The sequence below is a fragment of the Bradyrhizobium sp. 18BD genome (assembly GCF_054185225.1).
Genome location: NZ_JAVAYL010000019.1, coordinates 1 through 112,157 on the forward strand (window position 1 = coordinate 1; position 112,157 = coordinate 112,157).

At 64.3% G+C, this 112,157-nt stretch carries 112 protein-coding genes and 1 tRNA gene; 50 read left to right on the forward strand and 63 right to left on the reverse strand.

Translation table 11 applies throughout. The annotated features are described in order from the left end of the window. Positions 1-339 precede the first annotated feature (339 nt). Entirely contained in the window at positions 340-1,752 is a 1,413-nt protein-coding gene (locus RAD16_RS29385) for an MFS transporter (protein WP_458161327.1), read from the forward strand. A gap of 123 nt (positions 1,753-1,875) precedes the next feature. On the opposite strand, the gene RAD16_RS29390 is transcribed toward RAD16_RS29385, so the two are convergent. Continuing rightward, entirely contained in the window at positions 1,876-3,540 is a 1,665-nt protein-coding gene (locus RAD16_RS29390) for a S53 family peptidase (protein WP_458161328.1), read from the reverse strand. A gap of 360 nt (positions 3,541-3,900) precedes the next feature. Here RAD16_RS29390 and RAD16_RS29395 point away from each other — a divergent pair, with 360 nt between their 5' ends. Together RAD16_RS29395 and RAD16_RS29400 are read left to right on the forward strand one after the other, a co-directional pair. Next, positions 3,901-4,995, forward strand: a complete 1,095-nt coding sequence (locus RAD16_RS29395) for a phosphorylase family protein (RefSeq protein ID WP_458161329.1) — start codon at positions 3,901-3,903, stop codon at positions 4,993-4,995. A gap of 87 nt (positions 4,996-5,082) precedes the next feature. Continuing rightward, a complete protein-coding gene (locus RAD16_RS29400) occupies positions 5,083-5,823 on the forward strand; it encodes a sulfate transporter family protein (RefSeq protein ID WP_458161330.1) in 741 nt (246 codons plus the stop codon). 7 nt (positions 5,824-5,830) lie between these two features. Here the strand turns inward: RAD16_RS29400 and RAD16_RS29405 are convergent, their stop codons facing one another. The 3 genes from RAD16_RS29405 to nth are packed head-to-tail and all read right to left on the reverse strand — an operon-like array spanning position 5,831 to position 9,402. Continuing rightward, on the reverse strand, positions 5,831-7,459 hold the full coding sequence (locus tag RAD16_RS29405) for an MFS transporter (protein ID WP_458161331.1): 1,629 nt from the start codon (positions 7,457-7,459) through the stop codon (positions 5,831-5,833). Continuing rightward, positions 7,446-8,582, reverse strand: a complete 1,137-nt coding sequence (locus RAD16_RS29410; RefSeq protein WP_458161332.1) for an HlyD family secretion protein — start codon at positions 8,580-8,582, stop codon at positions 7,446-7,448. Before RAD16_RS29410 ends, RAD16_RS29405 begins: the two co-directional genes overlap by 14 nt. Positions 8,583-8,619: 37 nt before the next feature. Beyond that, positions 8,620-9,402 carry an endonuclease III gene (gene nth / locus RAD16_RS29415; RefSeq protein ID WP_458161333.1) on the reverse strand — a complete coding sequence of 261 codons (783 nt, stop codon included), beginning with the start codon at positions 9,400-9,402 and terminating at the stop codon, positions 8,620-8,622. A 22-nt stretch (positions 9,403-9,424) separates the two neighbouring features. Between nth and RAD16_RS29420 the strand changes: the two genes are divergently transcribed. Next, positions 9,425-9,943: a DUF2244 domain-containing protein gene (locus RAD16_RS29420; RefSeq protein WP_458161334.1), complete on the forward strand. Its 519-nt coding sequence runs from the start codon at positions 9,425-9,427 to the stop codon at positions 9,941-9,943. Positions 9,944-9,998: 55 nt separating this feature from the next. Beyond that, on the forward strand, positions 9,999-10,895 hold the full coding sequence (locus tag RAD16_RS29425) for a methylated-DNA--[protein]-cysteine S-methyltransferase (RefSeq protein ID WP_458161335.1): 897 nt from the start codon (positions 9,999-10,001) through the stop codon (positions 10,893-10,895). Positions 10,896-11,023: 128 nt separating this feature from the next. Here the strand turns inward: RAD16_RS29425 and RAD16_RS29430 are convergent, their stop codons facing one another. From RAD16_RS29430 to dnaK, 13 genes are all read right to left on the reverse strand, one after another. Further along, entirely contained in the window at positions 11,024-11,647 is a 624-nt protein-coding gene (locus tag RAD16_RS29430) for a 2,3-bisphosphoglycerate-dependent phosphoglycerate mutase (RefSeq protein ID WP_458161336.1), read from the reverse strand. Positions 11,648-11,729: 82 nt separating this feature from the next. Next, positions 11,730-12,545, reverse strand: coding sequence for a 4-hydroxy-tetrahydrodipicolinate reductase (gene dapB / locus RAD16_RS29435; protein ID WP_458161337.1), 816 nt, complete (start codon positions 12,543-12,545; stop codon positions 11,730-11,732). A gap of 105 nt (positions 12,546-12,650) precedes the next feature. Continuing rightward, entirely contained in the window at positions 12,651-13,661 is a 1,011-nt protein-coding gene (locus tag RAD16_RS29440; RefSeq protein WP_458161338.1) for a M23 family metallopeptidase, read from the reverse strand. Between the two features lie 17 nt (positions 13,662-13,678). After that, complete coding sequence (locus tag RAD16_RS29445) at positions 13,679-14,761, reverse strand: helix-turn-helix transcriptional regulator (RefSeq protein WP_458161339.1); 1,083 nt, start codon at positions 14,759-14,761, stop codon at positions 13,679-13,681. Positions 14,762-14,939: 178 nt separating this feature from the next. Next, positions 14,940-16,214, reverse strand: a complete 1,275-nt coding sequence (locus RAD16_RS29450) for an HlyD family type I secretion periplasmic adaptor subunit (protein ID WP_458161340.1) — start codon at positions 16,212-16,214, stop codon at positions 14,940-14,942. An 86-nt stretch (positions 16,215-16,300) separates the two neighbouring features. After that, positions 16,301-18,016: a type I secretion system permease/ATPase gene (locus RAD16_RS29455; RefSeq protein WP_458161341.1), complete on the reverse strand. Its 1,716-nt coding sequence runs from the start codon at positions 18,014-18,016 to the stop codon at positions 16,301-16,303. A gap of 127 nt (positions 18,017-18,143) precedes the next feature. Further along, the gene (locus tag RAD16_RS29460) at positions 18,144-19,445 is read right to left on the reverse strand and encodes a calcium-binding protein (RefSeq protein WP_458161342.1); all 1,302 of its coding nucleotides are present in this window, start codon (positions 19,443-19,445) and stop codon (positions 18,144-18,146) included. Positions 19,446-19,843: 398 nt separating this feature from the next. Further along, the gene (locus RAD16_RS29465) at positions 19,844-20,146 is read right to left on the reverse strand and encodes a DUF1330 domain-containing protein (RefSeq protein ID WP_314953758.1); all 303 of its coding nucleotides are present in this window, start codon (positions 20,144-20,146) and stop codon (positions 19,844-19,846) included. Positions 20,147-20,241: 95 nt separating this feature from the next. After that, entirely contained in the window at positions 20,242-20,955 is a 714-nt protein-coding gene (gene pyrF, locus RAD16_RS29470; protein WP_458161343.1) for an orotidine-5'-phosphate decarboxylase, read from the reverse strand. A 6-nt stretch (positions 20,956-20,961) separates the two neighbouring features. Beyond that, entirely contained in the window at positions 20,962-21,540 is a 579-nt protein-coding gene (locus tag RAD16_RS29475) for an NADPH-dependent FMN reductase (protein ID WP_458161344.1), read from the reverse strand. Positions 21,541-21,597: 57 nt separating this feature from the next. Next, positions 21,598-22,197, reverse strand: coding sequence for a class I SAM-dependent methyltransferase (locus RAD16_RS29480; RefSeq protein WP_027561640.1), 600 nt, complete (start codon positions 22,195-22,197; stop codon positions 21,598-21,600). 85 nt (positions 22,198-22,282) lie between these two features. Next, positions 22,283-23,416: a molecular chaperone DnaJ gene (gene dnaJ, locus RAD16_RS29485; RefSeq protein WP_458161345.1), complete on the reverse strand. Its 1,134-nt coding sequence runs from the start codon at positions 23,414-23,416 to the stop codon at positions 22,283-22,285. A gap of 259 nt (positions 23,417-23,675) precedes the next feature. After that, on the reverse strand, positions 23,676-25,577 hold the full coding sequence (gene dnaK, locus RAD16_RS29490; RefSeq protein ID WP_458161346.1) for a molecular chaperone DnaK: 1,902 nt from the start codon (positions 25,575-25,577) through the stop codon (positions 23,676-23,678). A 408-nt stretch (positions 25,578-25,985) separates the two neighbouring features. Here dnaK and RAD16_RS29495 point away from each other — a divergent pair, with 408 nt between their 5' ends. Together RAD16_RS29495 and pncA are read left to right on the forward strand one after the other, a co-directional pair. Next, the gene (locus RAD16_RS29495) at positions 25,986-26,927 is read left to right on the forward strand and encodes a hypothetical protein (RefSeq protein WP_458161347.1); all 942 of its coding nucleotides are present in this window, start codon (positions 25,986-25,988) and stop codon (positions 26,925-26,927) included. A gap of 115 nt (positions 26,928-27,042) precedes the next feature. Further along, complete coding sequence (gene pncA, locus RAD16_RS29500; RefSeq protein ID WP_458161348.1) at positions 27,043-27,765, forward strand: bifunctional nicotinamidase/pyrazinamidase; 723 nt, start codon at positions 27,043-27,045, stop codon at positions 27,763-27,765. A gap of 53 nt (positions 27,766-27,818) precedes the next feature. On the opposite strand, the gene grpE is transcribed toward pncA, so the two are convergent. Both grpE and hrcA read right to left on the reverse strand, forming a co-directional pair. Next, positions 27,819-28,433 carry a nucleotide exchange factor GrpE gene (gene grpE, locus RAD16_RS29505; protein ID WP_458161349.1) on the reverse strand — a complete coding sequence of 205 codons (615 nt, stop codon included), beginning with the start codon at positions 28,431-28,433 and terminating at the stop codon, positions 27,819-27,821. Between the two features lie 96 nt (positions 28,434-28,529). Further along, positions 28,530-29,618, reverse strand: coding sequence for a heat-inducible transcriptional repressor HrcA (gene hrcA, locus RAD16_RS29510; protein ID WP_458161350.1), 1,089 nt, complete (start codon positions 29,616-29,618; stop codon positions 28,530-28,532). A 194-nt stretch (positions 29,619-29,812) separates the two neighbouring features. Here hrcA and rph point away from each other — a divergent pair, with 194 nt between their 5' ends. From rph to hemW, 3 genes are read left to right on the forward strand one after another with little or no spacing between them, the layout of a single operon-like run. After that, positions 29,813-30,526, forward strand: coding sequence for a ribonuclease PH (rph, locus tag RAD16_RS29515; RefSeq protein WP_326899516.1), 714 nt, complete (start codon positions 29,813-29,815; stop codon positions 30,524-30,526). 11 nt (positions 30,527-30,537) lie between these two features. Further along, on the forward strand, positions 30,538-31,173 hold the full coding sequence (gene rdgB, locus RAD16_RS29520) for an RdgB/HAM1 family non-canonical purine NTP pyrophosphatase (RefSeq protein WP_458161351.1): 636 nt from the start codon (positions 30,538-30,540) through the stop codon (positions 31,171-31,173). Next, positions 31,160-32,314 carry a radical SAM family heme chaperone HemW gene (gene hemW / locus RAD16_RS29525; protein WP_458161352.1) on the forward strand — a complete coding sequence of 385 codons (1,155 nt, stop codon included), beginning with the start codon at positions 31,160-31,162 and terminating at the stop codon, positions 32,312-32,314. Before rdgB ends, hemW begins: the two co-directional genes overlap by 14 nt. A gap of 136 nt (positions 32,315-32,450) precedes the next feature. On the opposite strand, the gene RAD16_RS29530 is transcribed toward hemW, so the two are convergent. Then, positions 32,451-33,683, reverse strand: coding sequence for a penicillin-binding protein activator (locus RAD16_RS29530; protein WP_458161353.1), 1,233 nt, complete (start codon positions 33,681-33,683; stop codon positions 32,451-32,453). Between the two features lie 342 nt (positions 33,684-34,025). Between RAD16_RS29530 and rsmI the strand changes: the two genes are divergently transcribed. The 3 genes from rsmI to gshB are packed head-to-tail and all read left to right on the forward strand — an operon-like array spanning position 34,026 to position 36,316. After that, positions 34,026-34,976: a 16S rRNA (cytidine(1402)-2'-O)-methyltransferase gene (gene rsmI, locus RAD16_RS29535; protein WP_458161354.1), complete on the forward strand. Its 951-nt coding sequence runs from the start codon at positions 34,026-34,028 to the stop codon at positions 34,974-34,976. Further along, the gene (locus RAD16_RS29540) at positions 34,963-35,361 is read left to right on the forward strand and encodes a YraN family protein (protein WP_458161355.1); all 399 of its coding nucleotides are present in this window, start codon (positions 34,963-34,965) and stop codon (positions 35,359-35,361) included. Before rsmI ends, RAD16_RS29540 begins: the two co-directional genes overlap by 14 nt. A gap of 10 nt (positions 35,362-35,371) precedes the next feature. Beyond that, positions 35,372-36,316, forward strand: coding sequence for a glutathione synthase (gene gshB, locus RAD16_RS29545; protein WP_458161356.1), 945 nt, complete (start codon positions 35,372-35,374; stop codon positions 36,314-36,316). 123 nt (positions 36,317-36,439) lie between these two features. On the opposite strand, the gene RAD16_RS29550 is transcribed toward gshB, so the two are convergent. Next, positions 36,440-37,282, reverse strand: a complete 843-nt coding sequence (locus RAD16_RS29550) for a helix-turn-helix domain-containing protein (RefSeq protein WP_458161357.1) — start codon at positions 37,280-37,282, stop codon at positions 36,440-36,442. Positions 37,283-37,678: 396 nt separating this feature from the next. Between RAD16_RS29550 and RAD16_RS29555 the strand changes: the two genes are divergently transcribed. From RAD16_RS29555 to RAD16_RS29580, 6 genes are all read left to right on the forward strand, one after another. Then, positions 37,679-38,089: a hypothetical protein gene (locus RAD16_RS29555; RefSeq protein ID WP_458161358.1), complete on the forward strand. Its 411-nt coding sequence runs from the start codon at positions 37,679-37,681 to the stop codon at positions 38,087-38,089. Continuing rightward, positions 38,086-38,520 (forward strand): BA14K family protein, encoded by a 435-nt coding sequence (locus tag RAD16_RS29560; protein ID WP_458161359.1) that lies wholly within the window; start codon positions 38,086-38,088, stop codon positions 38,518-38,520. The genes RAD16_RS29555 and RAD16_RS29560 overlap by 4 nt, the downstream gene beginning before the upstream one ends. Positions 38,521-39,008: 488 nt before the next feature. After that, positions 39,009-39,827, forward strand: a complete 819-nt coding sequence (gene cpaB, locus RAD16_RS29565) for a Flp pilus assembly protein CpaB (protein ID WP_458161360.1) — start codon at positions 39,009-39,011, stop codon at positions 39,825-39,827. Positions 39,828-39,837: 10 nt separating this feature from the next. Next, complete coding sequence (locus RAD16_RS29570; RefSeq protein ID WP_458161484.1) at positions 39,838-41,358, forward strand: type II and III secretion system protein family protein; 1,521 nt, start codon at positions 39,838-39,840, stop codon at positions 41,356-41,358. A gap of 64 nt (positions 41,359-41,422) precedes the next feature. Further along, positions 41,423-42,157 (forward strand): CpaD family pilus assembly protein, encoded by a 735-nt coding sequence (locus RAD16_RS29575; RefSeq protein WP_458161361.1) that lies wholly within the window; start codon positions 41,423-41,425, stop codon positions 42,155-42,157. Beyond that, positions 42,154-43,443, forward strand: a complete 1,290-nt coding sequence (locus RAD16_RS29580; RefSeq protein WP_458161362.1) for an AAA family ATPase — start codon at positions 42,154-42,156, stop codon at positions 43,441-43,443. Before RAD16_RS29575 ends, RAD16_RS29580 begins: the two co-directional genes overlap by 4 nt. A gap of 79 nt (positions 43,444-43,522) precedes the next feature. Here the strand turns inward: RAD16_RS29580 and RAD16_RS29585 are convergent, their stop codons facing one another. Further along, positions 43,523-44,311 (reverse strand): tetratricopeptide repeat protein, encoded by a 789-nt coding sequence (locus tag RAD16_RS29585; protein WP_458161363.1) that lies wholly within the window; start codon positions 44,309-44,311, stop codon positions 43,523-43,525. A gap of 79 nt (positions 44,312-44,390) precedes the next feature. After that, a complete protein-coding gene (locus RAD16_RS29590; RefSeq protein WP_011083489.1) occupies positions 44,391-44,636 on the reverse strand; it encodes a PilZ domain-containing protein in 246 nt (81 codons plus the stop codon). Positions 44,637-44,853: 217 nt separating this feature from the next. Between RAD16_RS29590 and RAD16_RS29595 the strand changes: the two genes are divergently transcribed. The 4 genes from RAD16_RS29595 to RAD16_RS29610 all read left to right on the forward strand — a co-directional run bounded on the left by RAD16_RS29595 (position 44,854) and on the right by RAD16_RS29610 (position 50,246). Beyond that, positions 44,854-46,392, forward strand: a complete 1,539-nt coding sequence (locus tag RAD16_RS29595; protein WP_458161364.1) for a YifB family Mg chelatase-like AAA ATPase — start codon at positions 44,854-44,856, stop codon at positions 46,390-46,392. 120 nt (positions 46,393-46,512) lie between these two features. Next, positions 46,513-46,986 carry a hypothetical protein gene (locus RAD16_RS29600; protein WP_458161365.1) on the forward strand — a complete coding sequence of 158 codons (474 nt, stop codon included), beginning with the start codon at positions 46,513-46,515 and terminating at the stop codon, positions 46,984-46,986. Between the two features lie 194 nt (positions 46,987-47,180). Continuing rightward, entirely contained in the window at positions 47,181-49,409 is a 2,229-nt protein-coding gene (locus tag RAD16_RS29605; RefSeq protein WP_458161485.1) for an ATP-binding protein, read from the forward strand. A gap of 207 nt (positions 49,410-49,616) precedes the next feature. After that, positions 49,617-50,246, forward strand: coding sequence for a histidine phosphatase family protein (locus tag RAD16_RS29610; protein WP_458161366.1), 630 nt, complete (start codon positions 49,617-49,619; stop codon positions 50,244-50,246). Between the two features lie 12 nt (positions 50,247-50,258). Here RAD16_RS29610 and coaA read toward each other — a convergent pair whose 3' ends face one another. From coaA to hisB, 7 genes are all read right to left on the reverse strand, one after another. Continuing rightward, positions 50,259-51,215, reverse strand: coding sequence for a type I pantothenate kinase (coaA, locus tag RAD16_RS29615; RefSeq protein WP_458161367.1), 957 nt, complete (start codon positions 51,213-51,215; stop codon positions 50,259-50,261). 27 nt (positions 51,216-51,242) lie between these two features. Further along, positions 51,243-51,563 carry a phosphoribosyl-ATP diphosphatase gene (locus RAD16_RS29620; RefSeq protein ID WP_458161368.1) on the reverse strand — a complete coding sequence of 107 codons (321 nt, stop codon included), beginning with the start codon at positions 51,561-51,563 and terminating at the stop codon, positions 51,243-51,245. 78 nt (positions 51,564-51,641) lie between these two features. Then, on the reverse strand, positions 51,642-52,415 hold the full coding sequence (gene hisF, locus RAD16_RS29625) for an imidazole glycerol phosphate synthase subunit HisF (protein WP_458161369.1): 774 nt from the start codon (positions 52,413-52,415) through the stop codon (positions 51,642-51,644). Between the two features lie 3 nt (positions 52,416-52,418). Further along, positions 52,419-53,162, reverse strand: coding sequence for a 1-(5-phosphoribosyl)-5-[(5-phosphoribosylamino)methylideneamino]imidazole-4-carboxamide isomerase (gene hisA, locus RAD16_RS29630; RefSeq protein ID WP_458161486.1), 744 nt, complete (start codon positions 53,160-53,162; stop codon positions 52,419-52,421). After that, a complete protein-coding gene (hisH, locus tag RAD16_RS29635) occupies positions 53,159-53,809 on the reverse strand; it encodes an imidazole glycerol phosphate synthase subunit HisH (protein ID WP_194465315.1) in 651 nt (216 codons plus the stop codon). The genes hisA and hisH overlap by 4 nt, the downstream gene beginning before the upstream one ends. Next, entirely contained in the window at positions 53,806-54,336 is a 531-nt protein-coding gene (locus RAD16_RS29640; protein WP_458161370.1) for a DUF2628 domain-containing protein, read from the reverse strand. The genes hisH and RAD16_RS29640 overlap by 4 nt, the downstream gene beginning before the upstream one ends. A 64-nt stretch (positions 54,337-54,400) precedes the next feature. Then, positions 54,401-54,994, reverse strand: a complete 594-nt coding sequence (hisB, locus tag RAD16_RS29645; RefSeq protein ID WP_458161371.1) for an imidazoleglycerol-phosphate dehydratase HisB — start codon at positions 54,992-54,994, stop codon at positions 54,401-54,403. Between the two features lie 254 nt (positions 54,995-55,248). On the opposite strand from hisB, the gene hslV reads away from it, so the two are divergent. The 5 genes from hslV (at position 55,249) to RAD16_RS29670 (ending at position 59,476) form a co-directional block, all read left to right on the forward strand. Beyond that, the gene (gene hslV / locus RAD16_RS29650; protein WP_458161372.1) at positions 55,249-55,809 is read left to right on the forward strand and encodes an ATP-dependent protease subunit HslV; all 561 of its coding nucleotides are present in this window, start codon (positions 55,249-55,251) and stop codon (positions 55,807-55,809) included. A gap of 17 nt (positions 55,810-55,826) precedes the next feature. Continuing rightward, positions 55,827-56,312, forward strand: a complete 486-nt coding sequence (locus tag RAD16_RS29655) for a GNAT family N-acetyltransferase (RefSeq protein WP_458161373.1) — start codon at positions 55,827-55,829, stop codon at positions 56,310-56,312. Further along, entirely contained in the window at positions 56,309-56,926 is a 618-nt protein-coding gene (locus RAD16_RS29660; RefSeq protein ID WP_458161374.1) for a DUF2585 domain-containing protein, read from the forward strand. Before RAD16_RS29655 ends, RAD16_RS29660 begins: the two co-directional genes overlap by 4 nt. A 49-nt stretch (positions 56,927-56,975) precedes the next feature. Further along, complete coding sequence (gene hslU, locus RAD16_RS29665) at positions 56,976-58,280, forward strand: ATP-dependent protease ATPase subunit HslU (protein WP_458161375.1); 1,305 nt, start codon at positions 56,976-56,978, stop codon at positions 58,278-58,280. Positions 58,281-58,351: 71 nt separating this feature from the next. Continuing rightward, on the forward strand, positions 58,352-59,476 hold the full coding sequence (locus RAD16_RS29670) for a hypothetical protein (RefSeq protein WP_458161376.1): 1,125 nt from the start codon (positions 58,352-58,354) through the stop codon (positions 59,474-59,476). On the opposite strand, the gene RAD16_RS29675 is transcribed toward RAD16_RS29670, so the two are convergent. Genes RAD16_RS29675 through RAD16_RS29685 form a run of 3 tightly spaced genes read right to left on the reverse strand, consistent with a single transcriptional unit; the run spans position 59,473 to position 62,259 of the window. Further along, positions 59,473-60,057 carry a Smr/MutS family protein gene (locus RAD16_RS29675; RefSeq protein ID WP_458161377.1) on the reverse strand — a complete coding sequence of 195 codons (585 nt, stop codon included), beginning with the start codon at positions 60,055-60,057 and terminating at the stop codon, positions 59,473-59,475. The genes RAD16_RS29670 and RAD16_RS29675 overlap by 4 nt on opposite strands. Further along, positions 60,054-61,574, reverse strand: a complete 1,521-nt coding sequence (mltA, locus tag RAD16_RS29680; protein WP_458161378.1) for a murein transglycosylase A — start codon at positions 61,572-61,574, stop codon at positions 60,054-60,056. Before mltA ends, RAD16_RS29675 begins: the two co-directional genes overlap by 4 nt. Next, positions 61,552-62,259, reverse strand: coding sequence for a Tim44/TimA family putative adaptor protein (locus RAD16_RS29685; protein WP_458161379.1), 708 nt, complete (start codon positions 62,257-62,259; stop codon positions 61,552-61,554). Before RAD16_RS29685 ends, mltA begins: the two co-directional genes overlap by 23 nt. A 416-nt stretch (positions 62,260-62,675) precedes the next feature. Between RAD16_RS29685 and secB the strand changes: the two genes are divergently transcribed. Then, on the forward strand, positions 62,676-63,164 hold the full coding sequence (gene secB, locus RAD16_RS29690; RefSeq protein WP_326904988.1) for a protein-export chaperone SecB: 489 nt from the start codon (positions 62,676-62,678) through the stop codon (positions 63,162-63,164). A 22-nt stretch (positions 63,165-63,186) separates the two neighbouring features. Here secB and dnaQ read toward each other — a convergent pair whose 3' ends face one another. The 4 genes from dnaQ to RAD16_RS29710 are packed head-to-tail and all read right to left on the reverse strand — an operon-like array spanning position 63,187 to position 66,006. Continuing rightward, entirely contained in the window at positions 63,187-63,906 is a 720-nt protein-coding gene (dnaQ, locus tag RAD16_RS29695) for a DNA polymerase III subunit epsilon (RefSeq protein WP_458161380.1), read from the reverse strand. A 29-nt stretch (positions 63,907-63,935) separates the two neighbouring features. Continuing rightward, positions 63,936-64,535: a dephospho-CoA kinase gene (coaE, locus tag RAD16_RS29700; RefSeq protein ID WP_458161381.1), complete on the reverse strand. Its 600-nt coding sequence runs from the start codon at positions 64,533-64,535 to the stop codon at positions 63,936-63,938. 22 nt (positions 64,536-64,557) lie between these two features. Continuing rightward, positions 64,558-65,166, reverse strand: coding sequence for a Maf family nucleotide pyrophosphatase (locus RAD16_RS29705; RefSeq protein WP_458161382.1), 609 nt, complete (start codon positions 65,164-65,166; stop codon positions 64,558-64,560). Then, a complete protein-coding gene (locus RAD16_RS29710; RefSeq protein WP_458161383.1) occupies positions 65,167-66,006 on the reverse strand; it encodes a pyruvate, water dikinase regulatory protein in 840 nt (279 codons plus the stop codon). Positions 66,007-66,464: 458 nt separating this feature from the next. Here RAD16_RS29710 and hemJ point away from each other — a divergent pair, with 458 nt between their 5' ends. The 7 genes from hemJ (at position 66,465) to RAD16_RS29745 (ending at position 75,364) form a co-directional block, all read left to right on the forward strand. Continuing rightward, on the forward strand, positions 66,465-66,899 hold the full coding sequence (hemJ, locus tag RAD16_RS29715; protein ID WP_458161384.1) for a protoporphyrinogen oxidase HemJ: 435 nt from the start codon (positions 66,465-66,467) through the stop codon (positions 66,897-66,899). A 249-nt stretch (positions 66,900-67,148) separates the two neighbouring features. Further along, positions 67,149-68,414, forward strand: a complete 1,266-nt coding sequence (gene rho / locus RAD16_RS29720; protein WP_458161385.1) for a transcription termination factor Rho — start codon at positions 67,149-67,151, stop codon at positions 68,412-68,414. A gap of 317 nt (positions 68,415-68,731) precedes the next feature. Continuing rightward, complete coding sequence (gene mnmE / locus RAD16_RS29725; RefSeq protein WP_458161386.1) at positions 68,732-70,087, forward strand: tRNA uridine-5-carboxymethylaminomethyl(34) synthesis GTPase MnmE; 1,356 nt, start codon at positions 68,732-68,734, stop codon at positions 70,085-70,087. Positions 70,088-70,778: 691 nt separating this feature from the next. Then, positions 70,779-72,659 carry a tRNA uridine-5-carboxymethylaminomethyl(34) synthesis enzyme MnmG gene (gene mnmG / locus RAD16_RS29730; protein WP_458161387.1) on the forward strand — a complete coding sequence of 627 codons (1,881 nt, stop codon included), beginning with the start codon at positions 70,779-70,781 and terminating at the stop codon, positions 72,657-72,659. 111 nt (positions 72,660-72,770) lie between these two features. Then, positions 72,771-73,442: a 16S rRNA (guanine(527)-N(7))-methyltransferase RsmG gene (rsmG, locus tag RAD16_RS29735; RefSeq protein ID WP_458161487.1), complete on the forward strand. Its 672-nt coding sequence runs from the start codon at positions 72,771-72,773 to the stop codon at positions 73,440-73,442. Positions 73,443-73,472: 30 nt separating this feature from the next. After that, positions 73,473-74,327, forward strand: a complete 855-nt coding sequence (locus tag RAD16_RS29740; RefSeq protein ID WP_458161388.1) for a ParA family protein — start codon at positions 73,473-73,475, stop codon at positions 74,325-74,327. Positions 74,328-74,476: 149 nt separating this feature from the next. After that, on the forward strand, positions 74,477-75,364 hold the full coding sequence (locus RAD16_RS29745; protein WP_458161389.1) for a ParB/RepB/Spo0J family partition protein: 888 nt from the start codon (positions 74,477-74,479) through the stop codon (positions 75,362-75,364). Between the two features lie 202 nt (positions 75,365-75,566). Here RAD16_RS29745 and holA read toward each other — a convergent pair whose 3' ends face one another. From holA to leuS, 3 genes are all read right to left on the reverse strand, one after another. After that, positions 75,567-76,595, reverse strand: coding sequence for a DNA polymerase III subunit delta (gene holA, locus RAD16_RS29750; RefSeq protein ID WP_458161390.1), 1,029 nt, complete (start codon positions 76,593-76,595; stop codon positions 75,567-75,569). Positions 76,596-76,702: 107 nt separating this feature from the next. Beyond that, the gene (locus RAD16_RS29755; protein WP_458161391.1) at positions 76,703-77,254 is read right to left on the reverse strand and encodes an LPS assembly lipoprotein LptE; all 552 of its coding nucleotides are present in this window, start codon (positions 77,252-77,254) and stop codon (positions 76,703-76,705) included. After that, positions 77,241-79,877, reverse strand: a complete 2,637-nt coding sequence (gene leuS / locus RAD16_RS29760; RefSeq protein ID WP_458161392.1) for a leucine--tRNA ligase — start codon at positions 79,875-79,877, stop codon at positions 77,241-77,243. Before leuS ends, RAD16_RS29755 begins: the two co-directional genes overlap by 14 nt. A 195-nt stretch (positions 79,878-80,072) precedes the next feature. On the opposite strand from leuS, the gene RAD16_RS29765 reads away from it, so the two are divergent. Beyond that, on the forward strand, positions 80,073-81,116 hold the full coding sequence (locus tag RAD16_RS29765; protein ID WP_458161393.1) for a GGDEF domain-containing protein: 1,044 nt from the start codon (positions 80,073-80,075) through the stop codon (positions 81,114-81,116). A gap of 96 nt (positions 81,117-81,212) precedes the next feature. Here RAD16_RS29765 and RAD16_RS29770 read toward each other — a convergent pair whose 3' ends face one another. Further along, complete coding sequence (locus RAD16_RS29770) at positions 81,213-82,916, reverse strand: diguanylate cyclase domain-containing protein (protein WP_458161394.1); 1,704 nt, start codon at positions 82,914-82,916, stop codon at positions 81,213-81,215. Between the two features lie 107 nt (positions 82,917-83,023). On the opposite strand from RAD16_RS29770, the gene RAD16_RS29775 reads away from it, so the two are divergent. Further along, positions 83,024-83,713 carry a YggS family pyridoxal phosphate-dependent enzyme gene (locus tag RAD16_RS29775; protein WP_458161395.1) on the forward strand — a complete coding sequence of 230 codons (690 nt, stop codon included), beginning with the start codon at positions 83,024-83,026 and terminating at the stop codon, positions 83,711-83,713. 142 nt (positions 83,714-83,855) lie between these two features. On the opposite strand, the gene RAD16_RS29780 is transcribed toward RAD16_RS29775, so the two are convergent. Both RAD16_RS29780 and RAD16_RS29785 read right to left on the reverse strand, forming a co-directional pair. After that, positions 83,856-84,641: a 2-keto-4-pentenoate hydratase gene (locus tag RAD16_RS29780; protein ID WP_458161396.1), complete on the reverse strand. Its 786-nt coding sequence runs from the start codon at positions 84,639-84,641 to the stop codon at positions 83,856-83,858. A 6-nt stretch (positions 84,642-84,647) separates the two neighbouring features. Further along, on the reverse strand, positions 84,648-85,217 hold the full coding sequence (locus RAD16_RS29785) for a L,D-transpeptidase family protein (RefSeq protein ID WP_458161397.1): 570 nt from the start codon (positions 85,215-85,217) through the stop codon (positions 84,648-84,650). A 203-nt stretch (positions 85,218-85,420) separates the two neighbouring features. Here RAD16_RS29785 and RAD16_RS29790 point away from each other — a divergent pair, with 203 nt between their 5' ends. Beyond that, positions 85,421-86,107 (forward strand): response regulator transcription factor, encoded by a 687-nt coding sequence (locus RAD16_RS29790; RefSeq protein ID WP_008142830.1) that lies wholly within the window; start codon positions 85,421-85,423, stop codon positions 86,105-86,107. A gap of 60 nt (positions 86,108-86,167) precedes the next feature. After that, a complete protein-coding gene (locus RAD16_RS29795) occupies positions 86,168-86,611 on the forward strand; it encodes a cyclic nucleotide-binding domain-containing protein (RefSeq protein ID WP_458161398.1) in 444 nt (147 codons plus the stop codon). 105 nt (positions 86,612-86,716) lie between these two features. Here RAD16_RS29795 and xth read toward each other — a convergent pair whose 3' ends face one another. The 12 genes from xth to RAD16_RS29855 all read right to left on the reverse strand — a co-directional run bounded on the left by xth (position 86,717) and on the right by RAD16_RS29855 (position 98,657). Continuing rightward, the gene (gene xth, locus RAD16_RS29800) at positions 86,717-87,532 is read right to left on the reverse strand and encodes an exodeoxyribonuclease III (RefSeq protein ID WP_458161399.1); all 816 of its coding nucleotides are present in this window, start codon (positions 87,530-87,532) and stop codon (positions 86,717-86,719) included. 163 nt (positions 87,533-87,695) lie between these two features. After that, entirely contained in the window at positions 87,696-88,451 is a 756-nt protein-coding gene (locus RAD16_RS29805; protein WP_458161400.1) for an outer membrane lipoprotein carrier protein LolA, read from the reverse strand. A gap of 152 nt (positions 88,452-88,603) precedes the next feature. Further along, the gene (locus RAD16_RS29810; RefSeq protein ID WP_458161401.1) at positions 88,604-91,090 is read right to left on the reverse strand and encodes a DNA translocase FtsK; all 2,487 of its coding nucleotides are present in this window, start codon (positions 91,088-91,090) and stop codon (positions 88,604-88,606) included. 9 nt (positions 91,091-91,099) lie between these two features. Continuing rightward, positions 91,100-92,314: an aminotransferase class I/II-fold pyridoxal phosphate-dependent enzyme gene (locus RAD16_RS29815; protein WP_458161402.1), complete on the reverse strand. Its 1,215-nt coding sequence runs from the start codon at positions 92,312-92,314 to the stop codon at positions 91,100-91,102. Between the two features lie 276 nt (positions 92,315-92,590). Continuing rightward, positions 92,591-92,995, reverse strand: coding sequence for a GFA family protein (locus tag RAD16_RS29820; protein WP_458161403.1), 405 nt, complete (start codon positions 92,993-92,995; stop codon positions 92,591-92,593). A 222-nt stretch (positions 92,996-93,217) separates the two neighbouring features. Next, complete coding sequence (locus tag RAD16_RS29825) at positions 93,218-94,666, reverse strand: ammonium transporter (protein ID WP_458161404.1); 1,449 nt, start codon at positions 94,664-94,666, stop codon at positions 93,218-93,220. A 37-nt stretch (positions 94,667-94,703) separates the two neighbouring features. Beyond that, positions 94,704-95,042 (reverse strand): P-II family nitrogen regulator, encoded by a 339-nt coding sequence (locus RAD16_RS29830; protein ID WP_008142813.1) that lies wholly within the window; start codon positions 95,040-95,042, stop codon positions 94,704-94,706. A 412-nt stretch (positions 95,043-95,454) separates the two neighbouring features. Beyond that, a complete protein-coding gene (locus RAD16_RS29835) occupies positions 95,455-96,057 on the reverse strand; it encodes an ATP-dependent Clp protease proteolytic subunit (protein WP_458161405.1) in 603 nt (200 codons plus the stop codon). Between the two features lie 116 nt (positions 96,058-96,173). Continuing rightward, entirely contained in the window at positions 96,174-96,530 is a 357-nt protein-coding gene (locus RAD16_RS29840) for an SRPBCC family protein (protein ID WP_458161406.1), read from the reverse strand. Further along, entirely contained in the window at positions 96,527-96,841 is a 315-nt protein-coding gene (locus RAD16_RS29845) for an ArsR/SmtB family transcription factor (RefSeq protein ID WP_458161407.1), read from the reverse strand. The genes RAD16_RS29840 and RAD16_RS29845 overlap by 4 nt, the downstream gene beginning before the upstream one ends. A gap of 42 nt (positions 96,842-96,883) precedes the next feature. After that, complete coding sequence (locus tag RAD16_RS29850) at positions 96,884-98,182, reverse strand: ammonium transporter (protein WP_458161408.1); 1,299 nt, start codon at positions 98,180-98,182, stop codon at positions 96,884-96,886. Between the two features lie 136 nt (positions 98,183-98,318). Continuing rightward, positions 98,319-98,657 (reverse strand): P-II family nitrogen regulator, encoded by a 339-nt coding sequence (locus RAD16_RS29855; protein ID WP_008142802.1) that lies wholly within the window; start codon positions 98,655-98,657, stop codon positions 98,319-98,321. Between the two features lie 238 nt (positions 98,658-98,895). Here RAD16_RS29855 and RAD16_RS29860 point away from each other — a divergent pair, with 238 nt between their 5' ends. Next, positions 98,896-99,789, forward strand: a complete 894-nt coding sequence (locus RAD16_RS29860; RefSeq protein ID WP_458161409.1) for a DUF4339 domain-containing protein — start codon at positions 98,896-98,898, stop codon at positions 99,787-99,789. 138 nt (positions 99,790-99,927) lie between these two features. On the opposite strand, the gene tesB is transcribed toward RAD16_RS29860, so the two are convergent. Continuing rightward, positions 99,928-100,788, reverse strand: coding sequence for an acyl-CoA thioesterase II (tesB, locus tag RAD16_RS29865; RefSeq protein ID WP_458161410.1), 861 nt, complete (start codon positions 100,786-100,788; stop codon positions 99,928-99,930). A 121-nt stretch (positions 100,789-100,909) separates the two neighbouring features. On the opposite strand from tesB, the gene RAD16_RS29870 reads away from it, so the two are divergent. Next, entirely contained in the window at positions 100,910-102,130 is a 1,221-nt protein-coding gene (locus tag RAD16_RS29870) for a ubiquinone biosynthesis hydroxylase (RefSeq protein WP_458161411.1), read from the forward strand. 112 nt (positions 102,131-102,242) lie between these two features. On the opposite strand, the gene RAD16_RS29875 is transcribed toward RAD16_RS29870, so the two are convergent. Next, positions 102,243-102,440: a Trm112 family protein gene (locus RAD16_RS29875; protein ID WP_200497074.1), complete on the reverse strand. Its 198-nt coding sequence runs from the start codon at positions 102,438-102,440 to the stop codon at positions 102,243-102,245. Positions 102,441-102,601: 161 nt separating this feature from the next. Further along, positions 102,602-103,132: a TetR/AcrR family transcriptional regulator gene (locus RAD16_RS29880; RefSeq protein ID WP_458161413.1), complete on the reverse strand. Its 531-nt coding sequence runs from the start codon at positions 103,130-103,132 to the stop codon at positions 102,602-102,604. A gap of 90 nt (positions 103,133-103,222) precedes the next feature. Between RAD16_RS29880 and RAD16_RS29885 the strand changes: the two genes are divergently transcribed. The 5 genes from RAD16_RS29885 (at position 103,223) to RAD16_RS29905 (ending at position 106,353) form a co-directional block, all read left to right on the forward strand. Beyond that, entirely contained in the window at positions 103,223-103,573 is a 351-nt protein-coding gene (locus RAD16_RS29885; RefSeq protein ID WP_458161414.1) for a hypothetical protein, read from the forward strand. Between the two features lie 41 nt (positions 103,574-103,614). Next, positions 103,615-104,412 (forward strand): crotonase/enoyl-CoA hydratase family protein, encoded by a 798-nt coding sequence (locus RAD16_RS29890; protein WP_458161415.1) that lies wholly within the window; start codon positions 103,615-103,617, stop codon positions 104,410-104,412. 3 nt (positions 104,413-104,415) lie between these two features. Continuing rightward, positions 104,416-105,267, forward strand: a complete 852-nt coding sequence (locus tag RAD16_RS29895; RefSeq protein WP_458161416.1) for an SDR family oxidoreductase — start codon at positions 104,416-104,418, stop codon at positions 105,265-105,267. Between the two features lie 178 nt (positions 105,268-105,445). After that, complete coding sequence (locus RAD16_RS29900; RefSeq protein ID WP_458161417.1) at positions 105,446-105,724, forward strand: PepSY domain-containing protein; 279 nt, start codon at positions 105,446-105,448, stop codon at positions 105,722-105,724. A 35-nt stretch (positions 105,725-105,759) separates the two neighbouring features. Next, the gene (locus RAD16_RS29905) at positions 105,760-106,353 is read left to right on the forward strand and encodes a cytochrome b/b6 domain-containing protein (protein WP_458161418.1); all 594 of its coding nucleotides are present in this window, start codon (positions 105,760-105,762) and stop codon (positions 106,351-106,353) included. A 2-nt stretch (positions 106,354-106,355) separates the two neighbouring features. Here the strand turns inward: RAD16_RS29905 and RAD16_RS29910 are convergent, their stop codons facing one another. Together RAD16_RS29910 and trxA are read right to left on the reverse strand one after the other, a co-directional pair. Continuing rightward, on the reverse strand, positions 106,356-107,033 hold the full coding sequence (locus RAD16_RS29910; protein WP_458161419.1) for an LON peptidase substrate-binding domain-containing protein: 678 nt from the start codon (positions 107,031-107,033) through the stop codon (positions 106,356-106,358). Between the two features lie 34 nt (positions 107,034-107,067). After that, positions 107,068-107,991 carry a thioredoxin gene (gene trxA / locus RAD16_RS29915; protein WP_458161420.1) on the reverse strand — a complete coding sequence of 308 codons (924 nt, stop codon included), beginning with the start codon at positions 107,989-107,991 and terminating at the stop codon, positions 107,068-107,070. 276 nt (positions 107,992-108,267) lie between these two features. Between trxA and RAD16_RS29920 the strand changes: the two genes are divergently transcribed. Beyond that, positions 108,268-108,342: transfer RNA gene (locus tag RAD16_RS29920), tRNA-Gly, on the forward strand. A gap of 69 nt (positions 108,343-108,411) precedes the next feature. On the opposite strand, the gene RAD16_RS29925 is transcribed toward RAD16_RS29920, so the two are convergent. After that, positions 108,412-108,984, reverse strand: a complete 573-nt coding sequence (locus tag RAD16_RS29925) for a TetR/AcrR family transcriptional regulator (RefSeq protein WP_458161421.1) — start codon at positions 108,982-108,984, stop codon at positions 108,412-108,414. Positions 108,985-109,094: 110 nt separating this feature from the next. Here RAD16_RS29925 and RAD16_RS29930 point away from each other — a divergent pair, with 110 nt between their 5' ends. Next, entirely contained in the window at positions 109,095-109,781 is a 687-nt protein-coding gene (locus RAD16_RS29930) for a glutathione S-transferase family protein (protein WP_458161422.1), read from the forward strand. A gap of 128 nt (positions 109,782-109,909) precedes the next feature. Here RAD16_RS29930 and RAD16_RS29935 read toward each other — a convergent pair whose 3' ends face one another. Further along, positions 109,910-110,449, reverse strand: a complete 540-nt coding sequence (locus RAD16_RS29935; RefSeq protein WP_458161423.1) for a nucleotidyl transferase AbiEii/AbiGii toxin family protein — start codon at positions 110,447-110,449, stop codon at positions 109,910-109,912. A 3-nt stretch (positions 110,450-110,452) separates the two neighbouring features. Further along, positions 110,453-110,713 carry a hypothetical protein gene (locus RAD16_RS29940; RefSeq protein WP_458161424.1) on the reverse strand — a complete coding sequence of 87 codons (261 nt, stop codon included), beginning with the start codon at positions 110,711-110,713 and terminating at the stop codon, positions 110,453-110,455. 144 nt (positions 110,714-110,857) lie between these two features. Between RAD16_RS29940 and RAD16_RS29945 the strand changes: the two genes are divergently transcribed. Further along, positions 110,858-111,844 (forward strand): NAD-dependent epimerase/dehydratase family protein, encoded by a 987-nt coding sequence (locus RAD16_RS29945; protein WP_458161425.1) that lies wholly within the window; start codon positions 110,858-110,860, stop codon positions 111,842-111,844. Positions 111,845-112,157 lie beyond the last annotated feature (313 nt).

Sequence of the window (112,157 nt, forward strand, 5' to 3'; positions counted from 1 at the left end):
GGTCTTGACCTGATCTGCGCGCGCCATCCCAAACTTCCCGCGGTCGGGACGAAGAGCTGGCCCGCAATCGAACAAAAAGCTGACCATAAACCTTGACACACCAAATCCCCATGTGAGCAATCCAGAGTGTTGCCGCGGAGGGATTCTGGATTGCTTCGCTGCGCTCGCAATGACGCGCGGTTAGCTTCGTTCGAAAATCTCGAACGCTTCCATCGATATGTTCTTCTGGATTTCCGGGCTCGCCCCGCCAACATGGCGCGATCCGGCAGAGCTTGCACACCACGACAGAGATGAGCCGCCGGAAAACGCGCGCGATACGCGCGCCACGGGGAGGACATCATGAGCGTTGTCGGCATCGACACAGGCTTTGAGCTCGGCGCTGCGCCATCGGTGCCCGACGAGATCTCGCAGCGGCTCGAGGCGATGCCGGGGGCGGCCCATGTCTGGCGCCTCGTCATCCTGCTCTCGCTCGGCGGCTGCTTCGAAATCTACGACCTGTTCCTCACCGGCTACATCGCGCCGGGCCTGAGCCGCAGCGGGCTCTTGAGCACGACGACGCAGGCCTTCTTCGGCTTCGCCGGCATCGGCGCCTTCGTCGCCTCGACGTTTGCAGGCTTGTTCGTCGGCACCTTCTTCCTCGGCTTCCTCGCCGACCGTTTCGGCCGGCGCGCAATCTTCACTTACGCACTGCTCGGCTACACCGCGGCATCCGTGATCATGGCCTGCCAGACCTCGCCGGAGGGGCTATTGTTCTGGCGCTTCCTCGCCGGCATCGGCATCGGCGTCGAGGTCATCACCATCGACGCCTACATCACCGAGCTCGTGCCGAGCCGGATGCGCGGGCGCGCCTTCGCGGTGAACCAGTCGATCATGTTCCTCGCCGTGCCCATCGTCGCCTTCCTCGCCTGGTGGCTGGTGCCGCTCGCGCCTTACGGTATCGAAGGCTGGCGCTGGGTGGTGCTGATCGGTGCCGCCGCCAGCATGATCATCTGGGTGCTCCGCCTGTACCTGCCCGAGAGCCCGCTGTGGCTGGCGCGGCACGGTCGCAACGAGGAAGCACTTCGCATCCTGGCGACGCTGGAGGCCGCCAGCGGCAGCGCCGGCGCGCGGCCCGGGCCATCGCCTGCGCGTCACGTCCGGCAAGCCACGCGCGTCGGCTTCGCCGATCTGTTCCGTCCGCCCTATCTGTCGCTGGTCGTCCTCTTCATGGTGTTCAATCTGTGCCAGGCCTTCGGCTTCTACGGCTTTGCCAATTGGGTGCCGACGCTGCTGGTCGAGAAGGGCATCAACGTCACCAAGAGCCTGCAATATGCCTTCATCGTCGCCTTCGCCTATCCGATCGCGCCGCTGCTGGCCGCGAGCTTTGCCGACAGGTTCGAGCGACGCTGGATCATCGCCGGCGCCTGCGTCGCCATCATCGTGTTCGGCATGGCGTTCGCGCAATTGACCGCGCCCGCGCTGCTGATCGTCTGTGGCGTGCTGCTGACGGCCTGCAACACCACGATGTCCTACGCCTATCACGCCTACCAGACCGAGGTGTTCCCGACCCAGATCCGCGCGCAGGCCTCCGGCCTCGTCTATTCGATGAGCCGGCTGAGCGCGACGTTCTCGGGCTTCATCGTCGCCTACATGCTGAAGGAAGGCGGCGTCACCGGCGTGTTCGGTCTGATCACCGCGGCGATGCTGATCGTGGTGATCGCGATGGCGCTGTTCGGCCCGAACGTGCGCGGCAAGGCGCTGGACACGGTGTAGCCCAAGTCTCTCCACGCGTCATTGCGAGCGCAGCGAAGCAATCCAGAGTCCCACCGCGGAGACAGTCTGGATTGCTTCGTCGCTTCGCTCCTCGCAAAGACGGAGGAGAGAGCGTCGCCTAGCTCACGCCACCAGCAGATTCTGCAAGGCCGCGCCGTTGGGGACGCCGAGGCCGGAGCAGGCATCCCAGCCGGGGCCGGCCTTGTACATGCCGCGCAGATCGCCGGTAATGTCGTTGTTGCCGACCGTGATGTCGCGGAACACGCCTTGGGCATGCGAGGCGTAGATCAGCGGGTTGATGAAGCCGACGGTCTTGCCGAACTGCTTGGTCGTGGCCTCGTTGATGCGGGCGATCAGCCCGGCCATCAGCGGCGCCACCGCGCTGGTGCCGCCGATCGTGGTGCCGACGCCGTTGAGGAAGATTTGGTAGCCGGTGGCGGGATCGGCATCGCCGGCGACATCGGGCACGCCGCGCCCGACCGAATGCGACGGTGATTTCGGCACGTGTGCGCTGGCCTGGTAGGCCGGCCTCGGGAATACGATGCTGACGCCACCGCCACCGGCGCCGTCTTCGGGGCCGCCGTTCCAGACCACTTCGGTGAGCGCGCCGTTCGAGGCCTTCAGGTTGGTGCCGCCGCAAGCGAGCGCAAACGGGCTGGAAGCCGGGAAGTCGGCATGGGGCCGGCCATCCCAGTCCTCGGCCATGTCGGCCGAGCCATTGTCGCCGGAGGCGACGCAGACGGTGATGCCCATCGCGGCGGCATCGCGGATCGCCTCGTTGAGGCCGTCGACGAATTGCTGCGAGCCCGCCGGATCTTCCGGTCCGCCCCAGCTGATCGAGATCACCGAGGGCTTTCGTGCGGTGTCGTGGACCGCGGCTTTCACCGCGTCGATGAAGCCGTTGGTGGTGTTGGGCGCGAAATAGACCACGATCCTGGCGCCCGGCGCGATCGCACCGGCCACCTCGATGTCGAGCACGACCTCGCCGTCGGCCTCGGAATGGCCGGGCTTGTTGGCGCCGCCGTCGACGCTCGCCGGCGCGATCTGTGGCATCGGGATGCCCGCCTTCTTGAAGAAGGTTTTCAGGTCGGACGTCTTGTAGCCGGCGCCCGTCGGATGGCCCTTGCTGTCGATGTCGTTGAGCTCGATGATGGCGATGCACTGGCCGGCGCCGGTCTCGTCGCCCGGGAAATTGTAGAGCTGGGCGATCTGCTCGACCGAGAAGCTGCCGCCCTGCGCCGCGCGTGCCGTCGCGCCCTTCTTCGCAGCCTTATTGGCCATCATGCGCCGGAAGTGCGGCTGCGCCACCGGGCGGTTGTCGAGGCCGTGCACGCCGACCACGATACCTTTGAGCTCGACCGGGATCTGCACGCTGCCCTTGCGCATGCGATAGGTCGCGCCGTCATGCTTGACCTTGTTGAGCTTGACGCCGAAGGCCGCGCTCATCGCCTTCACCGTGCCGGTCAGCTTCACCGTGCGGGAGGCCAGATGCACGCTCTTGACGTTGAGATCGTGAAGATGCGCGAAGTCGTCGATCCTGGCGACGTCGGCGGGGTCGGCGCCCCTGTGCGCGGCGAATTCCGCGCGCGAAAGATATTGCCGCTCGCGCGGCGGTTGCGCGCCCAGCGCCATCACCTGTTCATCGTCGGCCTGCTGCGCGCTCCTGGCACGAAGCCGAACGCTGATCTCGATTTCCTGCTTGGGATCGGCCGCGCCGACGAGCTTGGCCCCCTTCGGCAATTGACGGGCGCTGTTCACCAGCGCGACTCGCTTGGTCGAGCTTGCCATGACTTCCTCCGTTTGTGATTGGAAGGCAGATTGTCGCACCTCAACTATAGGTGTAATCTGAAACGCGATTTGGTTCAGATACTGCGACGAATTTTTTCAGAAATGCCGTTACGGGGCGGGAGAAATCATCTGTGACCCAAACCGGCACGCGATCGGTCAATCATTGCGACCCATCCGATGCCAAGAAATTCGATCTAAGATTGTAACCGTCGGCGCACTTGGCCGACCAACGTAAGACGTTTGCCGAAATCTAAACTGCAAAATCATTGACGGAGATGATGCGATGTTGGCCGACCGCAAATGGGTTGAGAGAAATCTCGTTTCGATCCGATCACGACACCGCCGCCGCCCGAGACCTTCGTGGTGAAGCGTGTGAAGGACGCCGCAGTGAAGAAGACCGCGAAGGTCACGGCCGAAGACTTCCGGCGCGAGATCATCGATTTCGATTCAGAGTCGGAGGAGGGCCGCGAGTTCATGGCCTTCTCGACCTCGACCGGCCTGTCGCGCTTCACCGACATTCCCTGGCCGAAGGGGCTTGCGCCGCAGACCGGCCCGAAGCCGAAGGGCAACGGCAAGGGCCCGCTGCCGCGTGCCGACGTGCTGGTCGTGACCTGGACCGTCGACGAGGGCCACGCGCTCAGCCGCGTGCTGACGCCGGGCAAGGACTCACGCAACGACTATATCCCCTACACGCACAATTATACCGCCATCTCCAAGAAGATGCGCAACGGCTGTCCGGCCAAGGAGCTGAAGCGGCTCGGCACCTACTGGACCACGACGATCGGCAAGAAGAAGTGTGTGATCTTCAAATCCGACTCGCACATGTCGCAGGACGGGCCGGACTTGCCGAACGTCGACGTCTGGCGCCAGATCATCACCGAGGTGCAGCCGACGCTGGTCATCACCACGGGCACGGCCGGCGGCATCGGCAAGCAATTCGAGGTCGGCGACGTCGTGGTGTCACCGATCGTGCGCTTCGACTGCCTGTCGAAATTCAAGAAGGAGCCGTTCGCGCAGGAGCACTTTTCCAGCAAGTCCGCCGTGACGAAAAAATTCGCGCAGGCCAAGACGCTGTTCAAGGCCAATTCCGCGCAATTGCCGAAGGACAACACCAGGGCGCCGAAGATCTTCGTGGTGAAGCCGAGCGGCTTGTCGTCCTCGGTGGTGACCACTGACTTCTTCGGCTTCGATACCTCGGACGATCATTTCCACCTCCGGGGGCTTGGCGACGTCTCCGAGATGGGTGACGCCGTCCTTGGCCTCGTGGCCCAGGAGATGGGCGACAAGGCGCCGCGCTGGCTCGCGATCCGCAACGTCTCCGATCCCCAGATCAAGGCGGAGGGAACGCTGAAGCAGCAGGAGCAGGTCGCCGCCCAGATCTACAAGGGTTTTGGCCGCTGGAGCACGGTCTGCAGCGCCATCACCTGTTGGGCCAGCATCGCGGCGGAGCGTTAGGCCACAGAGGCTGACCGGTCAGCCTCCCTTGCTGAAGGCGCCTTGGGTGTCTACCTCTCGCGGGTAGTTTCGTGAGAGGTTCCCACCATGCTGGATGCCGCCATCAAGGCGCTGTCGCAAATGATCTCGCCGCCGATGCGCTCGATCCTGTGGCGCTCGATCGGGCTCGCCTTGGTGCTGATCACCGTGCTGGCGATCGGCCTGCAGCGGCTGCTGAGCTGGTTTGCGACCTATGGCGAGGTCTGGCTCGAGGGCCTGCTCGGGCCGGGCTGGCATTCCGCGCTCGAAATCCTGTCCTGGATCGTCTCGATCGCGGCCGGCCTCGGGGTCGTGTTCGGCGGCGTGTTCCTGATGCCCGCGATCACCTCGCTGGTGGCGAGCCTGTTCGTCGACGACGTCGCCGATATCGTCGAGCGCGAGCATTATCCCGCCGAGCGGCCGGGCGTGGCGCTGCCGTTCAGCCAGGCGATCCTCGAAGGCGTCAAGACCGCCCTGCTGACGCTTTTGGTCTATCTCGCCGCGCTCCCGCTGGTGTTCTTCGCCGGCGCCGGATTCCTGATCTTCTTCCTCGCCGCAGCCTGGCTGATGGGGCGCGAATATTTCGAGCTCGCCGCGATGCGCTTCCGTTCGCCGGAGGAGGCCAAGGCGATGCGGCGCGACCATGCCGCGACCATCTTCACCGCCGGCCTCTTCATCGCCGCCTTCGTCTCGATCCCGATCGTGAACCTGGCGACGCCGATCTTCGGCATGGCCTTCATGGTCCACATGCACAAGCGCCTGTCCGGCTCGCGGCCCGAGCTGATCGAGCCGGCGCGACAGATGCGGTGACGTGCCCCTACGTCACCTGCACTCCGCACTTCCTGAGAAGCATCTTGGCGAAGCCGAACGGGGCCGGCGTGAACGGGCCGGGCGGAGCGCGGGTGATCAGCGCGATGAAGCCGAGCGCGGCCATCGCCAGCCAGAAGCAGAGCCAGAAGCCGTCGATATAGGCGAGCACATTGGCCTCCCGCGCAACGAAGCTTGCGAGCGTGCCGACCGCGCGCGCCGGCGCGGAGCCCGCGCCATGGGCCGCGAAGTGATCGGCAAGCCGCTTCAGCATCCGCACCACGTCGACGTCGCCGACCGTCAGGTTCTGGCCGATATAGAAGGAATGGACCTGCTCGCGCACGCGCAGCCACGTCCCCATCAGCGCCACGCCGATCTCAGCGCCGCCGAGCCGCATGATCTGGATATAGGCGGCAAAGGAGGTGGCGCGGCTCGGGTCGGAGTTCGACAGCGCGATGATGATGAGCGGCAGCAGCGTCGTCGACTGCCCGACCGCCTGCAGCAGCACGATGCCGATGAAATCCTCGCGCGCCCAGTCATGGGTGAGCTGGGTGCCCCAGAGATTGGCGGCGGCAAAGCAGGCAAAGCCAACCACCGTCACGGTGCGCGCGTCGAAATGGCGGAGCAGCCAGATCGAGATTGGCACCAGCACGAACATCGGCAGCGCGCCGTAGGTGAGCAGCAGGATCCCGCTCTGCTCGGGCCGGAGCAGGCCGACATTGCCGAGGAAGTTCGGCACCAGCGATGAATTGGACAGCGATGTCAGCGTGTAGAGCAGGATGACGACCAGCGACAGGCCGATATTGCGCGAGAACAGCACGTTCACATGCGCCCAGGGCTGTCGCACCAGCGACTCGTTGATGAGAAACGCGACGAACAACACCGCGCCGGCAGCGAGCAGCGCCATCACCGTGCCGTTGCCGAGCCAGTCCAGCCGGTTGCCCTGGTCGAGGCCGGCATAGATCATCGCGACAGCCGCACCGAGCAGCACCATGCCGCCCCAATCGGCCTCGCGCAGCAGCGCGCGGTTCAGCGGCTCGCTTGGCGTGCCCAGATAAACCATCAAGCCCATCAGCGGCGCGATCACGACGCCCTGCCAATACAGCCATTGCCAGCCGAGATGATCGACATAGAAGCCGACCAGCGAGCTCGACGTGTCCAGCGCGAATCCGACACGGATCGAATAGAGCGCGATCGCCGGCAGCCACCAGCGGATCGGCAGGTTGCGGAACACGATCATCAGGGTCGCCGGTACGAAGGTGCCGAGCAGCAAACCATGCGCCACGCTGAGCACGAGCAACGTAGAATAATCGTGCACGAAGGGAATGATCGCCGACGCCGCGGCGTAGACCAGACTGGGAATGCCGAGCACACGGCGCAGGCCGAACACGGTCGCAAGCCATGCCACCGCGGGCGCGATGAAGATCTGCGAGCCGATGCCGGCGGTGGAGAGCCAGGCGCCTTCGTCGAAGGAAAGCCCGAACGCGCCGCGCAGATCAGGCAGGCCGACCGTGGTCAGACGGCTGTCGAAATTGGCGAGGAACGAGCCGAGCAGCACCGCCGCCACCGCGAACAACGGCTGTGGCGCGATGCCTCCGCGCGAGATTGGTCCGCGATCGACATCGTCATTTCGCGCCATTGCCGGCCTTCGTGTCGATGCTGGTGACGACCGACATGCCAGGCACCAGCCGCGCCAGCAGCGGCTGATTGTCGTCGAACTGGATGCGAACCGGGATGCGCTGCACGACCTTGGTGAAATTGCCGGTCGCATTATCGGGCGGCAGCAGCGCGACCTGCGCGCCGGTTGCGGGAGCAATGCGCTCGACCCGGCCGCGCAATTTCTCCCGCGGGAAACTGTCGACGGTGATCTCGACCGGCTGCCCGGGCGTCACATGCGTGAGCTGGGTCTCCTTGTAGTTCGCGATCACATAGACCTTTGGCAGCGGCACCACGTTGATGAGGTTGGTGCCGATATTGACGTAATCGCCCGGCTGCACCTGACGCTCGCCGACGACGCCGTCGAAGGGCGCGGTGATCTTGGTGTAACCAAGCCTCAGCTTGGCGCTCGCCAGCGTCGCCTTGGTGGCTTCGAGATCGGCGGCGCGCTGCTTCTTGGTGCCTTGCAGGACCTCGAGCTGATGCTGCTGGGCGGCGATCACCGCGCGGCTGGCACGTACATCGGCCTGCGCCTTGGCGAGGCCCGCGACCGCCTGCTCGAGCCGCTGCCGCGTGCCGGCTTCGGTCTGCGACAGCGATTGCTGGCGCTGCTGCTCCTGCTTGGCTTCGACCTCCAGGGCTTCCGCCGACAGGCGCGAGGCCTCGGCCTGCGCGATCGTCGCGTATTGCAGCTCGATCTGGTTGGCGAGATTGTCGAGCACGGCTTGCGCGGCAGCCACGGCCGCCTCGGACTGCGCGACCTGGGCCTGGTAGTCGGCGGGATCGATCTGGATCAGGAGGTCGCCGGCCCTGACGCGCTGGAAGTCGGTCACCCCGACGGTCAGCACCTCGCCGGAGACGCGGCTCGCAAGCCTTGTCAGCTCGGAACGCACATAGGCGTCATTGGTGGTCTGGACCACGGCGCTGCCGACCCATTCGTCGAAACGCAGCGTCGCCAGCGCGACGAAGCCGAGCGCGACGATGACGGCGAAGAACGGGATCGCGAGCCGGCTCCAGAGCGAGCTTGCTGGCGGTTGTGCGGGCTTTGGTGATGGGGCCGGTACGGCGGCAGGCGGCGGTGACGAAACTTGTTGCTGCTGACTCACGATAGGCCCCCAAAACCACTTTGCTCGAATGCCGTTCTCACACCGTCTTCTCCGGCCACCGGCAGAGATCGTTGATCAGGCACACCTCGCAGCGCGGCTTGCGCGCGAGGCAAGTATAGCGGCCATGCAGGATCAGCCAATGATGGGCATGCAGCATGAACTCGGCCGGAATCACCTTTTCGAGACCAAGCTCGACTTCGAGCGGCGTCTTGCCGGGGGCGAGCCCGGTGCGGTTACCGACGCGGAAGACATGTGTGTCGACCGCCATGGTGTGCTCGCCAAAGGCCATGTTGAGCACGACATTGGCGGTCTTGCGCCCGGCGCCGGGCAGCGACTCGATCTCGGCGCGCGTGCGCGGCACCTCGCCGCCGAAATCGCTGAGCACTTTGGCGGACAGCGCGATGACGTTCTTGGCCTTGGTGCGATAGAGGCCGATGGTCTTGATGTACTCACGCAGGCGTTCTTCGCCGAGGTCGAGCATCTTCTGCGGCGTATCGGCGATCTCGAACAAGGCGCGCGTCGCCTTGTTGACACCGGCATCGGTCGCCTGCGCCGACAGCACCACGGCGACCAGCAGCGTGAACGGATTGATGTGCTCGAGCTCGCCTTTCGGCTCCGGATTGGCCTTGCGGAAGCGGCTGAAGACCTCGTGGATCTCCGCAGGCGTCCAAGGTTTGATAGAATTGGGCTTTATCGCCTTAGGTGATTTTTTGGCGGGGGCCGATTTCTTAGCGGGCTTGGGCTTCGCGACCGCCGCCTTTGCCTTTTTCTTCGGCACGGCGGCTTTGCGCGGGGCCGGCTTGCGGGTGATTTTCGCCATGATCGGGATATACTGAGGGACGATGAACACAGGCAACGAAATTGAGCACGACAGCGAACAGCAGATCTTCTCCGCGCTGCTGACGCCGCACCGCTCGCTGAACCGCACCGGCTTCCTCGCCGTGATGCTGTTCCTGAGCGTCGTCAGTTTCGTCACCGGCCTCGTCTTCCTGATGATGGGGGCATGGCCGGTGTTCGGCTTCTTCGGCCTCGACGTGCTGGTGATCTGGTGGGCCTTCAAGGTCAATTTCCGCACCGCGCGGGCGCGCGAGGAGATCACGGTCACGCCCACGGAATTGCGGGTGCGGCGGGTCAGCCATCGCGGCCAGGTCGCCGAATGGACCTTCAACCCGCTCTGGGTCCGCCTCGACCTGGAGGTCGACGAGGACTTTGGCATCGAGCATCTCTATTTGATCTCGCGCGGCCACCAGATCCAGATCGCAAGGTTCCTCGGCCCCGAAGAAAAGGCAAGCTTTTACAAAGGCTTGGTCGAGGCACTGAACGCCGCCAGGCGCGGCCCGACCTACAATCCCGTTAGCTAATGTCATGTCGGAAATCGGGTGGTTTCGTACCCGTGCCGCGCCTACATTTCCGCTCATGATGACACTCGCCATTCATGACCAGCGCCTGGCCAGGCCGGGCTCCCAGAACGCCGCGCTCCGCGACTACGATTCGGTGCGCCGGGCCATCGCGTTCATCTCGGAGAACTGGCGCACGCAACCGACCATCGAGGCGATGGCGGATGCGGCGGGCGTCACACCGGACGAGCTGCACCATCTGTTCCGTCGCTGGGCCTCGATCACGCCGAAGGCCTTCATGCAGGCGCTCACCCTCGACCACGCCAAGGGGCTATTGCGGGATTCCGCGAGCATCCTCGATGCGGCGCTCGACTCCGGCCTGTCGGGACCGGGCCGGCTGCACGACCTCTTCGTCACGCATGAAGCGATGTCGCCGGGCGAATGGAAGCACGGCGGCGCAGGCCTCACCCTGCGCTACGGCTTCCATCCTTCGCCGTTCGGCACCGCGATCGTGATCGCGACCGACCGCGGCCTGTCGGGCCTTGCCTTCGCCGACCCCGGCGAGGAGCAGATCGCACTGGCGGACATGACGCGGCGCTGGCCGAACGCGACCTATGTGGAAGATCACGAGGGCACCGCGCCGCTCGCCGCGCGCATCTTCGACACGAAACTGTGGCGGCCAGATCAGCCGTTGCGCGTCGTCATGATCGGCACCGATTTCGAGGTGCGGGTGTGGGAGACGCTGCTGAAGATTCCTATGGGCCGCGCGGTGTCCTATTCGGACATCGCCTGCAACATCAACAGCCCGAAGGCCTCGCGCGCCGTCGGTGCCGCGGTCGGCAAGAACCCGGTTTCGTTCGTCGTGCCGTGCCACCGCGCGCTCGGCAAGAGCGGCACGCTCACCGGCTATCACTGGGGCATCACGCGGAAGCAGGCGATGCTGGGCTGGGAAGCCGGGCAGCTGGGGATGCAGTAATCTAGGCGAGCTGCCGTAGGGTGGGCAAAGGCGCATCGCGCCGTGCCCACGACCTTTCTGAAACCGCCGACAGAACGTGGGCACGCTTCGCTTTGCCCACCCTACGGCACCGCGCTTGCGGCGAAACCCTAGCCCGCCAGATCCAGCTTCGACGCCACCGTCGAATCCGCATTGAGCCGGTAGATGATCGGCACGCCCGTCGCGAGCTCACGCTTCAAAATGCCTTCGGGCGACAGCTTCTCCAGTACCATGATCAGCGCGCGCAGCGAATTGCCGTGGGCGGCGACCAGCGTGCGCTTGCCGTTGAGCACGCCGGGCAGGATCTCCTGCACGTAATAGGGCAGGGCACGCGCGAGCGTGTCCTTCAGGCTTTCGCCGCCGGGGGGCGGCACGTCGTAGGAGCGGCGCCAGATCAGCACCTGGTCCTCGCCCCATTTCTTGCGGGCGTCGTCCTTGTTGAGGCCGGAGAGATCGCCGTAGTCGCGCTCGTTCAGCGCGAGGTTCTTCGAGGTCGGCAGGCCCTCCTGGCCGAGCTCGCCGAGAATGAGGTCGAGCGTGTGCTGCGCGCGCGTCAGCACCGAGGTGTAGGCGACATCGAACACGAGGCCTTGCGCCTTCAGCTTGCGGCCGGCCTCAGAGGCTTCCTTGACGCCGAGCTCGGTGAGATCAGGATCCTTCCAGCCCGTGAACAGGTTCTTCAGATTCCATTCGCTTTGGCCGTGGCGCACGAGCACGAGGAGACGTTCACTCATCAACTGCTTTCCATCTCGTTCATTGTCTTGAGCATGACCTCGCCGGAAAACCGCTTCACACTTTTCCGGGTCATGCTCGCGTTCAGATGTCGGATAGGCCGAGCACGTCGGCCATGGAGTAGTGCCCCGGCTGCTTGCCGTGCGCCCACAGCGCCGCCTTCAGCGCACCATGGGCGAACAGCATGCGGTCTTCGGCGAGATGCGACAGCGTCAGCCGCTCGAACGGGCCGAGGAAGGTCACACTGTGCTCGCCGGCGACGGTGCCGCCGCGCAGGGAGGCAAAGCCGATATTGCCCGGCTTGCGCGCGCCGGTGATGCCGTCGCGGCCGCGTTCCGAATGATCCTCGAGCGAAATGCCGCGACCGGCCGCAGCAGCCTGCCCCAGCATCAGAGCCGTGCCCGAAGGCGCATCGACCTTCATGCGGTGATGGGATTCGACGATCTCGATATCAAAATTCTCGTCGAGCGCCTTGGCGACGCGCTTGACCACGGCGGCGAGCAGATTGACGCCCAGGCTCATATTGCCGGACTGCACCACGACCGCGCGGTTGGTGACGCTTTTGATCACGGCGTTGTCCGAGGCCGACAGCCCGGTGGTGCCGATGACATGAACGAGCCCGCGCTCGGCGGCGATCGCGACGTTGGCGATGGTCGCGGCCGGCACGGTGAAATCGAGGATGCCGTCGGCCTCCTTCGACATCGCCCAGAGATCGGCCGAGAGCTTGATGCCGTTGGCGGGCAGGCCTGCGAGCACGCCGGCATCCTTGCCCAGCAGCTCCGAGCCCGGCGCCTCCAGGGCGCCCGCCAGCACCGCGCCTTTGGTGTCGGCAATGGCCCGCGTCAGGGCGCGGCCCATCCGGCCGCCGGCTCCAGCAACAATCAAGCGCATGTCTGACATGGTGCGATCCTCTCCACGCCCTATAGCGGGAGCGGACCGTTCCGGCAACCGATCAGACTTTTAAAATGCCCGTGGAGCGGGTCTCCCCCGAACACAGGCGCAGGGCTAGAGCGGAAGCTCCAGGTCCTTCTTGAGCACGACCTGGCCATCGCGCTCGACGACATAGGTGGCCTTGTAGGAGCCACGTTCCCAGCCCCCAGGAGGTCGCTTCTTCCCCGCAAAGAGCATAAATTGCGCCTTGTTGGTCTGAAGTGGTGCAGACCGATTTTCCGCAATGACATTGTCGAGGGGATCCTTGATGACGAGCCATTGCGCGTCGCCTGCCTTCAGCCCGATGGCCCGCACGAACGCGACGATTGCCATCGAACTGGCAGACGGCATTTGCCCATCGGCACTGCCGTCCTCGATGAGTTCCATCGTGACCGGACCCGTCGTAAAGCCCGCATTGAGGATGGCACGTTCCTGATACTCGAGTTTCGGGCGAAGGGCGGCAAGCCAGAGGGATTGACCGCCCTCGCAAGACTCGGGACGAACGCCATACGCAAAGGGATCGACGACCATGCCATTGTGCCTCACGGTGAAATGCAGGTGAGGATACTCCGTGAGGCCGGAGAGTCCGACGCGGCCGATCGCCTGTCCAAGTTCGACCTTGTCTCCAGGCTTGACCAACACACTGCCTGCGGCCAGGTGGCAGTACTGGGTTTCCCACTGCTCGGGATGTTCGATGACGACGCCATTGCCACACTCGGCCTCGCGCACCGCTTCGCGTCCCGATTTTGTGAGAGCGCCGTCTGGAGCATCATAGCGTGTACGAAGAATGCGACCGGCTGCGGCTGTGCGCACTTCCACGCCGGCTTTTTGCACTGCCAGTGAGGGCAAACGAAAGTCGGTGCCGTTGTGGTCGTCATAAGTCAGCGTGCCGCACTTGTAATCCCGCGCCGACCGCGACGGATCGAGATCGGTGTAATTCTGGATGAAGCAGGTGCGGCCAGGCTCGCAGGCAATCGGAAGCGCCAATTGAATGTTCTGGGCATCGGCATGGAAACCGGCACCAACCAATGCCAGAGCAGCGAGCGCCCGGTAGAGGAAACCTGCGCAGCTCATGCGACTCGACATAACGGAAAATCCCGTACTCAGTCAGGCGAACGCTTGCCAGCCGTCCGCAATGTCATCGGATCCGCTTCGTTCAATCGACAGTCGGAGGCCGGCCGGCTCACCGGGTTCTCGCGCCTGCCGGCGCCAAAAGGCGACTGCGTGAGATGATACAGCAGAAAGAATTCCGACTGTCTGTTGATCCCCAATTTGAGCATGATCCTCTTGGTGTAGGTTCGCACCGTTGCCTCGGTCAGCCGAAGCTCGGCTCCAATATCGCGAGGGCACTGGAATTGAAGAATCCGGGCGACGATTCTTTCCTCGGCCCAGTTCAACCCGAAGGCAGAAGCAATGCAGTGCGCGCCCTGCACCTCGTCGAATTGCGGTACGACGATGAGGGCCTTTCCCAGCTTGTCATGCGTTGGAACGGCGCCGATCTTGGCGAAGGCGAATTGCTGACGATCCATCGAGAGCGGTACCGTAGTATTGGACCATCCATGGGCCCCGCTCTCAACGAGCACTTTCCCGATTGCCCTCCGCAAGCTCTCGGTCACAGAACCGCATGAGCCGGCGAGCCTGCCACCATCCATCCTGAGCAGCTCGCGCTTGGCAAGCAGCACTCGTCCACCACGATTGACTGCGTAAATGTGCAGGCCCTGGTCTGCGACGATGGCGGGAAAGGTCAGCTCTTCGAGCCAGACCTGCTCATCGACATGCCCCGGCGTTTGCCGGGCAAGTGAATGAGCAGCCTTCCATATCGGGCGCACAGTATGCGCCAGACCGGGAATCTCGGCTGCCGCAAGCGCGGTCGGTCGCCATCCGGCCACGAAAACGACCGTGGCTCGCTCACCGGAGGCAAACCTGCCAATGACTGAATGGCTCTCCGTCGGGGGCTCCGCGCCGATCAACTTGCGCACGAGCGCCGTCCGGGAATTGATCGGCTCGAAAGAGGCGACGTCTTCGGCGGTGCCCTTGCGCGCAATTCGCGCAACCATCGTCGTGCATGACGGATCCGTAGGGGCGCCTCCGGTCCTGACTTCTTCCAACCCGGAGGAGGATATCATCGCGACGTAGCAGCTCCTGCAACCGAGCAATTCCGCCATGGCCTTCGCGAAATATTCCATTGCGGTCTGTTGCGGGCGCGGCTCCGGACAAGGCCCTGATGGACCACATCCGTCGTTGCCTTGCTTCGAGGCGGGCTCGACGCCATCGGAACGAAGATCATCCTGTGCGGAAGGTAGTGCCTTATTGCACTCATGCACGGTCGCCTCCCTCGTAGGCCGGCCCACCCCTTACCGGCGCTTAATTCTCCCTGAACGCGCGATTGATCCGTAGTGTCATCGGCTGCAAAAGATATTCCGCAAAGGTTCGTTCCCCCGTCTCGACAAATATCTCGACAGGCATTCCAGGCATCAACGTCGAGATGTAGGACGCCGTCGGCGCGTTGGGGTCCAGCTCGACCTCCGCCAAATAGGAGCTCACGCCGGAACTGGTATCGGTCAGCGCATCTGCCGCAACGCCGACGACCCTTCCCTCGAGCATTGGCCGCCTACGAATATTCAGCGCGTGAACCCGCACACGCGCCATCTGTCCGACATAGACCTCCTCCCGATCGGCAGGCTTCAATGTCGCCTCGATGACAAGCCGATCTTGCGTCGGAACGATTTCCATAAGGGTTTCCCGAGGTCCAAGCACGGCATTGAGATCCCTGCTGTTGAGGCCGACGATCCTTCCACTTTCGGGGGCACGCAATTCAGACCGGACAAGCTGGGCACGCAACGCGGCAATTCGATGTCTCAGGTCGCCGATTTCCTCGCTCGTCGCGTGCAGCTGCTTGGCGATATCCTGATTTTGGTTGAACCCCAGCTGCCGGCGTCTGTCCTGCAGCTCCGAGATCTTGCCCTGCATCTCCGAAATTGATGCGGCATTGCGCTCGACCTGTCCGGCGGCCTCGGCTTCGGCGCGTTGCAACGCCAGCACACGTGGTTTGCGGGCGAGGCCCTTTGCCAGGAGATAGCTCGTGTCGGCTATCTCTTCTCGTAGCAGCTTGAGTTGCTGTTGGAGTCCTTGAGTGTTGCTCTCCAAGCCGCGGATGGCGTCCGCGTTTTGCAGCATCTGCTGATCGATCACCTTGCGCTCGTTTTCGATCGCGGCCAGTCGCGCAGCAAATTCAGCCTCCTGGGTTTGAATGGCGATACGCGCGGAGAGAAGGGTCGCACTTTGCAGCAATTCGTCCGGAAACCGGATTGACTTCGCGGCGTCCTGCTCCGCCGCCAGCCGGGCCTCCATCGCCAGGTCGGCAAAGAACTTCGTTTCGAGGGAGCCAAGAGTCGCCTCGATCTGCGCGGTGTCGAGCCGTGCAATGAGTTGACCGGCTTCGACGTGATCGTTCTCCCGGACATAGATCGATTTGATGATTCCGCCTTCCAGATGTTGCACCGCCTTGCGCTTTGAATGGACCTTGATGAATCCTGGTGCCATGACCGCGCCGCGGAGCGGAACCATGGTTGCCCACAAGCCGAAGCCGCAAAATTGCAGGACGAGCAACACGCAGCCCCATGCGATGATCCGTCGCATGTCGGATCGCGGTCGCTCCGTCGGCCATGTCTTCGACCGGAGGCCGGCAACAGGCGCGGATATCACGACGGCATGACCGGTCTGTATCATGGAAGGACCCTCCTCCCTGACAGCTTCTGAGGTTGGGCGTTGCGAGGGAGCACAGACGGACCCGGTACCGGTGCCGGCCGCTGGGCGCGGAGAACCTCAAATGGAGGTCCGAAGGCGACCTGGTTGCCGTCCCTCAACAGCAGCACGGCATCGGCGATGGTCAATAGCCGCGGCCGGTGGGTGACGATCACGGATGCTGCGCCGCGCGCTTTGGCTGATTGAATGGCGGAGCACAACGCTTCTTCGCCGTCCGGGTCGAGATTGGCATTGGGTTCATCCAACAAGAGCAATCTGCGATTGCCGAAGAAAGCACGTGCAAGACCAATGCGCTGACGCTGGCCACCAGATAGCCTGCTACCGTCGCGGCCGATCTCGGTCTGGTAGCCGGCCGGAAGGGACAGGATCATTTCATGCGCCTGCGCGAGCATGGCCGCGGCGACGATGGCCTCGTCCCCTGCGCATTCATCAAACCCAGCGATGGCTTCGGCCACCGTTCCATCCAGGAGCTGCACGTCCTGGGGGAGGTAGCCGACGAATTGCCCAAGCTGGTCGGGATCCCAGGTATGGAGTGCTGCGTGGTCCAACCGGATCGTACCGCTGGTCGGCCGCTCGAGGCCTGCCATCAAGCGTAGCAATGTGGATTTTCCAGCGCCGGTCGGTCCGATCACGACGACAAGTTCGGAAGGCCGGCATTGAAATGATACGCCCGCGAGAATGGGACGCTGCGTCCCGCCAATCCGAAATGTCACCCGTTCGACCTGGAGGATGCCGGATGGCGGCGGAAGCAACGTCTTCTGCGAACGCGCGAGAACCGGTATCGCGGCGTTGCAGACATGCATCCAGGCGTCCTGCGCAGATGCCAGCGCGCGCCAGGCCGAGACCAACCCTTCCATGGGCTGCAACGTGCGGGCTATCAGGATCGAGCTCGCGATCAGACTGCCGGACAGCACCTCGTTCTGGAGCACGAGCCAGGCACCGGTGCCGATCGCGGCAATCTGCAGGATCGTCCTGACCATTCGCGCGGCGGCCGTAATCGTGTAGATGCGTTCGCTGGCCCGCACGACCGGAGACAGGGCTTCGTCATTGAGGCTCATGAACGCGCGGATGGCGCCCCGGGTCCAGCCCATCGCCCGCACCACGCTGGAGTGCCGGACGATTCCATCGAGCAACGCCTGCGTCTTCAACGCGGCCTGCGAAGCCTGCGCGATTTCCCCGCGCGCGATCCGGTGGCTTGCAACACCCATCGCCAACAGAATCCCCACCCCGATCAGGGCTATGATGCCATACCAGGGGTGCAGGAAGAACAGGATGAGAATAAACACCGGAAGGAAGGGAGCGTCTATCAGCGATGTGACCGTTCCACTCGACAGGAAACTTCTCAACTCGCGAAGCTTGACGAGATCGTGCGGCCGGCCGTCGGCCGGCGCTGTACCGATGATGCTGCCTTCAAGGATGATCGGAGCGAGGCAGTGCTCGAACCCAACTGCGAACCGGCTCAACAGGCGGTTACGAAAGGTGTCGAAGGCAGCGCTGAAAACGAGAGCGCCCACCGCAATGACGGTGAGGCCGACAAGCGTCTCAACGCTACCACTGCTGAGCACACGGTCGAACACTTCAATGGAATAGAACGGTACAACCAGCAGCAGCAGGTTTACGGACACGCTGAAGCAGACGATCCACACCAACGCGGATCGTCCGGGAATCAAGGTCACCAGCAATCTCTGGCCAGATGCTGGGGTCGCTCCACGGTTACGCGAATACATAATTGGCCGGTACTATCACTGACTGAAAACTGCAGCGGGCGGGGCGGCCTGACAACCGCCCCGCTGCTAGTCGGCGCTAGACAACCTCGATCGCCGTATAACCGGCGGCATTGTTGATGTCGTCGATCGACTCGAACGGTGTCGCACCGCCCGAAACGCCGTCGAGCTGAATGGTGCCGAAGCCGAAATCCAGCACGGTGTTGGTGCCGTCGTCGTCCACGACGACCGTGGCCGGGTCAAAGCCTGGCGGAGCATCGACATGAACGACATCGCCGTCAGCCGCACTGAGATCGGTGACCTCATCGTTTCCGAAGTTGGTCGCCGTGCCGTCGCCGAAATTGTGCGTATCGGTTCCGCCGCCGCCGGTCAGCACATCGTCGCCGAGTCCGCCGCTGAGCACGTCGGCGCCGTTGCCGCCGCTCAACTCGTCATCGCCGGCATCGCCATTCAGGGTGTCGTTGCCGGCGCCTCCCGACAGGGAGTCGGCGCCATCTCCACCATTCAGGACATCGGTTCCGTCGCCGCCAGCCAGCGTGTCGTCTCCGGCGTCGCCGTTGAGCGTATCGTTGCCAGCGTCGCCGCTGAGTTCGTCATCGCCGTCACCGCCGCTCATGATGTCATTGCCGGCTCCGCCGGCCATGAGGTCATCTCCGGCATCGCCGAACATCGTATCGTTGCCGGCCCCGCCATCCATGAGATCATCGCCGGCATTGCCATGCATGGTGTCATTGCCGTCGCCACCGTTCAGCGTATCGGCGCCGGCACCACCGTTCAGGATGTCGTCACCCGTGCCGCCATTCAGCAGGTCATTGCCAAGTCCGCCGTTGAGCGTGTCGTTGCCGGCGTCGCCATTCAGAGTGTCATCCCCGAGGCCACCATTGAGTATGTCGTTACCGTCGCCGCCGTTCAGCACGTCATTGCCGGCATCGCCGCTCAGCGTGTCGTCGCCGGCGTCGCCCCACAGGGTGTCGGCACCTGCGCCGCCATGAACGTCATCATTGCCGTCGCCGCCGTGGATGCTGTCGTCGCCTGCGTCACCAAAGAGGTGATCGTTGCCGGTTCCCCCATCGATAGTATCATTGCCCGCGTCTCCATGGATGGTGTCCACGCCAGCATTTCCGTTCAGCGTATCGTTGCCCGCTCCACCATTGATCGTGTCATCGCCGTCGCCACCGGTGATGGTATCGATACCGGCATTTCCATCCAGTGTGTCGTTGCCGGCACCGCCATCGATGTTATCGTTGCCCGGGCCGCCGCTTACGGTATCGTTTCCGTCGAGACCGGTGATGGTGTCGTTGCCTTGCAGGCCAAAGATCTGATCGTCCGCAGCCGTGCCGGGCAATACATCGTCGCCTGCTGTTCCAATGATGAGTGCCATGATCTCCGCTCCCTTTGCACAGAAATGCGCGACGCGGGTCGCGTTGCGGCCCGTCATGGACGTCGCAGATTTCGGGTTTGGCTTGGGCCCATCACCGATTGATGTGGGCTTCGATCAAGCAACCTTGGATGAAAGGAGAGCGATGCAGCAATCCCCATTTGGGGACAAAATAATACGGCAAGCTAGTGGACCCAATGACGACGACAAGTCTTCGTCTCAGGCGCGAGCGGACTCACTCGTTCGATCGAATGAGTCCGCCATGGCGATATCGGCGTGAGTGCGTGCGGACATGAGCCCGACGATCTCCCGATCGCCTACGACCATCGCACCCTCGTCCTGTCCACGAGATCCGGAGATATTCGCGTCAACCCGGGATATGCTTTGCTGACAATCCGTCTTCAGGGCTGCGGGCCGTCATAGCCCTCGATGATGATGAGGTCGGCGATCGAGTGCGGCTGGCGCACCTTGATGTTGGCCTGGTATTCCGGCGAATTGTAGCAGGCGATCGCGGTCTCGTAGTCCGGGAATTCGATCACGACGTTACGGGTGCGGCTGGCACCTTCGACGGTGGTGAACTTGCCGGCGCGGACGACGAAGCGGCCGCCCCATTTCTTGAAGATCGGACCGTTGGCGACGGCATAGGGCTTGTAGCCCTCGTCATTGCTCACATCGACGCGTCCGATCCAGTAGCCCTTTGCCATTGTTCGTCTCCCTTTCTAGTTGATGGTCTATTTGAGCATGATCTGATCGAAAAACCGCTTCGCACTTTTCGCTAACGCGGCCCTTCGGGTCCGGATCATGTTCCGAGCGCCTCTGCGATCTCGGCGTGAATGGCGTCTGCGACCGCCTTGGGGTCGGCGGCTTCCACCACCGGCCGCCCGACGACGAGATAATCGGCGCCTGCGACAATCGCGCGACCGGGTGTCATGATGCGCTTCTGGTCGCCACTTGCCGAACCCGCCGGCCGGATGCCTGGTGTGACGAGACTCATCTGGTGGCCGACGATCTTGCGAAGGCTGCCGACCTCCTCGGGCGAGGACACGAGCCCATCGACGCCGAGCACCTGCGCTTGCTGCGCGCGCGCTTCGACCAGTTCGGAGACACCGAGCCGATAGCCGGCCGCGTGCAGATCATCCTCGTTGTAGGAGGTCAGCACCGTGACGGCAAGAATCTTCAGCTTCGAGCTGCCGCGGCCCTCGACGGCGCCTTTCATGGTCTGCGGATAGGCATGCACGGTGACGAAGGTCGCGCCCAGCTTGGCGACGCTCTCGGTGCCGCGCGCGACCGTGTTGCCGATGTCGTGCATCTTGAGATCGGCGAACACCTTCTTGCCCTTGTCGGCGAGCTTGCCGATCAGCGGCAGGCCGCCGGCATAGGCGAGCTGATAGCCGATCTTGTAGAACGAGACGCTGTCGCCGAGCTTCGCGATCATCGCCTCCGCGGCATCGACGCTGGGCAAATCGAGCGCAACGATCAGGCGGTCTTTCGGGGCGATTTCGGCTGGCGTCATGTCACCTCACATCATGCGTTGGGAAATGTCGATCAACTGCCGCACCAACTCCTTCAACGAGGCGATATCACTCTCGTTCTTCAACCTGTCCATATCGTCATAGGCCTGGTCGGCAAAGGCGAGCGTGAGCTGGCTGGCGATCACATTGGCGTGGCAGGAAGTCAGGATCAGCCTGAGCGCCTGGAGCGCGCGGGCGGCACCTAACCGGCTCTGCGAGGCGCCGGCGAGCGCGAAGGCGCGATGGCGGAACACCTCGCCGCGCGCCTCGTGCGGATCCTGCACGCGGCTGACCCAGTCGATCGCGTTCTTCACCAACGGCGGCACCGAGGCGTTGTACTCAGGGGAGACGATCAGCACGCCATGATGCGCGCCGATCATGCGCTTGAGATTGACGGCGTGCTTGGGCACGCCTGATTTGGCCTGGAGATCGCCGTCATAGATCGGCAGCGGGAAATCGGCGAGCGAGATGCGGGTGACGTCGATCCCGGCCTGGGCGAATTCATAGGCCGCGACCGCCGCCAGCTTCGCATTGTGCGAGCCGGTGCGCAGCGAGCCGGGAATGACCAGAATTTTCGGAGCTGACATCCAATCCAATACGTTCGGCGAAACGAGCCCGCCGCGCATAGAAGGAAGCCGGCGGTATTAGTCCTTGCGATACACCCAGACGCGGGCCGGCGGAAGGTTCATCCAGATCCGTTCCGAGGCCTCTGTGGACACGCCAGGCAGCGATTTCGGGATCGGCGGCACCACCGCATAGGTGAACTGAACGAAGGGCGCGCCGGGCGCGAGTGCCGTGAAGGCGTCGCGGATCAGCCGCAGCCGCGTCAGCATCGGTTTTGTCACCAGCGGCAGGCCCGAGACGACGGCGCTGGCCGGTGCGCTCAGCACATTCCAGAGCGTGTCGCGCAGGCGGTAGGCATCACCTTGCACCACCTTGGCTTGCGGATAGCGGTCGCGCAGCAGGGCGCAGAAGCCGGGATTGTATTCGACCAGGACAAGACGCTTCTGGTCGACGCCGCGCTCGACCAGGGCCGAGGTGATGGCGCCGGTGCCGGGCCCGAGCTCGACCACCGGTGCGTCCGAATCGATGTCGACGTAATGCGCCATGGTCCGGGCCAGCAGCTTGCCCGACGGCATCACCGCGCCCATGTGCAGCGGCTTTTCAATCCACGATCTGAGAAAGCGCACCTCGTCATCAAGACGGGGCTTCTTCAACGCACGCGCGGACGATGGCAATGGCATGTCAGGACCGGACGGGACCGCGGGACCGCGTGTCAGAAAATGGTCATAAAGAGGTATAGGCCGGAAGAGGTATGGTCAAGCCGAGTCAGTTCGCCCGATTACCGAAGAAGTCCTTGACCTTGGCGAAGAAACCCTCGGATTCCGGCTGGGTGTTGCCGGAGGAGAGCTTTTCGAACTCGGCCAGCAATTCCTGCTGCTTCTTGGTGAGGTTCTGCGGGGTCTCGACCACGACCTGGACATACATGTCGCCGGTCTGGCGCGACCGCAGCACCGGCATGCCTTTTGATGCAATGCGGAATCGGCGGTTGGACTGAGTCCCGGCCGGCACCTTCACCTTGGCCTTGGCCTTGTCGATGGTCGGCACCTCGAATTCGCCGCCGAGGGCGGCCGTCACCATCGAGATCGGCACCCGGCAATGCAAATCGGCGCCGTCGCGCTGGAAGAACTGGTGCTGGGCCAGCGACAGGAAGATGTAAAGGTCGCCGGGCGGTCCGCCCCGGACACCGGCCTCGCCTTCGCCGGCGAGCCTGATCCGGGTGCCGTCCTCGACGCCCTGGGGAATGTTGACCGACAGCGTCCGCTCGCGGGTGACGCGGCCCTGGCCCGAGCAGGACGGGCAGGCGTCCTCGATCATCTGGCCGCGGCCCTGGCAGCCGGGGCAGGTGCGCTCCAGCGTGAAGAAGCCCTGCGACTGCCTCACGCGGCCGGCGCCGCCACAGGTCGAGCAGGTCTTCGGCTTGGTGCCGGCCTTGGCGCCGATGCCCGAGCAGGCCTCACAGGTGACCGAGACCGGAATCTCGATCTGCGCGGTCTTGCCGCCGAAGGCTTCCTCGAGGGTGATTTCCATGTTGTAGCGCAGGTCGGCGCCACGCTCGCGGCCGCCACGACCGCGCTGTCCGGCCATGCCGAACAGATCTTCGAAAATGTCGGAAAAGGAGGAGGCGAAGCCCGCGCCGAAACCGGCGCCACCACCGGGACCGCCCTGCTCGAAGGCCGCATGGCCGAAGCGGTCATAGGCGGCGCGCTTGTCCTTGTCCTTGAGGACCTCGTAGGCCTCGTTGATTTCCTTGAACTTGACCTCGCTGGTCTCATCCCCGGGATTGCGGTCGGGATGGAATTTCATCGCCAGCTTGCGGAACGACGATTTCAGCTTGCTCTCGTCGGCCGTGCGTTCGACTTCGAGGGTTTCGTAGTAGCAGCGCTTGGTGGACGTGGACATGTCTGACTCAGTCTATCCGATCGCGATTCAAGTCGGAGCGAAACAACGTCGCCACGCGACGATATAGGCAGCCTTCCGCGTCACGGCAGAGGGCTGCATGGCAGCGTTGAGCATAGCGGCTGGGAATTGATTGATCGTAACGGGACCGACTTCAAAAGAGTCTTCGCCCGTCGAGCCCGACACGAAAGCCTCCCCCCTGAAGGGGGAGGCCAGAGAAGCGTGTGGGGTCCAAGCCGTCCGCATCATACCCTCTCGGGGCTTATGCGGACTTCTTGTTGTTCTTGTCGTCGTCGACCTCGGTGAACTCCGCGTCGACGACGTCGTCCTTGGCCGCGTCCTTCTTGGCGTCGGCCTCGGCCTGCTGCTTGTACATGGCCTCGCCGAGCTTCATCGAAGCCTGCGCCAGCGTCTGGGTCTTGGCCTTGATCGCCTCGGCATCGTCGCCCTTCAGCGCTTCCTTGAGGTCGCCGACGGCATCCTCGATGGCGCGGCGCTCGGTCTCGCCGACCTTCGAACCGTGCTCGGCCAGGGCCTTCTCGGTCGAATGCACCAGACCATCCGCCTCGTTCTTGGCGGTAACGGCCTCGCGGCGCTTCTTGTCCGCCTCGGCATTGGCCTCGGCGTCCTTGACCATCTTCTCGATGTCGGCTTCCGACAGACCACCGGAGGCCTGGATGCGGATCTGCTGCTCCTTGCCCGTGGCCTTGTCCTTGGCCGAGACGTTGACGATGCCGTTGGCGTCGATGTCGAACGTCACCTCGATCTGCGGCATGCCGCGCGGGGCCGGCGGAATGCCCATCAGGTCGAACTGACCGAGCATCTTGTTGTCGGCCGCCATTTCACGCTCGCCCTGGAAGACGCGGATGGTGACCGCGTTCTGGTTATCCTCGGCGGTCGAGAACACCTGGCTCTTCTTGGTCGGGATCGTGGTGTTGCGGTCGATGATGCGGGTGAACACGCCGCCCAGCGTCTCGATGCCCAGCGACAGCGGGGTCACGTCGAGCAGCAGCACGTCCTTGACGTCGCCCTGGAGCACGCCGGCCTGGATCGCCGCGCCGATCGCCACGACTTCGTCCGGGTTGACGCCCTTGTGCGGCTCCTTGCCGAACAGCTGCTTCACAACTTCCTGGACCTTCGGCATGCGCGACATGCCGCCGACCAGAACCACTTCGCCGATCTCACCGGCAGTGACGCCGGCGTCCTTCAGCGCCTTGCGGCAGGGCTCGACGGTCTTCTGGACGAGGTCGTCGACCAGCGCTTCGAACTTGGCGCGGGTGAGCTTCATCGTCAGGTGCTTCGGGCCGGTCTGGTCCGCGGTGATGAAGGGCAGGTTGATCTCGGTCTGCGTCGTCGACGACAGCTCGATCTTGGCCTTTTCAGCGGCTTCCTTCAGGCGCTGCAACGCGAGCTTGTCGTTGCGCAGGTTGATGCCCTGCTCCTTCTGGAACTCGTCGGCGAGGTAGCCAACGAGGCGCATGTCGAAATCTTCGCCGCCGAGGAAGGTGTCGCCGTTGGTCGACTTCACCTCGAACACGCCGTCGCCGATTTCGAGAATGGAGATATCGAACGTACCGCCGCCGAGATCGTACACGGCAATCGTGCCGGCCTTGGTCTTGTCGAGGCCATAGGCCAGCGCAGCCGCGGTCGGCTCGTTGATGATGCGCAGCACTTCAAGGCCCGCGATCTTGCCGGCATCCTTGGTGGCCTGGCGCTGGGCGTCGTTGAAGTAAGCGGGAACGGTGATGACCGCCTGATCGACCTTCTGGCCGAGATGGGCTTCTGCGGTCTCCTTCATCTTCTGCAGGATGAAGGCAGAGACCTGCGAGGGCGAGTAGGTCTGGCCGTCGGCCTCGACCCAAGCGTCGCCGTTGGAAGCCTTCACGATCTTGTACGGAACGAGCTTCTTGTCCTTCTCGACCATCGGGTCGTCGTAGCGGCGGCCGATGAGGCGCTTCACTGCGAAGAACGTACGCTCCGGATTGGTAACGGCCTGGCGCTTGGCAGGCTGGCCGACGAGGCGCTCACCGTCGTCCGTGACGGCGACGATCGAAGGCGTCGTGCGCATGCCTTCGGAATTCTCGATGACTTTGGCGTTCTTGCCATCCATCACGGCGACGCACGAATTCGTGGTGCCGAGGTCGATCCCAATGACCTTTCCCATGGTCCTGATATCCTTGTTTTTGCGGCAGGTTGGCTGGGCCCAGAAGGCACCCGAACCGAAACCCCCTAAGATCAAACATCCGCGATATTGCGATGGTTGAGGCTCATATAGGAGGGGGGGAGGGTGCCGCAAGGACCGAAACGACGTTTTGGCCGTGAAAACATTGGGGTTTGGCAGATCATATCCGGGCTCAACCGCCCTTGCAGGTGAGGAATTATTAACAGGTTCAGGCTTCAGCCAGCCCCCGCCACCGTGATCCGCCCCCGCCCTGTTACCGGCGCCCCAAACCCGCTAAAAGGCGGACCGCCCGGACAGTCGCCCCAGGACTGATTCAGACTGCTTCGCGCGACAAAGCGGCCCGGTCGCCGACCATCGAACGGCCTCAATGTGAACCAATCAGAGTGGCCCATGAAGCTGATCCGCCCCCTCGCCGCGCTCGCCCTTCTCGTCGCCACCGCGCTTCCGGCCCTGGCCGCCGACGCCGTCTACCCGCCCGGGCTTCGCCTCGGCATGGTGCCGCTGGTCGGGCTGAGCACCGCCAAGACCTTTCCGGGCTTCGAGAGCGAAGACGGCAACGTCAAGGTGCTGATCACCGAGCTGCCGCCGGCGGCCTATGGCGAGGTCGTGAGCGCCTTCAATGCCAATCCGGCGGGCACCAACGGCGTCAAGCAGGACAAGATCGAGACGCCTGCGGGCCTTGCCTATTTCACCACCGAGACCGGCAAGTCCGGCGAGACCCCGGTGAAGCGCTATTCGATGATCGTGCCGGGCGCCGGCTTCTCCGGCTATGTCGCGGTGCAGATCCCGGAGAATGCGACCAAGATCTACACCGACGAGGCGGTGCGGCAGATGTTTGCCAGCACCACCACCCGCAAGCAGGTCTCGGCCGAAGAACAGATCGGGCTGATGCCGTTCAAGATCACCGATCTCGCCGACTTCAAGGACATCCGCACGCTGGCGCCGGGCTCGAGCATCATCCTGGCCGACGGTAATGAGAGCTCGGGCTATGAATCGAAGCCGTTCATGATCCTCGGCCTGATCGGCGCCACCCCGCAGCAGGCCGACGACCGCGCCCGCTTCGCCCAGGAGGCCGCACTGCAGATCCCCGGCGTGCGCGAATCCCGCGTGACCATGTCGGAGCCGATCCGCATCAACGGCCAGCAGGGTTTTGAGACCCGCATCGACGGTGTCAGCGGCAAGGACAAGACCCCGGTGACCGTGGTGCAGTGGATCCGCTTCTCGAGCGGCGGCGCGTCGCTCCGCATCATCGCCAGCGCCCCGCGCGACCAATGGTCCGCCGCCTTCACTCGCTTTCGCGCGGTGCGCGACGGCATCCAGCCGAAGGGCTAGCGACCCAAAAGGAGCTCAAGCGCTCACCAGAACCGGCTGCATTTTCGGGCTTCTGTTCGTATACGAACGGAACTAGGCTTCGCCTCCGTTGGATCATCCTGGAGGGAGGCGAACGATGCTCGATCGACGACAAATCCTCGCGGCGCTTGGGACGACGGCGCTGGCGACCCTCGCGCCAACCGCGCTGTTTGCGGCGGGATCGATCAAGCCGGACGACGCCTCCGCGCTGCTCGTGATCGACGTGCAGAACTGCTTCCTGCCGGGCGGCAGTCTCGCCGTGAAGGAAGGCGAGCAGGTCGTGCCCGTCATCAACAAGATCTCGAAAGCGTTCTCGAACGTGGTGATGACGCAGGACTGGCACACGCCCGGCCACGTCTCGTTTGCGTCGGTACACTCGGGCAAGAAGCCGTTCGAGACCGTCGACCTTCCTTATGGCAAGCAGGTGCTGTGGCCCGACCATTGCGTGCAGGGCACCGACGGCGCGGCGCTGTCAAAGGACCTTTCGATCCCGCACGCCGAGCTGATCATCCGCAAGGGCTTTCACAAGGACGTCGACAGCTACTCGGCCTTCGTCGAGGCCGACGGCAAGACCTCGACGGGCCTCGCCGGCTATCTCAAGGGACGCAAGATCAAGCGCGTCTTCGTGGTGGGCCTGGCGACGGATTTCTGCGTCGCCTGGACCGCGCTCGACGCGCGCAAGGCGGGCTTCGAGGCCTATGTGGTGGAAGACGCCTGCCGCGGCATCGACACGCAGGGTTCGCTGGCCAAAGCCTGGGCCGATATGGCCAAGGCCGGCGTGAAACGGATCCAGTCTGCGGATATCGTTCTGAGCGCGTAAGACTTCACGCAGTCATTCCGGGGCGGCTCCAAGAGCCGAACCCGGAATGGAGATCAGTTCGGTGCGCCGCTCGACTCGTTGTTGTTTGCGGCCGCGGCCTTCGCGCCGCCCTTGGCGACACCGACCAAAGCCGGGCGCAGCACGCGCTCGCCGATGGTGTAGCCGGCCTGCACGACCTGCACCACGGTGCCCGACGGCACCGACGCATCGGGCACTTCGAACATCGCCTGCTGGAAGTTCGGGTCGAACTTCTGGCCCAGCGGATCGAACTTCTTCACGCCGTGCTTTTCCAGCGCGTTGAGCAGCGAGCGCTCGGTGAGCTCGACGCCCTCGATCAGCGACTTCAGGCCGGCATCGGCAGCAGCCCGCGCCTCGGCCGGAACGGCATCGAGGGCACGCTGGAGATTGTCGGCGATGTCGAGCACGTCGCGAGCAAAGCCGGTGACGCCGTAGAGCTTGGAGTCAGCGACCTCCTTGGCGGTGCGCTTGCGCAGATTCTCCATCTCGGCCAGCGTCCGCAGCATGCGATCGCGCGCCTCGGCGGCTTCCTTCTGCAGCAGCTCGACCGAACCCGGCTCGGGATCGTCGGGCATGATGTAGGGCTTCGACACCACGGGCTCGCCGGTCGGCGCGGTCGTGTCTTCGGGTTGCCGGTCTCGATCGGTCATCGGCTCTAATCTCGAACTCGTTTCCAGGGATTGTTGGCCCGGATATCGTGCCTAAGCGCGCGAAAATCAAGCGCCCGTGATCGGCGGAAACGCCGGTCAGCCCCCCAAAAGGCGGCTGACGATGCGGGCGGCGTAGTCCACGGTCGGGATCACGCGGGCATAATTCAGCCGCGTCGGCCCGATCACGCCCAAAACACCGACGATGTGGCCGGCGGCATCCCGATACGGCGAGATGATCGTGGAGGAGCCGGACAAGGAAAACAGTTTGTTTTCCGAACCGATAAAGATGCGCACGCCTTCGGCGGTCTCGGCGCGGCCGAGCAGGTCGATGACGCCGCGCTTGGTCTCGAGATCGTCGAACAGGAGGCGAACACGCTCCAGATCCTCCAGCGCGTGCAGATCCTCGAGCAGATTGGCATGGCCGCGCACGATGAGCTGGCGGTCCTCGTTCTCGCCGCCGGACCAGCTCGCGATTCCCGCCGAAATCACCTTCTGCGTGAGCTGATCGAGCTCGGCGCGGGCTTCTCCGAGCGCCGTTTCGAGCTCGAGCCGCGCCTCGGCCAGCGTCCGGCCGCGGATGCGCGCATTGAGGAAATTGCCGGCCTCGGTGATCGCCGAGGAGGGAACTCCGGGCGGCAGCGTCAGCACGCGGTTTTCGACCTGGCCGTCCTCGCCGACGAGGATCACCAGCGCCTTCTCCGGTTCCAGCCGGACGAATTCGATGTGTTTCAGCCGCGCATTGGATTTCGGCGTCAGCACCACGGCTGCGGCGCGGGTCAGGCCCGACAGCCGCGTCAGCGCCTGGTCCAGCGCCGCCTCGACCGATTGGGCGTGCCCGACGGTGGCGAGCTGGCTCTGGATCGACTGCCGCTCGGCCTCGGTGAGGTCGCCGACCTGCATCAGGGCGTCGACGAAGAAGCGCAGGCCGAGTTCCGTCGGCAGCCGGCCGGCGGAGGTGTGCGGGGCGTAGATCAGGCCAAGCTGTTCCAGATCGGCCATGACGTTGCGGACCGAAGCCGGCGACAGCGGCATGGCGATCAGCCGCGAGATGTTGCGCGAGCCGACAGGTTCGCCGGTCGCGAGATAGCTTTCGACAATTTGACGAAAGATGTCGCGGGAACGCTCGTTGAGCTGGGCGAGGCCTGCGCGCGGCGCGATCAGATGGATCGGATCGTGATGGGCCACAGACGGTAACTCCTCTCAGATGCTCATAATTTGTCCATCCCCGAGGGTTCTGACAAGCGTGGCTTTTGCGGACCTGAAATCGGGGCAAGAATCAGGGGGTGAATAAGCCCTTGATCTTCCCCCTTGCCGCCCACCTTCACCCCACCTACAAGCACCGCGAACAGCCCTTTTCCGAGAGTTTTGGAGGATTCCCCATGCGGCCAAGCCGCCGTGCGCCCGACGAATTGCGCCCCGTGACGCTTGAGCGTGGCGTGGTCAAATATGCGGAAGGCTCCTGCCTCGTGAAATTCGGCGACACCCATGTGCTGGTCACCGCCACGCTGGAAGACCGCCTGCCGCCCTGGCTGAAGGGCCAGGGCCGCGGCTGGGTCACCGCCGAATACGGCATGCTGCCGCGCGCGACCTCCGAACGTACCCGCCGCGAAGCTGCCGCCGGCAAGCAGAGCGGCCGCACCGTCGAGATCCAGCGCCTGATCGGCCGCTCGTTGCGCACCATCGTCGATCTCGAAGCGCTCGGCGAACGCCAGATCACGGTCGATTGCGACGTACTCCAGGCCGACGGCGGCACCCGCACGGCCTCGATCACCGGCGCCTGGGTCGCGCTCGCCGATTGCATCAACTGGATGAAGGCGCGCAACATGATCAAGGCCAACGTGATGCGCGACAACGTCGCTGCGATCTCCTGCGGCATCTACAACGGCACGCCCGTGCTCGACCTCGACTATGCTGAGGATTCGGAAGCCGAAACCGACGCCAATTTCGTCATGACCGGCGATGGCCGCATCATCGAGGTGCAGGGTACCGCGGAACGCGAGCCATTCACGCAGGACGAGTTCCTGAAGCTGATCGGCCTGGCGCAAAAGGGCATCGCGCGTCTGGTGGACTTGCAGAAACTGGCCGTGGCGTAGTCAATAGACCCATGCATCGCCGAATCACCGGAAAGCTCGTCATCGCCACCCATAATCCCGGCAAGCTCGCCGAGATGAAGGAGCTGCTCGCGCCTCACGGCATCGAGGCGGTGTCGGCCGGTGAGCTCGGCCTGGGCGAGCCCGACGAGACCGGCAATGATTTCCGCAGCAACGCCGCGGTCAAGGCGATCGCGGCGGCGCAGGCGACCGGGCTTCCGTCCTTTGCCGATGATTCCGGTATCGTGGTCGACGCGCTCGACGGCGCGCCCGGCATTTTCTCCGCGCGCTGGGCCGGGCCGAGCAAGGACTTCGCCGCGGCGATGGCGCAGATCGAGCGCCTGCTGCAGGAGCGCGGCGCGACCACGGCGGACAAGCGCACCGCGCATTTCGTCTCCGCGCTCTGCGTTGCCTGGCCCGACGATCATCTCGAAGAGGTCGAGGCGCGCGTCGACGGCACGCTGGTCTGGCCGCCGCGCGGCACCGCCGGCTTCGGCTACGATCCGATGTTTTTGCCCAATGGTTACGACCGTACCTTCGGCGAGATGACCAGCATCGAGAAGCACGGCCTGCCGCCGCTCGGCCTTGGCCTGTCGCATCGCGCCCGCGCCTTCGTGAAACTGGCGGAGATCTGCCTTGAGCCGCGCTAAGGAAGCTTTCGGCGTTTACGTGCACTGGCCGTTCTGCCTGTCGAAGTGCCCCTATTGCGACTTCAACAGCCATGTCCGCCACGCCGCGATCGACGAGGCGCGCTTTGCTTCCGCTTTCGCGCGCGAGATCGCCACGACCGCCGAGCGCGCGCCCGGGCGCGAAGTCACCTCGATCTTCCTCGGCGGCGGCACGCCGTCATTGATGCAGCCGTCGACCGTCGGCGCCGTGCTCGATGCGATCGGCAAGCACTGGACCGTCGTGAGCGATGTCGAGGTCACGCTTGAGGCCAACCCCACCAGCGTCGAAGCCACGCGCTTTGCCGGCTATCGCGCCGCCGGCGTCAACCGCGTCTCGCTCGGCGTGCAGGCGCTCGACGACGCCTCACTGAAAGCACTGGGCCGCATGCACAGCGCGCGAGAGGCACTCGACGCCGTCGCCATCGCGCGCCGCTCGTTCGACCGTTACTCGTTCGACCTGATCTACGCCCGCCCCGACCAGACGCCGGCGATGTGGGCCGATGAACTTCGCCTCGCGATCGGTGAAGCGGCCGAGCATCTGTCGCTCTATCAACTGACCATTGAAGAAGGCACGCCGTTCTTCGGTCTCCACCAGGCCGGCAAATTGAAGACACCGGACGAAGCGGTCGCGCGCGCGCTCTACGACGTGACGCAGGAGACCTGCGAGAAGCTTGGCCTGCCCGCTTACGAGATCTCCAATCACGCGCGACGCGGCGCCGAGTGCCGGCACAATCTGGTCTACTGGCGCGGCGAGGAATATGCCGGCATCGGTCCCGGCGCCCATGGCCGCCTCGATATCGACGGCGTGCGCCATGCCACCGCCACCGAGAAGCGCCCCGAAGCCTGGCTGATGCGGGTCGAGACCAACGGCGACGGCGTCGTCACCGACGATCTCCTCAACAGCGAAGAACGCGCCGACGAATTTTTGCTGATGGGATTGCGCTTGGCCGAGGGTATCGACCCCGAGCGTTACAAGGCTCTCTCGGGCCGCGAGCTCGACCCCGGCCGCATCGCGCTCTTGCGCGAGGAAGGTGCGATCACGGTGGATGCCACAGGCCGCCTGCGTGTCACGAGCAGCGGTTTTCCGGTGCTGGATGCGGTGGTCGCGGATCTCGCGGCGTAGCGAGTTCGCGGCTTGGTGAGATCTTGTAGCCCGGATGGAGCGAAGCGTAATCCGGGGTCCATCTACGCGGAGAGACTGCTCCCGGATTGCGCTTCGCTCCATCCGGGCTACGAAACTACGGCAGCGTCGCCCCGAACTACGCCCCAAAACTCTTCGGCGAGCCCGCGACCGCAACACCGCCGCCGGTCGTCACCTTCATCACCGCGAGCCCGCGCTCATTGGTACCATCGGCGCGGAAGCGGAACAGGCCGTCGATGCCGGCAAAGCCGGACGGATTGGTGAGCACATCGGCCGAGAAGCGCGTCGTGCCTTGCGTACGCGCGAGCGCGGCGACGAGGGCGACCGCGTCATAGGCGAGCGTCGCGGTGCGGATCGGATCGGCGCCGTATTTGGTGCGATAGCGGCCGGAGAAGGCGCGGAAACCGGCCGGATCGGGCGCGGCATAGAGGCCGCCTTGCAGGTTCTGGCTGGCGTAGACGCGCGGACTGTCCCACAGGCCGGTACCGAGCAACTGGATGTTGCGCAAATTCGCGCCCGCGGCCGTCATCGCATCCGCCACTGAAACCACCGCATCGCCGTCATCGGCGATGAACAGCCCATCCGCACTGCCGAGCTGCTGCGCCACTGCGCGCGCCGGCGTGGCGCGATCGGCGCCGTATTTCTCGAACGCGACGATGCGCCCGCCGCGCCGCGGCACCGCGGCCTTCACCGCGGCCTCGACGACATTGCCATAGGCATTGTCGGGCACCAGCACGGCGACCGAGCGCTTTCCGATGCTGGCGGAATATTCGACGATGCGGTTGACGTCGGACTCGGGAAGGAAAGAGAGCAGATAGACGCCGCGACCGGCGATGCTGGAGTCGGTCGAGAACGCGATGACGGAAATGCCGCGCGTACGCGCGACTTGCGCGACCGCCGGCACCGACTGCGCGAACAGCGGCCCCAGAATGATCTCGGCGCCTTCGTCGACCGCCTGCTGCGCGCCGGCTTGCGCGCCCTGCGGGCTGCCATTGTCGTCCTTGATCAGGAGCTGGATGTTCGGATTCTGGAACTCGGCCAGCGCCATCTCGGCGGCATTGCGCATCGACTGCGCGGCAAGACCGGCATTGCCGGCGGCCGAGAGCGGCAGGATCACGGCGACCTTGACCCCGCCGGTCCCGGCGGTCGTGGCCTGCTGCGGAGGACCTGCCGGTTGGGCCGGGGGCGGGGAGGAGCTGCTGAACGGGTTGGAGAACTGGCTCAGGCTCTGCTGCACGCCGGCGCAGGCCGACAGCACGGGTGCGCCGAGCAGCAGGCCGAGCGCGCTCCGCCGGGTCGCCCCGGACAAACGGGGCCCCTGAACGGGAAACTTTGGATCACGCGGGCCCATGGCAGCTTCTCTTCTGACCAGCCGTCGGCCGGCCGGTCACACAACATTCTTGCCGCGACAGAAGCCGCGGATTCAGGCATATTGTCGGTAAATAGTTAACTAAAACAAAAGGATAATGACCGCTTAACGCGACCGCCCCTCACGTCTGGCTAGCTGTCCACCGTCCGTCACCCAGCATCAAGGCGGCGTTTCCGCCGTGAATATGACGCTGACACCTCATTCCCTCGGGAATGTGATGCCTAATGGATCACATTCCAGTCCTTCCTCACCCCTCACCACAGCATGATCTTTTTCGGTGGACCGGTTCCCAGCCCCGGGGATCATGCCTAAGTTCGTTTCATTATGCGCGCAAAGCCGGCCCCGATAAATACGCCTGAAGGCCCAGACGCCGCTCCGCGCGGTTTCTCCATCGACGCCCATCGGCTACCGGCCCCGAAGGCGGCGCCGGGCCTCTATCTGGTCGCAACCCCGATCGGCAATCTCGGCGACATCACCTTGCGGGCGCTGCAGACGCTGGCCGGCGTCGATGTCATCGCCTGCGAAGACACCAGGATCACGCGGCGCCTGACCGAGCGCTACGCGATTAGCGCCCAACTCAAGCAGTACCACGAGCATAACGCCGAAGCCGCGCGCCCGAAGATCCTGGAAGCGCTCGCCGCAGGCGGCTCGGTCGCGCTGGTCTCCGACGCCGGCACGCCGCTGATCTCCGATCCGGGCTTCAAGCTGGTGCGCGAGGTCTGCGCCGCCGGCCATGCGGTCTATGCGCTGCCCGGCCCGTCCTCCGTGCTGGCGGCGCTGTCGGTCGCGGCACTGCCGACCGACCGCTTCTTCTTCGAAGGCTTTCTGCCGGCGAAATCTGCCGCGCGAAAATCGCGCCTGGCCGAGCTCGCGCGGATCGATGCGACGCTGGTGATGTTCGAATCCGGCAACCGCGTCCAGGATACGCTCACCGAGCTCGCCGAGATCATGGGCAGCCGCGAAGCCGCGATCTGCCGCGAGCTGACCAAGCTGCACGAGGAGATTTCTCGCGCGCCGCTGCACGAGCTGGCGCGGGATGCCGATGGGCTGGAGACGCGCGGCGAATTCGTGCTGGTGATCGCTCCGCCGGCGGCCGACGCCGAGGTGCTGACGTCGGATGCGCTGGACGATCTGCTGCGCGATCAGCTTGCCGCGAACAGCGTCAAGGATGCCGTCGCGCACGCGGTCGCGCTGTCGGGCCGGCCGCGCCGCGAGGTCTATGCCCGCGCGCTCGAGCTCGCCAAGGATTTGCGGGGCGACGATGGCGAAGAGTGAAGGCGCGGAACCGAAAGCCGCCTCGCCCGAGCGCGTCGCCGCGTTCCGCACCGGCATCTCTGCCGAGAGTCGCGCCGCTGCCTATCTGATGGCCAAGGGCTATCGCATCCTCGCAAAACGCTTCCGCACCCCGCATGGCGAGATCGACCTCGTGGCACGCCGCCGCAATCTGATCGCCTTCGTCGAGGTCAAGGCGCGCGCCAGCCTGGATGACGCGGCCTATGCGGTGACCCCGCGCCAGCAGCAGCGGATCATCGACGCCGCGCAAGGCTGGCTCGTGGCGCATCCCGAGCATGCCGAATTCGAATTGCGATTCGACGCCATGCTGATTGCGCCGCGCTCACTTCCGCGCCATGTGTTGGCGGCATTCGACGCCTCGACCTGAAAGGCAGACCATGAAACTCAACGTCGCCGTCCAGATGGACCCCATCGCCCGCATCAACATCAAGGGCGATTCCACCTTCGCGCTGCTCCTGGAGGCGCAGAAGCGCGGCCACGGCCTGTCCTATTACACCCCCGACAAGCTCTCGATGGTCGGCGAGGAGATCGTCGCGCCGGTCCAGCTCCTGACGGTGCGCGACGAGCCCGGCAATCATTTCACCCTCGGCGAGCCCAGGCGCGAGGCGCTGAACGGCTTTGACGTGGTGCTGCTGCGCCAGGATCCGCCGTTCGACCTCGCCTACATCACCTCGACGCACATGCTCGAGCGCATCCATCCGAAGACGCTGGTCGTCAACGACCCGGCCTCGGTGCGCAACGCGCCGGAAAAGCTGTTCGTGATGAACTTTCCGCAGCTGATGCCGCCGACGCTGATCTCGCGCGACCTCGACGAGATCAACGCCTTCCGCGACAAGCACGGCGCCGTCGTGATGAAGCCGCTGCACGGCCATGGCGGAGCGGCAGTGTTCCGCGTGATGCCGCAGGACATGAATTTCGGCTCGCTGTTCGACATGTTCTCGGTGACCTTCAAGGAAGCCTGGGTGATCCAGCAGTTCATCCCCGAGGTAAAGCAGGGCGACAAGCGCATCATCCTGGTCGACGGCGAGTTCGCCGGCGCGGTGAACCGCGTGCCGGCCGCCGATGATCTCCGCTCCAACATGGTGCGCGGCGGCGCGGCGAAGGAGACCGAGCTCACCCCGCGCGAGCGCGAGATCTGCGCCGCCGTCGGCCCGGCGCTGCGCGAGCGTGGCCTGCTGTTCGTCGGCATCGACGTCATCAACGGCAATCTCACCGAGATCAACGTGACCTCGCCCACCGGCATCCGCGCCATCGCACGCCTCGGCGGCCCCGACGTCGCGGCGAAGATCTGGGACGTCATCGAGCAGAAGCGGGCGAGGTAGGTGTCGGTCCCGTAGCCCGGATGGAGCGCAGCGAAATCCGGGATCGCGCGCGACATACTCAGCGGCCCCGGATTTCGCTGCGCTCCATCCGGGCTACGCACTCATTGGCTTCCGTCGGCTCCTTCAGCCGCAAAATCCCCGGGCGCGGCGGACTGTATCGGACGGATAGAGGCCAAACGCCGTCCGGTACGACGCCGCAAACCGGCCCATGTGGGTAAAGCCCCATTTCAGCGCGACCTCGCTGACCGGAAGGAGATTCTCCGGTCGCGAGAGCTCGTCGTGGATCGCCTCGAGTCGAATTCTGCGCAAATAGGCGACCGGTGTCGTTCCGTGGATACTGCGAAATCCCGATTGCAGCAGCCTGCTGCTGATCCCGACGTTGCCGGCAATGTCGGCGATCGTCAGCGGCAGATGGAGATTGGCCCGCATGTATTCGACCGCGCGCCTGACGTGACGAGGCGGCACGTCCATGGGCTGGCGGTTCAACCGCTCGATCAGCCGATGCGGCACATTTTCGAGGACCAGCTGGATCGCGGCCTCCGACAGCAGCGCGCTGGCCTTCGGCGAACGTGCCAGAATCCCGTCATGCAGGCCGGTCGTGCTGGCGCGAACCAGCTGAAGCAGCATCTGCCCGGCGCTGGTAGACAGATCGACCTTGGGCGCCAGATTGAGATCTTCCAGCGCCGTGCTGCCGAACGTCGCCGACAGCACCTTTGTGACCACGCCCGTATGCACCGTCAGCGTCACGCTCGAATATCGTCCATCGACCGCTTCGACCCGCTGCTTCTGCAGCGTCGGAAGCGATACGATGGCGATGTCGGAGTCCATGCGTTGCACGTTCTTTCCGGCAATGAGCATTTCGGCCCTGCCGGCGTTCAGAAGGCTGATTGCAAGCTCTCCCGATGAATCGCCGTAGGCGTAGCGCCAATCCCAACCTGCGGACAGCTCGGCCCTGACGACATCCATGCCCGCGCCAATTGCGACGTCCGCATGCCAGCGAAACGATCCGTCCGGCCTCGGCGCGGAATGCGCGTTGATCCCGTGAGGATGGAGTATTTCAAGCAGCTCCTGAAACGACGACCCCGATCGCGCGGGAGGAGCGGCAAGTATGTCTTCGACCATGCAGATCCCAATCGTTGCTCTTTTGCCTCAGGCAAATCGATCGCGTCACCATGCTAGCACAGCTCGGGCGAATTCAGATCGCGCTCTCAATATCCGATATCCGAACCCGAATATCCAGATCGCGCAATCGATCGCCCTAGCCAGAATCCGAATGCATCCATCCCGAATGCGCCGGCGTCGATGGACTTGTGGCGCGATTGGCCTAAATCGCTTCGACCGACTCAAACAGGTTAGGGAAGCATGCTTACGAGAACAATTTGCGCGCTCACGCTGATGGCTCTCGCGTCGATGCCGGCGCGCGCCGATAGCTGCGCGGACCACTATCAGCTCAGCGGCGTTCCGCTGGTAACCGGCACGACGCATAAGGTCTGGATGATCTTCCCGTCGGTCAATCCCACCGTCGCGCTCGACAGGATCTCCCGCGCCGTCATGGCGGAGGGCTTTGTCAACGTGAACGTGGACAAGGCGCTGGGCACGCTGACCACGCAGCAGGAAACGACCGGATCCGGCCGCGCGCAGACGCTACGCGTCGTCGTGCGCAAGGACGTCAAGGGCAGCCGCGTCGATGCGGTCTTCATCTTGCCGCCGGGACAAGTGGCGCCAGGTGTCAGTACCAATCTCTGCCGTGTGGTGGATGCGGCCGGCCAATGAACTCCACGTTCGCGGGAAGCGGGAGGCAGGCGCCGTCCTGCGCCCGCCGCAATGAAGCAGGAAATCCAATGCGAAACGATCACATTTCAAAGCTTGTCTCGATCGCGGCCGTCTGTGTCGCGCTGTTTTCAACCTCCGCCATGTCTGCGCCTTTACAGATCGGCTCGGGCCTCACTGCCGCAGCGCCTGAAATGACCGAGCAGGTCTGGTGCCGTTATGGACAGTGTTATGACAACGGCGCCGGTGTCGGCGGACTGGTCGGTGGCCTGATCGGCGGCGCCATCGCAGCCGGTGCAGCCAGCGCCGCCGCGCAGCAGGAGGCAGCGGCCGCCCAGCAGCACGCGACCGCGTGCGCGCAACGTTACCGCTCGTACGATCCGGCAACGAATACGTTTGCGGCAAAGGACGGCCGTCGGTATCCCTGCCAGTAAGTCTTTGAGACCGTCGGCGTGCGACGTCGCCAATCCATCACCGTCACCCTGAGGCGCCGACGCGTAGCGGCGGCCTCGAAGGACGACGGCCCTGCTGCCGGCTGCATCGCCGCCGCTCATCCTTCGAGGCTCAGCTTGCGATGCGTTGCATCGCAAGCTGAGCACCTCCAGCGACAACGGCTTTGCCGTTGCGCGGGGATGACGGATCACCGTTGCCGTAGCTTGCGCACGACATCGCTCCACGCACCACTAACCACCCATTCACCATGACGCCGCGCGCATCGTTCGAACGAACATCTCGCCTTGCGTGAATCTACGGGGCCACTGGCCGACCGGATAACGCGACGTTCACCATCTGCTTAAAACTGGCAGCATCACTGCCCATCACATTCGGCCTCGCAACGCCCCTTATACTTTTACTGCCTACTCATCGACGCAGGGGAACCCGCCAGGTGCGGTTCGAGTGCCCCGCGTAAGAGTAGAAGCGTATGAACACCGCACGCATTGTCGTTCTCGTCATCGCGCTGGGCGCCGGCGGCGTCGCTGCGTATCTGGCAAGCGGCTACGAGAACAAGCCCGCGGCCATCCTTCCTGTCGCCGAGAAGCTGCCGACAGTCGAGGTTCTCGTCGCGAAGAACGACATCCAGCTCGGCCAGGCCGTGAAGCCGGACGACCTGCAATGGCAGTCCTGGCCAGCGTCGACCGCGAGCAACGCCTTCATCCGCCGCGACAGCAGGCCCGAAGCGCAGACCCAGATCGCCGGCTCGATCGCGCGCGTGCCGTTGATGCAGGGCGAGCCGATCCGCGAGCAGAAGCTGGTCAGGGCCGAAGGCTCCGGCTTCATGGCCGCGATCCTGCCCCAGGGCATGCGCGCCGTCTCCACCGAGATTTCCGCCGAGACCGCGGCCGGCGGCTTCATTCTGCCGAACGACCGCGTCGACATCGTGCTGACCCGCCGCCTGAAGAATCCCGACGGCAACAACAACGGTCCGACCGCCGGCAACGACCTCATCATTTCCGAGGTCATCCTGACCAATATCCGCGTGCTCGCGATCGACCAGGCGCCGAAGGAAAAAGAAGGCCAGAACGCCGTGGTCGGTAAGACCGTCACGCTCGAGCTCAGGCCGGACCAGATCTCGACCCTCGCCGCCGCGCGCCAGGGCGGCACACTCCAGCTCGCGCTGCGCAGCCTCGTCGATGCCAACGCGGCCGACGGCACGGCCGACCAGGCGATCAAGCGTCCGGCCGATGGAGTCAACGTCATCCGTTACGGGGTGCAGGCGCGGCAACTGACGTCACAGAAGTGATGGGGACATGATGAACTACGGGGATGATCGGACGGGCCTGCGCATTCGGGGGAAGCGCGCAAGCTCGTTCTGGATGGGGACGATGCTGATGCTGGGGCTGCTCGCAGCGCCCCAGCAGGTCAGCGCTGCCGCTGATGCGCCGGTCGGCGACCAGGCGCCGATGCAGGCACCGGATCTCGGCCTGACATCGGTCGGAACGATCGCGCCGGCGAAGACGCGGTTTCTCTCGCTTGGCGTCGGCAAATCCGTCGTCATCGACCTGCCGCGCGAGGTCAAGGACGTGCTGGTGGCAGATCCCAAGATCGCCAACGCGGTGATCCGCTCGGCGCAGCGCGCCTATATCATCGGCGGCCAGGTCGGCCAGACCAATGTCGTGTTCTTCAGCGCCGACGGCCAGCAGGTCGCCTCCTACGACATCGCGGTGAAGCGCGATCTCAACGGCATGCGCGCCGCGTTGCGCTCGTCGCTGCCGGGCGTGCAGATCGAAGGCGTCGGCGACAGCGTGATGCTGACCGGCTCGGTGTCGAGCCCGGTCGAGGCGCAGCAGGCCGGCGACGTCGCCGCCAAGCTCGTCGGCGGCTCGGACAAGGTCGTCAACAACATCGTCGTGCGCGGCCGCGACCAGGTGATGCTCAAGGTCGTGGTCGGCGAGGTCCGCCGCGACATCGTCAAGCAGCTCGGCGTCGATCTCAGCGCCAGCCTGAACGCCGGCACCGCGGTGGTGAATTTCAACAACTCCAACCCGTTCTCGGTCAGCGGCGGACCGCTGGTCAGCGGCAACGGGCTCGGCGTCACCGGCCTCGCCAAGGGCGTTGCCACCGTCAACGCCACGATGCGGGCGATGGAAAGCGCCGGCGTGATGCGCACGCTGGCCGAACCGAGCCTGACGGCGATCTCGGGCGAATCCGCGACCTTCATCGCGGGCGGCGAATTCCCGATCCCCGCAGGCTATTCCTGCGATCCGACCACGCATGTCTGTACCACCCAGATCACCTACAAGAAGTTCGGCATCTCCCTGAACTTCACGCCGGTCGTGCTCAGCGAAGGCCGGATCAGCCTGCGGGTGATGACGGAAGTCTCGGAGCTGTCGAACCAGAACGCCATCACGGTGACGCAGGCGCTGTCCTCGACCTCGTCGAGCTCCATCACCATCCCGTCGGTGCAGACTCGCCGCGCCGAGACCACGCTGGAAATTCCCTCCGGCGGCTCGATGGCGATGGCCGGCCTGATCCAGCAGCAGACCAAGCAGGCGATCAACGGCCTGCCCGGCGTCGACCAGGTGCCGATCCTCGGCGCGCTGTTCCGCAGCCAGGACTACGTCAACAACGAGACCGAGCTGATGGTGATCGTGACGCCCTATGTGGTGCGCGCGGTGGCCCAGAAGGAATTGTCGCGGCCCGACGACGGCTTTGCGCCCGCCTCGGACGCGCAGACCGCGCTGCTCGGCCGCATGAACCGCCTTTACGGCATCAATCGCCGCGTCGATCCGATCAGCGGTTCGCCCGGCGATTTCGGCTTCATCATCGACTGAGGCGGACGGTTTGGGGACCGGGGCAGGACATGGGGCAGGAACTGGGGCACGAGGGGACACAGCGATGACGAAGACGACTTCCGATCGACGTCGCAATTTAAGGCTCGCGCTGGCGCTGACGGGGCTCTCCGTCATGCTGGGCGCGTGCAACACCACCGGCGAGATCATCACCCAGACGGTGCCGACCGACTATCGCCAGCGTCATCCGATCGCGGTGCAGGAAGGCAAGAAGTCGATCGTGATCTTCGTCGGCAACGCGCGCGGCGGCCTTACGGCCGCGCAGCAGGCCGACGTCGCGGGCATCGCCCGGGACTGGACCCGCGAAGGCACCGGCTCCGTCGTCGTCGACGTGCCCGTCGACACCGCGAACTCGCGCGCCGCATCGGCGACCTATCAGGACATCCGTTCCGTGCTCGCCTCCGGCGGCGTGCCGTCGCGCGCGATCGTGCGGCATCCCTATCGGCCCGAGGATCCCGGCCTGCTGCCGACCATCCGCCTCAGCTATTCCAGGATCGCCGCGGTCGCCGGTCCTTGCGGGCTGTGGCCGGAAGACGTCGGTCCGTCCATCCTCGATCCCGGCTACAACGAGAACCGGCCGTACTTCAATCTCGGCTGCGCCACCCAGCGCAATCTCGCGGCGATGATCGACAATCCCGCCGACCTCGAGCAGCCGCGGTCGGAAACACCGGTCTATACCGCGCGGCGCGACATCGCCTTCGAACGCTATCGTAAGGGCACGCCGATCGCGAGCCCGTCCCCCGATGCCGACAAGGCCAAACTCAGCGACACAGGCAAATGACAGGCGTCAACGAAGAAGAAGCGGACGACCCGCGGCACCCCGAGGAACACATTGCGCCGGTTCCCCGCATCTCCGTGCAGGCGTTTTGCGAGACCGACCAGACGCTCAAGGCGGTGACCGCGGCCGGGCAGGACCGCCGGCTCGCCAAGGCGCATCTCACCGCCAAGGACGGCGGCCTCGCGGCGGCGATCGAAGCCTATGAGTCGATGCCGACGCCGAACGTGATCGTGATCGAATCCGACGGCACCCGCGACATCCTGGAAGGGCTCGACGATCTCGCCGGCGTCTGCGATCCCGGCACCCGCGTGGTCGTGATCGGCAATCCCAACGACACCGCGCCGTATCGCGAGCTGGTTCGCCGCGGCGTCAACGACTATGTGGTGGGACCGGTCGAAACGCTCGACGTGGTCCGCTCGATCTGCAGCCTGTTCTCGGCCTCCGAGGCCATCATCACCGGCCGCGTCATCGCGGTGGTCGGCGCTAAGGGCGGCGTCGGCGCCTCCACCGTCGCGCACAATCTGGCCTGGACCATCGCGCGCGACCTCGCGCTCGATTCCGTCGTGATCGATCTCGACCTCGCCTTCGGCACCGCCGGCCTCGATTACAACCAGGATCCGGCGCAGGGCATCGCCAATGCGGTGCTATCGCAGGACCGGCCCGACACGGCGCTGATGGAGCGCCTGCTCGCCAAATGCACCGAGCGCCTCAGCCTCCTCGCCGCGCCCGCCACGCTCGATCGCGTCTACGATTTCGGCGCCGAAGCCTTCGATGCGATCTTCGACACGCTGCGCATGACGACGCCCTGTATCGTGCTCGACGTTCCCCATCAATGGTCGGGCTGGACGCGCCGCGCGCTGGTCAACGCCGACGACATCGTGATCGTGGCCGAGCCCGATCTCGCCAATCTGCGCAACACCAAGAACATGCTGAGCGTGCTGAAGGCGGCGCGCCCGAACGACCGGCCGCCGCTGTATTGTGTGAACCAGGTCGGCATGCACAAGCGCGCGGAGATCGAGGTCAAGGCGTTCGCCAAGACCATGGAGGGCCAGCCGATCGCGGTGATTCCGTTCGATTCGAAACTGTTCTCGACCGCCGCCAACAACGGCCAGATGATCGCGGAAGTCTCCAAGACCCACCGCACCACCGAGCTGTTCCAGAACATGGCGAACCGTCTCGCCGGGCGCGGCGAGGTGAAAAAGCCGAAGCGTACGCTGCTCGGACCGCTCTTGAAGAAGCTGAAGTCGCGGGCGAGCCGCCCGTCCGCCCCGCATCGCAAGGCGTCGTAACCACCAAAGCGTTTTCGAGCGAAGTGGATTCCGGTTCGCGTCAAGAAAACGCGTCAAAAAAGAAGCTGAAGAGGGCGGACTACTTCTCCGCCCGCTGCTGCTGCCTCTTCGCCAGCAATTGGCGCAGCGCGGTGACCTTGGCCGCGGCCTGATCCGGCGGCAGATCACCCTTCACGATGGTCTCGGCCTCCGCCTGCTTTCCTTCCAGCCCCAGCACCAGCGCGAGATTGGCCCGCACGCGGGGATCTGAAGGATTGCGCTGATAGGCGCGGCGCATGGTTTCCTCCGCCCGCGGCAGATTGTTCTGCAGCACGTAGGACAGGCCGAGATTGGACAGGACCTGCGGCTCGTCGGGCACGATCTTCAGCGCCGAGGCGTAATATTGCTGCGCCTCCTCGTTGCGGCCGAGCTGGTCGAGCGCCGCGCCCTGCGCCGACAGGATGCGCCAGTCGGGGTCTTCCGGCGTATGCGCGCGGCTCAGCACGTCGAAGGCTTGCTGGAAATTGCCGTTGTCGGCGAGCGCGCGGCCGTAGCCGGCGAGCAACGCCTTGTTGCTGGGATGGGCGAGCACCGCCTGCTCCATCACCGCGACCGCCTGGCCGCGCTGGCCGGTCTCGCGCAGCGCCTTGCCGTATTCGAGCGCGACGACGGGATCGCTGGGCTTGGCGCGATAGCGCTCGCGCAGGGCGTCCATGTCAGGCTTCATGTCGGGCTTGGCGTCAGCCTGGGCCGCGGGCTCCGACTTGACGCCGAGCGCGCCCGTCACGTCCTCGAGGCTTGTGGTCTGGCAGCCGCCGAGGGCAAGGACCAGAAGTGCGGAAGACAGATATTTCGCCGGGAGAGAGGCAACGGACAAACGCTTGGACATACTCTGATCACTCGGCGACTGATCAGAGATGCTTACCGATTAACGCTAAAGTCCCGTTAAAGACGCGAGTGCTCGCGTCTCAATCGGTAAATTCCGCACCGAATTCGCAGCCGATGCGCCAGCGCAGGCGGCACTGGCGGGAATAATCGGGCGCGAAGATGATGGTGAATTGCGGCGGCACTTCCAGGAATTCCGCCACGACCTTCACGCCACCATCCGAAATATCGGTGATCGTGCAATCCCGCGGCAGCGAGCCCGCCCCAAAATGAATCTTGGCGAGCCGGCTGCACACCCGTCGTTCGCTTCTCCGGCGATTTGCAAGCATTTTGATTTGTTCACTTGTTAGATCACGGCCCATCCCGCGCCCTTAGCAGTAGCGAACATTCGTTGGGATGTGCTGATGAGAGCCGCTCGCATTCGAGGCGTAGTGTCGGCGCTGTGTTTACGGCTGGTTAGGGTTTGCGCGCCCCGGAATTTGTTCTTGTATTGTTCTTGCAGCGGATAGCGGGTTCTGCTACCCTTGATTGCAGAAGAGGACAGGCATGGTTCAGCGGGTTTCTACCGTCGCCTTTGAGGGGATCGAGGCCCGCGCGGTCGACGTGCAGGTGCAGGTCGCGCCCGGCCTGCCGGCCTTTGCCATCGTCGGCCTGCCGGACAAGGCGGTGTCGGAGGCGCGCGAGCGGGTCCGCTCGGCGCTGATTGCCTCGGGTCTGGCGCTGCCGGCGCGGCGGATCATCGTCAATCTGGCGCCGGCGGACCTGCCCAAGGAAGGCAGCCATTATGATCTCCCGATCGCGCTCGGGCTGATGGCCGCGATCGGCGCGATCCCGCCGGACGCGCTGACGGGTTTTACCGTGCTCGGCGAGCTCGGCCTCGACGGCTCGATCGCACCCGTGGCCGGCGTTCTGCCGGCTGCGTTCGGCGCCAATGTGCGCGAGGAAGGGTTGATCTGCCCGGCCTCCTGCGGCTCGGAAGCGGCGTGGGCGAGCCCTGATATCCAGATCATCGCCGCACATTCGCTGATCCAGATCGCCAACCATTTCAAGGGTACGCAGGTGCTGTCGCGGCCCGTGCCAAAGGTGCATGAAGCAGCAAGCTCGCCGCTCGATCTGCGCGACATCAAGGGCCAGGAGAGCGCCAAGCGCGCGCTGGAGATCGCGGCCGCCGGCGGGCATCATTTGCTGATGATCGGCGCGCCCGGCGCCGGCAAGTCGATGCTGGCGGCGCGGCTGCCGTCCATTCTCCCGCCGCTGTCGCCGGGCGAACTGCTCGAGGTCTCGATGATCGCCTCCGTTGCCGGCGAGATCGAGGGTGGTGCGCTGACGTCGCGGCGGCCGTTCCGCTCGCCGCATCATTCCGCCAGCATGGCCGCGCTCACCGGCGGCGGCATGCGGGCAAAGCCCGGCGAGATCTCGCTGGCGCATCAAGGCGTGCTGTTCCTCGACGAGCTGCCGGAGTTCGATCCGCGCGTTCTGGATTCGCTGCGCCAGCCGCTGGAGAACGGCGAGGTCGCGGTGTCGCGCGCCAATCATCGCGTCACTTATCCCGCCCGCTTCATGCTGGTTGCCGCGATGAATCCCTGCCGCTGCGGCAATGCCTTCGAGCCCGGCTATGCCTGCAAGCGCGGTCGCATCGATCGCTGCACCGGCGACTATCAGGCGCGCATCTCCGGCCCGCTGATGGACCGCATCGATCTGCGCATCGAGGTTCCCGCGGTGACCGCGGCCGACCTGATCCTGCCGCCGCCGGCGGAAGGATCCGCCGAGGTCGCCGCACGCGTGGCCGCCGCACGCGATATCCAGCTCGCGCGCTATGCGGACGCGGGCCTGCCCAAGGTCCGCACCAATGCCGAGGCGCCGGCCTCCGTGCTCGAGGACATCGCCAAGCCCGATGCGCAGGGCCAGAAGCTGCTGCGCGATGCCGCCGAGACCATGCGGCTGTCGGCGCGCGGCTATCACCGCGTGCTGCGGGTCGCGCGCACGCTCGCCGACCTCGACGGCGCCGAGAAGATCGGCCGGCTGCATCTCGCCGAAGCTTTGTCCTACCGCGCACTCGCGGAGGATGTGCGGCAGATGGCTTGATCATTCCGCGCATCAACCCGGCGGTAACGAGTTTCCTTTACGCTCTGCAAACCATAAGGCCACGAGTTACAGGGGTCAGTTCCCGAGCGGCCTTCGCGAGTCCTTGGCGAGTAGAGTGTCATGTTGCGTTTCAAGATCCTGGCCTCGGTTGTTCCCCTGCTGGCGGCTGCGGTGTTTGCCCGCAGCGAGATCGGATCGGTCTCGCACCCCTGCATCGCCGTGGGCGACACCTCCGTCGAGCTGACGACCCTGTTCTGGACCGCCGGCGTCCATGTCGCGTTCACCGACGATCCGGAGCGCGCCACGGTGCGGGTTCAGATCACCGACGATGCGAACGGTGCGGACTTCGCGGTCGTGGACGATGGTCTCGGCTCCGAGACCGATTCCTGCGAGGCCCGTCCGGCGAACCGCCTCATCACCATCGCCGCTCAGCCTGTCGACGGCGGTCCGGTGATCTACCTCTCCACCGACGGGCCGGCCGATTACCGCATCTATGTGCGCTCGAAGACGTTCTCACAGCGCGAAGCGGCGGCACTGATTGTCGGCGCCCATGGCGGCCACCGCCCGCTCCCGCTCCAAGCCGCCTCGCTCTAAGTTAGAGCATGATCTTTCCGGAAGACCGCTGCGCACTTTGCGCTAACGCGGCCCTTCGGGTCCGGATCATGCTTGAGCCATTAACACCTCGCTAACCCTGTTTGGAGGCGGAAACAAAGCCTCAAGCTGTTCGCAAGGTCGGCGCGACATCGTCGCACGCGGCGGGGTGGGGTTTCGGACAAGGGTCGGTGACGATGGGTCGGACGTTCCGGATCAAGGTGCGCATGCGCCGTTTCAGGCGGCAGCATCCCCGCATCCACTTCGCCATCCGCTCCTTCATGATCTTCTCGGCGACGTTCGGCGGCGCCTATGGCTTCGTCTCCGGCAGCCGCTCCGAGAATTCCGGCTACGATCCCAATACGTTTGCGATCGGCGCGAGCTTTCTGTTCGCCCTCGCCTGCCTTGGCCTCGCTACGCTCAGCATGCGGCTGCGCTTCGTCAACAAGCGGCTGCGGACGCTCGCCGCCCACAACGAGGCACTGATCGATCGTAATTGGGAGCTGAAGGAAGCGGAAGAGCGCGCCCGCAGCCTGTTCGAGCAGCAGGGCGACCTCATCGTGCTGCGCGACCACCAGGGCCGCATCACCTTCGCCAATGACGCCTATTGCGCGCTCGCCGGACAGGCGCGCGGGGCGCTGGTCGGCACGCGGTTCGATTTCGACGTGGTGGAGCAGGGCGACAGCGCCCGCGAGAGCAACGGCACGCGCATCCACGACCAGCGGATCACGACGCCGCTCGGCGCGCGCTGGATCGCCTGGCGCGAAGGCTATGTCCGTCTCGATGCCGGCCAGGCGGCTGAATTGCAGAGCGTGGGCCGCGACGTCACCGACCGCACCGAGACCGAACGCGCGCTGTCGGAGGCGCGCGACCAGGCCGACGCCGCCAACCGCGCCAAGTCGCGCTTTCTCGCGATGGCCTCGCACGAGATTCGCACGCCGTTGAACGGCATCATCGGCATGGGCGGCCTGCTGCTCGACACCACGCTGACGCCGGAGCAGACGACCTATGCCAGGGCGGTGAAAACCTCCGGCGAAGCCCTGATGGCGCTGATCGAGGAGCTGCTCGACTATTCCAAGATCGAGGCCGGCAAGCTCGATCTCGAGCAGCGTCCCTTTGCGCTCTCGACCCTGATCGAGGAGATCACCGAGCTGCTGGCGCCACGGGCGCAGGCCAAGCAGCTCGAGATTGCCGCCTATGTCGACGAGCGCCTGCCGCTCGAAGTGGTCGGTGATTCCGCGCGGCTGCGCCAGGTGCTGCTCAACCTTGCCGGCAACGCCATCAAATTCACGGCGCACGGCGGCGTTACGCTGATCGTCGAGCCCGGCATCTGGCCGAACGAGATCAGCTTTCTGGTCCGCGATACCGGCATCGGCATCGCGCCGGAAGCGCAGCAGCGCATCTTCCGCGAATTCGAGCAGGCCGACGAGCGTGTCGCGCGCACCTATGGCGGCACCGGGCTTGGGCTGGCCATCAGCGAACGCATCGTCAAGCGCATGGGTGGCCGCATCACGCTCACGAGCGAGCCGGGCAAGGGCGCGACCTTCGAGGTCGCGGTGCCGCTCGCGCCATCGCAAACCGGCGCCGGGCAGACCGGATTCCCGAGCCCTGATCTCTCCGGCAAGTCGATCCTCCTGGTCGCCGATGGCATCGAAGCCTCGCTGATCGCGCGGCGGCTGGAGCGCTGGGGCGGTCAGACTTGTCTCGTCACTGATGCCGCCGTCGCGGAGGTGCTGCTGCCGGAACGCTCTTGGCATGCGGTGCTGGTCGACCGCGCGATCGGTCCTGCAATCGCCGATCGGCTCGGCGAAGTGGCGCGCACACACGCGCTGCAACGGCTGGTGCTGCTGACGTCGAGCTCGCGCCATGAAAAGCTCTCGCCGGCCTTCACCGGCTTCCTAGTAAAACCGCTGCGCGCGGCCTCGCTCGCTGCTCGCCTCGCGCTGACGCCACCGGAGGTCACCTCGCCCGACCTCGCGCCGGAGCCACCGGCTGAAGCCACGCCGGCGACACCGGCAAAGGAGCTCTCGATCCTCGTTGCCGAGGACAACGAGATCAACGCGCTGCTGATGCGCTCGCTGCTGACCAAGCTCGGCCATCGCGTCGTCATCGCCGTCCATGGCGAGGCCGCGCTGGAATCCTGGCTGGCAGCGTCGTCGGCCGGCACGCCCTACGATCTCGTGCTGATGGACATCCAGATGCCGCAGCTCGACGGCATCGAGGCGACCAAGCGCATCCGCGCCCATGAGGCCGCCACCGGCGGTCATCACACGCCGATCCTCGCCCTCACCGCCAACACTTTGGTCGAGGATCGCTATGCCTGCTTCGAGGCCGGCATGAACGGGTTTCTGATCAAGCCGCTCGATCGCGAGAAGCTGGACGAGGCGCTGGCGGGACTGGCGGCATCACGGCATCTGGTGGTGTAGCCCGCGCTCTCTCCCCGTCATTGCGAGCGCAGCGAAGCAATCCAGACTGCCTCCGCGGAAGGATTCTGGATTGCTTCGCTGCGCTCGCAATAACGGTGTGGTGAGAGGCGTGCCCCGTGCGTCCCTCGCCGATAATAGGCAATTGAAATCCAACGCAGTGCGCATCATCATCCTTCGGGGGCTCGGTTTCCGACGAGGATATCGCGCATGAATGTGCTTTCCCGCCTCTCCGTCATCGTCCTGCTCGCCGTTTTCTCCCAGGCCGCCGCAGCGGACACGTCGCAGCTCATCACCTCGTTGAAGCAAGGCGGCTACGTTCTGGTATTTCGGCACACCGCAACCGACGACAGCCAGAAGGACGTCTATCCCTTCAAGTTCGACGACTTGAGTACCCAGCGCCAGCTGAGTGAGAAGGGTAGGGATATGGCGCGTCAGATCGGGGCGGCAATCCAGGCGCGCGCGATTCCGATCGGGGATGTCTACACAAGCCGTCTGAACCGCGCGATCGAAGCCGGCAAGCTGATCACCGGCAAAGAGTGCAAACCGGTCGACGCATTGACGGACAGCAGCAACGCCAGCGCATCGGGAATGGCAAACCCCACCGCTGCGAACGCAAAGGCCGGAACGGCCGTGCGCCAGCTCGTCGATCGATCGCCGACGGCCGGCACGAACACCGTCCTCGTCACTCACAAGACGAACATTGCCGATGCCTTCGGCAAGGAGGCCGGAGACGTTCAGGAAGGCGAAGCCTTCGTCTACCGCGCCAACGGCTCCGGGCCCGCGACTTTCATGGCACGCATCAAGCCCGCCGATTGGACGGCGAAGGCCGACCAATAGGAGGCGGCGAATCTACAGCCGCCGCAGCGCCACGCTCTCCACCACGTGATCCGCGCCCTTCTTCAGGATCAGCGTCGCGCGGGGACGCGTCGGCAAAATGTTGTCCTCGAGATTGGCGAGGTTGGTGCGCTCCCAGATCGCGATCGCGGTCGCGGTTGCTTCCTCGTCCGACAGCAGCGCATAACGGTTGAAGTAGGACTTTGGATTGGTGAATGCGGTGTCCCGCAGCGCCAGGAAACGCTTGATGTACCAGCGCCGCAGCGCCGCCTCATCCGCGTCGATATAGACCGAGAAGTCGAAGAAGTCGGAGACGACGGGCACCGCCTTGCCGTCACGCGGCAGCTTGCCGGTCTGCAGCACGTTGACGCCCTCGACGATGAGGATGTCGGGCTGGTCGATCTCCACCCACTGGTTCGGCACGATGTCATAGGTCAGATGCGAATAGACCGGCGCGCGGACATTGCGGCGGCCGGACTTGATGTCGGAGAGGAAGCTCAGCAGCAGCGGCAGGTCGTAGCTTTCCGGAAAACCCTTCTTCTGCATGATGCCCTGCCGGTCGAGCACCGCGTTGGGATAGAGGAAGCCGTCGGTGGTGATCAGCTCGACCTTCGGCCGCGGCGACCAGCGCGCCAACAGAGCCTGGAGCACGCGGGCCGTGGTGGACTTTCCGACCGCGACTGAGCCGGCGACGCCGATGATGTAGGGCATCTTGCGGTCGCGGATATTGAGGAACTGGCGCTCAGAATAATACAGACGCTGCATCGCATCGACATAGATCGACAAGAGGCGCGACAGCGGCAGGTAGATGTCCTCGACCTCCTGCAAGTCGAGGCGGTCGTGCAGCGACCGCAGCCGGTCGAACTCGCCCGGCTCCAGCGTCATCGGGGTGTCGTCGCGAAGTCGCGCCCATTCCTCCCGCGTATAGACGCGGTAGGGATTATATTGCTGCTCGGGTGCGCGGATATCCATGACGCGACCTTTCCGTTGGGGCTTATCCTAGCCCTTACGCGACGCTTTCTCTTCCAACCCAGACATATTCGTACGCTTGTCGAGCGCTGCCTCAACCTCCTCCAGCTTTACGCCACGGGACTTGAGCAGCACAAGGAAGTGATAGAGCAGGTCGGCGCTCTCGGCGATCAGATGCGCGCGATCGTTTTCGACTGCTGCGATTACGGTTTCGACTGCTTCCTCACCGAACTTCTTGGCGCAATGCTCGGCGCCCTTGTCCAGGAGTTTTCGGGTATAGGACGCCTCCCCACCTGAGGCCGCGCGGGCGTCGATGGTCTCGGCCAGATCATGGATCGTGAAACGCGGCATCGGACTTACTCAGAAACACATGAGGCCGTGGAGGCCATTCCCCGCCGGCCTGTGTAGCATTTTTACGAAGCGGAGTCGTCAGGCATCCAGGCGCATGGGCAGCCCGCGCCGGGCCATGTGCTCCTTGGCTTCACGGATGGTGAATTCCCCGAAGTGGAAGATCGAGGCGGCCAGCACGGCGGTGGCGTGCCCGTCGCGGATACCGTCGACGAGGTGGTCGAGATTGCCGACGCCGCCCGAGGCGATCACCGGAACGGAAACGCTGTCGGCTATCGCCCGGGTCAGCGGGATGTCAAAACCCTGCCGGGTGCCGTCGCGATCCATCGAGGTGAGCAGAAGCTCGCCGGCGCCCAGCGAGACCACTTCCTGGGCATATTCGATGGCGTCGATGCCGGTCGAGTTGCGGCCGCCATGGGTGAAGATCTCCCAGCGGTCGCCGCCCGGGCGCTTGACCCGCTTGGCATCGATCGCGACCACCACGCACTGCTCGCCGAATTTTTCGGCAGCTTCCTTGACGAACTCGCGCCGCGACACCGCGGCACTGTTGATCGAGACCTTGTCCGCGCCGGCGCGCAGCAGCGTCTTGATATCGTCCACCTTGCGCACGCCGCCGCCGACGGTGACGGGCATGAAGCAGGCTTCCGCCGTGCGGCGGACCACGTCCAGCATGATGCCGCGGTTCTCATGGGTCGCGGTGATGTCGAGGAAGGTCAGCTCGTCGGCGCCGGCAGCGTCATAGGCGATCGCGGCTTCGACGGGGTCGCCGGCATCGCGCAGGTCGACGAAGTTGACGCCCTTGACGACGCGGCCATCCTTGACGTCGAGGCAGGGGATCACACGCACCTTGAACATCTGTCAGCTCCCGGGCGCGCGCGCATTGCGGATCAGGGTGAGGGCGGCCGCGGGATCGAGCCGGCCATCGTAAAGCGCGCGGCCGGCGATCGCGCCGGCGAGCTTTTTCGCCCGCGGCGTCAGCATCGCCTTGACGTCCTCGATCGACGCGAGGCCGCCGGAGGCGATCACCGGAATGGAGATGCTATCAGCCAGCGCGATGGTCGCATCGAGGTTCAGGCCCTTGAGCAGGCCGTCGCGCGCGATGTCGGTGAAGATGATGGCCGCAACGCCGGCATCCTCAAACCGCTTTGCGATCTCCAGCACCGTCACCTGCGAGGTCTCGGCCCAGCCTTCGACCGCGACCTTGCCGTCGCGGGCGTCTAGCCCGACCGCGACGCGGCCCGGAAACTTCTTCGCCGCAGCCTTCACCAGTTCAGGATCGCGCACCGCAGCGGTGCCGATGATGACGCGGGTGATGCCCTTGTCGAGCCAGGCTTCGACGGTGGCGAGATCGCGAATGCCGCCGCCGAGCTGCACCGGGATCTTGATCGTCTTCAGCATCGCCTCGACGGCCTGCGCGTTCACCGGCTTGCCGGCAAACGCACCGTCGAGATCGACGACGTGGAGATATTCAAAGCCCTGCTCGACGAAGCTCTGCGCCTGTGCGGCCGGATTGAGGTTGAACACGGTCGCGCGCGCCATGTCGCCTTGCTCGAGGCGCACACACTGGCCGTTCTTGAGGTCGATTGCCGGAAAGAGAATCACGGTTTCCATCGCAAAAAGTTCGAGATCAAAGCGAGGCCGAAGCGCTGGCTCTTCTCGGGGTGAAACTGCGTGCCGATGGCGGTGTCCTTGCCGACGATCGCGGTGACAGGCCCGCCGTAATCGGCGCGCGCGAGCACGTCCGCCTCGTTGGCGGCGTTGAGGTGGTAGGAGTGCACGAAATAAGCGTGCTGGCCCTTGGGGCCGAGCGGCAGCTTGTTCAGCACCGGGTGCTCCTGCAGCAGCTCGAGCGTGTTCCATCCCATGTGCGGGATCTTCAGGCTCTCGTCGCGCGGCGTGATCTTCTCGACGTCGCCGCCGATCCAGTTCAGGCCTTCGGTGATGACATGCTCCTTGCCGCGGCTCGCCATCAACTGCATGCCAACGCAGATCCCGAAGAACGGCCGCGCCTTGACGCGCACCGCTTCCGTGATCGCCTCGACCATGCCGTTGACGGCATCGAGCCCGCGCCGGCAATCGGCGAAGGCGCCGACGCCCGGCAGCACCAGACGGTCAGCCTCGTAGGCCTGATCAGGATCGCTGGTGACGAAAACCTTTTGCGGATTTTCGAGGCTGCGCGCGGCGCGCTCAAAGGCCTTGGCGGCGGAATGCAGATTCCCGGAACCGTAATCGATGATGGCGACGCTCATCTTGACCCTCCCGGTTCTGGAAACAAACCAATGATGCCGCCGGCCGGAAGCGGCGGCGGGTTCGAGAATTGCTGACCCGGCGTGGTGCGGGTCGGCGGCGGGCCGCCGCGGTCGACGGCCCATTGATCGTTGACGATGCCGTGCTGCCTCTGGCTCCAGCGCTCGAAGAAGCGGCGCTCGGCGGTGTCCTCGTCATCGGCAATGACGACGTCGAGCTGACGCCATTTGCCGCGCGAGAGCGTCCAGCGGCGCAGGCTGGAGCCTTCAAAGCCCATCAGCAGCGCGACGATGATATTGGCGAAGAAAATCGCGCTGCGGCCAACGCCGAGGCTATGCAGCCCGGCATCGAAGGCAGCCAGGAAGATCACCCAGCCGATCAGCGCCAGCCAGAGCCTGTTCCACAGCAGCCAGAACGGGCCGACCACCATCGCCCAGAAATGAAAACCGTCGCGCACGAACACGAACTTGTCGGTCGCACGCAGATCGGCTCCGCCAGGGAAGGGAGCGTGAACTGTGTAGACAGGCATGGTGATGCCCCGTTCCTAGGAATTCAGTGGTGCCGCCCGCAGCGTTCGCCGCAAGACGGAGATGTCAGCCGCCGAGCGAGCCCTTGGTGGACGGGATCTCGCCCACCGCCTTCGGATCGATCGCAACCGCGGTGCGCAGCGCCCGTGCCAGACCCTTGAAGCAGGACTCGGCGATATGGTGGCTGTTATCGCCATATAGGGTCTCGACGTGGAGAGTCACGCCAGCGTTGATGGCGAAGGCCTGGAACCACTCGCGCACCAGCTCGGTGTCGAACTCACCGATCTTGGCGCGGGGAAAGTCGGCCTTGAACACCAGGAACGGGCGGCCCGAAATGTCGATGACCACGCGCGACAGCGTCTCGTCCATGGGCATGTGCACGCCGGCATAGCGGGTAATGCCCGCCATGTTGCCGAGTGCCTGCTTGACCGCCTGGCCGAGCGCGATGCCGGTGTCTTCGGTGGTATGGTGATAATCAATGTGCAGGTCGCCCACCGCCTTGACCGTGAGGTCGATGCGGGAATGGCGGGCGAGGAGATCGAGCATATGGTCGAAAAAGCCGATGCCGGTCGCGATATTGGCCACGCCGGTGCCATCGAGGTTCACGGTGACCTCGATGTCGGTTTCCTTGGTCTTGCGCTTGATCGTCGCGGTGCGCATGGAAAATCGGTTTCCACTTTGATTCTGAGCATGATCCTGTCGGAAAACCGGTACCCACTTTTCCGGATCATGCTCTTTGAGCCGAAAACGCCAGTCTCTTAACAGCCAAATGACGCCTTCGCTACTGCGGGAACGACTGGCGGGGCCTCCACTTCTGCCTATGGTGAGCGAAATTGGGCCCGGAGCGGCCGTTATGCCCAGGTTGTCCCCTTGCCCCCGACCCCCTAAATCAGGCCGGACAACGAGGTACTTCAATGCGGGATTCCCAGAACAGCTCGCCGGGCTGGCACGGCACCACGATTTTGACGGTCCGCAAGGACGGCAGGGTGGTGGTCGGCGGCGACGGTCAGGTCTCGATCGGCCAGACCGTGATCAAGTCCAACGCCAAAAAGGTCCGGAAGCTCGGCAAGGGCGACGTGATCGGCGGCTTTGCCGGCGCCACTGCCGACGCTTTCACCCTGTTTGAGCGGCTGGAAGCCAAACTCGAGCAATATCCGGGGCAGCTCACCCGGGCCGCGGTGGAGCTCGCCAAGGACTGGCGCACCGACCGCTATCTGCGGCGGCTGGAGGCCATGATGATCGTGGCCGACAAGGACGTCTCCCTGGTGCTGACAGGCACCGGCGACGTGCTCGAGCCCGAGGCAGGCGTCATGGCGATCGGCTCCGGCGGCAATTACGCCCTGGCGGCGGCGCGGGCCCTGCTCGACACCGATAAGGACGCCGAGACCATCGTCCGCCGCTCCCTCGACATCGCCGCCGAGATTTGCGTCTACACCAACCGCAATTTGACCATCGAAAGCCTGCCGACCGGCTAGGCCAGACCGGACAGGACATGGCGCCCGCCTACGCCTTCCGCCCGATGACCGTGACCGACCTGCCGCTGATCCGGCAGTGGCTGGGCGCGGCCCATGTGCGGGAATGGTGGGGCGATCCGGACGAGCAGTTTGCGCTGGTCAGCGGCGACCTCGACGAGCCCGCCATGGACCAGTTCATCGTGTTGGCCGGCCAGCAACCCTTCGGCTATCTTCAATGCTACCGCCTGACCGCCTGGAATACGGGCTTCGGGCCGCAACCGGAGGGCACGCGTGGGATCGATCAGTTCATCGGCGAAAGCGACATGATCGCGCGCGGTCACGGCTCGGCGTTCATCCGTCAGTTTGTCGATAAGCAGTTTGAGAGCGGCCTGCCGCGCATGGTCACCGATCCCGACCCGCTCAACGCGCGGGCCCTGCGTGCCTATGAGAAGGCCGGCTTTGTCCGCGACCGCATGGTCGAGACACCGGATGGCGCGGCGCTGCTGATGGTGCGCGAACCATGACACTGACGCAAACGCACCAGAGCAAGGTCGCAACACCGCCGCTTACCTGGGTCGGCGTCGCGCTGCTGTTATTGGCGCTGCAGGCCTCGATCCTGTTTGCAATGGGACGGGTGCCGATCTGCACCTGCGGCTACGTCAAGCTCTGGCACGGCGTGGTGAACAGCTCGGAAAATTCGCAGCACATCGCAGACTGGTACACGTTCTCGCACATTCTGCACGGCTTCCTGTTCTACGGCCTGACCTGGCTGCTGTTCGTGCGCCTGCCGCTCGTACGCCTTTCCTGGCCGGCGCGGCTGATCATTGCGATGCTGATCGAAGGCGCCTGGGAGATCGTCGAGAACTCGCCGTTCATCATCGAGCGCTACCGCGCCGGCACGATCTCGCTGGATTATTACGGCGACAGCATAGTCAATTCGGTCTCCGACAATCTGGCCATGGTGCTGGGGTTCCTCGTCGCGCGCCTCCTGCCGGTCTCGATCACGGTCCTGATCGGGCTCGCCTTCGAAATCATGCTGGCGCTCCACATTCGCGACAATCTGACGCTCAATATATTGATGCTGATCCATCCGATCGACGCCGTGAAACAATGGCAATCGGGTCCGCCCATCATCTGACCTAAAATGCGGCTTGTTCTCGGCCGCCTCCCGCCCTAGCTAAGCAGACATGACAGACTTCTCCCCCCGCGAAATCGTTTCCGAACTCGATCGTTTCATCGTCGGCCAGGCCGATGCCAAGCGCGCCGTGTCGATCGCGCTGCGCAACCGCTGGCGCCGGCAGCAGCTCGAAGGCTCCCTGCGCGAGGAGGTGTTGCCGAAGAACATCCTGATGATCGGCCCCACCGGCGTCGGCAAAACGGAAATCGCGCGGCGTCTCGCCAAGCTGGCGAACGCGCCGTTCCTGAAGGTGGAAGCCACGAAGTTCACCGAGGTCGGCTATGTTGGCCGCGACGTCGAGCAGATCGTCCGCGATCTCGTCGAGGTCGCGATCGCCCAGGTACGCGAGCGCAAGCGCAAGGACGTGCAGGCACGGGCCCAGCTCGCCGCCGAAGAGCGCGTACTCGACGCGCTGGTCGGCGCCAATGCCAGCGCGGCGACGCGGGAGTCGTTCCGCAAGAAGTTGCGCGCCGGCGAGCTCAACGACAAGGAAATCGAGATCGAGACGCAGGGCGGCGGCAGCGGCATGCCGATGTTCGAAATCCCGGGCATGCCCGGCGCCCAGATGGGCGCGATCTCGATCGGCGACATCTTCGGCAAGCTCGGCGGCCGCAGCAAGACGCGGCGGCTGACGGTCGAAGGCTCCCACGAGATCCTGGTCAACGAGGAATCCGACAAGCTGCTGGACACCGATCAGCTGACGCTGGAGGCGATCAGCGCGGTCGAGAACAACGGCATCGTGTTCCTGGACGAGATCGACAAGATCTGTGCCCGCGAAGGCCGCGCCGCCGGCGACGTCTCGCGCGAGGGTGTGCAGCGCGATCTCTTGCCGCTGATCGAGGGCACCACGGTCTCGACCAAGCACGGTGCGGTCAAGACCGACCACATCCTGTTCATTGCCTCCGGCGCCTTCCACGTCGCAAAGCCGTCCGACCTGCTGCCGGAATTGCAAGGCCGCCTGCCGATCCGTGTCGAGCTGCAGGCCCTGACCCGCGACGACATGCGCCGCATCCTGACCGAGCCCGAGGCTTCGCTGATCAAGCAATATGTCGCGTTGCTGCAGACCGAGGGCGTGACGCTCGACATCACCGACGGCGCCGTCGACGCACTGGCCGACGTCGCGGTCGCCGTCAATTCCACCGTCGAGAACATCGGCGCGCGGCGGCTCCAGACCGTGATGGAGCGGGTGCTGGACGAGATCTCCTTCACCGCCCCCGACCGCAGCGGCGAGACCGTCAAGATCGACGCCGATTTCGTGCAGAAGCACGTCGGCGACCTCGCCAAGAACGCCGATCTGAGCCGGTTCATTTTGTAATTCGGCCGGGGTCAGCTATCTATCGGGCCGTCGTCCCCGCGAAAGCGGGGACCCGTTAGCCCTGACGGTCCTTGTTGAAACAAATCCTGCAAAACCCCTGGCGGCTGCTGCTCGCGATCAACGCGGCGGTCATCGTCGGCGTGTTCATTCACAAGATCCAGCTGCCGCCCTACGTCCCCTACATCCACCTTCTCGTCGACTACCATCTTGGCTTCATCAAGCGGGCGCTGATCGGGGCGGTCATCGCGCTGTTCACGGACAAGGTGCCGGTCTGGCTAGTGTTCGCGCTGGGCGGGGTGACCTGGCTGGTGACACTTGGGCTGTACGCAAAACTGTTTCAGAAGACGTTCGGCTTCACCGCGAAGACGCTACCGCTGTTCGTGTTCATCGCGGGCTCGCCGTTCTTCCTGAAAAACTTCATGCATACGCTGGGCCATTTCGACATCTATGGCTGCGCGCTCGCGCTCATCCTGCTGCTGATGCCGGCGCGCTCATTGCTGTTCGTCGCTATGGCCGCGCTGTTCTCGATTATCCTCGTGCTGATCCACCACATCCATCTGCTGATGTATGTGCCGACGATCATCACCATCGTCGTGATCAGGCATTACCTCGCCTATGGCTTCGATCGCACCAACATCGCCTTTGGCATCGTCGCCTTCGCCATCGTCTCCGCGCTGTTCTTCGCCGCGCAGTTTTTGGGAACGATGCCGATCCCCGAAGCGGATTTCGTCGCGCATCTGAGGACCCGGATGGCCGATCCGACGCGGACCGATCTGCTGCAATTCGCCTATATCTGGTACCAGCCGCTGGCCAAGGAGATCTCGGACACCTGGGGCCGGCTGCCGCATAACATCCTCGGCCTGCCCGTGTTCGCGCTGCTGATCTGGCTGCACACGCCGCTGTGGCGCTTCTTCGCCAAGCTGATCGGCGCGCTCGCGAGCGAGCTGCACCGCCGTCTCGTCATCGCGGCGCTAACAGGCGTCAGCTTCGCTTATCTCGTGATGTTCGCAATGGTGTTCGACTATTCGCGCTGGATCTCGAACTGGGCGGTCTGCATGTTCCTGATCCTGCACGCCGTGAAGATGCTGCCCGCCGCGCGCGAGACGGCGCTGATCCCCGAGGAGGATCAGAAGACAAACGTCTTCGGCCTGATCATCACCTTGATCCCGCGCGTCGGAATCGTCCGACCGTTCTAGAATCTCGCCCGGCGAATGCGAACGTAGAGCGCGCCCTCGCCGCCATGGCCGATGGCAGCCTCCTCGAACCCGACCACGAAGGCGCGGAATTCCGGCAGGCTCAGCCATTCCGGCACCTGTCGCCGCAGCACGCCGCTTTCGCCACCGCTGCGTCCCTTGCCGGTGATGACGAGCACGAAGGTCATGCCGTCATGATGGGCGCGGTGCAGGAAGCCGGTGAGAGCACGATGGGCGCGCATCTGGGTCATACCATGTAGGTCGAGCCGCGCCTCGATCTCGCTGCGGCCGCGCGACAGTTTTGTCCGCTCGCGCTTGCCGAGCGGTGCCAAAGGCGGCATCGCCGGTTTCGCCACACGCGGCGCCGGCGCGGCAGCAATCGGACGGGACGATGATGCAGGTCGCGGTTCGGCGGGCGAAGGCTCGGCGCGCGGCGCGGCCTGCGTCTTGGTCGCGCGTAGCTTCTTCAGCGGCTTGACCTGTTTTGCCACGAGCTCCCACAGCTCACGCTCTTCCTCGCTCAGTGCGCGGCGGCGCGGCGAGGGGCGAGGCTCAAGCACGGGCGGACGGGACGATCGCTTCATTGCTGTCGATGGGATCGATTCTTCACTGGCCGCCGCGGCTCCTGAACCGGCTCGATCGCGGGACGCGGCACCGGCAGCGGGACGGGGTTGGCGACAGCGACCGTCTCACTCTTGCCTTGCGTCACGGCTGCGGCCGGCTTGGCCTGATCGCTCTGCGGAAACAGCTTTGCGATCTTCTCCGAAGGCCGTGGGTCCGGAACCGGCAGCTTCGCGCCACGCGCTGAGGGATCGACGCCCTTCGGCACCAGCATGACAAAATGCATCGGATGGCGAAGCCGCCCCGAGACGCGGCCAGCCTCCTGGCCGGCACCAAAATAGAGATCGGCGCGTGCGGGGCCGATGATGGCCGAGCCGGTGTCCTGCGCGATCATCAGCCGGTGGAACGGCGTCTTGGCGCGCTCGGAATCAATCGGCAGCTCGCCCTCGATGAAGAACGGCGTGCCGTAGACATGCAACGCCTTGTCGACCGCGATTGAGCGGCCGGCGGTCAGCGGAATGCCCTGCGCGCCCACCGCCTCGTCCTTGTCGGAGAGATTGACCTCGCGGAAGAAGATGTAGGAGCGGTTCTGCCGCCGCAGCTCCTTGGCGCCATCTGGGTTTTGCGTCATCCACTCCCTGATCTTCTGCATCGACATCTCTTCCTTCGGAATGATGCCGCGCTCGATCAGGATGCGACCAACGGCGGTGTAGGGATAACCGTTATAGGCGTCGTAGTTCAGCCGGACCGTGCCGCCGTCGTCGAACTTGATCCGGGCCGAGCCCTGGATCTGCGCGAACAGGAGATCGGTCGGGTCCTTCAGCCAGGCGATCTCCAGCCCGCGGCCGGCGATCTTGCCGTCCTCGATCTCGCCGCGATCGTAATAGGGCACGAGCTTGCGGCGGCCGATCTTGCGATAGACCGGGCCCTTATTGGGCAGGCTGACCGAATCCTGCTTATAGCCGCGCACGAACAGATTCGACGGACGGCGATAGACCGGCACGTTGAAGACATCGGTCTGCGTGCGCGAGCCCTCCAGCACCGGCTCGTAATAGCCGGTGACGAAACCATCGGGCTCGCCCAGGCGCGAAATCCGCAGCGGCGAAAAATTCTCTTCAAAGAATGTCTTCGCCTTGGCGTCGTCGCCGAGCTCGAGCGATTTGGCGACCTTGCACGGCTCGCTCAGCGAAGCCCCGAGCGCCTTCGGCTCGGGAGCGCCGGTCTGCGCATTGATCGGCTTGCAGCTGGCGCGGAACGTCTTGTACGCCGCGAGATGATCGTCGTCGCTCCAGCCCTTCACGTCGGCCCAGGCCAGCGGCATATATTGCGCGCCGGGGATCTCGAATGGGAGAGGGAGCTGCGGATAGGGCAAGGCCCGCGCCGGAGCCGCGGGCAGTTGCGGGAGATGGTGGTGGTGATTGCGATAGTGACGCCGCGCCGCCTCGGCACCGAGCGAAAACGACGAAAGCACGACGGCACCCGCGCAAAGCGCCGTCGCGCCGTTCTTCAGAAAGAGCCTAATTCGCGCTTCCGGTGCCAACCAGCTTCCAGTTCGGATCGCGAGAGGTGGTGTCGCGGGCGAAAGTCCAGATATCGGTGATGTCGGCTACCGTGTCGGCGCTGCCGTCGACGATGGTACCGGCCTTGTCTCGGGTGGCCGAGATCATCTGCGAGACGAAGCGGATCGTGAGCTGGGCCGTGCGGTCGCGCAGCTCGGCGCCGACGAGCTCGGCCTTGTCGATCGAGACGAAGCGCGTCTCGGTCTTCTGCTCGTTCTTCTCGCGCTCCTTGATGGCGGCGTCGAAGCTGTCATAGACCTCCGACGACAACAGGTCGCGCAGCGCGCGGCGGTCGCCATTGGCAAAGGCCAGCACGATCATCTCATAGGCACCGCGGGCGCCCGAAATGAAGTGACGCGGGTCGAAGGTGGAATCCTTGTCGACGATGGCGTCGAGACCTTGCGCCAGCGCGGTGCCCGGTTCCGCCAGACCCTTCCAGCGATCGGACGGTGGGGCCGGCTCGACCGTTGGCGCCAGCGGGGCCTGATCGATCACCTTGCCCGGCATGGTCACGACGTTCTTGTCTTGGGCACCCCCCAGCGCATTGCGGGCGGCACTATGGTCGAACGGCGGCCGTTCGTTGCCGGTGCGCTGCCCCAGCACGCTGCGCAGCCTCAGGAAGATGAAGACCGCCAGCGCCAGGAAGATGATGGTGTAGATGTCCACGTCGTATTCGCTTTCTGGTCTTCTCAAGAAGGGCCGACTAGAAGGGGTCGTCGCCGGGAAAATGATCCGGCCAGTAGACCGTTCCATACGGAAACGGCAAGTCTACATCACCATTTTTGGGTCCGAGCGTCAGGTCCGTGGGATGTAGGCACGAAATCTTGCCCGGCCAATGGCGCCTTTTGGCACAGCGCGGATTGTAGCGCGTTTTATGCTTAAGGGGAAACCCGATCCTGCCCGGAAATCGCGCATCTTCAATCGTTTAAGGCGCGATTTCGCCGAAAGGCCGACCTGAGCGTCACAGTTGTGGGCACGGTCCGGATCCGCCGTCCGGGGCCGTTCGTCCTTGTGGAATGAGGCGGCCCTATGTTAGCCAACCGCCGCGAAATTCAGCCCCAATCGGGTAAGGAGAGACTTTCATGACCAACGGTAACGGCACCCCTCCCGAGGCGGCCCAGGCTCCCCAGCTCAACGTGCTGGCGCAGTACACCAAGGACCTCTCGTTCGAAAATCCGAACGCGCCCACCTCGCTCCAGCAGCAGAGCCAGCCGCCCCAGATCAACATCCAGATCAATGTCGGCGCCAACAATCTCAGCGAAACCGAGTTCGAGGTGACGCTGTCGGTTGAAGGCAAGGCCGAGACCGCGGGCAAGATCATGTTCTCGTTCGAGCTCGCCTATGCCGGCGTGTTCCGCATCACCAACGTGCCGAAGGAGAACCTGCATCCGCTGGTCATGATCGAATGCCCGCGCCTGCTGTTCCCGTTCGCCCGCGAGATTATCGCCACCGCCGTGCGCGATGGCGGGTTCCCGCCGCTGATGCTGGATCCGGTCGACTTCGTTGGTCTCTATCGTCAGAACATGGAGCGGCAAATGGCCGCCCAGGGCGGTCAGACCGGCCAAGCGTAACTAACAGGCGTAACTAAGAGGCCTAACCGGCCGGATTGGCGCAAGCTGGAGCGGGCAGAAACTCGTTCCAGATCGCCTTGTCGCCCATCGTTGCGATGAAGGCCCGATGGGCCTCGCGCTCGGCATCAGTCACCCGCGGCGCGAGCGGCACAAGCCGTTGCCGCCGCGGTGCATCGCCGGCGGCATTGACCCTGATCTCTTCGCTCTCCGAAGCCAGCAGCAACTGCGACTGCCGCGCTCCCACCAGATCGACATAGACTTCGGCCAAAAGCTCGGAGTCGAGCAACGCGCCGTGTTTGGTGCGGTGTGAATTGTCGATCGAATAACGCGAACAGAGATCGTCGAGCCGGTTCGACACACCCGGATGCTTGCGCCGCGCCAGCAGCAGCGTATCGACCAGTCGCTCGCGCGGGATTGCCGGGCGCTTGATGCGATCGAGCTCGGCATTGATGAAGCTGATGTCGAACGAAGCGTTGTGGATCACCAGCGGCGCATCGCCGATGAACTCCAGGAACGCATCGACCACTTCGTGGAACAGCGGCTTGGTCGAGAGAAACTCGGCCGACAGGCCGTGCACCGCAAAGGCTTCCGCCGGCATGTCCCGTTCGGGATTGATGTAGACGTGATAGGTCTGGCCCGTCGGCATGCGGTTGAAAATCTCGACGCAGCCGATTTCGACCAGCCGATCGCCGCGAAGCGGATCGAGGCCGGTGGTTTCGGTATCGAGAACGATTTCACGCATGATTTGGGACGCCGTCTGAAGGCGGCGAATCAGCTCCGCCGCTGCGGCATCTTAACGACCTCGGCCAGGATATGCGCGATTTGGGCGCGCACCGGTTCAAGTCCGTGTGACGTATCCACCACGAAATCGGCCCGCTTGCGCTTCTCGGCATCCGGCGTCTGCTTGGCGATGATGGCATCGAGCTTGGCCTCGTCCATCGTGCCGCGCGCCAGCACCCGCTGACGCTGAACTTCCGCCGAGGTCGAGACCACGACCACGGCATCGACCCGCTTCTCGCCGCCGGTTTCGAACAGCAGCGGGATGTCGAGCACCACGACCGGCGCCTTGGCGGCTTCCGCATCGGCAAAGAATTTTTTCCGGGACGCACCGAGCATCGGGTGAACGATCTGCTCGAGCTGTTTGATCGCGGCGGGATCGTGCACCACGCGCGCGGAGAGTTTGGCCCGGTCGACCTTGCCGTTCACGGTGGTGCCGGGAAAGGCGGCCTCGATCGCCGGCGCAGCCTCGCCTTCGTAGAGCTGATGGACGGCGGCATCGGCGTCATAGACCGGCACGCCGGCCTCCGCGAACAATTTCGCGGTGGTCGATTTGCCCATTCCGATCGAGCCGGTCAATCCGAGGATCAGCATCAGCGCCTAGCCATTTTATCGTTCAGACCGCAACTAGCCGTTCGCGCCGCAGGAACGCAAGCAGCGGCAGCAGCGGCAGGCCGAGAATGGTGAAATGATCGCCCTCGATGCGCTCGAACAGATGGATGCCGAGCCCCTCGAGCTGATAGGCGCCGACACTGGTTGTCACAGCATCGCCGGCGGCATCGAGATAGGCCGAAAGCTCAGCGTCGGTCATCTGCCGCATGGTCATGCGGGCAACCGAAACATCCTCGAAGACGATCTTGCCGTCATGCGCCACGGCAACGGCCGAATTCAGCTCGTGGCTGTTGCCGGCGAGATCCCGCAATTGCGCCAGCGCCTGAGCGCGGTCGGCGGGCTTATTGAAGAGGCGGTTCCCGAGCGCCAGCGTCTGGTCAGCACCGATCACGTAGCTTCCGGGATGATTCACCGAAACCGCTTTCGCTTTCTCGCGGGCCAGCAGCAGGCCGATCTCGCGCGGATTCGAAAGCTTGGAAGCGGCCTGAATGCCGCGCTCGTCGATGTCGGCCGTGATCGCGTTGAATTCGAGACCGGCGTTGGCCAGCAGCATCTTTCGCGCGCTGCTCTGCGAAGCCAAGATTAACGGAGACGTGCCGCACCAGATAGCCATTTATTCCGGAGGCCGGTTGCGCTGGCGATCGCTGTAGAGCTTCATGATTGCGGCCGCGGTTTCCTCGATCGAGCGTCGGGTGACGTCCAGCAGCGGCCAGTCATGCTTGGCGCTGAGCTTGCGTGCGAACGCGACTTCCTCAGTGACCGACTGCCTGTCCGTATAGGTGTCGCTGCCCGACTCGGCGCCCATGGAGAGCAGGCGGTTCTGGCGAATCTGGATCAAGCGTTCCGGCGTCGCGTGCAGGCTCACCACCAGCGGCCGTGTCAGCTTCTCCAGTTGTTCGGGCACCGGAATGCCGGGGACTAGCGGCACGTTGGCGGTGCGGATGCCGCGGTTGGCGAGATAGATCGACGTCGGCGTCTTCGAGGTGCGGGATACGCCGACCAGCACCACGTCGGCATCGTCGAGGCCTTCGACATGCTGACCGTCGTCGTGGATCATCGTGTAGTTCAGCGCGTCGATGCGCTTGAAATATTCCGCATTGAGAACGTGTTGGGCGCCGACGCGGCCGGTGGTCGCTGCGCCAAGATAGGCCTCGAACAACTGCATCACCGGCCCGATGATCGACAGGCTCGGAACGTTGATCCCCTTGCACTTGTCCTCGAGCCTGGAGACCAGATCCTTCTCCAGCAGTGTGAACAGCACGATGCCCGGCGCTTCCTCGATCTCGTCGAGCACGCGATCGAGCTGCTTCTGGCTGCGCACGAGCGGATAGACGTGCTCGACCGGCGTCACATTGGCGTATTGGGCTGCGACCGCCCGCGCCACGGTGATCAGCGTCTCACCGGTGGAGTCGGAGACCAGGTGCAGATGGAAATAATTGTTCGAGGTCGGCACAAAAACTCTTTGGATGGAGACGGGGTGGTTTGTGGATTTCTGTGGAGCTTAACCCCTCGGAAAGGGATGTGCGACACCAGGGGCGGGACAAGTGCCAATTTTCTTCACACCGCTGCCCGTCAGAACAAGTCCGGCGCCTCGCCAAAGGGGAAGCGGGATTGCGCGGACAACCCCCTTGATAAGCTGCCGACAGAAACGCGCAAGCCTTTGAAGCCGGCCGACTTATCGCAAATCGCCGCAGTGCCTCGGGGACATGTTGAGGGATGTGAACAAGCGCGCGCGAACGCACGGATGGAATTGCGTGAGTCCAATCCACGGTCACTCAGACTCAAACCTTAAGAATCTAAGATTCTAGATTTGAGGAAGGCGCTACGGACGGATATGTGTGCAGGGTAAGACCTTAACGGGTTCTTACTATCCCCAGTTCCCTTTGCGGGCAGACATCCGGGCGCGAAGATATGTTCGAAGACGTCTATCTCTGGATCAAGGCGTTGCATGTGATCGCGGTCATCTCCTGGATGGCCGGCATGCTCTATCTGCCGCGGTTGTTCGTTTATCACTCCGAAGCCGAGATCGGCTCGAGGCAGTCCGAGACGTTCAAGGTGATGGAACGCCGGCTGCTCAAGGCGATCATCAATCCCGCCATGATCGTCACTTGGCTTGCCGGGCTGTATCTCGCCTGGGCCGGCCACTGGTTCACATTCGGCTGGCTGCACGTAAAACTGGCACTGGTCCTGGCGATGTCGGCGGTCCACGGCTTTTTTTCCCGCTGGCTGAAGGATTTCGCTGCTGACAAGCGCCCGCGAAGCCAGAAATTCTATCGTATTATCAATGAGGTGCCGACCATCCTGATGATTTTGATCGTCATCATGGTGATCGTGAAGCCGTTCTAGGCAGGCCGCGTGACGAATCGCTCAGCGCTTCGTCTTGCGGAGCCGAAAGCGATTTTCTATATTATCGATATCCCACCCAACGCAGGCGGATGTGGTTGTGTCCGAGCTTTCCAGAGGCCGGACACCGCATCAGGTTTGAAGCCTCACCGGCACTCACCTTGCCAGACCTGCGGACTTTATCTTCTCACGTCCGCATTTCAGAGCCACCTCGCACCCCCTCCCTAAAGGTTACCCCACAGGACCACCCCAATGCGGGAAATTAAACTCCAGGACCTCAAGTCGAAAACGCCGGCCGAGCTCGTCTCGTTCGCGGAAGAGCACGGGGTCGAGAATGCCAGCACGATGCGCAAGCAGGAGCTGCTGTTCGCCATTCTCAAGCAGCTGGCGCTGGCCGAAACCGACATCGTCGGCGAAGGCGTCGTCGAGGTTCTCTCTGACGGCTTCGGCTTCCTCCGCTCGCCCGATGCGAATTATCTGCCGGGCCCGGACGACATTTACGTTTCGCCCTCGCAGATCCGCCGTTTTGGCCTGCGCACCGGCGACACCATCGAAGGTCACATCCGCAGCCCGAAAGAGGGCGAGCGCTATTTCGCGCTGCTGAAGGTCAACACGCTCAATTTCGAGGACCCGGAAAAGGCCAAGCACAAGGTCAATTTCGACAACCTCACGCCGCTGTTTCCGAATCAGCGTTTCCGCATGGAAATCGACGATCCGACGCGGAAAGACCTGTCTGCACGCGTGATCGACATCGTCGCGCCGATCGGCAAGGGCCAGCGTGCGCTGATCGTCGCGCCGCCGCGGACCGGTAAAACCGTGCTGATGCAGAACATCGCGCACTCGATCACGCACAATCACCCCGAATGCTATCTGATCGTGCTGCTGATCGACGAGCGTCCGGAAGAAGTCACGGACATGCAGCGTTCGGTGAACGGCGAGGTCGTGTCGTCGACCTTCGACGAGCCAGCGGTGCGCCACGTCCAGGTCGCCGAAATGGTGATCGAGAAGGCCAAGCGCCTGGTCGAGCATGGCCGCGACGTCGTGATCCTGCTCGATTCGATCACCCGCCTCGGCCGCGCCTACAACACCGTGGTGCCGTCATCGGGCAAGGTGCTGACCGGCGGTGTCGATGCCAACGCCCTGCAGCGTCCGAAGCGCTTCTTTGGTGCCGCCCGTAACATCGAGGAGGGCGGCTCGTTGACCATCATCGCGACCGCGCTGGTCGATACCGGCAGCCGCATGGACGAAGTCATTTTCGAAGAGTTCAAGGGCACCGGTAACTCGGAACTGATCCTGGACCGCAAGGTCTCGGACAAGCGTACCTTCCCGGCGATCGACATTTCCCGCTCCGGCACCCGCAAGGAGGAGCTCATTACCGATCCGCAGGTGCTCAAGAAGATGTACGTCCTCCGCCGCATCCTCAATCCGATGGGCACCATGGACGCGATCGACTTCCTGCTCGACAAGCTGCGCTCGACCAAGAGCAATTCGGAGTTCTTCGACTCCATGAACACCTGAGTCAGGGTACAGCAAGACATCAGAGGGCGCCTTCGGGCGCCCTTTTTGTTGTGCGGCTTTGCTGCGGTAATGGTGCAGCATGGCTGACGGATCGGCCGGGAATTCGGAATTGCGATAAGCCGTTGATATATTTGTAGTATGATTGACGTCGACCGGCTGAATGGTTCCGAGCCGAGCCAGTATTGCAGCAAAATGCTACCCCGATATTGCGCTGCAATATAGTGATTGCTGCGGCCCTAAAGCGCAGCAAAAAGAGGGCGCCCGTCAGCCTGAAGACGCGCCGTTTGCCTTTTCCCCGCCAGCCGGACAAATAGGCCATGCATCCGCGAGACCAGACCATCTTTGCGCTGTCGTCCGGCCGTGCGCCGAGCGCGATCGCAGTGGTGCGCGTCTCGGGCCCGCGGGCCGGCCTGGTCCTGACGACCCTGGCAGGCAAGCTGCCGGCACCGAGGCAGGCGAGCCGCCGGCTGCTCCGCGACAGCGCTGGCCAGCCGATCGACGATGCGGTCGTGCTTTGGCTTCCGGGGCCGGGCAGTGCGACCGGCGAGGACATCGCCGAATTCCACATCCATGGCGGCCGCGCCGTGCTGTCGGCGTTGCTCGCCGCTATTTCGATAATTCCGAATACGCGGGCTGCCGAGCCCGGCGAGTTCACGCGGCGGTCGTTCGAGAACGGCAAGCTCGACCTCACCGAGGCCGAGGGCCTCGACGATCTCATTCACGCCGACACCGACCGCCAGCGCCGTCAGGCCCTGCGCCAGCTGCAGGGCCTGCTCGGCGATCGCGCGCGCGACTGGCGCGAGCGCATCATCGAGGCGTCGGCACTGATCGAGGCGGGTATCGATTTTTCCGATGAAGGCGATGTGCCCGCCGAATTGAGGGCGCCGGCCGTCGAGGCGATCAGAGCCCTGCATGACGAAATCACAAAAGTCCTTGCGGCACAGGGACATTCGGAACGCCTGCGCGACGGTCTCGTGGTCGCGATCGCCGGCGAGCCGAATGTCGGCAAGTCGACGCTGATCAATCAGCTCGCGCGCCGCGAGGTCGCAATCGTTTCGCCGCACGCCGGCACGACGCGCGACATCATCGAGGTGCAGCTCGATCTCGACGGCTATCCCGTCACTGTTATCGACACCGCCGGCATCCGCGAGACCAACGACCCGGTCGAGCAGGAAGGCGTGCGCCGGGCGCGAGTGCGCGCTGACGATGCCGACCTCGTGCTGTGGCTGGTCGAGGGCGAGCAGGCCGCCGATCCGGACGCGCTGCGGTCACTTCGGAAATCCGGAGACGGCGATCGGCCGGACGGCTCGGTCTGGATCGTCCGCAACAAGATCGATCTCGGCAAGGCCGGGGGCGTTGGGCCGAGCGGCGAGTTCCGGATCTCGGCGAGCCGGGGCGATGGCCTACCCGAGTTGGTCGTGGCGCTCGTGAAGTTCGCCGCCGATTTTTTTGGTACCAGCGAAGCCGCCGTCGTGACCCGAGCCCGCCAGCGAGACTTGTTGAGCTGCGCGTCAGACAGCTTGCGCCGGAGTCTCGAGCTTGTAGAAGAGGGCGAGGAGCTCGCCGCCGAAGAGCTGCGTGCCGCGGCCTTTGCCCTCGGCCGGCTGCTGGGCCGGGTGGACGTCGAGGACGTCCTGGGGGCCATCTTCCAGAAATTCTGTATCGGAAAGTAGCGCTAGTTCTTCAATGTAGAACTAGCGTTTGTTCCATTGCTTGCGTTTCACGTGAAACAGGGCGGCGCCGGTTCCACGTGAAACATGTTGCGGTTCTCTTTCGTAGCCCGGATGGAGCGAAGCGCAATCTGGGGCCGCTTTCACTCTGGCTGATGCCTGCCCCGGATTTCGCTGCGCTCCATCCGGGCTACGGATCCCGAGGTTCACGAGACAGCTGCAGGCGGTTCCATGCTGTTTCACGTGAAACGCTGGTGGGGTGCTCGGGCTGAGACCGATGGCGCGGGGGGGGAACGGGAGACCTGGCTCTCCGCGAGTGCGATAGTCGCTTTCAGGGTAACGCACCGGCCTCGTTATTGCGAGGAGCCCTTGCGACGAAGCAATCCAGACCGCCTCCGCGGAGGGATTCTGGATTGCTTCGCTACGCTCGCAATGACAAGCGTGGCATGGACTGTCGCTCCTCGATCGGTCGATTACTCCAAGAAGGCAATCGGAGCTGCGGACTTGCTTTGGTATCGGCCCATTTCGTTTCGCGTGAAACAGCAATCCCTTCAACACCCCGCTTACTGTGCATGGGGTTGTTTTCACGAAAAAGGCTTTGCCGCTCTCCCGAGCCTGTCGCGCGTCTCACGTAAAACACCCTCTCACCCAGTTTATACTTCCGGCTTTCATACCTATGAGCTAGAAGTCCGGCATGCGAACAGAGCGAGAGAGTTTCGACGTCATCGTCATTGGCGGCGGCCACGCCGGCTGTGAGGCCGCGGCTGCGTCTGCCCGGATGGGCGCGGCAACCGCTCTGGTGACGCACCGCTTCTCCACGGTCGGCGCGATGTCCTGCAATCCCGCGATCGGTGGCCTCGGCAAGGGCCATCTGGTCCGCGAGGTCGACGCTCTCGATGGTCTGATGGGCCGGGTCGGCGATGCCGGCGGCATCCAGTTTCGCGTCCTCAACCGCCGGAAGGGTCCGGCTGTGCGTGGCCCCAGGGCTCAAGCTGACCGGAAGCTCTATGCGGCCGCCATGCAGGCCGCGATCCAGGCGACCGAAGGCCTCTCCATCATCGAAAGCGAGGCCGACGAGCTGATCGTGATCGACGGACGGGTCACCGGACTGCGCCTGGCTGATGGCCGGGAGCTTCGGGCAGGGGCTGTGGTCGTCACTACCGGCACCTTCCTGCGTGGTCTGATCCATCTCGGTGAGAAGAACTGGCCTGCCGGCCGGGTCGGCGAGGCACCTGCGATGGGTCTTTCTGCCTCCTTCGAACGCGCTGGCTTCACCCTCGGACGGCTCAAGACCGGGACTCCACCGCGCCTGGATGGCTCCACGATCGACTGGTCTGCGGTCGAGATGCAGCCCGGAGACGAGCCGCCGGAGCCGTTCTCGATGATGACCGAGCGGATCACGACGCCGCAGATCCAGTGCGGGATCACCCGGACCACGTCCGCCACCCATGAGGTGATCCGGGCCAATGTCCATCGCTCCCCGATGTACTCCGGCCAGATCAAGAGCTCCGGTCCCCGCTATTGCCCCTCGATCGAGGACAAGATCGTCCGCTTCGGGGACCGCGACGGCCATCAGATTTTCCTGGAGCCGGAAGGGCTCGACGACACGACCGTCTATCCCAACGGCATCTCGACCTCGCTGCCTGAGGAGGTCCAGCTCGCCATCCTCGCCAGCATTCCCGGTCTCGAGCAGGTGAAGATGGTCCGTCCAGGCTACGCCATCGAATACGACCACATCGATCCCCGCGAACTCGATCCGACCCTGCAGACCAAGCGTCTGCGCGGTCTGTTCCTGGCCGGGCAGATCAACGGCACCACCGGATACGAAGAGGCCGCCGGGCAGGGCATCGTGGCCGGCCTCAATGCGGCCCTCTCCGCCAGTGGGGCGACGCTCACCGTGTTCGACCGCGCGGACGGCTATCTCGGGGTGATGATCGACGATCTCGTGACCCGCGGGATCAGCGAGCCCTATCGGATGTTCACCTCCAGGGCCGAGTACCGGCTAACGCTGCGGGCCGACAATGCCGATCAGCGTCTGACCGAGAAGGGGATCGCACTCGGATGCGTCCTCGGCACCCGGACCCAGCATCACCGGACCAAGATGGATGCCCTGAACGCGGCCCGGACGCTCTCGAAGTCCCTGAGCATCACCCCAAACGAGGCGATCAAGCACGGGCTGTCCCTCAACCGGGACGGCCAGCGCCGGTCGGCCTTCGAGCTGATGGCTTATCCGGATATCGGTTGGAGCGAGGTCCGCGCGATCTGGCCGGAGCTGTCCTCGATCGATCCCGTCATCGCTACCCATCTCGAGATCGATGCCAAATACGACGTCTATCTGGAGCGCCAGAGCGCCGATGTCGAAGCCTTCCGGCGCGACGAGGGGATGGTGTTGTCGGAGGTCGACTACAGCCTCGTCCCCGGTCTCTCCAACGAGGTCCGGGTCAAGCTGGAGAAGGCGCGGCCGTTCACGGTCGGCCAGGCGGGTCGGATCGATGGGATGACGCCGGCGGCGCTCGGCATCCTCGCGGCCTATCTTCGCCGCGAGGCACGGAAGACTTCCAAGGCAATCGCATAGGCGTTTCACGTGAAACAGCGCGGATCGGGCGGGGACAGATCGCTATCCCGACGACCCGGAACAGGTGAGGGTGCCGGTCATCGACCGGACCCGGCGCCGGCCAGACCGAAGATCGACAAGGCCAGCGCCAACGATCAGGCGCTCGACTCCATCATCGCCGCCGACAAACGCGCGGCCTTGAAGCTCGCTCCCGTTTCACATGAAACAGAAGCCAGGCTCGATCGCTTCATCGCGCTCCTCCGGGAGTGGCAGGCCAAGACCAATCTGGTCGCGCCCTCGACCCTGCCAAACCTCTGGACCCGGCACATCGCCGACTCGCTTCAGCTCGTCGATCTCGCGCCGTCCGCAAAACGCTGGGCCGACCTCGGCAGCGGCGGCGGCTTTCCCGGCGTCGTGCTTGCCTGCGCCATGGCTGGCACGCCGGACGCCAAGGTTCATCTAGTCGAGCGAATCGCCAAGAAGGCCGCGTTTTTGCGCGAAGCGATCCGCGTCACGACGTCTCCGGGAGTCGTACATCTCGCTGAGATCGGGGATAATGTGGATAGAATCACCGGCCCCGTCGATTGCGTCACCGCCCGTGCGCTGGCTCCGCTACATCAACTCATCGGCTTTGCGGAGCCGCTGATGCGCCAGGGCGCAAAGGCGCTGTTTCTCAAGGGTCAAGATGTAGAGGCTGAATTGACCGAAGCCGCTAAATATTGGAATATTCAGCCGCAGCTCCACCAAAGCCGGACGGGCGACGGGTGGATCGTCGAGCTGACTTCAGTTGAATGGCGCGGGTGAGACGTTCAGGGGTTGAGTGGGGAAATTTCGATGACCGAGATTGATGAGCCGCAGCAAGAGCAGACCGCAGAGGTCCCGCATGGCCACCCGCGCATCCTGGCGCTGGCGAATCAGAAAGGCGGCGTGGGAAAAACAACCACAGCGATCAACCTCGGCACCGCACTCGCGGCGATCGGCGAGCGCGTCCTGATCGTCGATCTCGATCCGCAGGGCAACGCCTCGACCGGTCTCGGCATCGATCGCCGCAACCGCTCCTGCTCGACCTATGACGTGCTGATCGGCGAAGCCCCGCTGCGCGAAGCCGTGGTCTCGACCGCCGTGCCGCGCTTGCACATCGCGCCCTCGACCATGGACCTCTCCGGCCTCGAGCTCGAGCTCGGCACCACGCCCGGCCGCGCCTTCAAGCTGCGCGATGCGATCGGCGCGCTCAACAACAACGTCTCGCCGGAGGCCGACTACACCTATGTGCTGATCGACTGCCCGCCCTCGCTCAACCTGCTCACGGTGAACGCGATGGCGGCGTCGGACGCGATCCTGGTGCCGCTGCAGTGCGAGTTCTTCGCGCTCGAAGGTCTGTCGCAATTGCTGCAGACGGTGGAGCAGGTCCGCTCGACGCTGAACCCGAACCTGTCGATCCACGGCATCGTGCTGACCATGTTCGACTCGCGCAACAACCTCTCGAACCAGGTCGTCGCCGACGTTCGCCAGTTCATGGGCGAGAAGGTCTACAAGACCATGATCCCGCGCAACGTGCGCATTTCGGAAGCGCCGTCCTACGGCAAGCCGGTGCTGGTCTACGATCTCAAATGCGTTGGCAGCGAAGCGTATTTGCGGCTCGCCACCGAGGTGATCCAGCGCGAGCGCGAGCTGCGCGTCACGCATTGAAGCGACGTTGATTCGTAGGATGGGTAGAGCGCAGCGAAACCCATCATCACACGCACGAACAGCGATGGGTTTCGCTTCGCTCTACCCATCCTACAAGTTTCGAGAATTCAGTTCTGGAGTGCTGCACCGTGAATCCAAGGGAGCTGGCGATGGCCGACGAAGCGCGTTCGCGACTGGGCCGGGGTCTTGCAAGTCTGATCGGTGATGTCGGCGGCGAGGCCCAGCATGTCGATCGTCCGCGCGCGCAGCGCAAGGTGCCGATCGAATTCATCAAGCCGAACCCGCGCAATCCGCGCCGCACGTTCTCGGACACCGAGCTCCGGGAGCTCAGCGATTCCATCAAGCAGCACGGCGTGATCCAGCCGATCGTGGTGCGTCCGGTGAAGGGCGCGCAGGATCGCTACGAGATCATCGCCGGCGAACGGCGCTGGCGCGCTTCGCAGATCGCCGGCCTGCATGAAGTGCCGATCGTGCCGGTGGACATCAGCGACAGCGATGCGCTGGAATTCGCGATCGTCGAGAACGTGCAGCGCGAAGACCTCAACCCGATGGAAGAGGCGCTCGGCTATCACGCGCTCGCCAACGAGTTCAAACGCAGCCAGGACGACATCGCAAAAGTCGTCGGCAAGAGCCGCAGCCACATCGCCAACATGATGCGGCTGACCAAGCTGCCGGCCGAGGTGCAGGCCCTGATCACGAGCGGCGACCTGACCGCCGGCCACGCCCGCGCGCTGATTGGCGTGCCCGATCCGGTTGCGTCCGCCAAGCGGATCGTCGAGGAAGGCCTCAACGTCCGCCAGGCCGAAGCGCTCGCGCATGAAGAGGGCGTGCCGGAACGCAAGCCGCAGAAGGCGCGCGCCACTGGCGGCAAGGAAAAGGACCCTGATACGATCGATCTGGAAAAGCGCGTCAGCGACGCCCTCGGCCTCAAGGTGACCGTCAATCACCGCGACCCCGGCGGCTCGGTCCAGATCAACTACCGCAATCTCGACCAGCTCGACGAGGTGATGAAGCGGCTGGCCAAGGGCGCGCTTTAGGCGCTCCAACTATCACCGTCACCCTGAGGTGCCGACGCGTAGCGGCGGCCTCGAAGGGCGACAGCCCGGCTGCATCGGGGCCGTTCATCCTTCGAGGCTCCCCATGGGACGCGTTGCGTCCCATGCCTCGCACCTCAGGATGACGGATTGGGCTATGCTGGATTGCTTCGCTTCGCTCGCAATGACGTGGAGAGAGTGGAGCCTATCCCCGCCGCTTCGCATTCGCGGCGATCGCCATCAGCGTGCGCTGGGCGATGGCGGCGGCGAGCGTGGCCTGCTTGCGGGTGTCGAGCGCGGCGGTGGCGAGCTGCTCGATCACGGCGGCGAGCTTCGCCACGCTGAAATTGCGCAGCGCCGTCTCCACCGCGGGCTTCCTCGAAAAATGCAGGCGCGGATATCCGCCGTCGAGCACGGCGGAGGCCGGCGTGCCGTCGGCGATGGCGAGCGCGGATTTGTGCAGCCACGCGGCCTGGCGCTGCGCCGCGGAGATGATCACGCCGGGATAGGTGCCGGCGATCATGGCTTTTGCGAACTCGGTCTCGACGATGTCGGGCCGGCCGGCGAAGGCGCCGTCGACAATCGGATCGAGCTTCAGCTCGGACGCGTCCGCGACCACCGACATCACGTCGTCCAGCGTGATCTCGCCTTTGCCATGGGCATAGAGCGTCAGCTTGCGCAACTCGTTGCGCGAGGCCTGGCGGTCGCCGCCGAGGAACGACATCAGTGCCGCGCGGGCATCCTGCGCGATCCGCAAGTTGGCGATGCGGAGTTCGTCTTCCATCAGTTTGGCGAGATCGCGTTCGGTGTCGGGATAGCAGCCGATGGCGACCGCCGTCTTGGCCTTCTCGCAGGCCTTGCGCAGCGGCGATTCCGGGCGCAGCTCGCCGGCCTCGATCACGATGCGGCAATCCTTCACGTTCATCTCGGCCAGCGTGTCGACGCCGCTGGCAAAGCTGCGCGAGCCGGCCCGGATGCGGATGGCACGGCGGCCGCCGAACAGCGGCACCGTCATGGCTTCGTCGACGAGGCGCGACGGCTCGGCGGAGAGCTCGTCGCCGTCGAGCTTGACCAGCGCGAACGGATCATTGGGATCGTCGACGGCGGAGGCGATCAGCGCATCCGCGCGCTCGCGCACGAGGCCGGCGTCGGGACCGTAGAGCAGAATGATCGGACGGCCCGCATCGGGGCGGGCGAGGAAGGCGTCGATCTCTTTTCCGCGCAGCGCGACCATCGGCCCTAACAGTCATTCCGGGCGCGCGAGGCGCGAACCCGGACTCCAGAGATTGGGAATCGAGATTCCGGGCTCTCGTTTCGCGAGCCCCGGAATGATGGGATGACTTACGTGCCCGCGGTGAAGAACGAAGCGAGCCGAGTCGTGATGTTCTCGGCGATCTCGTTGGCGGCACGATCCTCCGCATCGCGCAGGGCGCGGTTGCGGGCGAAGCGCTGGTAAGAGCCGGGCATGTCATAGGACACGCGCGAGAAGGTGGTGCCGGTCATCACCGACTTGCCGCTCACGACCTCGATCAGATTGTACTGGCAGTCGATGCCGTAGTTTTCGCTGTTCGGCAGACCGGTAGCGGGGTCGAGGATCAGCGACGACTTGCTGGAGTTGAAACGGATCTCCAGACGGTGAGTCGGCGGCATGCCCGTGGCGCTGCCGTAGAGCTTGAAGGCGAGGGCGTTACGGACCTCGACCCCGACGCGGGCTTCGCGGGAGGCATTCGGCTTGTTGATCGGCGGAAGGTCGACCCCCATCAGCTTCTCGCGCAGGCCGGGGGTGCCGTCGGTATGCTCGGCATACATCGGCTGGAAGCAGCCAGCCGTCAGCGCCGCCAGAGCGGCGACCGCCAGCAAGCGGGCTGCGATGCGGATCCTAGCCGACAACATTCACGATCCTCTTGGGGACGATGATCACCTTGCGGACGGGCTTGCCGTCCAGGGCCAGCTTTACCGCATCAAGGGCCAAAACGGCAGCCTCGATTTCCGGATTCTGGGCCGCTGTTGCAACTGTGACCTCACCCCGTTTTTTGCCGTTGACCTGGACCACCAGGGTCACGCTGTCTTCAACCAGCAAATCGCGTTCGATTTGGGGCCAATTGGCCTCCGAAACCAGCCCGGCGTGACCCAGCACCTGCCAGCACTCCTCGGCCAGGTGCGGCATCATCGGGGAGAACAGCTGGACCAGGATCTGGCTGGCCTCCCGGATCGCCCAAGCCAAATCTGGAGCGAGGTCGGCCGCCGGCTGGCCGGGGCGCTGGAGCACCTCCGAGAACGTATTCGTGAACTCGCGGATATGGGCGAGGCAGACGTTGAAGTGCAGCCGCTCGACGCCGGTCGTGACCTTGTCGAGCGCGCCGTGGGCGGCCTTGCGCAGGAGGAGCGCGTCGTCGCTGAACGAGGACGGCCGGGCCGCGGGGGCGGCCTTGCCGAGTTCCACCGCATCGTTCACCAGCCGCCACAGCCGCTGCACGAAGCGCGAGGCGCCCTGGACGCGCTCGTCGCTCCAGATCACGTCGCGGTCGGGCGGGGAGTCCGACAGCATGAACCAGCGGGCGACGTCGGCGCCGTAGGTCGCGATGATGTCGTCGGGGTCGACCGTGTTCTTCTTCGACTTCGACATCTTCTCGATCGGACCGATCTGGATGTCTTCGCCGGTGCTGAGCAGCGTCGCGCGGCGACCGTTGCCGCCGACCTCGATCTTCACCTCGGCCGGCTGCACCCAGCTGCCGTCGGCCTTCTGGTAGGTCTCGTGCACTACCATGCCCTGCGTGAACATGCCGGCGAACGGCTCGTCCAGCGTGACGTGCCCGGTCGCCTTCATCGCGCGGGTGAAGAAGCGGCTGTAGAGCAGATGCAGGATCGCGTGCTCGACGCCGCCGATATACTGGTCGACCGGCAGCATCCGGTTGACGACCGCGGGCGTCGTCGGCGCGTTTTCGTTCCAGGGATCGGTGAAACGCGCGAAGTACCAGGACGAGTCCACGAAAGTGTCCATGGTGTCGGTTTCGCGCTGGGCCTTGCCGCCGCATTTCGGACAGGTGACGTGCTTCCACGTCGGATGATGATCCAGCGCGTTGCCCGGCTTGTCGAAGCTCACATCCTCCGGCAGCACCACCGGCAGGTCGGCATCCGGCACCGGCACCACGTCGCACTTCGGACAGTGGATGACGGGAATCGGGCAGCCCCAATAGCGTTGGCGCGAAATGCCCCAGTCGCGCAGGCGGAAGTTCACCTGCCGCTCGCCGACCGGCGCGTTGCCGCGCAGCTCGTTTTCCAGACGTTTGGCAACTTCGTCCTTGGCCTGGTCGATCGTCATGCCGTCGAGGAAGCGCGAATTGATCATGCGGCCGTCACCGTCATAGGCGGTGTCGGTGATCACGAACGTCTTCGGGTCCTGGCCCTCGGGGCAGACCACCGGCGTGTTGCCGAGATTGTACTTGTTGACGAAGTCGAGGTCGCGCTGGTCATGCGCGGGGCAGCCGAAGATCGCGCCGGTGCCGTATTCCATCAGCACGAAGTTGGCGACATAGACCGGCAGCTTCCAGCTCGGATCGAACGGATGCACCGCGCGGATGCCGGTGTCGAAACCCTGCTTCTCCGCGGTGTCGATGATCGACTGCGCGGTGCCGATCTTCTTGATGTCGGAGATGAACTCCGCAAGTTTCGGGTTCTTCGCGGCGGCTGCCTGCGCCAGCGGATGATCCGCCGAGATCGCCATGAACTTCGCGCCGAACAGCGTGTCCGGGCGTGTCGTGAAAATCTTAAGCTCGCTTTCGCCGGCGGGCGTCGTTGCCGCATCCAGCGCGAAGCGGACCAACAGGCCCTCGGAGCGGCCGATCCAGTTGCGCTGCATCAGCCGCACCTTGTCGGGCCAGCGGTCGAGCCCGTCCAGCGCCGACAGCAGCTCCTGCGAGTACTTCGTGATCTTGAAGACCCACTGGCTCATTTCCCGTTGTTCGACAACGGCGCCGGAGCGCCAGCCGCGGCCGTCGATCACCTGCTCGTTGGCGAGCACGGTCATGTCGACCGGATCCCAGTTGAGCTTGCGCTTCTCGCGCTCGGCGAGGCCGGCGGCGAGCATGTCCAAAAACATCTTCTGCTGATGCTTGTAGTAGCTGGGGTCGCAGGTCGCGAATTCGCGGCTCCAGTCCAGCGACAGCCCGATCGAGCGGAGCTGCTTCTTCATCGCGGCGATATTGTCGTAGGTCCAGGCCTTCGGGGCGACCTTGCGCTCGATGGCGGCGTTCTCGGCCGGCAGGCCGAACGCGTCCCAGCCCATCGGGTGCAGCACGTTGAACCCCTTGGCGCGCATGAAGCGGGCCAGCACGTCACCGAGCGTATAATTGCGGACATGGCCGATATGGATGCGCCCGGACGGGTAGGGGAACATCTCCAGCACATAGTATTTCGGCCGCGAATCGTCGTTCTTCGAGACGAAGATCGCCTGCTGGTCCCAGGTAGCCTGCCAGCGCGGTTCGGCGTCGCGGGCGTTATAGCGTTCGGAGGTCATGGAATCGTTGGGTTTTCGTTGGATTCGGCCGTCTAAAGACGGCGGACTAGGCCATAGAAGTCCTCGGGGGGTCAATGGGTTGCCGCCGCCAGGAGCGCTCCGCAATGCTGCTCCGCAAAAGTACGGACGAGGGTATTGGGATCGGATTAAGGGGTCGGTGCGAATTTGGCGGCAAACAGCACCCCGCGCCAGGCGATGGATTCAGACGTCGACGATCCCGATTACGACTATGCCGCGTCCATCGCCGGACGGGCGATGCGGAGCATGGCCGAACAGCGGATTCCGCCGACGCCGACCAATTTCGCGGTCTGGTTCCAGTATTTCGCCGGCAGCCATGACGATCTGCGCAACGCCGTCGATCTCCTGATCGACCACAACCGTCCCTTCGACACCCGCACCAGCCTGGATCTGTTCGAGACCTACGTCGCCCCCCAGGTGAGCGCCGTCGTCGTCACGTCCGAACGGCTGCATGCCCTGATAGGGACGGCGAAGGAGTTTCTGGCGACCGCGATCGCCGACAACCACTCGCAGATCAAAGCGATCAGCGAGGTCGCCGACCAAGGCAAGGCCGGCGTCGATCCGAAGGCGCTGGTGGCGCAGCTGATGAACGAGCTGGCGCGCGCCGCCACGCGGGCGACACGGCTCGAGGCCGGCTTTGCCGAAAAGACCCGCGAGCTCGACGTGATCCGCGACTCGCTCTCGAGGTCCGAGGAGCGGGCCCGGACCGACACGCTGACGGGGCTTGCAAACCGGCGGGCGCTCGACGAGTTCCTGCGCAAGGCGCAGACGACGGCCGACTGGGGCGAGGCGCTCAGCGTGCTCCTGCTCGACATCGATCACTTCAAGACCTTCAACGACAGTTTTGGCCATGGCGTCGGCGACCAGGTGCTGCGCCTGATGGCCAACGTGCTGCGCGAAAAGGTCCGCACGCAGGATCTGCCGGCCCGCTATGGCGGCGAGGAGCTGATCGCGGTGCTGCCGGACGCCGATCTCGCCACCTGTACCGAGATCGCCGAGCGCATCAGGCGCGCGATCGCCGAATGCATCATCACGCGGCGCTCGACCGGCGAGACCTTGCCTGGCATCAGCGTGTCGATCGGCGTGGCGCAGTACCGGGCGGGTGAAGCTGTCACCGACCTCATCGAGCGTTGCGACCGCGCGCTCTATCTCGCCAAGGGCGGCGGACGCAATCGCGTGGTGACGGAGATCGAGCTCGATCGCGCCGGAGCCGCGGGCTAAAGCATGATCCGGAAACGTGCGCAGCGGTTTTCCGAAAAGATCATGCTCAAACACAACCTAAAGCGCGATGACGATTCATCCTAATCTCATCGCGCTTTAGGCACTGGCCGCCAGCATCATGGCGGCCGCGCCGTTCTCGATCGCCTGCACGCCGTGCTCGACGACGTTGTTGCGGCCGCGGTGTTTTGCGGCGTAGAGCGCGGCGTCGGCGGCTTCGATGAGATCGCCGGGGCGCAGCGTCTCGTTGGGTTTCGTCGCGGCAACGCCGATCGAGACCGTGACGATCATGTGGGCCGAGGTGATGTGCGGCAGGCAGAGCTTCAGCACCGCCGCGCGCACCAGCTCGCCGATCTCGACGGCGCGGTTCACATCGGTGTTCGGCAGCAACAGGCAGAATTCCTCGCCGCCATAGCGCGCCGCAAAGCCCATCGTGTCGGCGGCAATGCCGGAGAGCGACTCGCCGAGCCTGGTCAGGCAGGAATCGCCTTCGAGATGGCCGTAGGTGTCGTTGAACAGCTTGAAGTGATCGACGTCGATCATCAGCAGCGCGAGCTCGCTGTCATATTGCTGCGCGCGCATCCATTCGAAATCGAGCCGGCTCTGGAAGCCGCGGCGGTTGGCGAGGCCCGACAGCATGTCGATCGAGGCCATCACGGTCAGGCGGTCGTTGCTGGCGATCAGCTCGCGTTCGCGCTGGCTGAGCTGTGCGGCCATCGCGTTGAACGCGCGGGCCAGCGGCACGAATTCGGCCGGCAGGCGATTGCGCGCGGCGCGCGCCGAGAGGTCGCCCTCGCCAAGACGCTTGGCCATGTCGGCCAGCATCTCGATCGGCTTGATCACGAGCTTCTCGGCGGCGATCAGCGCGCCGAGCAGCACGAACAGCACGACGAAGGCGAGCTGGAGATAGGCGGTGCGGATGTCGCGGCTCACCGCCGCGGACACCTTGTCCTCGTCGATGCTGGCGATCAGGCGGGCATTGGTGCCGGCGATGCGGATGTAGCTGACTGCGCGGCGGGAGCCGTCGGCGGCGAGGAAAGACAGCGATCCCTCGTCCTGGTCCGAACGCAGCGCCTTGTCGGCGATCGCCGACATCAGCGGCATGTTGTCGAGCGGACGGCCGATCGCGCTGTGCTGATCGGCCGGCGCGGCCAGCACGGTGCCGGTGCTGTCGACCAGCACGGCGGTGATGCCGGCGCGGCCGCCGAGATTGTTCATGACCTTCGACATCCAGTCGAGGTTGACGGTGGCGAGCACGACGGCATCGGCGACGCCACTGAACGCGGACACCGGATAGACCGCCATCACGGTCGGCGACGGCACCGGGCGCGACAGGATGAAATCGCTCAGCACGAAACGGCCGGTTTCCTGTGCCTGCTGGAAGTACGGCCGGTCGCTGAGATCGAGGCCGACATACATGTTGTTGGTGGCGCACTGGATGCGTCCGTCCTGGCCGGCGATCAACAGCGTGCGGATCCAGGGAAGGTTCGACGGCAGGCTCGCGCGCAGCACGTCGCAGCTCTTGGTGATGCCGCCGGCGGACGCGCGAATGAAGGCCTCGGATTTCAGGATGGTCTCGACCGACGAGATCACCTCGCGCTGCGCATCGGCGCTATGCCGTGCAATAGTGGTGAATTCAGCAGCGGCCTGCGCGATCTGCTTGGCGCGCGTGTCCTCGAGCGAGCGGATACGCTCGAACATCAAGGGCGTCACCAGAATCACCGCGAGCAACGCAAGCCGCGCCCGGATTCCGAGAACCTGCTTGAGTTTCACTCGTTTGCGGTTGAAACTGACGTTTGCCATCTTCGCTACCCACCCCGCGGGCAAGGTAAAGCGAAGGGTTCAAAAACTCTTTCTTGAACTCGGTAAAATTGGACTTACCTCGGTTACGATCGTAAGCAATCGTCGTCATGACAGATGAAAACGCAGCGCCGGTAACCGGCCATCCACCAAACGCGCTCGCCGCGGTCGAGGCCGAAATTGCACGCGCCTGCAAGGAAGCGCGCCGGGATCGCGCCTCCGTCACGCTGATCGCGGTGTCCAAAACGTTCGACGCCGATGCAATTACCCCGGTCATTGCCGCCGGACAGCGCGTATTCGGCGAGAATCGCGTGCAGGAGGCCAAAGCCAAGTGGCCGGCGTTAACGTTGGTCTACCCTGGTATCGCGCTGCATCTGATCGGGCCGTTGCAGTCCAACAAGGCCAAGGAGGCGGTTGCGCTGTTCGATGCCATCCATTCGGTCGACCGCCCGAGCATTTGCCAGGCGTTAGCCAAGGAAATCGAATCCCAGAAAAAGCACCCGCAGCTCTTCGTCCAGATCAACACCGGCGAGGAGCCGCAGAAGGCCGGCGTCGCGCCCGGCGAGGCTGATGCCTTTCTCGCGAGCTGCCGCGACACCTATGGGCTGACGATTTCCGGCCTGATGTGCATCCCGCCGGTGGACGAGCCGCCGGCAGCCCATTTCGCGCTGACCGCCAAGATCGCCGCACGCAATGGCTTGAAGAACCTGTCGATGGGCATGAGCGCGGATTTCGCGACGGCCATCATGCTCGGCGCCACCCATGTGCGTGTCGGGAGCGCGATCTTCGGGCACCGGTAGCGGCCGTTAGCGAAGGCTAGGCCGCGCAATAGCTTTCGATTTCGTCATTGCGAGCGCAGCGAAGCAATCCAGAGTGTCTCCGCGGTGGTAGTCTGGATTGCTTCGTCGCAAGGGCTCCTCGCAATGACGGCGGAGTGTGAGGTTATACGAACCCCACCGAAGCCTTCCCCAGCACGCCAAAGTCCACCGCAAAATGATCGCCGGCCTGGATCGGCAGCGGCGGATGGCATGTGCCTGTCGTCGCCACCTCCCCTGCCCGCAAGGTGATGCCGAGCCCGCGCAGCTCGTTGGCGAGCCAGGCGAGCGCAACGCGGGGATCGCCGAGCACGTTCTTGCCGTGACCGGTGTAGTGCTGACCGCGCAGCGTGATCTGCGGCCGCTCCTCGACCAGATCCATCGCGCGCCAGTTTGCATTGGTTGCTGCGCCCAGCACGAACAGATGCGCGCAGGCATTGTCGGCGATGAGCTGCGCTTCGCCGGCGCTGGCGAAATCGCCAAAGCGCGAGTCAGGAATCTCGATCGCGGGATGCAAGCTCTCGACGGCGGCGAGCACCTCGTCGACGCTGTATGGCGCCGCGCGCGGCGGCAGATCGCGTCCCATGCGGAACGCGAATTCGGGCTCGCCGACGCGCATCTCATTGCCCTTCATCGACGCGGTGCCGCCATCGGCGATCACGGTGTCGCTCATGATGCGCCCCGCGAGCGGTCCCGCGACATTGATATGCTTTTGTCCGGCCTCGCTGGTTGCCGCGATCTTCCAGCCGAAAAGTTTTCCGAGCGATTGCGCTTCGAGGACCGCCTGGATCGCGTAACCGTCAGCGCGGCTCTGCGGCCGCAACTTTGGCTCAAGCGCATCGAGCTTGGTGCCGTCGCGCCAATGCTTGACCAGGACGTTGGACGCGGTGGCGATCTGATCCTTGTCGAGCATGTGTCCTCACCCGATGATGATTCTTGTTCTTGGTCCCAGCCGGCGCAGCAATTGCAGCATCGCCGCCCTGGTCATTGAGACGCAGCCGGCGGTCGGGCCGAAATTATCGCGCGCCAGATGCAGGAACACGGCGCTGCCGCGGCCGGCGATCCGCGGCCTGGTGTTGTGGTCGATTTCGATGATGAAGTCATAGAGATGGTCGGCCCGCTTCAGCCGGTCACCGCCCTGCTCCCGCCCAAGCCTGACAGCCTGATTGTAGTGACGGTCTTTGGGGTCCTCGCACCAGGCGTCGGTGTCGCCGATGGGCCTTGCCGGTAAAAAGGTCTGCGGCCGGCTGTGCCGGTCGCCCCGCCACCACAATTGCTGGGGGTGGAAGCTGCCCCTGGGGGTGCCGCCATCGCCCTCGCGCTTGTTCGCCAGGATGCCGCCGCGCCCCAGCGCTACCGGAATCGTCAGCGCGCCGGCGGTCAGCCAGCCCCGGCGCGGATTCCCGGCGGCAGGCTTAACGCGGATCGCGGACAGTGGTCCGGAGCTCCGATTTCGGGTATAAGCGGCTGACACAGCTTTGTTTTTCATGTGAATGGGCGATGTCGAATTCATTACAGGACATTCATCAAAACGCCCTGCTATTTTGAGTTAGAGTGGTTCTGGCTTGTGAATCGGTAACAGCCCACTACTTCAACACGAATAAGAATAATAAGCGCGCCCCCTAAACTTCCCCTCGCGGCTTGGTGCAGCATGGTTGCGCGCCTCGTCGGACTCCAAAAGGATGACCCCCTATGGCCAATGCCCGCAAGATCCTGATCGTGGATGACGATACCGATCTGCGCGACACGTTGGTGGAGCAATTATCGCTGCACGAAGAATTTGAAGCCTCCGCCGTCGATACCGGCGCCAAGGGCGCAAGCGCCGCAAAGGCCAATTCCCCCGATCTCGTCCTGATGGATGTCGGGCTTCCCGACACCGACGGCCGCGAAGTGGTCCGCTCCCTGCGCAAGGGCGGCTTCAAGGCCCCGATCATCATGCTCACCGGGCATGACACCGATTCCGACACGATTTTGGGCCTGGAATCCGGCGCCAACGACTACGTCGCAAAGCCCTTCCGTTTCGCGGTATTGCTGGCCCGCATCCGCGCCCAGCTCCGCCAGCACGAGGCCAGCGAGGACGCGGTGTTCTCGGTCGGCCCCTACTCCTTCCGTCCCGGCTCGAAGATGCTGACCGCGGCCAATGCGCGCAAGGTCCGCCTCACCGAGAAGGAAACGGCGATCCTCCGCTTCCTCTACCGCGCCGGCCAGATGCCGGTGTCGCGTGAGACCCTGCTCCAGGAGGTCTGGGGCTATAATTCCGGCGTGACCACCCACACGCTGGAAACCCACATCTACCGCCTGCGCCAGAAGATCGAGAAGGACGCCGCCAACCCGGAAATCCTGGTGACGGAAGCCGGTGGCTACAAACTGGTGCCGTGATACGTTCCAGAAGCGCGCGATTCGTCGTAAATTCGCGCGTTCCTTGAGCTCCGGACCGGAATGTCAATCGACGACGACGTAGCGCTACTCGAGCGTGTCCCGACATTGCGCCTGTTGGGAGACGCTTCGTTGCGCATGCTGGCGATCGGTTCCGAGCAGCGTAATTTCGTCCGCGGCGATGTCCTGTTCAATCTCGGTGACGAGGCCGATGCCGGCTACGTGGTCCAGCGCGGCGCCTTCCGCGTCGATGACGGCGCCGGTGCCGAGATGATCGCAGGTCCCGGCGCGTTGATCGGCGAGCTCGCGCTGGTGGTGCCGATGAAGCGGCCGTCGAGCGCGACTGCGCTGGAGCACTCCTCCGTCATCCGCGTCGCGCGCAGCCTGTTCCAGCGCGTGCTCGAAAGCGATCCCGCCGCCGCGGTCCGTCTTCGTGATGAATTCGCGGTGCGCTCGAGCCAGATCGCCAGCGATATCCTGATGGCGGGCGCGAAGCTGACGTCTTGAGAGGCCGTTGCTTCGCAGCCCGGATGGAGCGAAGCGCAATCCGGGGTCTGTGCCTCCGGAAAGATTGCCCCGGATTTCGCTGCGCTCCATCCGGGCTACGGCATCTCAAACCTCCAGCGTCACCGTCACGGGCACATGGTCCGACGGACGCTCCCAGCTCCGCGCATCGCGCAGAATCTTGAAATCGTTGACCGCGTCCTTCAGCGCGCGCGACACCCAGATATGGTCGAGCCGGCGGCCGCGATCGCCGACGGTCCAGTCGGCGGAGCGATAGCTCCACCACGTATAGACCTTCTCCGACATCGGGATGCGGTCGCGCGCGACGTCGATCCATTCGCCGGCCTCGAGCGCGGCTTTCAGCTTCTCGGTTTCAACAGGCGTATGCGAGACCACCTTGAGAAGCTGCTTGTGCGACCACACGTCGTTCTCGTGCGGCGCGACGTTGAGGTCGCCGACCAGGATGTGACGATCTTCACCGCGCGGATGCAGCGGCTCGCACGCCTTCATCTCGTCGAGGAAGCGGAGCTTGTGATCGAACTTTTCGTTCAGCGCGGGATCGGGAATGTCACCGCCGGCGGGCACGTAGAAGTTATGCAACACCAGCGGCTTTGCGATGTTGGCCTTCTCGCCGAACGACACCGAAATGTGGCGTGAATCCAACTTGTCGCAGAAGGTGCGGATGTCGGTGGACTCGAACGGAATCTTCGAGACGATGGCGACGCCGTGATAGCCCTTCTGCCCGTTCAGCGCGACATGCTCATAGCCGAGCCGCTTGAAGCGCTTCAGCGGAAAGGCATCGTCGATGCACTTGGTTTCCTGCAGGCACAGCACGTCCGGCCGCGCGCTCTTGAGAAACTTCGCGACCAGGTCGATGCGCAGCCGCACCGAATTGATGTTCCAGGTTGTCAGGGAAAAACGCATGGGGAATGCGTCTTAGCATGGATTGGCGTGAGCGAAATGCTTGTCCACAGGCGCGGAATCGTAGGGTGGGCAAAGCGAAGCGTGCCCACGTGCCCATCGCGAGGAGGAGAGATGGTGGGCACGGCGCAAGAGCGCCTTTGCCCACCCTACGGCGGTTGACCGTTCAACCCGGCGACGGACCGTAATTGGTGAAATCGATCTTGAACATGCCGGGGTCGAGCTTCTTGGTCGAGTCCAGATTGTAGACTGCGATCGTGGTGTCGTAGCCCTGCGGATCGGTGACGGTCCACTGCTTGAGCTGGCCGTCCTTGGCGCCGAACATCAGCAAGAGACGGCTGGTGCCGACCAGCGCCTGCTTCTCCTCGATCGTGACGCTGACGAAGACGTCGTCGGCCGAGACGTTGACGACATTGGTGTCCTTCATGAGGTCGATGCGGTCGGACAACAGGAAGCGCAGCGGGGTCTGCGACAGCGGATAGACGTCCTGCGTCGCGAGCTTGCGGTCGCGCACCACCAGCGAGGATCCGTCTGCGACGATGTCGATCGGGCTCGGCGCGTCATATTCGAAGCGCACCTTGCCGGGCTTCTGGATGTAGAAATCGCCCTGCGTCTTGCTGCCGTCCGGACCGACCTGGACGAAATTCCCGACCAGCGTCTGCAGCGAGGACAGATAGGCGCTGACCTTGGCGGCCTGCGCCTTCTGGTTGGCGTCGAAGGTCTGGAAGATGCTGCTCGGAACGTTGCGGCGCGGGTCCGGGATCACCGGATTCGGCGGCACCTGCGTCGCGCCGGTGACGGCGGGCCCGCCGGCGGAGGCTCCGCCGTCACGGCCCTTCGGTGCGGGCTTGGGCACGGGCACGGTCTGCGCGAACGAGGACGCGGTCACCATCGCGGCGGTGACGAGAAGCACGCCGGCCACGCGCGCGCTTCGCGCAGCAATGGTGGCAGCGAATCGAATGTCCGGATGTCTGATCAACGCGTCGTCCTGTGTGGCTGGGCGCCCTTTTACCGTGATTTCGGGCAAAAGCAGATATCGATTTTGCGTGAAATTATGTGTCGAGGCTCCTCGCCTCACATATGGCTGTCTTCTTCTTCGACCAGAATCTCGCGCTTTCCGGCGTGGTTGGCGGGCCCGACGATACCTTCCAGTTCCATGCGCTCCATCAGCGAGGCGGCGCGGTTGTAGCCGATCTGCAAGCGGCGCTGGATGTAGCTGGTCGAGGCCTTGCGGTCGCGTTTGACGATCGCAACGGCCTGTTGGAAGAGGTCGCCGCCGCCATCTCCGCCCATGCCGGTCGCGTCGAACACCGCGCCGTCCTCGTCCTCGGTCGGCTCCTCGGCCGTGACCGCCTCGAGATATTCCGGCTGGCCTTGGGTCTTGAGGTGACGCACCACCTTCTCGACTTCCTCGTCCGACGCAAAGGGTCCGTGCACGCGGCTGATGCGGCCGCCGCCTGCCATGTAGAGCATGTCGCCCTGGCCGAGCAGCTGCTCGGCGCCCATCTCGCCGAGGATGGTGCGGCTGTCGATCTTGGAGGTGACCTGGAAGGCGATGCGGGTCGGGAAGTTCGCCTTGATCGTGCCGGTGATCACGTCCACCGACGGACGCTGCGTCGCGAGGATCACGTGCAGGCCGGCGGCGCGCGCCATCTGCGCGAGACGCTGCACCGCGCCTTCGATGTCCTTGCCGGCGACCATCATCAGGTCGGCCATTTCATCGACGATGATGACGATGTAGGGCAGCGGATCGAGCGAGAGTTTCTCTTCCTCGTAGATCGCCTTGCCGGTCTCCTTGTCGAAGCCGGTATGCACGGTGCGCGTCGGCTCCTCGCCCTTGGCTTTCAACTCGCCGAGGCGCGTGTTGTAGCCGTCGATGTTGCGCACACCGAGCTTGGCCATGTTCTTGTAGCGCTCTTCCATCTCGCGCACGGCCCATTTCAGCGCGACCACCGCCTTCTTCGGGTCGGTCACGACGGGCGTGAGCAGATGGGGAATGCCGTCATAGACGGAGAGTTCGAGCATCTTCGGATCGACCATGATCAGGCGGCACTGGTCCGGGCGCAGCCGGTAGACCAGGCTGAGGATCATGGTGTTGATGGCGACCGACTTGCCCGAGCCGGTGGTACCGGCGATCAGCATGTGCGGCGTACGCGCGAGGTCGATGATGACGGGGTCGCCGCCGATGGTCTTGCCGAGACAGAGCGGCAGCTTTGCGACGGTGTCGGTTGCTTCCTTCGCAACCAGCAGCTCGCGCAGATAAACCTTTTCGCGATGCGCGTTTGGCAATTCGATGCCGATGGCGTTGCGGCCGGGCACGACGGCGACGCGCGCCGACAGCGCGCTCATCGAGCGGGCGATGTCGTCGGCAAGTCCGATCACGCGCGAGGACTTGATGCCGGGCGCCGGCTCCAGCTCGTACAGCGTGACGACGGGACCCGGATTGGCCTTCACGATCTCGCCGCGGACGCCGAAGTCCTGCAGCACGCCTTCGAGCGAGCGCGAATTGGTTTCCAGCTCGGCCTTGCTGAGCGGCTGGCGATCGCCGGCCTTCGGCGCGGCCAACATGGAGACGGACGGAAGATCGAACTTGTCGGAGCCCTTTTTGGAAGCGGACTTCGGCGCCGCCTTTTTCTTCGGGGCGCGCGCGGCGGGCTCCTCTTCTTCCTCTTCCTCCTCCTCGCCTTCCTCTTCTTCCTCGCGCTCGTCCTCGTAGTCTTCGTCTTGGGCCTGTGGCGAGATCGAGGGCGCAGCGCGGCCGCCGCCGAGATTGGGCTCCTGGCGGCTGAAGGCGACGGCCTTGGTCTTCGGTCCGCTCGACACCAGCGAGCGGTAGGCGGCACCACACAGCCAGATCAGCCGCGCCTTGGTGCTCATCAGCGCGTGGAACAGCCAGCCGAGCGACACCGAACCACGATCGCTCTCTTCGTCCTCGTCGAGCGGCTTGTCGTCGTCCTCGATCTCGGCAAGCTCCTCGTCGTGCTCACGCGCGCCGAGACCGCAGGCGATCAGGAAGGTCGCGGCCATGCCTGCGAACAGGATCACGCCGAGTACGGTGCGATAGATCGTGCCTGGTGGTCCGAAGATCACCGCGGGCGCGCGCACTAGGGCATCGCCGACCACGCCGCCGAGACCGGTCGGCAGCGGCCAGGCGCCGCCATGCGGCCAGCAGCTGACGAAGCCTGCCGCAATCACGGTGCAGAGAATCCAGGAGCCGAGCCGCAGCGCTTCGCGATCGAACGGGCGATGCGTCATCATGCGCCAGCCCCAGACCGCGACGGTCAGGACCAGCATGATCGCGCCGAGCCCGAGGATCTGCATCGCCAAGTCGGCGCCGATCGCGCCGGCATAGCCGAGGATGTTGCGGATCGGCCGCGAGGTCGCGTGGCTGAGGCTGGGATCCTGCACCGACCAGGTCATCAGCGCCGCCGAGGCGACGCCCGACAGCGCGATCAGGCCGAGCCCGGTGAGCTCGCGCATCCGCCGTGCCAGACCCTCGCGGATCGAGGGCGGCAGATGGCCGACCAGTGGAATGACACGTTCGATTGCCGACATGCTCATGGGCCCCGCCTAACCCAGAGTTTCGACCAGCCGGTGCAGCGCCTGCGCCGTGGTCTCGCCATCCTGCACCAGCGCGAGGCGAATGTAGCCCGCGCCGGGATTGAAGCCGTCGGGCTGCTGCCGCGCCAGGAAGCTGCCGGGCACCACGCGCACGCCTGCTTCCTTGAAGAGCTTCAGGCACACCGACACGTCGTCGCCGATCTCGGACGTATTGAGCCAGACGCAGAAGCCGGCGTCGGGCCGGCGATAGGCGTAGCGATTGCCGATGATCTGGTCGGCGAGATCGAACTTGATCCGGTAGAGCCTGCGGTTCTCCTCGACATGTGCCTCGTCGCCATAGGCAAAGGTCGCGACATGCTGAAGCGGCACCGGCACCTGCGGCGCTGCGATGTTGCGCAGCTCCAGGAACATGCCGATGAACTTCTTGTCGCCGGCGGCGAAGCCGACGCGCAGGCCCGGAAGATTCGAGCGCTTCGACAACGACTGGAATGCAGCCACCCGCGTGAAATCGGGGCCGGCGCATTCGAGCGCGCTGCCCGGTGCCTCGCGGGTGTAGATCTCCGAATAGCACTCGTCGCTGAGGATCATGAAGCCGTAGCGATCGGCGAGCTGCTTCAATCGCCTGAAATAGTCGGGCTTGGCGACCGAGCCCTGCGGATTGGCGGGCGACGCCAGATAGAACGCCACGGTGCGCGCCAGCGTCGCCTCGTCGATGGCGTCGAGATCGGGCAGGAAGCCGTTTTCGACCGTGGTCGGCAGATAGACCGGCTCGCAGGCGGCTGCGAGGGCGCCGGCGCCATAGACCGGATAGAACGGGTTCGGCATCAGGATGGCGGGCTTGCCCGGCCGCGGGCCGATATAGCGCGCGGCTGCGATCGCGGCGAGGAACAGCCCCTCACGGCTGCCATTGAGGACGAGAATCTCGGCCTTGGGGTCGAGCGGTCGCGGCAGCCTGAAGCGCGACGACAGCCAGGCGCTTGCGGCCTGGCGGAACGGTTCGGTGCCCTGGTTCATCGGGTAACGGCCGAATTCGGCGATGTGCTTGGCCAGCACCGGGCCGACGAAGTCAGGCACGGGATGCTGCGGCTCGCCGACCGCGAGCGAAATCAAGGGCTTGCCGGGTTGATGCGGCACCAGCAACTCGTTCAGCCGGACGAAGGGCGAGCGTGCGTTGTTGGAGCTTCCACCGTCCAGCGGCGCACGGGTTGAAGCGGTCATGACCATTCTGGGCGCCAGTACTCTTGGAACAGCCGGTCGCACGAAAGCGCCGGCGGGAAGCGGTTCAGTTCACCATAGATAGGGCGAGGTTAAGACGCGATTAACCATCGGCTTTCCGCGCCATCAAGAGTCATTTCCGTGACCCAGATCAGAGGTCCTGACGGGTCGGTCGGCCGCCGTATCCGGTGATTATGTGCGGAAAAGCCAGCAACCCGCTCGCGCGGCGGCGTGATCGGCCGCGCGTTGGCCGTCGTTTGGTGATGCGCCGATCGCGGTCTCGGCCTAATGCCCCGGCAGCTTCTCGAACGTCGCCATGCCGGCCGGGATGGCGTGGAACTCCTGCTTGTCGCAGGTGTAGATCGCCATCTGCGGATGGAACTGTTTGGGCTCGTCCAGCGTGCCGACCTTCAGGATCGCGGCCGGCAGGCCCGGAACCTTGGTCACCAGATGGGTGCCGCATTCGGCGCAGAATTCGCGCGTCACCGCGCGCTCGAGATCCTTGCGCGTGAACTGCTTGGGTTGTCCGGTGATGTAGCTGAAGCCGCCCGCCGGCATCGCGATGAAGGTGTTGGGCGCGCCGCCCGAGATGTACTGGCACTCGCGGCAATGGCACTGGGCCTGCATCATCGGATCGCCTTCGGCCACGTAGCGCACTTCGCCGCAATAGCATCCGCCTTCCAAACGCATGACGACCTCCCGTTTTGTTGTTCGTTGTGGTCGTTATTTCTGCGCCGGCAATCTGGAATGGCAATCCTTTTCTTCCTTGCGCGTGGTCGAAAGGAATCTTGCCAAAAAGAAAGGGGCTCCAACTTGCGCTGGAGCCCCTCAACGGTCGGGGCATTGCCGGGTATGTGCCCAAACCGTAGTTGTGGACGCGGCCCCGAGGAGAACCGCGCCCCGGGAGGAGAGTTACATGTTGTAGGCGCGCTCGGTGTGCTCGGTGATGTCGAGGCCTTCACGCTCGCTCTCGACATTGGCGCGGAGGCCAACGATCACATCGACGACCTTGTAGAGGATCGCCGAACCGATGCCCGACCACACCAGCGTGGTGCAGACGCCCCAGATCTGGGAGGTCATCTGCGCCGCGAAGTCGTAATCGGCAACCTTCGGCGGGATCGCGGTGTAGTCGATGATGCCGGCGCCGCCGAGGGCGGGGTTGACGAGGATGCCGGTGCCGAGGGCGCCGACAATGCCGCCGACGCAGTGCACGCCGAACACATCGAGGCTGTCATCGTAGCCGAGCGCGTTCTTCACCACGGTGCAGAAGAACAGGCAGACCACGCCGACGATCAGGCCGAGGACGATCGCGCCCATGACACCGGAGAAGCCGGCGGCAGGCGTGACGGCCACGAGGCCCGCGACAGCGCCGGAGATGACGCCGAGCACCGACGGGTGACCCTTCACGATCCACTCCGCGAACATCCACGACAGCGCGGCGGCTGCGGTGGCGACGAAGGAGTTGGTCATGGCAAGGGCAGCGCCGCCGTTGGCTTCGAGGTTGGAGCCGGCGTTGAAACCGAACCAGCCGACCCAGAGCAGCGAGGCGCCGATCATCGACATGGTCAGCGAGTGCGGAGCCATCAGCTCCTTGCCGTAACCGACGCGCTTGCCGATCAGGAGAGCGCCGACGAGACCTGCAATGCCGGCGTTGATGTGCACCACGGTGCCGCCTGCGAAGTCGATCGCGCCCTTCTTGAAGATCCAGCCGGCGTCGGCGTTGATCTCGTCGAGCTTGGCCTGAGCCGCAGTCTTCGCCGCCGCATCACCCGCCGCAGCCAGAGCCTTGGCAGCGTCCTGGATCGCGTCCGGGCCGGGCCAGTACCAGACCATGTGCGCGATCGGGAAGTAGATCAGCGTGACCCAGAGCGGGATGAACAGGGCGATCGCCGAGAACTTCATGCGCTCGGCGAAGGCGCCGACGATGAGGGCCGGCGTGATCGCCGCGAAGGTCATCTGGAAGCACATATAGATGAGCTCCGAGATGTTGGCGTCGACCGAGAAGGTCGCGGCCTTCGAGTCGGTGGTGACGCCCATCATGAAGGCCTTCGAGAAGCCGCCGATGAAGTCGGAACCGCCGGTGAAGGCAAGGCTGTAGCCGTACACGGCCCAGATCACGGTGACGACGCAGACGGTGTAGAACACCTGCATCAGAACGGAGAGCATGTTCTTGGAACGGACGAGGCCGCCGTAGAACAGCGCGAGGCCGGGGATGGTCATCAACAGCACGAGCACTGTCGATGTCAGCATCCAGGCGTTGTCTCCCTTGTTGACCATTGGCTCGGCATAGGCTGCGGTCGCAGCGAACAGGCCGACTGCAAGAGCCGCCAATCCCGCGCCATAGGGACGCTTAAACGTCATTTTATTCACTCCTGATTGGATAAGGTTGAGCGCGAAATCAGAGGGCCGCAGCATCGGCCTCGCCGGTGCGGATGCGAACCGCGTGGTCGAGGTTGATGACGAAGATCTTGCCGTCACCGATCTGTCCGGTTTTCGCGGCGGACGTGATGGCGTCGATGGTCTTGTCGACCTGGTCGGAGGCGACAGCGACCTCGATCTTGATCTTGGGCAGGAAACTCACGGCATATTCAGCGCCGCGATAGATTTCCGTATGGCCTTTCTGTCGGCCATATCCCTTGACTTCCGTCACCGTAAGACCGTGAACGCCGATGGCGGTCAGGGCGTCACGGACTTCTTCCAGCTTGAATGGCTTGATAATCGCCATAACAATTTTCATGGGTCCTATCCCCGCTTGGGCCCGGTCCGGACGTGGCCGGGCGTTTCTCGACTGGTTCGCCACGAGGGAGAAGTTCACTACGCGGGCACAGCCGGGACCCTTAGAATCAAATGCCGTGCCAGATCGGGCGCGTTGCCTAACGGACTATGAAAACGGGTGTTTTCGCATTTGACGCGTATTGCGGCGCAGTGCGCTATTACGTCGCGCTCAAAACGTGGTCAGGGCTGCTCAAAATGAGAGCATGACAGGGCGCCGACACAATGTTGCTCACGCCTCGGGCAGGGGGAAGGTATTAAAATACGGGAGAGGCTGAGCGAAGAGCCTCATCGCGCTGCAAAATGTCGGGCTCTTCGCGTCCGTGCTCACGGGATGCGCGCGTTTGACCTTCAGTCCGGGGGTCGTTGTCGGACCCTCAGGCGGCCTCGCGCTCGGCAAAGACCCGGTCGACCAGTCCCCATTCGACCCCTTGCTGAGCGGTCATGAAGTGGTCGCGGTCGAGCGTCCGCTCCACTTCCTCCTCGGTGCGTCCGCAATGCTGCGCATAGAGCCGGATGATGCGCCGCTTGGTCTCCTGCATCTCGTTGGCATGGATCAGGATGTCGGACGCCTGGCCCTGGAAGCCACCGAGCGGCTGGTGCACGTGAAGGCTTGCGTTGGGCAAAGCGGCGCGGTGACCGGGCTCGCCGGCCATCAGCAGGAACGAGCCCATCGAGCGCGCGGTGCCCATGCACAGCGTGTGAACCGGCGCCTTGATGAACTGCATGGTGTCGTACATCGCGAGCCCGCTGGTGACCACGCCGCCATAAGAGTTGATGTAGAGATTGATCGGCCGGTTCGGGTTCTCGGCTTCCAGGAACAACAATTGCGCGCAGACCAGTCCGGACATCGCATCATTGACCTCGCCGTTGAGGAAGATGATGCGCTCGCGCAGGAGCCGCGAGTAGATGTCGAAGGATCGTTCGCCGCGGGCGGATTGTTCGACGACCATAGGGACGAGCTGAAGCATGTCGCGCATCGGCGACCTCCATGTCTGCAGGTGATGAAGTTGTGTTTGCTCTTAGTTGAGCATGATCTTTTCGGAAAACCGCTTCACACTTTGCGCTAACGCGGCCCTCCGGTCCGGATCATGCTCTAGGCCGCTGCGCGCATCAGGCAGCAATTGCTGTTGGCCGGCTGCGGCAGCTTCGTTCGATCGTCGCAGACCCGCTGGATGATGCTGATGCGGGTGCCGCCGTCCTCGTTCGGCTGGATCCGGAAGATGACGTGGCTTTCGCGAAACGGCGGCTCGGAATCGCGCAGCCGGTAGCGCACCTCTTTGCCTGTGATCGTTGATTCCGGCTCGGCGCCGGCAAGGTCGCAATCCGGCAGCCAGCGCTCGCGCAATTCAGGAACGGTCACGGCGCGCCAGACCTTTGCCGGCGGCGCGTCGAATTCATATTCGAGCACCAGGGCTTCCTCGGCGAGATCAGGCTTTGCTGCGTCGCTCATTGATCCATGTCCTTCAGGAGGTCAGCGAGTGCTTCCATGCGCTTCGGCCAGTAGGCGCGGTAGCGCGCAAGCCATGTCCCGATAGCGGCGATTCCGTCCGGGTCGACTTCGTAATTCACAAAGCGGCCCTGCCGCTCTTCGCGCACGAGACCCGCCGCGCGCAGCACCGAAAGATGCTGCGACATCGCCGGCTGGCTGATCTCCAGACCGTCACGCAAAGCGCTGGCATTCAGGCTGCCGCCAGCGAGTTTCTCAAAGACCTTGCGGCGCGTCGGGTCGGCCAGCGCCTTGAAGATATCGGCTTCGATCATGGTAACACATAAGCACGTGCTTATGTGTCACGCAAGCCCTGATTACTGAAGCGCTTCGCCGTGCTGCGAAATATCCAGCCCCTCGAGTTCGTGCTCACGGGATACGCGCAGGGGCACGAACAGGCCGACCAGCTTGAGCAGGATGAAACTGACGCCAGCCGCCCAGACGAAGGTGACGGCGACCCCGTAGAGCTGGATCAGGAGCTGCTGCGGATGGCCCTCGAACAGGCCTGCGGTGCCGCCGATCGCGGAGGTCGCGAACACGCCGGCCAGCAGGGTCCCGGTCAGGCCGCCGATGCCGTGGACGCCGAACACGTCGAGGGAGTCGTCATAGTTGAAACGGTGCTTCAGCCAAGTGCACGCCCAGTAGCACACCGCGCCGGCGACGATGCCGATCACGATGCCATGCCAGGGCGCGACGAAGCCCGAGGCCGGCGTGATGGTGCCGAGGCCCGCGACGGCGCCGGAGATCATGCCGAGCACGGACGGCTTGCGACGGGTCGACCATTCGATCGCGCCCCAGGTCAGCGCGCCGGAGCAGGCCGCAAGATGCGTCGCGATGATCGCCAGCACCGCGCGCGAATTGGCCGCGCCCGCCGAGCCGCCGTTGAAGCCGAACCAGCCGACCCACAACAGGCCGGTGCCCATCACGGCGAGCGACAGGTCGAACGGCGAGAGATTTTCGGTGCCGTAGCCATGACGGCGTCCCATCACCTTGGCGGCGACGAGGCCGGCGGTGCCCGCCGACAGATGCACGACGAGGCCGCCGGCGAAATCCATCACGCCCATGCTGGCGAGGAAGCCGCCGCCCCACACCCAATGCGCCAGCGGAATGTAGACGAAGATGAACCAGGCGACGGAGAACAACAGATAAGCGGAGAACCGCATGCGGTCGGCCACGGAGCCCGCGACCAGTGCCACCGTGATGATCGCAAACGTCATCTGGTACAGCATGAACAGCGCTTCCGGGATCGTCTTCGCCGCCGGGTTGACGCTGTCCATCGTCATGCCCGCGAGGAACCAGCGGTCGAGCGAGCCGATCCATGGCCCGTCGCCGACGAAGCAGAGCGAATAGCCGAACGCGACCCAGAGAATGGAGATGATCGTCACGGCCGCGAGGCTCTGCGCCATGGTCGCGAGCACGTTCTTCTTGCGCACCATGCCGGAGTAGAACAGCGCGAGCCCGGGGATCGTCATCATCAGCACCAATGCGGTGGCGACGATCATCCAGGCGGTGTCGGCGGTGTTGATCTCGGAGGCTGCGTGTGCCGGCGAAGCCAAAGCGGACACAAATCCGATCGGCGCAGCCATAGCAGCTGCGCGGCGCAACAATCCCGCCATGTCGTTCCCCCCGGCATCAATTGGCGTCGCACGCTGTGGCGTCGTTGCCCGGTGCGATCGAAAGAAAGTTTTATCAGAGCGTTTTCGAGCGAAGTGGATGCCGGTTCGCGTGAAGAAAACGCGTCAAAACAAAAACCTAGAGCGCGTCGCTGTCGGTTTCGCCGGTGCGGATGCGCAGGGCGTGATCGATCGGCGTGACGAAGATCTTGCCGTCGCCGATCTGCCCGGTGCGCGCCGTCGCGGTGATCACGGCGACCGCCTTGTCGGCGACGTCGGAAGCGACCGCGATCTCGATGCGCAGCTTCGGCAGGAAGTTCACAACGTATTCCGCGCCGCGATAGATCTCGGTATGGCCCTTCTGGCGGCCGTAGCCCTTCACCTCGGTCACGGTCATGCCGTGGACGCCGATCGCCGTCAGGGCCTGGCGGACCTCATCGAGCTTGAAGGGTTTGATGATCGCGACGACGAGTTTCATGGTCAGGCCTATTCCCCGGGATGCGCCGCGCCGTATGTCCCCGGCGCAGCGTCAATCTGGCATCTTTCCGGGCAAATGGCATAAAAAAGTTGCAGATTGAAGCGGAAAAACGTTTGGCCATGTGAACGGCCGCCTCTGTACAGGGCATCTGTTCATCCTTCACAATGCGTTTTTGGCATGGATGCGGTGAACCGAAGCGTCCCGGCCGGTACATAAGTATGTTTGAGGGGGACGTTTCATGGCGAGCTGGTTTTACGCATCCGAGGGCAAGCAGCAGGGGCCCTATCCGGAAGGGCAATTCCGCGACCTGGTCGCGCAAGGAATTGTGCGCCCGGATACGCTGGTGTGGTCCGAGGGCATGGCCGGCTGGCAGAAGGCCGCCGAAATCCCCGGCCTGATCGGCGGCGGCGGTGCGCCCCCCATGATTCCCGCCGGTGGTCCGCCGATGATGGGCGGCGGTGGTTATGCCGGCGCCGGCTACGCCAGCGCGCTGGTGGCGGATTTCAGTGTGTTCGGTCTTCTCGGCCGCGCCATCGTGTTTGTCATCGGCATGCTGCTAGTGATCCCCGCTCCCTGGGTCACCGTCTGGTTCTACCAATACATAACGGCGCACATCCGGGTGCCGGGCCGCCCGAACTTCGGTTTTGCCGGCCAACCGATGGACATCTGGTGGGCGTTGATGGCCAACGCGCTCCTGACTTACGCCGGCGCAACCGGAGTATCGTTCGCGCCGCTCGTTGCAATGGTCATCAATGCGTTTCTCGGCTGGGTGATCATCCGTTGGATCGTTGCCAATCTCGCCTCGAACGGTGAACGTCTGCCGATCTCATTCCAGGGCAGCGCGATCGGCTATGTCGGCTGGTATCTCTTGATGCTCATCTCGACCATTACGATCATCGGTTGGGCGTGGGTGCTGGCCTTCTGGATGCGCTGGATCTGCAGCAACACCGAGGGCACGCGGCGCGAGATCGTCTTCAACGGTAGCGGCTGGCAGATCCTGTGGCGGAGTATCGTTTTCTCGCTGGCCTGTAGCCTCATCATCCCGATTCCGTGGATGCTGCGCTGGTACGGCCGGTGGTTCGTGTCGCAATTCGCGCTCGTCGACCGTGGGGTTGCCGCTCGCGGCTTTTGACGAACTCTCCATTCTGCGCGGAGCTTTCTCCGCGCAGAATGGAAGCCCAACCCCCGTCGCGGGCGGTTGCCATCCGATGGCACGGCCTCGAGATCCAATCAGAGCCTTGCAAGTTCGGCGGGCCAGATCTGACGGTCGCTATCTACGTTCGCGCACAGAGCCTTCCTGCGCGACGGACGCCACCAGCGTACCGTCGGGCTTGAAGATCGAGCCGCGGGTCAAGCCGCGGCCGCCGCGCGCACTCGGCGAATCCTGCGCGTAGAGCAGCCATTCGTCGGCGCGGAACGGGCGGTGAAACCACATCGCGTGATCGAGGCTCGCCGGCATCATGCGCTTGTCGAACAGCGTGCGGCCATAGCGCGCCATGATCGCGTCGAGCAGCGAGAAGTCCGAGGCATAAGCGAGCGCGCACATGTGCAGCGCCGGATCATCCGGCAGCGTCGCCGCGGTCTTGATCCAGACATGAATACGGCCGTCCTCGATCTTCTGGCCGAAATAACGGCCGAGCTCGACCGGGCGCAGCTCGATCGGACGATCGGATTCGTAGTAGCGGCGGATGAAATCCGGCATCTCGCGGAACATCGGCTGCTTCGCAACCTCCTCCGCCGTGAGTTTCTCCGGCGGCGGCACGTCGGGCATCTTGTCCTGATGATCGAACGCGCTCTCCTCGTCGGCGTGGAACGACACCATGATTGAGAAGATCGCATTGCCGTGCTGGATCGCGGTGACGCGGCGGGTCGAATAGCTCTTGCCGTCGCGCAGCCGCTCGACCTGGTAGATGATCGGGATCTGCGGATCGCCCGGCAGAATGAAATAGCAATGCAGCGAATGCGGCAACCGGCCCTCGACGGTGCGGCAGGCCGCAACCATCGCCTGCCCGATCACCTGCCCGCCGAATACCCGCTGCCAGCTCGTCTTCGGGCTGTTGCCGCGGAACAGGTTCACCTCGAGCTGCTCGAGGTCGAGAATCGAGATCAGGTCAATCAGGCTCTTGGACATGATTTGCGCTTTCGCATCGCCCCGGAATGGCACATTCGGGCCGTTCCGCCCTTGTTTCACCGCACTGTTTCGCCCAGCTCAAGTCTGCTAGCAAGACCGAGAATTGACCGGGAAGCTTGGTATGTCGGTACAGGGTAGCATTGTCATCGGTGGCGGCGCGTTTGCCGGCCTCGCACTGGCTCTGGCGTTGCGCCAGGGGCTGGGGCCCGAGATTCCCGTCATCGTCGCCGACCCCGCGCTCGCCACGCGGCCGAGCCGCGATCCCCGCGCGACCGCGATCGTGGCCGCCTGCCGCCGCCTGATCGAGGTTGTCGGCGCCTGGGACGACGTCAAAGGCGAGGCCCAGCCGATCCTCGACATGGTCGTGACCGATTCGAAGCTGGAGGACGCCACCCGTCCGGTGTTCCTGAACTTCGCCGGCGACGTCGCGCCGGGTGAGCCGTTCGCGCATATGGTCGAGAACCGCCGGCTGATCGATGCGCTGGTGGTGCGCGCCGAGGCCGAGGGCATCGATCTGCGCGCCACCACCGTGGCGTCCTACGACGCGCGCGCCGAGGGCATCGATGTGACGCTAGGCGACGGCAGCGTGATCGCGGCCAGCCTCCTCGTTGCCGCCGACGGCGCGCGGTCGAAGCTGCGCGAGCGTGCCGGCATCGCCACCCATGGCTGGGAGTATGACCAGTCCGGCATCGTCGTCACCGTCGGCCATGAGCGCGATCATGAGGGTCGTGCCGAAGAGCACTTCTTGCCGGCAGGTCCCTTCGCGATCCTGCCGCTCTCGGGAAAACGGTCGTCGCTGGTGTGGACCGAGCGTCGCGCCGAGGCCGCGCGCATCATTGCGCTCGGCGACGACGAGTTTCACGCCGAGCTCGAACAGCGCTTTGGCCTGCATCTCGGCGAGGTGAAGGCGCTCGACAAGCCGCGCGCGTTTCCGCTGTCCTATTTCGTCGCGCGCTCCTTCATCGCCGAGCGCCTCGCGCTGGTCGGCGATGCCGCCCATGTCATCCATCCGATCGCGGGCCAGGGTCTCAACATGGGGCTGAAGGACGTCGCGGCGCTGGCCGAGGTCGTCGTCGATGCCGCGCGTCTCGGCATGGATCTCGGCGGTGCCGACGTGCTTGAGCGCTATCAGCGCTGGCGCCGCTTCGACACCATGGCGATGGGCGTTGCCACCAACTCGCTGAACTTCCTGTTCTCCAACCAGTCGACGCTGCTGCGCACCGTGCGCGACATCGGCCTCGGCCTCGTCGACCGCGCCCCGCCGCTGAAGAATCTCTTCATCCGACAGGCCGCCGGCCTGACCGGCGAGGTGCCGCGGCTGTTGAAGGGCGAGGCGTTGTAGCGAAAGTTCGCGCCGCAGCTTCGTAGCCCGGATGGAGCGAAGCGCAATCCGGGGCCGCTGTCGGCACGAGGTATCCCGGATTTCGCTGCGCTCCATCCGGGCTACAAGATCCTCAATCGATCTTCCGCGCCTCTTCCGGCAGCATGATCGGAATGCCGTCGCGGATCGGATAGGCGAGCTTGGCGCTGCGCGAGATCAGCTCCTGCTTTGCGGCATCAAACTCCAGCGGACCCTTGGTCAGCGGGCAGACCAGGATCTCCAGCAATTTCGGATCAACGCTGGGTTCGGGGCGTTCGGTAGGCGCGTTCATTGTGGTCTCCGGCGGTCGATTGCCTCTAAAGCATGATCCGGAAAAGTGCGCAGCGGTTTTCCGAAAAGATCATGCTCAAACAACGACCTAAAGCACGATGGCGATTGATCCAAATCTCATCGCGCTTTAGCACAGAAATCCGTCGCCGCCCATTGGTCGCCTCAAGCGGAAATCATCCGCAGGATCTCGTCGAGCAGGCCCTGCAGCCGCGGCGCCGGCACCGGCGTGCCCGACAGGGCAAAGCCGAGAAAGGTCCAGTACAGGATCTGGGCGCGGGCCTGCGCTATCGCGGGCGCGAGCCCGCGCTTGCCGAGCAAAACCTCGATATAGTCGATCCTGCGGCGGTCGATCGCGCGGACCGCGCCTTGCGCGGCTGCGTCGAACGCCGCCCAGTTCCGCACCGCGCGTTCGAGATCGAGCCGCGCGCCGAAGGAGCGTCGCAGCAGCGCCTTCAGCGGCTCGTCGCCGGCGGCCTCGACGTCGGCGATGATCTGTTCCGCGGCGATCTCGCGCCAGTGCTTCAGCACCGCCGCGTGGAACGCGCCGAGATCGGCAAAATGCCAATAGAAGCTGCCGCGCGAGACGCCCATGGTCTTCGCTAGCGGATCGGCCTTCAGGGCCGTGAAGCCGCTTCCGGCGAGCGCCTTCAGGCCTGCGTTGATCCAGTCGTCGGCGGAGAGCTGATCGGTCATGTCGGTTCCGGGGATCCGGCCATACACTAGTGTATTGACAGGCCGCGCGCGAGCGCATAATCAACCATACACAGATGTATGGAGACATCGATGCGCGATCTCTTGCTCCAGTGCGCCGGCGTTCTGACCATTGCCGTGGCCCTGATCCACGGCTACCTCGGCGAAGCCAAGGTGTTCCCCCGCGCCAAAATCGAGCCGGAGCGGCTGCGCATCCTGATCCGTCTGGTCTGGCAGGCCTCGACCGTCGCCTGGATCGGCGGCGGCGTGCTCCTGATCGCGACGCCCTGGATGGGCTCGGAGACGGCACGCCACTGGATCGTCGCCACCCTGGCCTGCGTGTACGGCTTCTCCGCCCTCGCCAACGCATGGGCCACGCGCGGCCGGCATTTCGGCTGGATGATGCTCAGCGTGGTCGTCGTGCTGGCGGTCGCCGGCTACTGAGCATCGAGACGACAAGCCACGCATTCAAGCGGAGCGGCGTCATGGACAATCGCGTTCGACTGACCATCGAGAACGGCGTGGCCCATCTCCGGCTGAACCGTCCGGACAAGATGAATGCGCTCGACCCCGCGATGTTCGAGGCGATCATCGCAGCAGGCACGCGGCTGGGCATGCGCGAGGACTTTCGCGCCGTCGTGCTCTCCGGCGAAGGACGCGCCTTCTGCGCGGGCCTCGATCTCGACCGCCTTCTCGCCACCGCGAACGGCGATCCGCTGCTTCCGTCCATTGACCTGACGCGCCGGACCCACGGGATCGCGAACTACGCCCAGCATCTCGTCTGGCTCTGGCGCGAGCTGCCGGTGCCGGTGATTGCAGCGGTGCACGGCGTTGCCTTCGGCGGCGGCTTCCAGCTCGCGCTGGGTGCTGACCTGCGCTATCTCGCACCCGGAACAAAGCTCGCCGTCATCGAAGCCAAATGGGGTCTCGTGCCCGACATGTGCGGCACCCAGCTGATGCGCCATCTTGCGCGCGACGATGTCGTGCGTGAGCTGACCTATTCCGGCCGCGTCTTTTCAGAGGAAGAAGCGCTTGCCTACGGCTTTGCGACGCGGATCACTGAGGATCCTGTGTCGGCTGCGCTCGCCACGGCGCAGGAGATCGCGAGCCGTAGCCCCGACGCCGTCCGCGCGGCGAAGCGCCTGTTGAACTTGTCGACGACCTCCAATGCGGCGACCGGTCTCGCCGCGGAGACCGCCGAACAGGCGGCGCTGCTCGGTGCGCCCAATCACATCGAAGCCGTCAGAAGCAATCTGGAGAACCGCACACCACGATGGAGCTGAGCCATGGCGCTGACACTCGTCACCGGAGGCACAGGTCATCTCGGCCGGGATATCGTCGATCGTCTTGTTCGCGCCGGGCATCGCGTCCGGGTGTTGGCGCGCGCGCCGGGCGCACGACCGGATGTCGAATGGGCCGCAGGTGATCTCGCCACGGGCGCGGGCTTGCGGGACGCGCTGCGTGGCGTCGACACGGTCATCCATGCTGCGACCTGGTCGCCGATCGCGCGGCGCGGCGGCATCCGTCCGATCGATTTCTTCAGATCGCCTTCGGCGGTCGATGTCGAGGGGACCGAGCGGCTGCTGGCATTCGGTGGGGAAGCCGAGGTGCGGCACTTCCTCCACGTCTCGATCGTCGGTCTCGACGAAGCCACCCTGCCCTATGCGCGGGTCAAGCTCGCCGGCGAACGGCTGGTGCGCGCGTCCGCCCTGTCCTGGTCCGTCGTTCGCGCGATGCCGTTCTATTATCTGCTCGACAGGCTGCTTTCGGGCCTCTCATGGCTGCCTGTGTGGCCGGTGCCGACGACGCGGTTCAATCCGGTCGATACGTCCGATGTTGCCGACCACGTCGTGACGTGCGCGTTCGACGGGCAGCGCGGCGTGCGCGCTGAGATCGGTGGGCCGGAAACGCTCGATCTCGTCGCCTTCGCCCGCCAATACCAGGATGCGAGACGACTGCACCGAAAGATCCTGCCGATCGATCTTTCGGCGACGAAGGCGCGGGGCATGGGTTTCGTCGTCAGCCAGGGCGTGCGTGGACGTCTCACTTGGGCGGACTGGCTGCGGTACAACGATCCGGCGACGCGAAGTGCGGCCTGGCGCAACCGGCAAGGCCAGCGGGCCTCTCCCAAACCGTGAGGCGTAAGGCCGCAGCAGCCCCTCAAATGCGTACTGCGCACGGAGAGCGCTGATGTTTTTCGGATCGTTAGAATAACTCTAAACCCTGTCGGGCCTGAACCGGATTGACTTCATCATCCCCTTTGCTTCCTTCGGTCCCGCTTCGCGCCGCGCGCGCACGACAGAGGAGGAGACGTTCGTGAGGGTCATTCGTGTTGTTGCAATTGCACTGACGGTCGGCATGGGAATGAGTACAGCGGCCATGGCCGACGGGTACAAGGATTGCACCAAGCTCGACAAGGCGTCGTGGAAGCCGGCGAGCGAAGCCGAAGCCAAGGCCAAGGCGCTCGGTTACGAAGTGCGGCGCTCCAAGATCGAAGGTTCGTGCTATGAGGTCTATGGCGTCAAGGAAGGCAAGCTCTACGAGCTGTTCTACAGCCCGGAAGATCTCAGCCTGAAGCACACCATCGCCAAATAATCTGCGCCAAGTAAGGCTTTTAGGATAGTCACGGCTTGATCGACGAAGCGGTGCCAGACACGCGCGGGGCGTCCGACAGGACCCCCGCGGATCGAACCGCACCGCGGACGGTCCCAGTCTGGGACCTCCCGCTACGCCTGTGGCACTGGGCCCTCGCGGTCAGCATCCTGGCCGCGTGGTTCACGCCAACCGTCTACGACAGGGCTCACCGCATCGTCGGCTACACGGTTCTCGCCCTCCTCGCCTTTCGCCTGGTCTGGGGTATTTGGGGAAGCCGCTATTCGCGCTTCCGCATGGTCGGCGTCAGGCTGCGTGTCGCGCCGCGCTATCTCTGGAATCTGCGCCGCGGCATCACCGGCCGCTACATCGGGCTCAACCCTGCCGGCACCTTGATGCAGGTGGCGCTGCTGCTCGCAATCGCCGTCTCGGCGATCACGGGTGCGATGTCGGTCACCGTCACCTTCTTCGGCGTGTGGTGGATCGAGGACACCCACGCGATCGCATCGGACGCCGTCATCGTGCTGGCCGTGCTGCACGTGTTGGGTGTGGTGCTGATGGGACTTCTTCAGCGCGAGAACCTGATCGGCGCGATGTTCACCGGCCGCAAGCGCATCCGGCATCACGGCTGAGATCACTGCAACGGCGGATCACCGCTGGTGCGCTTCTTGGCTAGGTCCATCTCGGTGACCGCGATCAGGATCTCGGCGCGGGTCTTCAGGTCAGGCGCTTCCAGCATGGCCTGCTTTTCCGCGGGGCCATAGGGCGACATCATCGCCAGCGCGTTGACCAGCGCCTCGTTGGGCGCGCTCTCGACGCCTTCCCAATCGACCTTGAGATTATTGGCCTTCAGGAAGTCCGCCAGCACCGCCAGCAGGGCCTCGCGATCGACCTGCTCCTCGCCCATGCGCGCGGTGAAATCGTCGACGAAGGCGAAGAAATCCACCTTGCACTGCCGGTAGGCGGTCAGCACCTCGAGCTCCTCGACCACCTTGAAGCGCGAGACGCCGGTGAGCTCGAGGATGTAGCGGCCGTCGCCGGATTCGGCGAGCTGGGTGATGCGGCCGACGCAGCCGACGCGGAACAGCGCCGGCTTGTCGGAATTCTTCGGCGAATGCGCCACGTCAGGCTGGATCATGCCGATCAGGCGATGGCCGTCGCGGAAGGAATCGTCGACCATCGAGAGATAACGCGGCTCGAAGATGTTGAGCGGCATTTGGCCGCGCGGCAGCAGCAGCGCGCCCGGCAGCGGAAATACCGGAATGATCTCGGGAAGGTCGGCGGGCCCTCGATATTCGATGTTGATCGGCATCTGGCCCCCGCTGACCGCGCTAACTCATCGCGCTTCAGGAAAACAGGATCGTCGACAAGCGCTTGCGACCCTCGACGGTTGCATCATCCGTGCCGCCCCAGGCCTCGAAGAACTGCACGAGCTGCTTGCGGGCGCCGTCGTCGTTCCATTTGCGATCGCGCTTGACGATCGCAAGCAGTTGCTCGGTGGCGGCGGCACGGTCGCCTTGCGCGTTGAGCGCGGTCGCGAGGTCGAAGCGTGCCTGATGATCGAGCGGGTTTGCGGCGACTTTCTGTTCGAGCTCGGCCACCGGACCGAGCGATTGGGCCTGCTCGGTGAGATCGATCGCGGTCTGCACGGCCTTCACGGCGGGGTCGTTGCGCTTGGATTCCGGCACCATGGCCAGCGTCTGCTTGGCCTGCTCCATCGCGCCGGAGACGGTGTAGCACTTCGCAAGGCCGGCAAGGGCCGCGATGTTGGTCGAATCGTACTGGAGCACTTCGGCGTAAATCTGCGCGGCGGCTGCGGCGTCGCCCTCGGCGAGCACGGCCTCGGCCTCTTGCAGGATTTCAGCGATATTCGGCTCACCCGGCGCTGTGACGCCCTTGGTCAGTTTTTCAATGAAGGCGTTGACCTGGCTCTCCGGCACCGCGCCCATGAAGCCGTCGGCGGGCTGGCCGTTGACGAAGGCGATCACGGCCGGGATCGACTGGATGCCCATCTGGCCCGGGATCGCCGGGTGCTGGTCGATGTTCATCTTGACCAGCTTGACCTTGCCCTTGGCCGCCTTGACGGCCTTTTCCAGTACGGGGGTGAGCTGCTTGCAGGGGCCGCACCACTCTGCCCAGAAGTCGATCAGCACCGGCTGGCGCTTCGATTCCTCGATGACGTCCTTCACGAAGGTCTGGGTGGTGGTGTCCTTGATCAGATCGGCCGCAGCCGGGCCCGCCGCTCCGTTACCCTGGTCGATGATCGTCACGGGATTCCCTCGTCTGATGTCTGGAATGGCGGCTCTTTAGCACGTCGCCATCACATATGCTTCGTTTCAGGTCCCTAAAATTGGGCCGGGTCGGCCGAATTTCAATCCATCAGGGTCGATTCGCCGGTTCCGGGGCGTTTCCGGTCGATTTGGCCGCTCTCGGTGCCCATATGGTGCCTCGAAACTCGAATCTTAGCTGCCGGTAGCTGTTGCATTCGCCGCCCGCTTTTGGCATACGACAGCCGTTGCCGGCGCGTCACGCGACCGACACAGGATGCGGGTGTAGCTCAGTGGTAGAGCACGACCTTGCCAAGGTCGGGGTCGAGGGTTCGAGCCCCTTCGCCCGCTCCAATTTTTCCCAGCGTCCAAAATTCCGCAAGCGCAGTTCGCTTCGGCTTGCCTGATGCAAGCCTCCGCGGATCAGGGAATCAGTCCTGAGACACGGTAAGCCTCGATCGCGCGATCATAGACCGAGATGTCATTGCGCCCGCGCGCAATCAGCTGTGCGCCCGCGATCGCGGCGTAGATCGCCATCGCCCGTTCGTTTAGCTCGGCTTCGCTGGCAGAGGGATTGGCCGTGGCGAGCACACGCGTGATCCAGGCGATGTTCATACGCGGAAAGTGATCGATCTCGCGTCTCACTTCCTCGGGAAGATCGTCGAGTTCGGCGCTCATGATGCCGCTCAGGCACATGCGATTGCCGTTGGCGAGCGCGGCGCGAAAGACCGCGACATAGCGGTCGAAGCAGGCATGCGGATCGGGCGCTGTGGCGAGGACCTCCTCCAGATAGGCGGCGCCCTCCTCGGTGTAGCGCTGCGCCAGTGCCACGCCGAGATCGCCCTTGGTCGGGAAATGATAGTGCACGCTGGCACTCTTGATCCCGACCTCCTTGGCCAGCTCGCGAAAACTCAGGGCGGTGTATCCGCGGGCCTGGACGGTGGCGCGCGCGGCCGCCAGAACGGCCTCCCGCATGTCGGTTTTGGTTTTCGCCATCGGAATCGTTACCTATCGATCGATAGATAGCCGTTGACTCGAACGAGGGGAAGGGGATAACCAGCTTTCCATTCTATATCTATCTATCGATAGACAGACAAAGGTGTCAGATGAAAGTCTACGATCGTCCCGGCTTCCCTAATCCCGCCCGCATTCGCATCGCGCTCGCGGAAAAGCAGCTCGACTCCCAAGTCGAATTCGTCCCGGTCGACCTCATCGGGGCCGAGCACAAGAGCCCTGCGTTCCTGCGAAAGAACCCGTCCGGTGTCCTGCCCGTGCTCGAGCTCGACGACGGCACCCTCATCTCCGAATCTACCGCCATCACCGAATATCTCGATCATCTGGACGGCCACCCGATACTGACCGGCGCGACCCCGATGCAGCGAGCCCTCATCCACATGATGCAGCGGCGCGCGGAAGCCGAGTTGCTCGACCCTGTCGGCGACTACTTCCATCACGCGACGCCCGGCCTCGGGCCGCAACTCCAGGCGTTCAAGAGCCCCGACTGGAGCGGTCGTGCCGAGTGGGGACAGCGGCAAGGCGAGCGTGCCCGCGCAGGGATGAGCTATTTCAATAGGGTGCTGGAGCGGCAGCCCTACATCGCGGGCGATGCGTTCTCGATGGCGGACATTACCGTGTTTGCAGGCCTGATGTTCGCCGATGCTGCGGGTCTCAAGCTTTCTGACGATTGCTCCGCGCTCATCGCGTGGCGCGCGAGAATCGCCGAACTGCCCAGCGTGAAGCATCGGAGCGGCCAGGAATTTCTCGCCGTCGACGCACGACGCCTCGGCTTGTGATTGACGGGAGGCCCTTCCGGCCGAAAACGGTCGCCGGATGGTGGGCGAGGCGCGAGGCCGGCTGAACCTGTTCAGCCTCGCCTGGCGCAGCGCAGAACAGAGCGAGCGATCCCGGAGGAGCATCCCGGCTATACGGCGCGAAGGAGATCCTTCGTCCTTTCCAGCGCTACGTTCGCGATCGGCCTATATGGGTCCTTGATCGAGAGCTGATTGATCACCGCGCTCACGAAGCTGGGCTTTAGTTTGTCGATTGCAGACAGCGCATGGATAGACTTTCTTCGCAATGATCTCGGGGATCGTGTCCAGGAGCACCACGTCCCCTTCAACTGTCGCCTGTGTCGTCGGGAGGAAGTCAGCGGCGGCGCGACGATAAAATCGATCTCGCCAAATTCGAAGCCGAGCTTCAAGGACCGAGCGCCATCTCCACCGTAGTCAGCGGGCCGGACCTCGAAATCGAAGGCATGCTTCTGTGGATCGAGAAAGGGAAGAGCTTGAGGGTCCGGCAGAAAGATATCGACATCGTGACTTATCCGATGATCGATTTGCAGCATCATCGCTGTACCGCCGCCGAACGTCCAACAATCAATGATTTCCTGATCGGCGTTGACTTGGCGGATCATCGCGCTGGCAACGCGGCAAAGTTTCGCCCAATCCGATTGAGCACTCATCCGTTACGCCGCGAGCGGATAGGATTGTCCCGAAAATTCGGCGAACGTCTTCGCTGCAGCGACCAATTGATCGTGGTTGATGCCATGCATCTCAGCGAACGCAATTTGCAGTTCGGGTTCAACATCTCCAAAGAACGATGACATAGGACCGCAAGCCGCCTCCGCCGCTGAGGGATCCAGCAGGCAAAGAACGAGCTCATGCGTGTCCAGCTTTTTGCTGTACGGCGCATTCACAGTCGCCATGACGAGAGTGTGGCTCTTCATCTGCGTCACTATCTCGATACCCGGTCAACATACGACTGATATGGGAATATCCAAATCCCTCGACACGCCGCGCAGCAAGCGCTACCTAAATACCTCGGGTCGGTTCGTGGCATTCCCGCCCTTGACCGATGCATTTGGTTCTAAATGACAATTCTGGTCACGGGCAGTGCAGGTCACCTCGGGGAAGCAATTCTCCGAACGCTCCGCGGGCGCGGTTCCCCCGCGCGCGGGATCGACCTTAAGCCATCGCCCTTCACCGACGCCGTCGGCTCGATCGTCGACCCAAGCTTCGTGCGGCGCCAGACGGACGGCGTCACCGCGGTGATCCACACCGCGACGCTGCACAAGCCGCATGTGGCGACTCACGGCAAGCAGGACTTTGTCGACACCAATGTTACCGGCACGCTTAACCTGCTGGAGGCCGCGGTTGCCGCCGGCGTGCGCAGTTTTGTCTTCACCAGCACCACCAGCGCGTTCGGCTCGCAGCTTCGCCCCGAAGCCGGACAGGCGTCGGTCTGGGTCACCGAGGATCTGCCGCCGGTCCCGAAGAACATCTACGGCACCACAAAGCTGATGGCGGAGACCTTGTGCGAGCTGTTCTTCCGCGAGCGCGGGCTGCCGGTCGTGGTCCTGCGGACCTCGCGCTTCTTCCCGGAGGACGATGACGATCCGGCGATGCGGTTGGCCTACCCGCTGGACAACGCGCAGGCCAACGAGCTGCTTTATAGACGGCTGGATATAGCGGACGCGGTGAGCGCCCATCTGCTCGCCGCCGAGCGCGCGCCGACAATCGGCTTTGGGCGTTACATCATCTCGGCCACCAGCCCGTTCGAGCCTCGTCATCTCGCAGCGCTCGCGCGCGACGCGGCCGGTGTCGTGCACGCACTCTATCCGGATTGCGCCGAGCTCTATGCGGCGCGCGGCTGGCGGCTCTTCCCTGAGATCGACCGCGTCTATGTCAATGAGCGCGCGCGGCGTGAGCTCGGCTGGCGGCCTGAATTCGACTTTGCCCATGTGTTGCGCAGCCTCCGCGACGGCCGCGATTTTCGCAGTGCGTTAGCGCGCGAGGTGGGGTCGAAGGGCTATCATGACGCGGTGTTTGACGATGGGCCCTATCCCGTCGCCCCGTAATCGCCGCTTTTGCAAATTCGCACGATGCGTCAGATGCGTGGCCGGCGTCGCCGGGCGCAAACCGGCTCGCGCCGTTCTACTGTGCATGGGGTTGTTTTCGCACTTTTTGTTTGACGCCCGCTTTTCCTGTCCGTGCATGAGCCGCGGGCGCGCTTGATTTCGCGCTGCAGCGAGAGCGTTCTTGTTGCCCCTCCACCGCGCCGCGTGAAAATCCGTCTCAACTTTTATTGAGCGCAACTGCAACACAAGTGGCGCGCTTCTCACCGTCGGTAGATGTGCTAACCTTTTTGCGTCTGCCTCCCGGCAGACTTCA

Bases quoted from the DNA above. Each gene is read 5' to 3' on its own strand.
- RAD16_RS29825 (WP_458161404.1), bottom strand. From the start codon at position 94,666: ATGACGTTTAAGCGTCCCTATGGCGCGGGATTGGCGGCTCTTGCAGTC.
- hisB (WP_458161371.1), bottom strand. From the start codon at position 54,994: ATGCGCACCGCGACGATCAAGCGCAAGACCAAGGAAACCGACATCGAG.
- RAD16_RS29930 (WP_458161422.1), top strand. From the start codon at position 109,095: ATGAAAGTCTACGATCGTCCCGGCTTCCCTAATCCCGCCCGCATTCGC.
- RAD16_RS29560 (WP_458161359.1), top strand. From the start codon at position 38,086: ATGAACTCCACGTTCGCGGGAAGCGGGAGGCAGGCGCCGTCCTGCGCC.
- RAD16_RS29540 (WP_458161355.1), top strand. From the start codon at position 34,963: ATGGCGAAGAGTGAAGGCGCGGAACCGAAAGCCGCCTCGCCCGAGCGC.
- RAD16_RS29845 (WP_458161407.1), bottom strand. From the start codon at position 96,841: ATGATCGAAGCCGATATCTTCAAGGCGCTGGCCGACCCGACGCGCCGC.
- dnaQ (WP_458161380.1), bottom strand. From the start codon at position 63,906: ATGCGTGAAATCGTTCTCGATACCGAAACCACCGGCCTCGATCCGCTT.
- RAD16_RS29450 (WP_458161340.1), bottom strand. From the start codon at position 16,214: ATGCGACGGATCATCGCATGGGGCTGCGTGTTGCTCGTCCTGCAATTT.
- RAD16_RS29890 (WP_458161415.1), top strand. From the start codon at position 103,615: ATGGACAATCGCGTTCGACTGACCATCGAGAACGGCGTGGCCCATCTC.
- RAD16_RS29530 (WP_458161353.1), bottom strand. From the start codon at position 33,683: ATGGGCCCGCGTGATCCAAAGTTTCCCGTTCAGGGGCCCCGTTTGTCC.
- rsmI (WP_458161354.1), top strand. From the start codon at position 34,026: ATGCGCGCAAAGCCGGCCCCGATAAATACGCCTGAAGGCCCAGACGCC.
- RAD16_RS29850 (WP_458161408.1), bottom strand. From the start codon at position 98,182: ATGGCGGGATTGTTGCGCCGCGCAGCTGCTATGGCTGCGCCGATCGGA.
- RAD16_RS29860 (WP_458161409.1), top strand. From the start codon at position 98,896: ATGGCGAGCTGGTTTTACGCATCCGAGGGCAAGCAGCAGGGGCCCTAT.
- RAD16_RS29440 (WP_458161338.1), bottom strand. From the start codon at position 13,661: ATGTCGAGTCGCATGAGCTGCGCAGGTTTCCTCTACCGGGCGCTCGCT.
- xth (WP_458161399.1), bottom strand. From the start codon at position 87,532: ATGCGTTTTTCCCTGACAACCTGGAACATCAATTCGGTGCGGCTGCGC.
- RAD16_RS29815 (WP_458161402.1), bottom strand. From the start codon at position 92,314: ATGGTCATGACCGCTTCAACCCGTGCGCCGCTGGACGGTGGAAGCTCC.
- RAD16_RS29385 (WP_458161327.1), top strand. From the start codon at position 340: ATGAGCGTTGTCGGCATCGACACAGGCTTTGAGCTCGGCGCTGCGCCA.
- rho (WP_458161385.1), top strand. From the start codon at position 67,149: ATGCGGGAAATTAAACTCCAGGACCTCAAGTCGAAAACGCCGGCCGAG.
- leuS (WP_458161392.1), bottom strand. From the start codon at position 79,877: ATGACCTCCGAACGCTATAACGCCCGCGACGCCGAACCGCGCTGGCAG.
- RAD16_RS29460 (WP_458161342.1), bottom strand. From the start codon at position 19,445: ATGGCACTCATCATTGGAACAGCAGGCGACGATGTATTGCCCGGCACG.
- RAD16_RS29590 (WP_011083489.1), bottom strand. From the start codon at position 44,636: ATGCTTGCAAATCGCCGGAGAAGCGAACGACGGGTGTGCAGCCGGCTC.
- secB (WP_326904988.1), top strand. From the start codon at position 62,676: ATGACCAACGGTAACGGCACCCCTCCCGAGGCGGCCCAGGCTCCCCAG.
- RAD16_RS29660 (WP_458161374.1), top strand. From the start codon at position 56,309: ATGACACTGACGCAAACGCACCAGAGCAAGGTCGCAACACCGCCGCTT.
- RAD16_RS29575 (WP_458161361.1), top strand. From the start codon at position 41,423: ATGACGAAGACGACTTCCGATCGACGTCGCAATTTAAGGCTCGCGCTG.
- grpE (WP_458161349.1), bottom strand. From the start codon at position 28,433: ATGACCGATCGAGACCGGCAACCCGAAGACACGACCGCGCCGACCGGC.
- RAD16_RS29655 (WP_458161373.1), top strand. From the start codon at position 55,827: ATGGCGCCCGCCTACGCCTTCCGCCCGATGACCGTGACCGACCTGCCG.
- RAD16_RS29605 (WP_458161485.1), top strand. From the start codon at position 47,181: ATGGGTCGGACGTTCCGGATCAAGGTGCGCATGCGCCGTTTCAGGCGG.
- RAD16_RS29640 (WP_458161370.1), bottom strand. From the start codon at position 54,336: ATGCCTGTCTACACAGTTCACGCTCCCTTCCCTGGCGGAGCCGATCTG.
- RAD16_RS29595 (WP_458161364.1), top strand. From the start codon at position 44,854: ATGGTTCAGCGGGTTTCTACCGTCGCCTTTGAGGGGATCGAGGCCCGC.
- RAD16_RS29770 (WP_458161394.1), bottom strand. From the start codon at position 82,916: ATGGCAAACGTCAGTTTCAACCGCAAACGAGTGAAACTCAAGCAGGTT.
- RAD16_RS29580 (WP_458161362.1), top strand. From the start codon at position 42,154: ATGACAGGCGTCAACGAAGAAGAAGCGGACGACCCGCGGCACCCCGAG.
- RAD16_RS29420 (WP_458161334.1), top strand. From the start codon at position 9,425: ATGAACACAGGCAACGAAATTGAGCACGACAGCGAACAGCAGATCTTC.
- RAD16_RS29830 (WP_008142813.1), bottom strand. From the start codon at position 95,042: ATGAAAATTGTTATGGCGATTATCAAGCCATTCAAGCTGGAAGAAGTC.
- dnaK (WP_458161346.1), bottom strand. From the start codon at position 25,577: ATGGGAAAGGTCATTGGGATCGACCTCGGCACCACGAATTCGTGCGTC.
- RAD16_RS29940 (WP_458161424.1), bottom strand. From the start codon at position 110,713: ATGAAGAGCCACACTCTCGTCATGGCGACTGTGAATGCGCCGTACAGC.
- pncA (WP_458161348.1), top strand. From the start codon at position 27,043: ATGCTCGATCGACGACAAATCCTCGCGGCGCTTGGGACGACGGCGCTG.
- coaE (WP_458161381.1), bottom strand. From the start codon at position 64,535: ATGCTGATCCTCGGATTGACCGGCTCGATCGGAATGGGCAAATCGACC.
- hisH (WP_194465315.1), bottom strand. From the start codon at position 53,809: ATGAGCGTCGCCATCATCGATTACGGTTCCGGGAATCTGCATTCCGCC.
- pyrF (WP_458161343.1), bottom strand. From the start codon at position 20,955: ATGACGCCAGCCGAAATCGCCCCGAAAGACCGCCTGATCGTTGCGCTC.
- RAD16_RS29785 (WP_458161397.1), bottom strand. From the start codon at position 85,217: ATGAAAAACAAAGCTGTGTCAGCCGCTTATACCCGAAATCGGAGCTCC.
- RAD16_RS29910 (WP_458161419.1), bottom strand. From the start codon at position 107,033: ATGCCGATCAACATCGAATATCGAGGGCCCGCCGACCTTCCCGAGATC.
- RAD16_RS29810 (WP_458161401.1), bottom strand. From the start codon at position 91,090: ATGAGCATGTCGGCAATCGAACGTGTCATTCCACTGGTCGGCCATCTG.
- RAD16_RS29390 (WP_458161328.1), bottom strand. From the start codon at position 3,540: ATGGCAAGCTCGACCAAGCGAGTCGCGCTGGTGAACAGCGCCCGTCAA.
- RAD16_RS29765 (WP_458161393.1), top strand. From the start codon at position 80,073: ATGGATTCAGACGTCGACGATCCCGATTACGACTATGCCGCGTCCATC.
- RAD16_RS29935 (WP_458161423.1), bottom strand. From the start codon at position 110,449: ATGAGTGCTCAATCGGATTGGGCGAAACTTTGCCGCGTTGCCAGCGCG.
- RAD16_RS29405 (WP_458161331.1), bottom strand. From the start codon at position 7,459: ATGGCGCGAAATGACGATGTCGATCGCGGACCAATCTCGCGCGGAGGC.
- rdgB (WP_458161351.1), top strand. From the start codon at position 30,538: ATGCATCGCCGAATCACCGGAAAGCTCGTCATCGCCACCCATAATCCC.
- RAD16_RS29840 (WP_458161406.1), bottom strand. From the start codon at position 96,530: ATGAGCGACGCAGCAAAGCCTGATCTCGCCGAGGAAGCCCTGGTGCTC.
- RAD16_RS29425 (WP_458161335.1), top strand. From the start codon at position 9,999: ATGATGACACTCGCCATTCATGACCAGCGCCTGGCCAGGCCGGGCTCC.
- gshB (WP_458161356.1), top strand. From the start codon at position 35,372: ATGAAACTCAACGTCGCCGTCCAGATGGACCCCATCGCCCGCATCAAC.
- RAD16_RS29880 (WP_458161413.1), bottom strand. From the start codon at position 103,132: ATGACCGATCAGCTCTCCGCCGACGACTGGATCAACGCAGGCCTGAAG.
- RAD16_RS29855 (WP_008142802.1), bottom strand. From the start codon at position 98,657: ATGAAACTCGTCGTCGCGATCATCAAACCCTTCAAGCTCGATGAGGTC.
- rph (WP_326899516.1), top strand. From the start codon at position 29,813: ATGCGGCCAAGCCGCCGTGCGCCCGACGAATTGCGCCCCGTGACGCTT.
- RAD16_RS29465 (WP_314953758.1), bottom strand. From the start codon at position 20,146: ATGGCAAAGGGCTACTGGATCGGACGCGTCGATGTGAGCAATGACGAG.
- RAD16_RS29790 (WP_008142830.1), top strand. From the start codon at position 85,421: ATGGCCAATGCCCGCAAGATCCTGATCGTGGATGACGATACCGATCTG.
- RAD16_RS29705 (WP_458161382.1), bottom strand. From the start codon at position 65,166: ATGGCTATCTGGTGCGGCACGTCTCCGTTAATCTTGGCTTCGCAGAGC.
- mnmE (WP_458161386.1), top strand. From the start codon at position 68,732: ATGCATCCGCGAGACCAGACCATCTTTGCGCTGTCGTCCGGCCGTGCG.
- hslU (WP_458161375.1), top strand. From the start codon at position 56,976: ATGACAGACTTCTCCCCCCGCGAAATCGTTTCCGAACTCGATCGTTTC.
- RAD16_RS29795 (WP_458161398.1), top strand. From the start codon at position 86,168: ATGTCAATCGACGACGACGTAGCGCTACTCGAGCGTGTCCCGACATTG.
- hslV (WP_458161372.1), top strand. From the start codon at position 55,249: ATGCGGGATTCCCAGAACAGCTCGCCGGGCTGGCACGGCACCACGATT.
- RAD16_RS29740 (WP_458161388.1), top strand. From the start codon at position 73,473: ATGACCGAGATTGATGAGCCGCAGCAAGAGCAGACCGCAGAGGTCCCG.
- RAD16_RS29620 (WP_458161368.1), bottom strand. From the start codon at position 51,563: ATGCCGCGTTTCACGATCCATGATCTGGCCGAGACCATCGACGCCCGC.
- RAD16_RS29925 (WP_458161421.1), bottom strand. From the start codon at position 108,984: ATGGCGAAAACCAAAACCGACATGCGGGAGGCCGTTCTGGCGGCCGCG.
- RAD16_RS29895 (WP_458161416.1), top strand. From the start codon at position 104,416: ATGGCGCTGACACTCGTCACCGGAGGCACAGGTCATCTCGGCCGGGAT.
- RAD16_RS29550 (WP_458161357.1), bottom strand. From the start codon at position 37,282: ATGGATGTCGTCAGGGCCGAGCTGTCCGCAGGTTGGGATTGGCGCTAC.
- RAD16_RS29555 (WP_458161358.1), top strand. From the start codon at position 37,679: ATGCTTACGAGAACAATTTGCGCGCTCACGCTGATGGCTCTCGCGTCG.
- dnaJ (WP_458161345.1), bottom strand. From the start codon at position 23,416: ATGTCCACGTCCACCAAGCGCTGCTACTACGAAACCCTCGAAGTCGAA.
- RAD16_RS29570 (WP_458161484.1), top strand. From the start codon at position 39,838: ATGAACTACGGGGATGATCGGACGGGCCTGCGCATTCGGGGGAAGCGC.
- RAD16_RS29885 (WP_458161414.1), top strand. From the start codon at position 103,223: ATGCGCGATCTCTTGCTCCAGTGCGCCGGCGTTCTGACCATTGCCGTG.
- RAD16_RS29755 (WP_458161391.1), bottom strand. From the start codon at position 77,254: ATGTTGTCGGCTAGGATCCGCATCGCAGCCCGCTTGCTGGCGGTCGCC.
- RAD16_RS29870 (WP_458161411.1), top strand. From the start codon at position 100,910: ATGTCGGTACAGGGTAGCATTGTCATCGGTGGCGGCGCGTTTGCCGGC.
- RAD16_RS29875 (WP_200497074.1), bottom strand. From the start codon at position 102,440: ATGAACGCGCCTACCGAACGCCCCGAACCCAGCGTTGATCCGAAATTG.
- RAD16_RS29775 (WP_458161395.1), top strand. From the start codon at position 83,024: ATGACAGATGAAAACGCAGCGCCGGTAACCGGCCATCCACCAAACGCG.
- RAD16_RS29600 (WP_458161365.1), top strand. From the start codon at position 46,513: ATGTTGCGTTTCAAGATCCTGGCCTCGGTTGTTCCCCTGCTGGCGGCT.
- RAD16_RS29480 (WP_027561640.1), bottom strand. From the start codon at position 22,197: ATGCCATTGCCATCGTCCGCGCGTGCGTTGAAGAAGCCCCGTCTTGAT.
- nth (WP_458161333.1), bottom strand. From the start codon at position 9,402: ATGGCGAAAATCACCCGCAAGCCGGCCCCGCGCAAAGCCGCCGTGCCG.
- RAD16_RS29400 (WP_458161330.1), top strand. From the start codon at position 5,083: ATGCTGGATGCCGCCATCAAGGCGCTGTCGCAAATGATCTCGCCGCCG.
- RAD16_RS29475 (WP_458161344.1), bottom strand. From the start codon at position 21,540: ATGTCAGCTCCGAAAATTCTGGTCATTCCCGGCTCGCTGCGCACCGGC.
- holA (WP_458161390.1), bottom strand. From the start codon at position 76,595: ATGGTCGCGCTGCGCGGAAAAGAGATCGACGCCTTCCTCGCCCGCCCC.
- RAD16_RS29430 (WP_458161336.1), bottom strand. From the start codon at position 11,647: ATGAGTGAACGTCTCCTCGTGCTCGTGCGCCACGGCCAAAGCGAATGG.
- RAD16_RS29495 (WP_458161347.1), top strand. From the start codon at position 25,986: ATGAAGCTGATCCGCCCCCTCGCCGCGCTCGCCCTTCTCGTCGCCACC.
- RAD16_RS29445 (WP_458161339.1), bottom strand. From the start codon at position 14,761: ATGGAATATTTCGCGAAGGCCATGGCGGAATTGCTCGGTTGCAGGAGC.
- RAD16_RS29675 (WP_458161377.1), bottom strand. From the start codon at position 60,057: ATGAAGCGATCGTCCCGTCCGCCCGTGCTTGAGCCTCGCCCCTCGCCG.
- RAD16_RS29780 (WP_458161396.1), bottom strand. From the start codon at position 84,641: ATGCTCGACAAGGATCAGATCGCCACCGCGTCCAACGTCCTGGTCAAG.
- RAD16_RS29585 (WP_458161363.1), bottom strand. From the start codon at position 44,311: ATGTCCAAGCGTTTGTCCGTTGCCTCTCTCCCGGCGAAATATCTGTCT.
- hisF (WP_458161369.1), bottom strand. From the start codon at position 52,415: ATGTTCAAGGTGCGTGTGATCCCCTGCCTCGACGTCAAGGATGGCCGC.
- dapB (WP_458161337.1), bottom strand. From the start codon at position 12,545: ATGTCAGACATGCGCTTGATTGTTGCTGGAGCCGGCGGCCGGATGGGC.
- tesB (WP_458161410.1), bottom strand. From the start codon at position 100,788: ATGTCCAAGAGCCTGATTGACCTGATCTCGATTCTCGACCTCGAGCAG.
- RAD16_RS29945 (WP_458161425.1), top strand. From the start codon at position 110,858: ATGACAATTCTGGTCACGGGCAGTGCAGGTCACCTCGGGGAAGCAATT.
- hemJ (WP_458161384.1), top strand. From the start codon at position 66,465: ATGTTCGAAGACGTCTATCTCTGGATCAAGGCGTTGCATGTGATCGCG.
- coaA (WP_458161367.1), bottom strand. From the start codon at position 51,215: ATGGATATCCGCGCACCCGAGCAGCAATATAATCCCTACCGCGTCTAT.
- RAD16_RS29820 (WP_458161403.1), bottom strand. From the start codon at position 92,995: ATGCGTTTGGAAGGCGGATGCTATTGCGGCGAAGTGCGCTACGTGGCC.
- cpaB (WP_458161360.1), top strand. From the start codon at position 39,009: ATGAACACCGCACGCATTGTCGTTCTCGTCATCGCGCTGGGCGCCGGC.
- RAD16_RS29610 (WP_458161366.1), top strand. From the start codon at position 49,617: ATGAATGTGCTTTCCCGCCTCTCCGTCATCGTCCTGCTCGCCGTTTTC.
- RAD16_RS29745 (WP_458161389.1), top strand. From the start codon at position 74,477: ATGGCCGACGAAGCGCGTTCGCGACTGGGCCGGGGTCTTGCAAGTCTG.
- RAD16_RS29835 (WP_458161405.1), bottom strand. From the start codon at position 96,057: ATGCGCGACATGCTTCAGCTCGTCCCTATGGTCGTCGAACAATCCGCC.
- mnmG (WP_458161387.1), top strand. From the start codon at position 70,779: ATGCGAACAGAGCGAGAGAGTTTCGACGTCATCGTCATTGGCGGCGGC.